Source organism: Dactylosporangium sp. NPDC005572 (assembly GCF_040605515.1).
Taxonomy (GTDB): Bacteria; Actinomycetota; Actinomycetes; order Mycobacteriales; family Micromonosporaceae; genus Dactylosporangium.
Window position 1 is genome coordinate 1 of record NZ_JBEXCY010000005.1, and the last position, 114,159, is coordinate 114,159.

At 72.6% G+C, this 114,159-nt stretch carries 101 protein-coding genes, 2 tRNA genes and 1 other RNA gene (1 of these 104 only partly in view); 64 read left to right on the forward strand and 40 right to left on the reverse strand.

What is annotated here, in order from left to right:
• Both ABZS66_RS03890 and ABZS66_RS03895 read left to right on the forward strand, forming a co-directional pair.
• On the forward strand, positions 1-1,621 hold a 1,621-nt coding region (locus tag ABZS66_RS03890; RefSeq protein ID WP_354754850.1), incomplete at its 5' end, for a WG repeat-containing protein.
• A 23-nt stretch (positions 1,622-1,644) separates the two neighbouring features.
• Positions 1,645-2,643, forward strand: a complete 999-nt coding sequence (locus ABZS66_RS03895) for an aldo/keto reductase family protein (protein WP_354754852.1) — start codon at positions 1,645-1,647, stop codon at positions 2,641-2,643.
• Positions 2,644-2,688: 45 nt separating this feature from the next.
• Here the strand turns inward: ABZS66_RS03895 and ABZS66_RS03900 are convergent, their stop codons facing one another.
• Together ABZS66_RS03900 and ABZS66_RS03905 are read right to left on the reverse strand one after the other, a co-directional pair.
• Complete coding sequence (locus tag ABZS66_RS03900) at positions 2,689-3,480, reverse strand: site-2 protease family protein (protein WP_354754854.1); 792 nt, start codon at positions 3,478-3,480, stop codon at positions 2,689-2,691.
• A 3-nt stretch (positions 3,481-3,483) separates the two neighbouring features.
• A complete protein-coding gene (locus ABZS66_RS03905; RefSeq protein ID WP_354754856.1) occupies positions 3,484-3,684 on the reverse strand; it encodes a hypothetical protein in 201 nt (66 codons plus the stop codon).
• Between the two features lie 105 nt (positions 3,685-3,789).
• On the opposite strand from ABZS66_RS03905, the gene ABZS66_RS03910 reads away from it, so the two are divergent.
• Both ABZS66_RS03910 and ABZS66_RS03915 read left to right on the forward strand, forming a co-directional pair.
• A complete protein-coding gene (locus ABZS66_RS03910) occupies positions 3,790-5,553 on the forward strand; it encodes a bifunctional adenosylcobinamide kinase/adenosylcobinamide-phosphate guanylyltransferase (protein WP_354754858.1) in 1,764 nt (587 codons plus the stop codon).
• Positions 5,541-6,452, forward strand: coding sequence for an adenosylcobinamide-GDP ribazoletransferase (locus ABZS66_RS03915; RefSeq protein WP_354754860.1), 912 nt, complete (start codon positions 5,541-5,543; stop codon positions 6,450-6,452). The genes ABZS66_RS03910 and ABZS66_RS03915 overlap by 13 nt, the downstream gene beginning before the upstream one ends.
• A gap of 30 nt (positions 6,453-6,482) precedes the next feature.
• On the opposite strand, the gene gcvT is transcribed toward ABZS66_RS03915, so the two are convergent.
• Positions 6,483-7,574 (reverse strand): glycine cleavage system aminomethyltransferase GcvT, encoded by a 1,092-nt coding sequence (gene gcvT, locus ABZS66_RS03920; RefSeq protein ID WP_354754862.1) that lies wholly within the window; start codon positions 7,572-7,574, stop codon positions 6,483-6,485.
• 106 nt (positions 7,575-7,680) lie between these two features.
• Here gcvT and ABZS66_RS03925 point away from each other — a divergent pair, with 106 nt between their 5' ends.
• The gene (locus ABZS66_RS03925; RefSeq protein ID WP_354754864.1) at positions 7,681-9,240 is read left to right on the forward strand and encodes a leucyl aminopeptidase; all 1,560 of its coding nucleotides are present in this window, start codon (positions 7,681-7,683) and stop codon (positions 9,238-9,240) included.
• A 2-nt stretch (positions 9,241-9,242) separates the two neighbouring features.
• Here the strand turns inward: ABZS66_RS03925 and ABZS66_RS03930 are convergent, their stop codons facing one another.
• A complete protein-coding gene (locus tag ABZS66_RS03930; protein ID WP_354754866.1) occupies positions 9,243-9,554 on the reverse strand; it encodes a hypothetical protein in 312 nt (103 codons plus the stop codon).
• Positions 9,555-9,756: 202 nt separating this feature from the next.
• Between ABZS66_RS03930 and lpdA the strand changes: the two genes are divergently transcribed.
• The 3 genes from lpdA (at position 9,757) to ABZS66_RS03945 (ending at position 13,883) form a co-directional block, all read left to right on the forward strand.
• A complete protein-coding gene (gene lpdA, locus ABZS66_RS03935) occupies positions 9,757-11,139 on the forward strand; it encodes a dihydrolipoyl dehydrogenase (protein ID WP_354754868.1) in 1,383 nt (460 codons plus the stop codon).
• A gap of 22 nt (positions 11,140-11,161) precedes the next feature.
• Positions 11,162-12,916: a 2-oxoglutarate dehydrogenase, E2 component, dihydrolipoamide succinyltransferase gene (gene sucB, locus ABZS66_RS03940; RefSeq protein ID WP_354754870.1), complete on the forward strand. Its 1,755-nt coding sequence runs from the start codon at positions 11,162-11,164 to the stop codon at positions 12,914-12,916.
• A 76-nt stretch (positions 12,917-12,992) separates the two neighbouring features.
• Entirely contained in the window at positions 12,993-13,883 is an 891-nt protein-coding gene (locus ABZS66_RS03945; RefSeq protein WP_354754872.1) for a TIGR01777 family oxidoreductase, read from the forward strand.
• Here the strand turns inward: ABZS66_RS03945 and ABZS66_RS03950 are convergent.
• A complete protein-coding gene (locus tag ABZS66_RS03950) occupies positions 13,880-15,091 on the reverse strand; it encodes a PHB depolymerase family esterase (protein ID WP_354754874.1) in 1,212 nt (403 codons plus the stop codon). The two genes, ABZS66_RS03945 and ABZS66_RS03950, sit on opposite strands and share 4 nt — an antisense overlap.
• Positions 15,092-15,234: 143 nt before the next feature.
• Here ABZS66_RS03950 and lipB point away from each other — a divergent pair, with 143 nt between their 5' ends.
• On the forward strand, positions 15,235-15,867 hold the full coding sequence (gene lipB / locus ABZS66_RS03955; RefSeq protein ID WP_354754875.1) for a lipoyl(octanoyl) transferase LipB: 633 nt from the start codon (positions 15,235-15,237) through the stop codon (positions 15,865-15,867).
• On the opposite strand, the gene ABZS66_RS03960 is transcribed toward lipB, so the two are convergent.
• Complete coding sequence (locus ABZS66_RS03960) at positions 15,851-16,426, reverse strand: hypothetical protein (protein WP_354754877.1); 576 nt, start codon at positions 16,424-16,426, stop codon at positions 15,851-15,853. The two genes, lipB and ABZS66_RS03960, sit on opposite strands and share 17 nt — an antisense overlap.
• Before the next feature lie 101 nt (positions 16,427-16,527).
• On the opposite strand from ABZS66_RS03960, the gene lipA reads away from it, so the two are divergent.
• Entirely contained in the window at positions 16,528-17,463 is a 936-nt protein-coding gene (gene lipA, locus ABZS66_RS03965; RefSeq protein ID WP_354754879.1) for a lipoyl synthase, read from the forward strand.
• Positions 17,464-17,487: 24 nt separating this feature from the next.
• Complete coding sequence (locus ABZS66_RS03970; RefSeq protein ID WP_354754881.1) at positions 17,488-18,189, forward strand: DUF4191 domain-containing protein; 702 nt, start codon at positions 17,488-17,490, stop codon at positions 18,187-18,189.
• A gap of 6 nt (positions 18,190-18,195) precedes the next feature.
• On the opposite strand, the gene ABZS66_RS03975 is transcribed toward ABZS66_RS03970, so the two are convergent.
• Positions 18,196-18,546, reverse strand: coding sequence for an RDD family protein (locus tag ABZS66_RS03975; RefSeq protein WP_354754883.1), 351 nt, complete (start codon positions 18,544-18,546; stop codon positions 18,196-18,198).
• A gap of 179 nt (positions 18,547-18,725) precedes the next feature.
• Here ABZS66_RS03975 and glnA (ABZS66_RS03980) point away from each other — a divergent pair, with 179 nt between their 5' ends.
• The gene (gene glnA / locus ABZS66_RS03980) at positions 18,726-20,150 is read left to right on the forward strand and encodes a type I glutamate--ammonia ligase (protein WP_354754885.1); all 1,425 of its coding nucleotides are present in this window, start codon (positions 18,726-18,728) and stop codon (positions 20,148-20,150) included.
• A gap of 195 nt (positions 20,151-20,345) precedes the next feature.
• Here the strand turns inward: glnA (ABZS66_RS03980) and ABZS66_RS03985 are convergent, their stop codons facing one another.
• Positions 20,346-23,249 carry a bifunctional [glutamine synthetase] adenylyltransferase/[glutamine synthetase]-adenylyl-L-tyrosine phosphorylase gene (locus ABZS66_RS03985; protein ID WP_354754886.1) on the reverse strand — a complete coding sequence of 968 codons (2,904 nt, stop codon included), beginning with the start codon at positions 23,247-23,249 and terminating at the stop codon, positions 20,346-20,348.
• Entirely contained in the window at positions 23,249-24,043 is a 795-nt protein-coding gene (locus ABZS66_RS03990; RefSeq protein ID WP_354755153.1) for a type 1 glutamine amidotransferase, read from the reverse strand. The genes ABZS66_RS03985 and ABZS66_RS03990 overlap by 1 nt, the downstream gene beginning before the upstream one ends.
• A 24-nt stretch (positions 24,044-24,067) precedes the next feature.
• Here ABZS66_RS03990 and ABZS66_RS03995 point away from each other — a divergent pair, with 24 nt between their 5' ends.
• From ABZS66_RS03995 to ABZS66_RS04005, 3 genes are read left to right on the forward strand one after another with little or no spacing between them, the layout of a single operon-like run.
• Positions 24,068-24,952: an LD-carboxypeptidase gene (locus ABZS66_RS03995; protein ID WP_354754888.1), complete on the forward strand. Its 885-nt coding sequence runs from the start codon at positions 24,068-24,070 to the stop codon at positions 24,950-24,952.
• A 29-nt stretch (positions 24,953-24,981) separates the two neighbouring features.
• Positions 24,982-25,581, forward strand: a complete 600-nt coding sequence (locus ABZS66_RS04000; protein WP_354754890.1) for a sulfite oxidase-like oxidoreductase — start codon at positions 24,982-24,984, stop codon at positions 25,579-25,581.
• On the forward strand, positions 25,551-26,291 hold the full coding sequence (locus ABZS66_RS04005; RefSeq protein ID WP_354754892.1) for a ferredoxin reductase: 741 nt from the start codon (positions 25,551-25,553) through the stop codon (positions 26,289-26,291). The genes ABZS66_RS04000 and ABZS66_RS04005 overlap by 31 nt, the downstream gene beginning before the upstream one ends.
• A gap of 6 nt (positions 26,292-26,297) precedes the next feature.
• On the opposite strand, the gene glnA (ABZS66_RS04010) is transcribed toward ABZS66_RS04005, so the two are convergent.
• Complete coding sequence (glnA, locus tag ABZS66_RS04010; protein WP_354754894.1) at positions 26,298-27,650, reverse strand: type I glutamate--ammonia ligase; 1,353 nt, start codon at positions 27,648-27,650, stop codon at positions 26,298-26,300.
• 153 nt (positions 27,651-27,803) lie between these two features.
• Between glnA (ABZS66_RS04010) and ABZS66_RS04015 the strand changes: the two genes are divergently transcribed.
• Positions 27,804-29,531 (forward strand): NAD+ synthase, encoded by a 1,728-nt coding sequence (locus ABZS66_RS04015; protein ID WP_354754896.1) that lies wholly within the window; start codon positions 27,804-27,806, stop codon positions 29,529-29,531.
• Positions 29,532-29,630: 99 nt separating this feature from the next.
• A complete protein-coding gene (panB, locus tag ABZS66_RS04020) occupies positions 29,631-30,476 on the forward strand; it encodes a 3-methyl-2-oxobutanoate hydroxymethyltransferase (protein ID WP_354754897.1) in 846 nt (281 codons plus the stop codon).
• A gap of 72 nt (positions 30,477-30,548) precedes the next feature.
• Here panB and ABZS66_RS04025 read toward each other — a convergent pair whose 3' ends face one another.
• The 5 genes from ABZS66_RS04025 to ABZS66_RS04045 form a co-directional block, all read right to left on the reverse strand.
• On the reverse strand, positions 30,549-31,745 hold the full coding sequence (locus ABZS66_RS04025; RefSeq protein WP_354754899.1) for a cytochrome P450: 1,197 nt from the start codon (positions 31,743-31,745) through the stop codon (positions 30,549-30,551).
• Positions 31,742-32,434, reverse strand: a complete 693-nt coding sequence (gene npdG, locus ABZS66_RS04030; protein ID WP_354754901.1) for an NADPH-dependent F420 reductase — start codon at positions 32,432-32,434, stop codon at positions 31,742-31,744. Before npdG ends, ABZS66_RS04025 begins: the two co-directional genes overlap by 4 nt.
• Positions 32,435-32,436: 2 nt before the next feature.
• Entirely contained in the window at positions 32,437-33,906 is a 1,470-nt protein-coding gene (locus ABZS66_RS04035; protein WP_354754903.1) for an RNB domain-containing ribonuclease, read from the reverse strand.
• Positions 33,907-33,996: 90 nt separating this feature from the next.
• Complete coding sequence (locus ABZS66_RS04040) at positions 33,997-35,850, reverse strand: hypothetical protein (RefSeq protein ID WP_354754905.1); 1,854 nt, start codon at positions 35,848-35,850, stop codon at positions 33,997-33,999.
• 132 nt (positions 35,851-35,982) lie between these two features.
• Positions 35,983-36,180, reverse strand: coding sequence for a hypothetical protein (locus ABZS66_RS04045; protein WP_354754907.1), 198 nt, complete (start codon positions 36,178-36,180; stop codon positions 35,983-35,985).
• Positions 36,181-36,545: 365 nt separating this feature from the next.
• Here ABZS66_RS04045 and ABZS66_RS04050 point away from each other — a divergent pair, with 365 nt between their 5' ends.
• Together ABZS66_RS04050 and aroA are read left to right on the forward strand one after the other, a co-directional pair.
• Entirely contained in the window at positions 36,546-36,932 is a 387-nt protein-coding gene (locus ABZS66_RS04050; RefSeq protein ID WP_354754909.1) for a hypothetical protein, read from the forward strand.
• 43 nt (positions 36,933-36,975) lie between these two features.
• Positions 36,976-38,250, forward strand: coding sequence for a 3-phosphoshikimate 1-carboxyvinyltransferase (aroA, locus tag ABZS66_RS04055; RefSeq protein ID WP_354754911.1), 1,275 nt, complete (start codon positions 36,976-36,978; stop codon positions 38,248-38,250).
• 48 nt (positions 38,251-38,298) lie between these two features.
• On the opposite strand, the gene ABZS66_RS04060 is transcribed toward aroA, so the two are convergent.
• From ABZS66_RS04060 to rnpB, 3 genes are all read right to left on the reverse strand, one after another.
• Positions 38,299-38,982 (reverse strand): hypothetical protein, encoded by a 684-nt coding sequence (locus ABZS66_RS04060; RefSeq protein ID WP_354754912.1) that lies wholly within the window; start codon positions 38,980-38,982, stop codon positions 38,299-38,301.
• Between the two features lie 206 nt (positions 38,983-39,188).
• Positions 39,189-39,956 carry a hypothetical protein gene (locus ABZS66_RS04065; RefSeq protein WP_354754914.1) on the reverse strand — a complete coding sequence of 256 codons (768 nt, stop codon included), beginning with the start codon at positions 39,954-39,956 and terminating at the stop codon, positions 39,189-39,191.
• A gap of 78 nt (positions 39,957-40,034) precedes the next feature.
• An RNA gene (rnpB, locus tag ABZS66_RS04070) (RNase P RNA component class A) lies at positions 40,035-40,432 on the reverse strand.
• A gap of 27 nt (positions 40,433-40,459) precedes the next feature.
• Between rnpB and ABZS66_RS04075 the strand changes: the two genes are divergently transcribed.
• A complete protein-coding gene (locus ABZS66_RS04075) occupies positions 40,460-41,242 on the forward strand; it encodes a sulfite exporter TauE/SafE family protein (RefSeq protein WP_354754916.1) in 783 nt (260 codons plus the stop codon).
• Here the strand turns inward: ABZS66_RS04075 and ABZS66_RS04080 are convergent.
• From ABZS66_RS04080 to ABZS66_RS04100, 5 genes are read right to left on the reverse strand one after another with little or no spacing between them, the layout of a single operon-like run.
• The gene (locus tag ABZS66_RS04080) at positions 41,224-42,294 is read right to left on the reverse strand and encodes a histidine phosphatase family protein (RefSeq protein WP_354754918.1); all 1,071 of its coding nucleotides are present in this window, start codon (positions 42,292-42,294) and stop codon (positions 41,224-41,226) included. The genes ABZS66_RS04075 and ABZS66_RS04080 overlap by 19 nt on opposite strands.
• 4 nt (positions 42,295-42,298) lie before the next feature.
• Positions 42,299-43,039 (reverse strand): C4-type zinc ribbon domain-containing protein, encoded by a 741-nt coding sequence (locus ABZS66_RS04085; RefSeq protein WP_354754920.1) that lies wholly within the window; start codon positions 43,037-43,039, stop codon positions 42,299-42,301.
• Positions 43,029-43,832, reverse strand: coding sequence for a Nif3-like dinuclear metal center hexameric protein (locus ABZS66_RS04090; protein ID WP_354754922.1), 804 nt, complete (start codon positions 43,830-43,832; stop codon positions 43,029-43,031). The genes ABZS66_RS04085 and ABZS66_RS04090 overlap by 11 nt, the downstream gene beginning before the upstream one ends.
• Positions 43,833-43,841: 9 nt before the next feature.
• Positions 43,842-44,420: a flavoprotein gene (locus ABZS66_RS04095; protein WP_354754924.1), complete on the reverse strand. Its 579-nt coding sequence runs from the start codon at positions 44,418-44,420 to the stop codon at positions 43,842-43,844.
• Between the two features lie 20 nt (positions 44,421-44,440).
• Positions 44,441-45,673 (reverse strand): helix-turn-helix domain-containing protein, encoded by a 1,233-nt coding sequence (locus tag ABZS66_RS04100; RefSeq protein ID WP_354754926.1) that lies wholly within the window; start codon positions 45,671-45,673, stop codon positions 44,441-44,443.
• Positions 45,674-45,866: 193 nt separating this feature from the next.
• On the opposite strand from ABZS66_RS04100, the gene ABZS66_RS04105 reads away from it, so the two are divergent.
• Complete coding sequence (locus tag ABZS66_RS04105) at positions 45,867-46,493, forward strand: bifunctional DNA primase/polymerase (protein ID WP_354754928.1); 627 nt, start codon at positions 45,867-45,869, stop codon at positions 46,491-46,493.
• A 271-nt stretch (positions 46,494-46,764) separates the two neighbouring features.
• Here the strand turns inward: ABZS66_RS04105 and ABZS66_RS04110 are convergent, their stop codons facing one another.
• A complete protein-coding gene (locus ABZS66_RS04110; RefSeq protein ID WP_354754930.1) occupies positions 46,765-47,163 on the reverse strand; it encodes a hypothetical protein in 399 nt (132 codons plus the stop codon).
• A gap of 595 nt (positions 47,164-47,758) precedes the next feature.
• Positions 47,759-50,503: a pyruvate dehydrogenase (acetyl-transferring), homodimeric type gene (gene aceE, locus ABZS66_RS04115; protein WP_354754932.1), complete on the reverse strand. Its 2,745-nt coding sequence runs from the start codon at positions 50,501-50,503 to the stop codon at positions 47,759-47,761.
• Between the two features lie 274 nt (positions 50,504-50,777).
• Between aceE and ABZS66_RS04120 the strand changes: the two genes are divergently transcribed.
• The 5 genes from ABZS66_RS04120 to ABZS66_RS04140 all read left to right on the forward strand — a co-directional run bounded on the left by ABZS66_RS04120 (position 50,778) and on the right by ABZS66_RS04140 (position 55,671).
• On the forward strand, positions 50,778-51,206 hold the full coding sequence (locus ABZS66_RS04120; protein ID WP_354754934.1) for a hypothetical protein: 429 nt from the start codon (positions 50,778-50,780) through the stop codon (positions 51,204-51,206).
• Positions 51,207-51,236: 30 nt separating this feature from the next.
• Positions 51,237-51,641, forward strand: a complete 405-nt coding sequence (locus ABZS66_RS04125; protein ID WP_354754936.1) for a secondary thiamine-phosphate synthase enzyme YjbQ — start codon at positions 51,237-51,239, stop codon at positions 51,639-51,641.
• 53 nt (positions 51,642-51,694) lie between these two features.
• On the forward strand, positions 51,695-52,138 hold the full coding sequence (locus ABZS66_RS04130; RefSeq protein WP_354754938.1) for an NUDIX hydrolase: 444 nt from the start codon (positions 51,695-51,697) through the stop codon (positions 52,136-52,138).
• Positions 52,139-52,202: 64 nt separating this feature from the next.
• Entirely contained in the window at positions 52,203-55,130 is a 2,928-nt protein-coding gene (locus ABZS66_RS04135; RefSeq protein WP_354754940.1) for a thiamine pyrophosphate-dependent enzyme, read from the forward strand.
• A 109-nt stretch (positions 55,131-55,239) separates the two neighbouring features.
• A complete protein-coding gene (locus ABZS66_RS04140; protein WP_190257925.1) occupies positions 55,240-55,671 on the forward strand; it encodes a DUF3052 domain-containing protein in 432 nt (143 codons plus the stop codon).
• 574 nt (positions 55,672-56,245) lie between these two features.
• On the opposite strand, the gene ABZS66_RS04145 is transcribed toward ABZS66_RS04140, so the two are convergent.
• Complete coding sequence (locus ABZS66_RS04145) at positions 56,246-59,092, reverse strand: Hsp70 family protein (protein WP_354754942.1); 2,847 nt, start codon at positions 59,090-59,092, stop codon at positions 56,246-56,248.
• Between the two features lie 46 nt (positions 59,093-59,138).
• On the opposite strand from ABZS66_RS04145, the gene ABZS66_RS04150 reads away from it, so the two are divergent.
• The 7 genes from ABZS66_RS04150 to ABZS66_RS04180 all read left to right on the forward strand — a co-directional run bounded on the left by ABZS66_RS04150 (position 59,139) and on the right by ABZS66_RS04180 (position 63,358).
• On the forward strand, positions 59,139-59,621 hold the full coding sequence (locus ABZS66_RS04150; protein WP_354754944.1) for a peroxiredoxin: 483 nt from the start codon (positions 59,139-59,141) through the stop codon (positions 59,619-59,621).
• Positions 59,622-59,688: 67 nt separating this feature from the next.
• Positions 59,689-59,763, forward strand: a tRNA-Val gene (locus ABZS66_RS04155).
• A 452-nt stretch (positions 59,764-60,215) separates the two neighbouring features.
• The gene (locus ABZS66_RS04160; protein WP_354754946.1) at positions 60,216-60,851 is read left to right on the forward strand and encodes a transporter; all 636 of its coding nucleotides are present in this window, start codon (positions 60,216-60,218) and stop codon (positions 60,849-60,851) included.
• Positions 60,848-61,162 (forward strand): transcriptional regulator, encoded by a 315-nt coding sequence (locus ABZS66_RS04165; protein ID WP_354754948.1) that lies wholly within the window; start codon positions 60,848-60,850, stop codon positions 61,160-61,162. The genes ABZS66_RS04160 and ABZS66_RS04165 overlap by 4 nt, the downstream gene beginning before the upstream one ends.
• Complete coding sequence (locus tag ABZS66_RS04170) at positions 61,163-62,020, forward strand: ABC transporter ATP-binding protein (protein WP_354754950.1); 858 nt, start codon at positions 61,163-61,165, stop codon at positions 62,018-62,020.
• 5 nt (positions 62,021-62,025) lie between these two features.
• Positions 62,026-62,763, forward strand: coding sequence for an ABC transporter permease (locus ABZS66_RS04175; RefSeq protein ID WP_354754952.1), 738 nt, complete (start codon positions 62,026-62,028; stop codon positions 62,761-62,763).
• Positions 62,764-62,893: 130 nt separating this feature from the next.
• The gene (locus ABZS66_RS04180; protein ID WP_354754953.1) at positions 62,894-63,358 is read left to right on the forward strand and encodes a hypothetical protein; all 465 of its coding nucleotides are present in this window, start codon (positions 62,894-62,896) and stop codon (positions 63,356-63,358) included.
• Positions 63,359-63,361: 3 nt separating this feature from the next.
• On the opposite strand, the gene ABZS66_RS04185 is transcribed toward ABZS66_RS04180, so the two are convergent.
• On the reverse strand, positions 63,362-64,135 hold the full coding sequence (locus tag ABZS66_RS04185) for an aldo/keto reductase (protein WP_354754955.1): 774 nt from the start codon (positions 64,133-64,135) through the stop codon (positions 63,362-63,364).
• A gap of 27 nt (positions 64,136-64,162) precedes the next feature.
• Between ABZS66_RS04185 and ABZS66_RS04190 the strand changes: the two genes are divergently transcribed.
• Together ABZS66_RS04190 and ABZS66_RS04195 are read left to right on the forward strand one after the other, a co-directional pair.
• Complete coding sequence (locus ABZS66_RS04190; protein ID WP_354754957.1) at positions 64,163-65,365, forward strand: Rieske 2Fe-2S domain-containing protein; 1,203 nt, start codon at positions 64,163-64,165, stop codon at positions 65,363-65,365.
• A gap of 17 nt (positions 65,366-65,382) precedes the next feature.
• Positions 65,383-66,735, forward strand: a complete 1,353-nt coding sequence (locus ABZS66_RS04195; RefSeq protein WP_354754959.1) for a GH1 family beta-glucosidase — start codon at positions 65,383-65,385, stop codon at positions 66,733-66,735.
• Between the two features lie 66 nt (positions 66,736-66,801).
• Here ABZS66_RS04195 and ABZS66_RS04200 read toward each other — a convergent pair whose 3' ends face one another.
• The 3 genes from ABZS66_RS04200 to ABZS66_RS04210 all read right to left on the reverse strand — a co-directional run bounded on the left by ABZS66_RS04200 (position 66,802) and on the right by ABZS66_RS04210 (position 71,738).
• Positions 66,802-68,001 (reverse strand): cellulose binding domain-containing protein, encoded by a 1,200-nt coding sequence (locus tag ABZS66_RS04200; protein WP_354754961.1) that lies wholly within the window; start codon positions 67,999-68,001, stop codon positions 66,802-66,804.
• A 55-nt stretch (positions 68,002-68,056) separates the two neighbouring features.
• The gene (locus ABZS66_RS04205) at positions 68,057-68,494 is read right to left on the reverse strand and encodes a hypothetical protein (RefSeq protein WP_354754963.1); all 438 of its coding nucleotides are present in this window, start codon (positions 68,492-68,494) and stop codon (positions 68,057-68,059) included.
• A gap of 70 nt (positions 68,495-68,564) precedes the next feature.
• Positions 68,565-71,738 (reverse strand): efflux RND transporter permease subunit, encoded by a 3,174-nt coding sequence (locus tag ABZS66_RS04210; RefSeq protein ID WP_354754965.1) that lies wholly within the window; start codon positions 71,736-71,738, stop codon positions 68,565-68,567.
• 134 nt (positions 71,739-71,872) lie between these two features.
• On the opposite strand from ABZS66_RS04210, the gene ABZS66_RS04215 reads away from it, so the two are divergent.
• The 3 genes from ABZS66_RS04215 to ABZS66_RS04225 all read left to right on the forward strand — a co-directional run bounded on the left by ABZS66_RS04215 (position 71,873) and on the right by ABZS66_RS04225 (position 75,180).
• The gene (locus ABZS66_RS04215; protein ID WP_354754967.1) at positions 71,873-72,340 is read left to right on the forward strand and encodes a MarR family transcriptional regulator; all 468 of its coding nucleotides are present in this window, start codon (positions 71,873-71,875) and stop codon (positions 72,338-72,340) included.
• Complete coding sequence (gene gltX, locus ABZS66_RS04220) at positions 72,337-73,758, forward strand: glutamate--tRNA ligase (protein ID WP_354754969.1); 1,422 nt, start codon at positions 72,337-72,339, stop codon at positions 73,756-73,758. Before ABZS66_RS04215 ends, gltX begins: the two co-directional genes overlap by 4 nt.
• 135 nt (positions 73,759-73,893) lie before the next feature.
• Complete coding sequence (locus tag ABZS66_RS04225; RefSeq protein ID WP_354754971.1) at positions 73,894-75,180, forward strand: cellulase family glycosylhydrolase; 1,287 nt, start codon at positions 73,894-73,896, stop codon at positions 75,178-75,180.
• Here ABZS66_RS04225 and ABZS66_RS04230 read toward each other — a convergent pair.
• Positions 75,161-75,805 carry a hypothetical protein gene (locus ABZS66_RS04230; RefSeq protein ID WP_354754973.1) on the reverse strand — a complete coding sequence of 215 codons (645 nt, stop codon included), beginning with the start codon at positions 75,803-75,805 and terminating at the stop codon, positions 75,161-75,163. The genes ABZS66_RS04225 and ABZS66_RS04230 overlap by 20 nt on opposite strands.
• Positions 75,806-76,061: 256 nt before the next feature.
• Between ABZS66_RS04230 and ABZS66_RS04235 the strand changes: the two genes are divergently transcribed.
• Positions 76,062-77,063 carry a rhomboid-like protein gene (locus ABZS66_RS04235; protein ID WP_354754975.1) on the forward strand — a complete coding sequence of 334 codons (1,002 nt, stop codon included), beginning with the start codon at positions 76,062-76,064 and terminating at the stop codon, positions 77,061-77,063.
• A gap of 92 nt (positions 77,064-77,155) precedes the next feature.
• Positions 77,156-78,484 carry a TIGR04013 family B12-binding domain/radical SAM domain-containing protein gene (locus ABZS66_RS04240; RefSeq protein WP_354754977.1) on the forward strand — a complete coding sequence of 443 codons (1,329 nt, stop codon included), beginning with the start codon at positions 77,156-77,158 and terminating at the stop codon, positions 78,482-78,484.
• A 28-nt stretch (positions 78,485-78,512) separates the two neighbouring features.
• On the opposite strand, the gene ABZS66_RS04245 is transcribed toward ABZS66_RS04240, so the two are convergent.
• Entirely contained in the window at positions 78,513-79,259 is a 747-nt protein-coding gene (locus ABZS66_RS04245; RefSeq protein ID WP_354754979.1) for a VOC family protein, read from the reverse strand.
• 44 nt (positions 79,260-79,303) lie between these two features.
• Here ABZS66_RS04245 and ABZS66_RS04250 point away from each other — a divergent pair.
• From ABZS66_RS04250 to ABZS66_RS04260, 3 genes are all read left to right on the forward strand, one after another.
• Positions 79,304-79,376, forward strand: a tRNA-OTHER gene (locus tag ABZS66_RS04250).
• A gap of 23 nt (positions 79,377-79,399) precedes the next feature.
• On the forward strand, positions 79,400-80,899 hold the full coding sequence (locus ABZS66_RS04255) for a hypothetical protein (RefSeq protein WP_354754981.1): 1,500 nt from the start codon (positions 79,400-79,402) through the stop codon (positions 80,897-80,899).
• Positions 80,892-81,194: a hypothetical protein gene (locus ABZS66_RS04260; RefSeq protein WP_354754983.1), complete on the forward strand. Its 303-nt coding sequence runs from the start codon at positions 80,892-80,894 to the stop codon at positions 81,192-81,194. Before ABZS66_RS04255 ends, ABZS66_RS04260 begins: the two co-directional genes overlap by 8 nt.
• Here the strand turns inward: ABZS66_RS04260 and ABZS66_RS04265 are convergent.
• Together ABZS66_RS04265 and ABZS66_RS04270 are read right to left on the reverse strand one after the other, a co-directional pair.
• Entirely contained in the window at positions 81,191-82,078 is an 888-nt protein-coding gene (locus ABZS66_RS04265) for a hypothetical protein (RefSeq protein WP_354754985.1), read from the reverse strand. The two genes, ABZS66_RS04260 and ABZS66_RS04265, sit on opposite strands and share 4 nt — an antisense overlap.
• A 12-nt stretch (positions 82,079-82,090) precedes the next feature.
• Positions 82,091-83,023 (reverse strand): sulfotransferase, encoded by a 933-nt coding sequence (locus ABZS66_RS04270; protein WP_354754987.1) that lies wholly within the window; start codon positions 83,021-83,023, stop codon positions 82,091-82,093.
• A 95-nt stretch (positions 83,024-83,118) separates the two neighbouring features.
• Here ABZS66_RS04270 and ABZS66_RS04275 point away from each other — a divergent pair, with 95 nt between their 5' ends.
• Both ABZS66_RS04275 and ABZS66_RS04280 read left to right on the forward strand, forming a co-directional pair.
• Positions 83,119-84,018 carry a ParA family protein gene (locus ABZS66_RS04275; protein WP_354754989.1) on the forward strand — a complete coding sequence of 300 codons (900 nt, stop codon included), beginning with the start codon at positions 83,119-83,121 and terminating at the stop codon, positions 84,016-84,018.
• A 12-nt stretch (positions 84,019-84,030) separates the two neighbouring features.
• Positions 84,031-84,438, forward strand: coding sequence for an SAP domain-containing protein (locus tag ABZS66_RS04280; protein ID WP_354754991.1), 408 nt, complete (start codon positions 84,031-84,033; stop codon positions 84,436-84,438).
• Here ABZS66_RS04280 and ABZS66_RS04285 read toward each other — a convergent pair.
• The gene (locus ABZS66_RS04285) at positions 84,435-86,639 is read right to left on the reverse strand and encodes a UvrD-helicase domain-containing protein (RefSeq protein WP_354754993.1); all 2,205 of its coding nucleotides are present in this window, start codon (positions 86,637-86,639) and stop codon (positions 84,435-84,437) included. The two genes, ABZS66_RS04280 and ABZS66_RS04285, sit on opposite strands and share 4 nt — an antisense overlap.
• Positions 86,640-86,787: 148 nt before the next feature.
• Here ABZS66_RS04285 and ABZS66_RS04290 point away from each other — a divergent pair, with 148 nt between their 5' ends.
• The 7 genes from ABZS66_RS04290 to ABZS66_RS04320 all read left to right on the forward strand — a co-directional run bounded on the left by ABZS66_RS04290 (position 86,788) and on the right by ABZS66_RS04320 (position 94,201).
• Complete coding sequence (locus tag ABZS66_RS04290; protein ID WP_354755155.1) at positions 86,788-87,801, forward strand: glycoside hydrolase family 5 protein; 1,014 nt, start codon at positions 86,788-86,790, stop codon at positions 87,799-87,801.
• 32 nt (positions 87,802-87,833) lie between these two features.
• The gene (locus ABZS66_RS04295) at positions 87,834-89,024 is read left to right on the forward strand and encodes a helix-turn-helix domain-containing protein (RefSeq protein WP_354754995.1); all 1,191 of its coding nucleotides are present in this window, start codon (positions 87,834-87,836) and stop codon (positions 89,022-89,024) included.
• A gap of 135 nt (positions 89,025-89,159) precedes the next feature.
• Positions 89,160-90,320 (forward strand): ACP S-malonyltransferase, encoded by a 1,161-nt coding sequence (locus ABZS66_RS04300; protein ID WP_354754997.1) that lies wholly within the window; start codon positions 89,160-89,162, stop codon positions 90,318-90,320.
• The gene (locus ABZS66_RS04305) at positions 90,317-91,273 is read left to right on the forward strand and encodes a beta-ketoacyl-ACP synthase III (protein ID WP_354754999.1); all 957 of its coding nucleotides are present in this window, start codon (positions 90,317-90,319) and stop codon (positions 91,271-91,273) included. The genes ABZS66_RS04300 and ABZS66_RS04305 overlap by 4 nt, the downstream gene beginning before the upstream one ends.
• Before the next feature lie 53 nt (positions 91,274-91,326).
• On the forward strand, positions 91,327-91,572 hold the full coding sequence (locus tag ABZS66_RS04310; RefSeq protein WP_033362432.1) for an acyl carrier protein: 246 nt from the start codon (positions 91,327-91,329) through the stop codon (positions 91,570-91,572).
• 82 nt (positions 91,573-91,654) lie between these two features.
• Positions 91,655-92,872, forward strand: coding sequence for a beta-ketoacyl-ACP synthase II (gene fabF / locus ABZS66_RS04315; RefSeq protein ID WP_354755002.1), 1,218 nt, complete (start codon positions 91,655-91,657; stop codon positions 92,870-92,872).
• Between the two features lie 9 nt (positions 92,873-92,881).
• Positions 92,882-94,201: a carboxyl transferase domain-containing protein gene (locus tag ABZS66_RS04320; protein ID WP_354755004.1), complete on the forward strand. Its 1,320-nt coding sequence runs from the start codon at positions 92,882-92,884 to the stop codon at positions 94,199-94,201.
• Positions 94,202-94,205: 4 nt separating this feature from the next.
• On the opposite strand, the gene ABZS66_RS04325 is transcribed toward ABZS66_RS04320, so the two are convergent.
• The 3 genes from ABZS66_RS04325 to ABZS66_RS04335 all read right to left on the reverse strand — a co-directional run bounded on the left by ABZS66_RS04325 (position 94,206) and on the right by ABZS66_RS04335 (position 96,924).
• Positions 94,206-94,619, reverse strand: a complete 414-nt coding sequence (locus tag ABZS66_RS04325) for a DUF3592 domain-containing protein (protein ID WP_354755006.1) — start codon at positions 94,617-94,619, stop codon at positions 94,206-94,208.
• A 71-nt stretch (positions 94,620-94,690) separates the two neighbouring features.
• Entirely contained in the window at positions 94,691-96,394 is a 1,704-nt protein-coding gene (locus tag ABZS66_RS04330) for a glycoside hydrolase family 3 N-terminal domain-containing protein (RefSeq protein WP_354755008.1), read from the reverse strand.
• Between the two features lie 38 nt (positions 96,395-96,432).
• On the reverse strand, positions 96,433-96,924 hold the full coding sequence (locus tag ABZS66_RS04335) for a DUF3145 domain-containing protein (protein ID WP_238006091.1): 492 nt from the start codon (positions 96,922-96,924) through the stop codon (positions 96,433-96,435).
• A 242-nt stretch (positions 96,925-97,166) separates the two neighbouring features.
• Here ABZS66_RS04335 and ABZS66_RS04340 point away from each other — a divergent pair, with 242 nt between their 5' ends.
• Positions 97,167-97,496 carry a hypothetical protein gene (locus ABZS66_RS04340; protein WP_354755010.1) on the forward strand — a complete coding sequence of 110 codons (330 nt, stop codon included), beginning with the start codon at positions 97,167-97,169 and terminating at the stop codon, positions 97,494-97,496.
• A gap of 130 nt (positions 97,497-97,626) precedes the next feature.
• Positions 97,627-98,610, forward strand: coding sequence for an alpha/beta hydrolase (locus ABZS66_RS04345; RefSeq protein WP_354755012.1), 984 nt, complete (start codon positions 97,627-97,629; stop codon positions 98,608-98,610).
• On the opposite strand, the gene ABZS66_RS04350 is transcribed toward ABZS66_RS04345, so the two are convergent.
• A complete protein-coding gene (locus tag ABZS66_RS04350; protein WP_354755014.1) occupies positions 98,554-99,564 on the reverse strand; it encodes a hypothetical protein in 1,011 nt (336 codons plus the stop codon). The genes ABZS66_RS04345 and ABZS66_RS04350 overlap by 57 nt on opposite strands.
• Before the next feature lie 28 nt (positions 99,565-99,592).
• On the opposite strand from ABZS66_RS04350, the gene ABZS66_RS04355 reads away from it, so the two are divergent.
• From ABZS66_RS04355 to galK, 5 genes are all read left to right on the forward strand, one after another.
• Positions 99,593-100,243, forward strand: a complete 651-nt coding sequence (locus ABZS66_RS04355; protein WP_354755016.1) for a DedA family protein — start codon at positions 99,593-99,595, stop codon at positions 100,241-100,243.
• A gap of 67 nt (positions 100,244-100,310) precedes the next feature.
• On the forward strand, positions 100,311-102,470 hold the full coding sequence (locus ABZS66_RS04360) for an ATP-dependent DNA helicase (RefSeq protein ID WP_354755018.1): 2,160 nt from the start codon (positions 100,311-100,313) through the stop codon (positions 102,468-102,470).
• Positions 102,471-103,132: 662 nt separating this feature from the next.
• Positions 103,133-103,912, forward strand: a complete 780-nt coding sequence (locus tag ABZS66_RS04365; RefSeq protein ID WP_354755020.1) for a DeoR/GlpR family DNA-binding transcription regulator — start codon at positions 103,133-103,135, stop codon at positions 103,910-103,912.
• A 20-nt stretch (positions 103,913-103,932) separates the two neighbouring features.
• Positions 103,933-105,018: a galactose-1-phosphate uridylyltransferase gene (galT, locus tag ABZS66_RS04370; protein ID WP_354755022.1), complete on the forward strand. Its 1,086-nt coding sequence runs from the start codon at positions 103,933-103,935 to the stop codon at positions 105,016-105,018.
• The gene (galK, locus tag ABZS66_RS04375; RefSeq protein ID WP_354755024.1) at positions 105,015-106,154 is read left to right on the forward strand and encodes a galactokinase; all 1,140 of its coding nucleotides are present in this window, start codon (positions 105,015-105,017) and stop codon (positions 106,152-106,154) included. The genes galT and galK overlap by 4 nt, the downstream gene beginning before the upstream one ends.
• On the opposite strand, the gene ABZS66_RS04380 is transcribed toward galK, so the two are convergent.
• A complete protein-coding gene (locus ABZS66_RS04380; protein ID WP_354755026.1) occupies positions 106,144-108,240 on the reverse strand; it encodes an NPCBM/NEW2 domain-containing protein in 2,097 nt (698 codons plus the stop codon). The two genes, galK and ABZS66_RS04380, sit on opposite strands and share 11 nt — an antisense overlap.
• Positions 108,241-108,483: 243 nt before the next feature.
• Here ABZS66_RS04380 and ABZS66_RS04385 point away from each other — a divergent pair, with 243 nt between their 5' ends.
• The 5 genes from ABZS66_RS04385 to ABZS66_RS04405 all read left to right on the forward strand — a co-directional run.
• The gene (locus ABZS66_RS04385; protein WP_354755028.1) at positions 108,484-109,569 is read left to right on the forward strand and encodes an ABC transporter substrate-binding protein; all 1,086 of its coding nucleotides are present in this window, start codon (positions 108,484-108,486) and stop codon (positions 109,567-109,569) included.
• An 86-nt stretch (positions 109,570-109,655) separates the two neighbouring features.
• Positions 109,656-111,176, forward strand: coding sequence for a sugar ABC transporter ATP-binding protein (locus tag ABZS66_RS04390; protein ID WP_354755030.1), 1,521 nt, complete (start codon positions 109,656-109,658; stop codon positions 111,174-111,176).
• A complete protein-coding gene (locus ABZS66_RS04395) occupies positions 111,173-112,138 on the forward strand; it encodes an ABC transporter permease (protein WP_354755032.1) in 966 nt (321 codons plus the stop codon). The genes ABZS66_RS04390 and ABZS66_RS04395 overlap by 4 nt, the downstream gene beginning before the upstream one ends.
• Positions 112,135-113,142 (forward strand): ABC transporter permease, encoded by a 1,008-nt coding sequence (locus ABZS66_RS04400; RefSeq protein WP_354755033.1) that lies wholly within the window; start codon positions 112,135-112,137, stop codon positions 113,140-113,142. Before ABZS66_RS04395 ends, ABZS66_RS04400 begins: the two co-directional genes overlap by 4 nt.
• 168 nt (positions 113,143-113,310) lie before the next feature.
• A protein-coding gene (locus ABZS66_RS04405) for a nitric oxide synthase oxygenase (protein ID WP_354755034.1) crosses the window boundary here: on the forward strand, positions 113,311-114,159 show its 5' portion. The gene runs 387 nt beyond the window's last position; 849 of the gene's 1,236 nt are visible here — the first part of the coding sequence; it begins with the start codon at positions 113,311-113,313; its stop codon lies beyond the right edge, outside the window.

The window sequence follows — 114,159 nt, forward strand, 5'->3', positions numbered from 1 at the left end:
GGATCTCCTCAGCAACCCGAGCCGCCGCGGCGCCGTACGACAGGTCGGCGAGCACGGTTCCGCCCGCCTCGACGTCGCCCCGGCGGCCGAGCCGCCGCCCGAGGTGGAGCCGCCGGCCGTCCAGCAGGGCACCGCGATGGGCGGGTACCGCTCCGCCCCGCTCACCGGGGCCGGGGTCGACGGCCTCCAGGCCACCGGGTACCTGCCGATCGTCCGGCCCGGCGCCGACGGGTTCCCGCCCGAGCTCGCCGCGATCGCACCGCAGTCGCCGCCCGGCCCGCGCGCCGAGCCGGCCCCGCCGAGCGCGCCCGACCCCGAGCAGGTGCTGGCGTCGTTCGTGTGGCGGTTCGACCCGGACACGCTGCGCGAGCAGATCGAGGGCGACGAGGTACAGCAGCTCACCGACATCCGCGACCAGCTCACCGCGAAGCTCAACGGTGTCGCCGACAACCCCACCCGGGCCCGCCTGCTCAGCCTGCGGGCGGTCGTGTCGCGGATCCTCGGCGACCTGCCCAAGGCGTTCGCCGACGGCAAGCTCGCCCTCGCGCACGCCGAGGCGACCGGCGAGCTGCGCCGCATCGCGATCGCGCAGGCCCGCCTGGCCCACGTGCTGCAGTGGCGGGAGGAGTTCGAGGAGGCCGACCGGCTGTTCACGCTGGCCAACTCGAGCGAGCTGCCCGACCGGCTGCGCGCCACGATGCACCAGCACGCCGGCAAGTGCGCCTACGACCAGGGCCGCTACATGGAGGCCTGCAACCACTTCGAGCGGGCCCTCGACCTGCGCAAGGAGGAGGACCCGGAGCTCATCGCGCAGACCGAGCTGGCGCTCGACGCGGTGTTCCGCCGGGTCGCCGAGAAGGGCTGGGGCCCGTATCCGCGCACCCGCGAGGAGACCCTGCAGATCCGCAAGCCGCCCTCGCCGGCGTTCGACGAGCAGACCCAGCGCTGGGGCTACATCGACCCCGAGGGCAACTTCGTCATCGGCCCCGGCTACCTCGACGTGCAGCCGTTCCGCGACGGCGTGTCCTGGGTGCAGCGGCAGGGCTCGGAGAGCTGGGAGCTCATCGACGACAGCGGCCGGGTGCTCATCGAGCCGACCGCCGGCTACCTCGGCGTGGGCAGCTTCTCCGACGGCGTCGCCTGGGTGTCGCGCGACGGCACCACCCGCTGGATCGCGATCGACAAGACCAACGCGGTGCTCATCTCGACCGGCTACGACGACGTGCGCCCGTTCCGGCGCGGGGTCGCGGCCGTGCGCCGGGGCCGGCACTGGGGCGCCGTCGACAGCGTCGGGCGGGTCGTGGTGTCGTTCCAGTACGACGGCTTCGCCACCGCGCTGCTCGACGGGCGGTACATCGACGGCTTCAGCGACGAGGGGCTCGCCGTCGTGTCGCTCGACGGGCGCAAGGGCGTGGTCGACCGCTCCGGGCGGGTCCTGGTGCCGCCGATCCACCACACGCTGATGATCCACCCGGTAGCGTTCCTCATCGCCGACGACTCGCAGCGCTGGGGCGCGCTCGACCGGCGCGGGCGGACCGTGATCGAGGCGACGTTCGCCAGCCGCACCGGCGTCACCGACGAGATCGACCGCCTCCTCGCGGACACCCGCCCCGTCATGTAAGGAGCGACCGATAGGGTCGGGGTATGGAGTTTCGACACCTCGGCCGTTCGGGATTGCTCGTCAGCGAGATCTCCTACGGCAACTGGATCACCCACGGCTCGCAGGTCGAGGCCGACCAGGCCACCGCCTGCGTCCACGCGGCCCTCGACCTCGGCATCACCACCTTCGACACCGCCGACGTCTACGCCGGCACCCGGGCGGAGGCCGTCCTGGGCGACGCGCTGAAGGGGCAGCGCCGCGAAGGCCTGGAGATCTTCACCAAGGTGTTCTGGCCGACCGGGCCCGGTCGCAACGACCGCGGGCTGTCCCGCAAGCACATCCTGGAGTCGATCAACGGGTCGCTGCGCCGCCTCCAGACCGACTACGTCGACCTCTACCAGGCCCACCGCTTCGACTACTCGACGCCGCTGGAAGAGACCATGCAGGCGTTCGCCGACGTGGTGCGCAGCGGCAAGGCGCTGTACATCGGCGTCTCCGAGTGGAAGGCGGAGGAGATCCGCGCCGCGCACGCGCTCGCTCGCGAGCTGCACGTCCAGCTGGTCTCCAACCAGCCGCAGTACTCGGCGCTCTACCGCGTGATCGAGGCCGAGGTCGTCCCGGCGTCGGAGGAGCTCGGCGTGGGGCAGATCGTCTGGTCGCCGCTCGCCCAGGGCGTCCTGACCGGCAAGTACCTGCCGGGCCAGCCGCCGCCGGCGGGGTCGCGGGCGACGGACGAGAAGTCGGGCGCGAACTTCATCTCGCGGCTGCTGAAGGACGACGTGCTCGCCGCGGTACAACAGCTGAAGCCCCTGGCGGAGCAGGCCGGCCTGACGATGGCCCAGCTCGGTGTCGCCTGGGTGCTGCAGAACCCGAACGTGTCGTCGGCCATCGTCGGCGCGACCCGCCCGGAGCAGCTCCAGGACAACGTGAAGGCGTCGGGTGTCAAGCTCGACGCGGAGCTGCTCAAGCGGATCGACGAGGTGCTCGCACCGGTCGTGGTCAGCGACCCGGCGCTCACCCAGAGCCCGGCCCAGCGGCCGTAGCAACGCTGAGGGGGCCGGCCGCGGGCCGGCCCCCTCAGCACAGCATCAGAAGTTCCAGAACTTGAACAGGTCGTAGCCGTCGCCGACCAGGTAGGACGGCAGGCCGATGGCGTCGCCGAGGCTGTAGACGACGTTGAAGAACCAGTTGTTGATCACCGGGGACCACAACAGGGCGATGAGCAGCAGCATGCCGTAGGGCGCGACGTGGTTGAAGCCGCGCTGCCACTGCGGCGACAGCCACGGGAAGACCAGGTTGCCGCCGTCGACGCCCGGCATCGGCACGAAGTTCAGCACGCTCGCCGTGAGCTGGAGGAACGCCAGGAACGCGAGCGCCGCCCAGAAGTCCAGGTGGCCGGTCTCGGCGAAGCCCAGGCTGAACGGCAGCACCATCACCACGGCCAGGACCAGGTTGGTCGCCGGACCGGCGAAGCTGATCAGGCTGTCGACGAACCGGCTGCGCACCGCCGAGTGGTTGACCCACACCGCGCCACCCGGCAGGCCGATGCCGCCGAGCAGCACGAAGACCAGCGGCAGCACGATGGACAGCAGCGGGTGGGTGTACTTCAGCGGGTCGAGCGTCAGGTAGCCGCGGTGCGCGATGTCGTGGTCGCCGCCCTTGAACGCGACGACGGCGTGCGCATACTCGTGGAGGCAGAGCGAGATCGTCCAGCCGGCGGCCACGAACAGGAACACGTTGATGGTGACGTTGCCGAACCCGGCCCACGTCATCCAGCCGGTGACCACGAACAGTGCCACCAGCCCGAGGAAGATGGGGCTCGGCCGGAACGCCTCCCGGGGCAGCCGCGCGACACTGTTGGTGTAGCGGCCGTACGACACCCGTCAGCCCCCCGTCGGCAACAGGCTCATCTTGTACTCCGTGCGGTCGTCCTCGGTGAGGATCGCCGTCGCGGCGCCCTTTGCCACCAGGTCGCGCCAGGTCTGCCCCAGCCACGACTCCGCGTCGGACTGGCTGGAAAACGCCTCGTTCGGGCCGTCGACCGGCCGGCGCTCAGCGTCTTCGAACCGCCACGTCCACGCCATGGTCACACTCCTGTCCCAGGTAGATGACATCGAGCGTATCGGCCCCAGCGCGCTGCGCCGACTCCGGCCACCGGAAAGTGCGCAGCGGGCCATACAGTAGGCCGCATGCGGTTGCTGGTGCTCGGAGGAATCCGGTCCGGGAAGTCGGAAGTGGCGGAGGCGCTCGTCGCCGGTGCTGACAGGGTGCGCTACGTCGCGACGTCTCCCGAGTCACCGGGCGGGACGCCCGACGCGGGCTGGTCGGCCCGGCTCGCCGCGCACCGCGCCCGGCGGCCGGAGAGCTGGCTGACCGAGGAGGTCGGCGCCGAGCCGGAGCGCCTCATGGAGCTGCTCACCGGCACGAAGCCGGATGAGGTCGTCCTGGTGGACGACCTGGGCGGCTGGCTGACCGCGATCTACGACGGGGCGGGCGACTGGTCCGACCCGGCCGCGGCCGACCGGCCGATCGGCGCCCTCGCCGACGCCGTCCGCGGCTGCCCGGCCGCGCTGCTGGTGCTCGTCGGGCCCGAGGTCGGCCTGGCCGTCATGCCGGCGACCGAGGCCGGCCGCACGTTCGCCGACGGCAGCGGCCTGCTCAACCAGCGGGTCGCCGCGGCCTGCGACGGCGTCGCCCTGGTCGTCGCCGGCGAGGTCAGCTGGCTGCGCGGCGGCGAGCTGGTCGGCAACGCCGGCAGCCGCGAGCAGACCGAGCCGCTCGCCGTGCCCGAGGCGCCCTTCGTCTTCGAGTCGGCCGGGGCCGGCTCCGTGCTGTCCACCGCCGACGGCGGCGACCTGCTGTCCTTCGCCCCCGGCCTGGAGCTGCCGCTGCCCGACGAGGCGACCGCGGCGGAGGCCGCCGAGCGGCTGCTGACCCTCAGGCTCAACGGCGCCGGCCTGGGCGGCCTGGTGCCGGTCGTCCGGTTCGCCGGCGGCGTGCAGGGCCGGCCCGACCCGCGCCCGTTCCAGCAGCCCCGCGTCATCGTGCTGCGTGGCGACCGGGCCGGCGGGTTCGCGGCCGGCGACTCGGCCGGGGCGGCCGACCAGCGCCTGGAGGACGTCGTCGAGGGCACCGGCACGATCGCGATGCTCGCCGCCACCGCCGGCGCGAGCGTCCAGGCGATCGACTGCCCGGAGGCCGGGCCGGCCGAGCTGCACGACGCGCTCGACGACGCGAGCGTCGACGCCGCCCTCACGCTGGGCTGGCGGCTCGCCGACGCGGCCGCCAACGAGGGCGTCGACCTGCTCGTGCTCGCCTCCTGCGGGGCGGGCTCCGACGCCGCCGCGGCGGCCGTCGTGGCGGTGCTCACCGGCGGCGAGCCGGCCGCCCTGCTCGGCCGGGTGACCAACGCGGCCGGCTTCGTCGACGACGCGGCCTGGATGCGCAAGGTCGCCGCGGTCCGCGACGCCCGGCACCGCATCCGCGCCCGCAGCCGCGACCCGCACGCGATCCTGTCGATGCTGGGCGGCGGCGACCTCGCGGTCGCCACCGGCCTGCTCATCGGCGCCGCCTCCCGGAAGCTGCCGATCATGGTCGACGGCCCGGTCGGCGTCGCCGCCGGCCTGGTCGCCCGCGACTACGGCGCGCAGACCCGGCACTGGCTGCTCATGCCCGACCACGGCGACAACCCGACCGTGAAGCTCGCCGCCGACGTGCTCGGCGTCACCCCGTTCCTGTCGCTCAAGCTCGGCCTGGGCGAGGGCGCGACGGCCCTGGCGGCGCTCCCGCTGGTCAACACGGCGCTGACGGTCGCCGCGGCCACCCCGGCCGCGCCCCCGCCGCCGCCCGACGAGCTCAGCGAGCAGGAGCGGATCGAGGCGGAGATCCAGCGGGTGGTGGCCGACTCGCCGACCGCGGAGATGCCGTACGTGAAACCGTCGTGGGAGGTCTGAGGCTCGCCCTGAGCCTGTTCACGGTCGCGCCGGTCCGGGCCGACCGCTTCGACCGCGCCACGGCCCGGGTGGCGATGGCGCTGGCGCCGCTGGCCGGCGCCCTGCTCGGCCTGGTCCTGGGCCTGCTTGGATGGGCCGCGGTGGCGCTGGGCGCGGCGCCCCTGCTGACGGCGGCGCTGCTGGTGGGGGCGGCGGTGCTGCTGACGCGAGCGCTGCACGTCGACGGGCTGGCGGACGTGGCGGACGGCCTGGGCTCCTACGCGCCGCCGGACCGCGCCCTGGAAATCATGAAAAAGTCGGACATCGGCCCATTCGGTGTGGCGGCCATCGCACTGGTACTGCTGGTCGACGCGGCGGCGCTTTCATCGATCATTTCCGGCATTTCCGATTTGTCCGGCGCAAGTGCGAGCGGCGCGGGAGCGGGCGGCGGCGTGAGCGGCGGCGCGGACGGGGCCGGCGGCGCGGGCGGCGGCACAGGCGTGGGCGGGGCCGAAGCGGGCGGCGGCGGGGCGGTGGACGCGTTCCTCGGTGCGCTCGACCGCATGCCGGGCGCGCTGCACGTCGTGCTGGTGGTCGTCGTCGCGTTCGCCGCCGGGAGGCTCGCCGCGACCGTCGCGTGCCGGCGGGGGCTGCCGGCCGCCCGGGCCGAGGGCCTGGGCGCGCTCGTCGCGGAGACCGTCCCGCTGCCCTTGATCGCCGTGTCCGCGCTGGTCATCGCCGGGCTCGCCGGACTCGTCGACCCCGTCCGCGGGCCGGTCGCGGTCGGCGCCGCCGTGGCCGTCGCCTGGGGACTCACGGCCCATGCGCGGCGGCGGTTCGGCGGGGTCACCGGGGACGTCATCGGCGGGGCCGTCGAGCTCTCCACCATGGCCGCGCTCGTGGTGCTCGCCACCGCGTGAGGCCCCGCCGGGGCGGGGCCTCGCAGCGGGTCAGCGGACGGAGGACTTCACGAACGGGGGCTTCACGACGCGCACCTGGGAGCGCCGGCCGCGCACGTCGAGGGCCACCTCGTCGCCCTCGCCAACGCCCGACGCCGTGTCGATCAGCGCCAGGCCGATGCCGACCTTGCGGGTCGGCGAGAACGTGCCGCTCGTCACCTCCCCGATCGGGGTGTCGCCCGCGAGGACCGTCATGTGGGCCCGCGGGATGCCCCGGTCGAGGGCCTCGATCCCCCACAGCAGGCGCCGCGGCCCGGCCTCCTTCTCGGCGGTCAGCGCCTCCCGGCCCCAGAACTCCGGCTTCTTCCAGCCCACCGCCCACCCGGCGCGGGCCTGGACGGGGCTGATCTCCAGGGAGAGGTCCTGGCCGTGCAGCGGGTAGCCCATCTCGGTCCGCAGCGTGTCGCGGGCGGCCAGGCCGCACGGGCGGGCCCCGGCCCCGACGATCGCGTCCCACAGGGTGTGGGCGTCGTGGGACGGCACGACCAACTCGTAGCCGTGCTCGCCGGTGTAGCCGGTGCGGCAGACCACGACGTCCGTGCCGGCGTAGGCGGAGACGGTGAAGCTCATGTAGTCGTGGTCGGTCGGCAGGTGCAGGCCGGCCAGCAGTTCGGCCGAGCGGGGGCCCTGCACGGCGAGGACGGCGAACAGCTCGTGCTGTTCGACGACCGAGATGCCGTTCGGGGCGGCGGCGGCGAGCCGGCCCACCACCTCGGCGGTGTTGGCCGCGTTGGGGATGAGGAACACGTCGTCGTCGCCGAACCGGTACGCGATGAGGTCGTCCACCACGCCCCCGTCCTCGGCGAGGCACAGGGTGTACTGCGCCTGGCCCGCGGCGATGCGGTCGAGGTCGTTGCTGAGGCAGCGGTTCACGAACGCGGCGGCGCTCCGGCCGCGCACCCGGGCCTTGCCCAGGTGGGACACGTCGAAGACGCCCACATCCTCCCGGACGGCGGTGTGCTCCTTGAGCACGCCACCCCCGGCGTACTCCAAGGGCATCTCCCAGCCACCGAACGCCGCGAACTTGGCACCGAGCGCCGCATGGCGGTGATACAACGCGGGGTGCCGCAAGGGTTGGGTCATGTCCGCAACCTATCGCGTTGGTTATCGTGTCCAGCACCCGATTCGGCGGCATGCTGAAGCTGCGGTGAACGCACCGAGACGACACCATCAGTGATGTGGAGCCCGAGTGACCTCCCTGACCCTGGCCGACACCGACCCAGCCGAGCTCGCCGTCGACGCCGTCGTCATCGGCGTGTACGCCCACGAGGGCGGCGATGCCAAGCTGCTGCTCGCCCCCGGCGCCGAGCGCGTCGCCGCGGCGTTCAGCGACCGGCCGGGCGGCGGGCTGGCCGAGACCCTGCGCGTCCTCGGCGCGACCGGCGCCGTCGGCGAGGTGACGAAGCTCGCCGCATTCGGCGCCGTCGCCGCGCCCCTGGTGGTGGCCGTCGGCCTCGGCCCGGAGCCCGCCGGCGCCGCCCCGGCGGCGGAGACCCTGCGCCGGGCGGCCGGCGCGGCGGCCCGGGCCCTGGCCGGGTCGGCCTCGGCCGCCCTGGTGCTACCGGTGGCCGACCGCGACGGCGGGACCGACGCCGAGCTCACGGCGGGTGTCCGGGCCGTGGCCGAGGGCGCGCTGCTGGGCGCCTACCGCTTCGCGGGGTACAAGACCAAGGCGGCCGCGGGACGCCGCGAGCCGCTGCGCAAGGCCCTGGTACACGTGCCGGACACCGCCTCGAAGGCGGCCAAGGCGGCGCTCAAGCGCTCGGTCACCGTGGCCGCCGCGGTGGCGCGCACCCGCGACTGGATCAACACCGCCCCCAACGAGCTGCGCCCGCCGCAGTTCGCCGACGCGGTGGCCGCGGCGGCCGGCGAGGTGTCCCTGTCGGTGTCGGTGCTCGACGAGAAGGCGCTCGCGAAGCAGGGGTACGGCGGCATCCTGGCCGTCGGCCTGGGGTCGGCCGCGGCACCGCGGCTGGTCCGCATCGCCTACGAGCCGGCCGGCGCGACCCGGCGGGTGGCGCTCGTCGGCAAGGGCATCACCTTCGACACCGGCGGCGTGTCGATCAAGCCGGCGGCCGGCATGTGGGAGATGAAGTCCGATATGTCCGGGGCGGCGGCGGTCGCCGCGGCGATGATCGCGATCGCCCAGCTCAAGCCCAAGGTGGCCGTGGTCGGCTATGCCCCGATGGCCGAGAACATGGCCTCCGGCAGCGCGTACCGGCCGGGTGACGTCGTGTCGATGTACAACGGCAAGCAGGTCGAGGTGCTCAACACCGACGCCGAGGGGCGCATGATCCTGGGCGACGCCATCGCCCGGGCCTGCGAGGACGAGCCCGACTACCTGTTCGAGGTGTCGACGCTCACCGGCGGCCAGGTCATCGCGCTCGGCAAGCGGATCTCCGGGGTCATGGGCACGCCGGAGCTGTGCGAGCGGGTCCGGGAGGCCGGCGAGCGCACCGGCGAGCCGATGTGGCCGATGCCGCTGCCCGAGGACGTCCGCAAGGGCATGGAGTCGGACGTGGCGGACATCTCACAGGTCAACGCGGGCATGGACCGGGCCGGCCACATGCTGCAGGGCGGGGTGTTCCTGTCCGAGTTCGTGGCCGAGGGCGTCCAGTGGGCCCACATCGACATCGCCGGCCCCAGCTACCACGCCGGCGAGCCGTTCGGCTACTGGAGCAAGGGTGGCACCGGCGTGTCGGTGCGCACCCTGATCGACCTGGTCGAGGAGATCGCCGGCGAGCGGTAGTGCTAGGTGGCGCGCTTGTTGCGTGCGTTGTAGTCGCGCATCCGCTGCGGATAGCCGACCAGCGCCGTGTCGTAGATCGGCATGCTCAGGCGGTGCGCGAACTGGCGCGCCGCCTGAGGGCTCTCCATGCGCCGGCGGGTCCACTCGCCGTCATGGGCGATGAGCAGAAGTGTCGTCTCCGTCACGGTCGTGCGCGGTTCGATGAAGCCCTCGACCCCGCGCCGGGACCGCACGAACTCCTCGAGGTGGGCGAGATCCTCACGGCTCGCGGTGCGCCCACCGGCCGCCGGCCTGCGTCGGCGAAACCATGCCACGATCGCTCCTCCTCTATGAGTTGGCGCCCAGCGTACGACGGCGGGGCATGTATGCAGTGTCCCAGTCGCCGCCCGTGGGGGCACCTACCGTCGCAGGCGGGCAGCGCAAGTGACAAGATGGCCAAGGATCGTCATGCGAAGGGCGAACCCCGCATTCGCACCGCCACGGGTCACCGGGCCCGTGCATCACCTGGGAGAATTCGTGAGCGACCCACACGCCAACTCCTTCGACGTCCTGATCCTGGGCGGCGGCAGCGGCGGCTACGCGGCCGCGTTCCGCGCCGCGCAGCTCGGCCTCTCCGTCGCGCTGGTCGAGAAGGACAAGCTGGGCGGCACCTGCCTGCACCGCGGCTGCATCCCGACCAAGGCGCTCCTGCACGCCGGCGAGGTCGCCGACGCGGCACGCGAGGCGGACCAGTTCGGCATCCAGGCCACGTTCAACGGCGTCGACATGAAGGCGGTCAACGCCTACAAGGACGGCGTGGTCACGAAGCTGTACAAGGGCCTCCAGGGCCTGGCCAAGGCACGCAAGGTGCAGCTGATCGAGGGCGAGGGCCGCCTGGTGGCGCCCGACGCCGTCGAGGTCGGCGGCACGCGGTACTCGGCGAAGAACATCGTCCTGGCCACCGGGTCGTACTCGAAGACCCTCCCGGGCCTGGTCGTCGACGGCGAGCGGGTGATCACCAGCGAGCACGCGCTGAACCTCGACCACGTGCCGGCGTCCGCGGTGATCCTCGGCGGCGGCGTCATCGGCTGCGAGTTCGCGAGCGCCTGGAAGTCCTTCGGCGTCGACGTGACGATCGTCGAGGCCCTCCCGCGGCTGCTCGCGGTCGAGGACGAGGCCAGCTCGAAGGCGGTGGAGCGCGCGTTCCGCAAGCGCGGCATCGCGTTCAAGGTCGGCAAGCCGTTCGAGGACGTCAAGCACACCGACGGCGGGGTCCGGGTGAGCATCCAGGGCGGCGAGACGATCGAGGCGGAGCTGCTGCTCGTCGCCGTCGGCCGCGGCCCGACGACCGCCAACCTGGGATACGAGGAGCAGGGCGTCAAGATGGAGCGCGGGTTCGTCCTCACCGACGAGCGGCTGCGCACCTCGGTGCCCGGCGTCTACGCCGTCGGCGACATCGTGCCGGGTGTCCAGCTCGCCCACCGGGGCTTCCAGCAGGGCATCTTCGTGGCCGAGGAGATCGCCGGCCAGCACCCGCAGGTGATCGACGAGGCGGGCATCCCCCGCGTGACGTACTCCGAGCCGGAGGTCGCCTCGGTCGGCCTCAACGAGTCGAAGGCCCGCGAGCTGCACGGCGACAACGTCGAGACGGTGCAGTACGACCTCACCGGCAACGGCAAGAGCCAGATCCTCAAGACCGCCGGCTTCGTGAAGCTGGTCCGGGTCAAGGACGGCCCGGTCGTCGGCGTCCACATGGTGGGCGCCCGGGTCAGCGAGCTCATCGGCGAGGCCCAGTTGATCTACAACTGGGAGGCGTTCCCGGGCGACGTCGCCCCGCTCGTGCACATGCACCCCACGCAGAACGAGGCTCTCGGTGAGGCGCACCTGGCGCTCGCCGGCAAGCCGCTCCACGTCCACTAAGAACCTTTAGGAGTAGTTTCAGATGCCGGTATCGGTCACCATGCCCCGGCTGGGCGAGAGCGTCACCGAGGGAACCGTCACCCGCTGGTTGAAGCAGGAAGGCGACCAGGTCGAGGCCGACGAGCCGCTGCTCGAGGTCTCCACCGACAAGGTCGACACCGAGATCCCGTCGCCGGCGGCCGGCGTCCTCACGCGCATCGTCGTGCAGGAGGACGAGACCGCCGAGGTTGGCGCCGAGCTCGCCGTGATCGGCGACGGCGCGGAGGGCGGGTCCGGCGGCGCTGCCGCCCCCGCTGAGGCCGCCGAGGCCGAGCCGGAGCCCGCACAGGAGCCCGAGGCGCCGGCCGCCGCGCCCGAGCCGCAGGCCGCCGCGCCGCAGGCCACCGGTGGCGGCGAGGGCACCGCGGTGAAGATGCCCGCGCTCGGCGAGAGCGTCACCGAGGGCACCGTCACCCGCTGGCTCAAGCAGGTCGGCGACCAGATCGAGGCCGACGAGCCGCTGCTCGAGGTCTCCACCGACAAGGTCGACACCGAGATCCCGTCGCCGGTCGCCGGCACGCTGCTGGAGATCAAGGTCCAGGAGGACGAGACCGTCGAGGTCGGCGCCGACCTGGCCGTGATCGGGGCCGCGGGCGGTGCCCCGGCCGCCGCCGCGCCCGCGAAGGCGGAGCCCAAGCCGGAGCCGAAGGCCGAGCCCAAGGCCGAGCCCAAGCCGGAGCCGAAGGTCGCCGCGCCGAAGGTGGCCGAGCCGCAGCCCGCGGCCGGCGCCCCGGTCGAGGCCGGCCCGGCGACGAGCGTCACCGCCGGCGGCAACGGCAAGGTGGAGGGCGACGAGGCCGGCTACGTCACGCCGCTGGTCCGCAAGCTCGCCGCCGAGCACGGCGTCAACCTGGCCGGCCTGGCCGGCACGGGCGTCGGCGGCCGCATCCGCAAGCAGGACGTCCTCGACGCCGCGGCCAAGGCCAAGGCGGCCGCGGCGAAGCCGGTCGTGGCCCCCGCCGCGGCGCCGGCCGCGACCAAGGCGGCACCGGCCCCCAAGGCGGCGCCGAGCCCGCTGCGTGGCCAGACCCAGAAGCTGACCCGCATGCGCGCGCTCATCGCCCGCCGCATGGTCGAGTCGCTGCAGGTCTCGGCCCAGCTCACGACGGTCGTCGAGGTCGACGTGACCCGGGTCGCGAAGCTGCGGGCGCAGGCCAAGGACCAGTTCCTCGCCACCCACGGCGTGAAGCTGTCGTTCCTGCCGTTCTTCGCCCTGGCCGCGGTCGAGGCCCTGCGGGTGCACCCGTCGGTGAACTCCTCGATCGACCTGGAGGCCGGCACTGTCACGTACCACGACGCCGAGCACCTGGGCATGGCGGTCGACACCGAGAAGGGCCTGATCGTCCCGGTCATCAAGCACGCGGGCGACCTCAACCTCGGCGGCCTGGCCAAGCGCATCGCCGACGTGGCCGACCGCACCCGCACCAACAAGCTCAACCCGGACGACATCACCGGCGGCACGTTCACGCTGACCAACACCGGCAGCCGCGGCGCGCTGTTCGACACGCCGATCATCAACCAGCCGCAGGTGGCCATCCTGGGCACCGGCGCGGTCGTGAAGCGCGCGGTCGTCGTCAACGACCCCGACCTGGGTGAGATCATCGCGCCGCGGTCGATGGTGTACCTCGCCCTGTCGTACGACCACCGCATCGTCGACGGCGCCGACGCCGCCCGCTTCCTCACCACGGTGAAGGAGCGGCTGGAGGCCGGCCACTTCGAGGCCGACCTGGGCCTGTAGGCCCGCACGCCCGATCGAAGGGACGTCCCGCCGGGTGCGGGGCGTCCCTTCGGCATTTCCGGGAATGATGGAGCCCATGCAGATCGTGATCGCGGGAGCGTCCGGGTTCCTCGGCAAGCGGCTGGTGCCGCACCTGCGCCGGTCCGGCCACGAGGTGACCCGGCTCGTCCGCCGGCCGCCGCGCGCCGCCGACGAGGTGGAGTGGGACCCGGTCGCCGAGTTCGTCGACACGGCGCTGATCCAGCGGGCCGACGCGGTGATCAACCTGGCCGGCGCCGGGGTCGGCGACCGGCGGTGGACCGCGCAGTACAAGCGGGTCCTGGTGGCCAGCCGGGTCGACAGCACCGGGACGCTGGCCCGGGCGGTCGCGGCCGCCGAGCCGCGGCCGCGGGTGCTGCTCAGCGCGTCGGGCGTCGGCTACTACGGCGACACCGGCGACGAGGCCGTGGACGAGCGTGCCCCGGCCGGCGACTCGTTCCTCGCGGACCTGTGCAAGGTGTGGGAGGCCGCGACCGAGCCCGCCGAGTTGGCCGGCACCCGGGTCGCGCTGCTGCGCACGGGCCTGCCGCTGGCGCGCGACGGCGGGCTGCTGCGGCCGTTGTACGTCCAGTTCCAGCTGTTCGGGGGCGGCCGGATGGGCAGCGGCCGGCAGTACTGGCCGTGGATATCGGTCCCGGACTGGCTGGAGGCGGTGACGTTCCTGCTCGACCACGACGTCTCCGGGCCGGTCAACCTCACCGGCCCGGAGCCCGTGCGTAACGCGGAGTTCGCCGACGCCCTCGCCGCCGAGCTGCGCCGCCCGCACCTGTTCCCGGTGCCGGGCCTCGCGCTGCGGACGGTCGCGGGTGAGTTCGCGGGCGAGGCCCTGGCCAGCCAGCGGGTGCTTCCGGCGGTACTGACCGAGCAGGGCTTCGTCTTCCGCCACCCGACCGTCCGCCAGGCCCTGGCCTGGGCCGTCCGCGCCTAACAGACGGAGTCGGCGATCACCCAGTAGTTCGCGCCGGTCTGCTGGAGGCCGTGCGTGGTGAACACGTTGTAGAGGCCCATGCTCTGGTTCGAGCCGTTGGCGTAGACGTAGCCGCCGCTCATGTGGGCGCGCCCGGCGCTGACGTGCGCGTAGTTGGAGGCGCGGACGCAAGGGCCCGCAGTCGGGGACGGGGTCGGCGACGCCGTCGGCGAGGCGGTCGGGGACACGGTCGGCGACGCGGTCGGCGACGCCGTGCCGTTGTCGAGGCCCCAGTCCTTCGCCTGGTAGTACGACGAGCAGATGGTGTCCTTGTAGTAGGTCCCGGCGGTGCCGCACTGCTCCGTCGCGCTGCCCGGGTCGACGGGTGTGGCGTGGGTCATGCCGGACACGAGGTACACCTTCACCTTGTCGCCGTAGTCGGACAGCGACGTGCCGCCGGGCAGCGACGCCGTCGAGGTCGGGGTCTGGGACACGCCGAGCACGTTGGTCCACTGGTCGCGCAGCTCGGTGGCGTTGGCCGGGGCGACCGTGGTGTCCGAGGTGCCGTGCCAGATCGCGACCCGCGGGCGGGCGCCCGAGTAGCCGGAGTACGCGGCGCGGACCAGGTCGCCCCACGCCGCCGGGGTCTTGTCGACGCCGGGGTTCATGCAGCTGTACGCGTTGAGCGTCGACGTCGCGCAGCGGTACGCGATGCCAGCCATGATGGCGCCGCCGGCGAACACGTCGGGGTACGTGGCGAGCATCACGGCGGTCATCGCGCCGCCGGCGGAGAGGCCGGTGACGTAGACCCGGGACGCGTTCACGCCATAGTTGGCCACGGCGTAGTCGACCATCTGCCGGATCGACAGCGCCTCGCCGCCACCGCGGGCCGTGTCGCCCGTCTCGAACCAGTTGAAGCAGCTGGTGGCATTGTTGGCCGACTTCTGCTCGGGCAGGACCAGGGCGAACTTCCACAGGTCGGCGTACTTGCGCCAGCCCGCGTTGGTGAAGTAGTCGGTGGCGTTCTGGGTGCAGCCGTGCATCGCCACCACCAGCGGCGCGCCGCTGGGCATGCCGTCGGGGCGATAGCTGTACATCGTGAGGTTGCCGGGGTTGGAGCCGAAGCTCGCGACGCTGGTCAGGCTGGCGGCGTAGGCGGGCGAGGCGGCGACGGTGAGGCCGGTGGCGGCCGCGACCATCGCGAGCAACGGCAGGATCAGGCGCAACATCCTGGGCATGGCGGTGCCCTTTCCGGAAGGGAGACGTTGTGGGGAGCACCACGCTAGGTGTGAACTTCGACGCATCACTATGTCCGGAAGCCACACATTCCAGGCCTGGCGAGTTGACCGGGCCGCGGGGTTAGGCTGCATCCGTGACCAGCACTCTTGGGCTACAGATCGTCAGGGCGGGACTCGTCGACTACGAGGCCGCCCTGGCCGAACAGCGGCGGATCCACGAGGCCGTCGCCGACGGCGCGCAATCCGACACGGTGCTGCTGCTCGAGCACCCGAGCGTCTACACGGCCGGCAAGCGGACCGAGCCGGCCGACCGGCCGTTCGACGGCACGCCGGTGATCGACGTCGACCGCGGCGGGAAGATCACCTGGCACGGGCCGGGCCAGCTGGTGGGCTACCCGATCATCCGGCTCGCCGACCCGGTCGACGTGGTCGCCTACGTGCGGCGGATGGAGCAGCTGCTCATCGACGTCTGCGCCGAGTTCGGGCTGGCGACGGTCCGCGTCGACGGCCGCAGCGGCGTGTGGGTGCCGGCCGACGAGCGCGGCCCCGACCGCAAGGTCGCCGCGATCGGGATCCGGGTGGCGCGCGGGGTGACCCTGCACGGGTTCGCGCTGAACGCCGACTGCGACCTGTCGCGGTACGACATCTTCGTCCCCTGTGGCATCCGGGACGCCGGCGTGACCTCGCTCTCCGCCGAGCTGGGCCGCGACGTCACCGTCGAGGAGGTCCTGCCGGTCGTCGAGCGGCACCTCACGACGCTGTACTGACGCGGTAGGCCACGACCGGGATCACCTCCGGGTCGACGTCGTCGAGGCGGTCCCCGTCCTCGTCGCACCGGAAGCCGAAGAGTGCGTGCATCGACCGGCAGGTCAGGTCCGCGTCGTCGCCGGACCGCTCGAACGGCAGCGGCTCGCCCTCGTCCTCGCGGACCGCCGGGTCGGGGCAGACGCTGCGCAGGCGCACCCCGCTGCCGTCGCGCCACAGGCCGTAGCTGCACCACTCGGCGTCGCCGTGCGCGGCGTGGAGGTACACGTTGCGCCGCCGCGTCGCCGCGAGGACCACCGGGTCGAGCTCGGACGGCCGCCGGGGCGTCAGGTGCCAGCTGCAGACCAGGTCGAGGCCGGCGAAGCAGCCGACGTAGACCACGCCGGCCGGCGGGTTCAGCGCGTCGCGCAGCAGCACGTCGCCGATCTCCTCGACGTCCGCCGCCGGGAAGAGCCGCTCGGCGAGGGCTCTCGTGGCGGGCTTGTCCAGCACCGGGCAGGCCCGCAGTACATCGATCGGATTGCCGTCGGCGAAGACCACCAACGTGTCGTTCAGCGCCACACCTGAGGTGGTTACCGGACCCGAGTATTCAGAAACCTCGCGAACGTGACGTCAATCGCGTTCCCAGCGCTTGGGCAAGCACCCGGCGTAGTCTTCGTCAGGTGACCGCCGTTGTTCCCGAAGGTCGTCGTCTGCTGCGCATCGAGGCGCGAAACGCGGAGACGCCGATTGAGCGCAAGCCACCGTGGATCAAGGTCTCGGCGAAGATGGGACCCGAATACACGCATCTGCGGGGCCTCGTCCAACGCGAGGGCCTCCACACGGTCTGCCAGGAAGCCGGCTGTCCCAACATCTACGAGTGCTGGGAAGACCGCGAGGCGACGTTCCTCATCGGCGGCGACCAATGCACGCGTCGTTGTGACTTCTGTCAGATCGACACTGGGAAGCCGGCCGAGTTCGACGCGGACGAGCCGCGGCGGGTGGCCGAGTCGGTGGCGACGATGGGCCTGAGGTACGCCACCGTGACCGGCGTCGCCCGCGACGACCTGCCCGACGGGGGCGCGTGGCTCTACGCGGAGACCGTCCGGCAGATCCACGGGCTGGTCGACGGCTGCGGCGTCGAGCTGCTGATCCCGGACTTCAACGGCGACCCGGCGCTGCTCGCCGAGGTGTTCGCCGCCCGGCCCGAGGTCCTCGCGCACAACGTCGAGACGGTGCCGCGGATCTTCAAGCGGATCCGGCCCGCGTTCCGGTACGAGCGCTCGCTCGACGTGATCACGCAGGCGCGCGCCGCCGGGCTGGTCACCAAGTCGAACCTGATCCTGGGGCTCGGCGAGGAGCGTGCCGAGGTCACCCAGGCGCTGCGGGACCTCTACGAGGCCGGGTGCGAGCTGGTGACCATCACGCAGTACCTCCGGCCGACGCCCCGCCACCACCCGGTCGAGCGCTGGGTGAAGCCCGAGGAGTTCGTCGAGCTGCGCGAGGAGGCCGAGCAGATCGGCTTCGCGGGCGTGCTCAGCGGGCCGCTGGTGCGCTCCTCCTACCGGGCCGGGCGGCTGTACCGCCAGGCGCTGGACAGCCGGGCGCTGAAGGCTTGACCGCGTCCCACTAGACTCGGTGGTATGGCAAAGGCCCAGGAGCCGGAGAAGGTCGGGTTCTTCACCCGGCTGAAGCAGATCGGCATGGTGTTCTCGTTCACCGCAAAGCGGGACAAGGTGTTCCTGCCGCTGGTGATCACGGTGATCGCGGTGCCGCTCATCGCGGTCGGCGTGCTGTTCGGCATCGGCGTGCTGTCCTGGATCTGGCTGCCGATGGGCATCCTGCTGGCCCTGCTGGGCACGGTCATCGTGCTCAACCTCCGCTCGCAGAAGGCGATGATGAAGGAGGCCGAGGGCCAGCCCGGCGCGGCCGCCTCGATCATCGAGAACATGCGCGGCGACTGGCGGGTCACCCCCGCCGTGGCGTCGACGACGCAGTTCGACATGGTGCACCTGATCATCGGGCGGCCGGGCGTCATCCTCCTCGGCGAGGGCAACCCGAGCCGGGTCAAGGGCCTGATCAACCAGGAGCGCCGCCGGCTGGTCAAGGTGATCGGCAACGCCGAGCTGCGCGACTTCATGATCGGCAACGAAGAGGGGCAGCTGCCCCTGGCCAAGCTGCGCAGCACGTTGATCCGGCTGCCGCGCACGATCACCGGCAAGGACGTCAACGCCCTCGACAAGCGGCTCAAGGCCCTGTCGGCCCGCCCGCAGATGCCGCGGGGCGCCATGCCGAAGAACATGAAGCCGCCGAAGGGCGCCTTCAAGGCGATGCGCGGCCGCTAGGCCTGCCTAGGCGCTGACCACGACGGAGCCCGCGGCCTTGTCATGAAGGCCGCGCTGGTTCGAGTCCATGATCAGTGCGGTGACCAGCGGCAGCATCACGACGCCGCGCAGCAGCGCCCGCGGCACGCCCAGCGCGGTGCCTGTGTCCAGCGACACACAGCGGATGCGCATCAGCTTCATGCCGACGGTCTGCGTGAAGAAGCCGACGAACAGCGCGTACTCGACCACGAGAATGCCCGGGGCGAGCCACGGCTCCCGGACCGGGTCGGCGAACGCGCCCGCGATGAGCAGGCACAGCAGCCAGTCGATGAGCAGGGCACCGAAGCGCCGCGAAAGCGCGGCCTGGACGTGTTCCACGGCGGCCCAGACTACCGAACCGCTGTTGGTCTCCTCACTCCCTGCTCACGGTTGGCGAAACACAGCGGAAACAATTGGGACACGCATGGGCAATCGCACGGTTCTACGGTCGCGACCAACCAGCCACCTTCACACTGAAGTGATCACCAGACTGGTTAGGCCTGCGACCTGGAGGACGAGTGTTCGCCAATTCTGACGAGCTGCTGCGATACGTGAAGGACGAGGGCGTCCGCTTCGTCGACGTGCGCTTCTGTGACCTGCCGGGTGTCATGCAGCACTTCAATGTCCCGGTGGAGTCGTTCGACGAGTCGGTGTTCAGCGACGGCCTGGCGTTCGACGGCTCGTCGATCCGTGGCTTCCAGGCGATCCACGAGTCGGACATGCTGCTGCTGCCGGACCCGACGTCGGCCTTCATCGACCCGTTCCGGGTCGAGAAGACCCTGGCGCTGAACTTCTTCATCCACGACCCGTTCACCCGCGAGGCCTACTCGCGTGACCCGCGCAACGTGGCGAAGAAGGCCGAGGCGTACCTCAAGTCGAGCGGCATCGCCGACACCGCCTACTTCGGCCCCGAGGCCGAGTTCTACATCTTCGACTCGATCCGGCACGAGACCTCGGCGAACCAGGCCTACTACTACATCGACTCGATCGAGGGCTGGTGGAACTCCGGCAAGGACGAGCCGGGCGGCAACCGGGGTTACAAGACCGCCTACAAGGGCGGCTACTTCCCGGTCCCGCCGGTCGACCACTACGCCGACCTGCGTGACCAGATCGTGCAGAAGCTGCTGGGCGCCGGCTTCGTCGTCGAGCGCTCGCACCACGAGGTCGGCACCGCCGGCCAGGCCGAGATCAACTACAAGTTCTCGACCCTGCTGCACGCGGGCGACCAGCTCCAGCTGTTCAAGTACATCGTGAAGAACACGGCGTGGGCCGCCGGCAAGACGGCGACCTTCATGCCGAAGCCGCTCTTCGGCGACAACGGCTCGGGCATGCACACCCACCAGTCGCTGTGGCTGGGTGGCGAGCCGCTGTTCTACGACGAGGCCGGCTACGGCGGCCTGTCGGACACGGCCCGCTGGTACATCGGCGGCCTGCTGCACCACGCCCCGTCGCTGCTCGCCTTCACCAACCCGACGGTCAACTCGTACCGCCGCCTGGTGCCGGGCTACGAGGCGCCGGTCAACCTGGTGTACTCGCAGCGCAACCGCTCGGCCTGCACCCGCATCCCGGTCACGGGCACCAACGCGAAGGCCAAGCGCGTCGAGTTCCGCGTCCCGGACCCGTCGGCCAACGTCTACCTGGCGTTCGCGTCGATGCTGATGGCCGGCCTGGACGGCATCAAGAACAAGATCGAGCCGCCGGCCCCGATCGACAAGGACCTGTACGACCTCCCGCCGGAGGAGGTCGCCAACGTCAAGCAGGTCCCGGGCTCGCTGCCCGAGGTGCTGGACTCGCTGGAGGCCGACCACGGCTTCCTCCTCGAGGGCGGCGTGTTCACCCAGGACCTGGTGGACACCTGGATCTCGTACAAGCGCGCCAACGAGGTCGACCCGGTGCGCCTGCGCCCGACCCCGCACGAGTTCGCGATGTACTACGACGTGTGACCTGCCCGGTCCCACAGGTTCTGGCACGAGCGGCCCGCCCCTTTCCGGGGGCGGGCCGCTCCGCGTTTCGGCCCGGCGTCGCGACTACCGAGGGCGGATCATGGGCCGCGCCGCGACGATGTGGGCCATGATCCCGAAGGGTTCTGGTACCCAGGGATACCAAAAGTCTTCGCGATCACGGCCGCCGGCGGCGGGTCAGGAGGGGTGGTAGATCCGCTCGACGGCCTGGCGGGCGTGTCTGGCCACGCGGAGGTACTCGTCCAGGAACTCCTGGGGCTCCGCGCCGTGGCCCAGGACGCGGGCCGCGGCGGCCAGGTCGGGGCCCTGTCTCGGGAGCTGGTCCGAGGCGCGGCCGCGGACCAGCGTCATCAGGTTGCGGACCTGGGACGCCTGGCGCCAGGCCGCGCGCAGGGCCGCGGCGTCGGGCTCGGTGACCAGGTCGGCCGCGGCGGCGGCCGACAGCGCCTCCAGGGTGCGGGTGGTGCGCAGGGGCGGGATCGTCGAGCCGTGGCGGAGCTGGAGGAGCTGGACCGTCCACTCCACGTCGGTCAGGCCGCCGCGGCCCAGCTTGGTGTGCGTGGCGGGGTCGGCGCCGCGCGGGAGGCGCTCACTGTCGACGCGGGCCTTCAGCCGGCGGATCTCGTGGATCTGCTCGCGGCTCAGGCCGCCGTCGGGGTAGCGCTTCGTGTCGGCGATGGCCAGGAAGCGGGCGGCCAGGTCCGCGTCGCCGGCCACGTAGCGGGCGCGGAGCAGGGCCTGCGCCTCCCAGACCGACGACCAGCGGGTGTAGTACTGGCGGTACGCCCCCAGGCTGCGCACCAGCGGGCCCTGGCGGCCCTCCGGGCGCAGGTCGGCGTCTACGCCCAGGGGCGGGTCGTGGGCCGGGCGGGCCAGCAGGCGGCGCAGCTCCTCCGCCACCGTCAGGGCGGCCCCGCTGGCGGCGTCGTCGGCCATGCCCGGGGGCGGCTCGTAGACGAACAGGACGTCGGCGTCGGACGGGTAGCTGGTCTCGTGGCCGCCCAGCCGGCCCATGCCGATGATCGCGAACGGCAGCGGGGTGGCGAGGGCGGCGGTGACGCCGAGGGTGGCCCGGAGCGTGGCGTCGATGACGGCGGACAGGGCCGTGCCGACCTCCGTGACGTCGAGCAGGCCCAGCAGGTCGGCGGCGGCGATCCGGAACAGCTCGCGGCGGCGCAGGGCGCGGACCGCGTTGATCGCCGTCTCCGGGTCGGGGTGGCGGGCGGCGGCGGCCGCGAAGCCCTCGGTGAGGGTCTCGGCGGAGCGCGGGACGAGCTCGGTGTCGTCGGCGAGCAGTCGCAGCGCCTCCGGGTCGTGGACGAGCAGCTCGGTCACGTAGCGCGACAGCGCCAGGAGGCGGGCCAGGCGCAGCGCCACCGGGCCCTCGTCGCGCAGCAGCCGCAGGTACCACGGCGTGTTCCCGACCTTCTCCGACACCTGCCGGTAGGCGAGCAGGCCGCGGTCCGGCTCGGGGGCGTCGGCGAACTCGCTGAGCAGCGCCGGCAGCAGCTGCCGCTGGATGGCCGCCGTGCGCGAGACGCCGCCGGTGAGGGCCTGGAGGTGGCGCAGCGCGCCGGCCGGGTCGGCGAAGCCGAGCACCTCCAGGCGGGCGCGGGCGGCGTCGGGCGTGAGCCGCAGCTGCTCGCTGGGCACCCGGGCGACCGCCTCCAGCAGCGGCCGGTAGAACAGCTTGGCGTGCAGCCGGCGGACCTCGCCGGCATGGCGGACCCAGTCGGCGCGGAACGACTCGACGGCGTCGCGGGCGGCGCTCGGGCGGTAGCCGAGGGCGTGCGCGAGCCAGCGCAGCGCGTCCGGGTCGTCGGGCACGGTGTGGGTGCGGCGCAGGCGCTGCAGCTGGAGCCGGTGCTCGACGACGCGCAGGAAGCGGTACGCCCGCAGCAGCGCCTCGCCGTCGGCCAGCCCGACGTAGCCGCCCTCGATGAGCGCCCGCAGCCCGGCGAGGGTCGTGGGGGTGCGCAGCGACTCGTCGCCCCGGCCGTGGACGAGCTGGAGCAGCTGGACGGCGAACTCGATGTCGCGCAGCCCGCCCGGGCCGCGCTTGATCTCGCGCTCGACCTCGGCCCGCGGGATGGCCTCGATGATCCGCCGGCGCATCGCCCGCACCTCGTCGACCGCCTCGGGCCGCTCGGCGGCGGCCCAGATGAGCGGCTGGAGCTCGGCCAGCCACTGCTCCCCCAGGGCCCGGTCGCCGGCGGCCGGGCGGGCCTTGAGCAGGGCCTGGAACTCCCAGGTCTTCGCCCACTTCCGGTAATAGGCGAGGTGGGAGGCGACGGTGCGCACCAGCGTGCCGCGGCTGCCCTCGGGGCGCAGGGCCGCGTCGACCGGCCAGGCGACGAACCCGCAGATCTCCATCATCCGGGCGGCGAGCGCGCTGCCGGCCCGCATCGCGACCTCGACCTCGACGTCGTCGGAGGCCGGCTCGGCGACGAACACCACGTCGACGTCGCTGACGTAGTTGAGCTCCTGGCCGCCGCACTTGCCCATGGCGACCACGGCCAGCCGGCAGGCGGCGGCGTGCTCCGGGGCCTCGGCGACCGCGATGCCGAGCGCGGCCACCAGGGTGGCGTCGGCGAGCTCGGTGAGGCGCCGCATGGTCACCTCGACGTCGGCCGCCGCCGTCAGGTCGGCCGCCACGATCCGCAGGAGTTCCCGCCGGTACCCCTGACGCAGCGACGGGACGGTGGACACCTCGCGGCTCGCGTAGCCGGCCGCGCGGTGGTTCTGCTCGCCCTGGAGCTCCCGCCACTCGCCGGGGTTGGCGACGAGCAGGTCGCCGAGCGTGGCCGACACGCCGAGGACGCCGACGAGCCGGCGGCGCAGCGCCCGGTCGGTGAGGACCTCGGTGCGCAGCTCCTCGCCGGCCGACTCGTAGAGCCGGTGCAGCTGGAAGAGGGCCAGGTCGGGGTCGGCGGCGAAGTACAGGGTGTCGAGCACCGCCGCGGCGTCGTCGTCGATCGGCTTGCCGGCCGCCGGGTCCCACAGCCGCAGGCCCTCCGGCCCGGTCATCAGCTCGGCGCGGTCACCGTCGATGAAGCCGAACCGTGCGAGGTGGGTCGCCATCAACGCGGCCCGAGCAGCGGCAGCGAGCGCAGCCCGCCCTCGCCGTGCGGGGTGCGGCCGAGCGCGACCGCCGCGAACCGCTCCGCGAACGGCCGCCAGACCTCGGCCAGGTCGTCCTGGGCGGCGTCGACGGACTCCAGCAGCTCGACGGCGTCGATGCCGAGCTCGCCCAGCGTGCCGACACCGTCCATCGCCCACGCCGCGAACATCTCGGTGTCGCACTCGATGTGGAACTGCAGGCCCCAGGCCGAGCCGCCGATCCGGAACGCCTGGACCGGGTAGTGCGTCGACGCGGCGAGCAGGACGGCGTTGACGGGCAGCTCGACGATCTCGTCGACGTGCCACTGCAGGACGTCGGGCGCGAACGGCACCGCGGCGAAGACCGGGTCGTTGTCGGCGACGTCGCGGCGGGCGGCGAGGCGCACGCCGATCTCGGGCCCGGCGGAGCTGCGCTCGACCGTGCCGCCGTGGGCCTGCGCGAGCAGCTGCGCCCCGAGACACACCGCCAGCGTCGGTACCTTGTGCCGGACCGCCTTGCGCAGCAGCCCTTCGAGGGCGTCGAACCAGGGGGACGCGCGCTCGCCGGACGCGTCGGGGAAGGCGTCCTGCTCACCGCCCATCACCACGAGCGCCGCGTAGCCGTCCAGGTCGGCCGGGAGGGGGTCGCCGGCGTGCGGGCGGACCACGTCGAGCGTGAGACCGCCGCCGGTCAGCCAGTCCCCGAGCCGGCGCACATCGTCGGTCGGGTCGTTCTCGACCACCAGCGCCACATTGCCCCGCGGAGAACCTTCGATCGTCACGCACCGACAATAACGACCGTGCGACCACTGGAGCCCGGAGACGTCGTCCGGCTGGTGTCCCCGTCCGGCCCGACCCGGCCCGACCGGGTGGCCCGCGGCGTCGAGCTGCTGGAGGGCTGGGGGCTGCGGGTCGAGCTGGCCAAGCACGTGTTCGCCGAGCACGGGTACCTGGCCGGCCGCGACGCCGACCGGCTCGACGACCTCAACGCCGCCCTCGCCGACCCGCGGGTCCGGGCGGTGATCTGCACCCGTGGCGGCTACGGTGCCCAGCGCATCGCCGACGGGGTGCGGTGGGGTGCGCCGAAGCACCTGGTCGGCTTCTCGGACATCACGGCGCTGCAGCTCGCGTTGTGGCGGGTGGCCCGGCGCCCCTCGGTGCACGGTCCGGGGGCGGCGTGGTTCGAGGATCGGCTGCCCGATACTTCCGAAATGTCGCTCCGGTCGGCACTGATGACCGCGGACGAGCTGGTCGTGCCGCGACTGGAGGAGGGTCCACTCATCGAGGGCCCTCCCGTGACCGGCCTGCTGCTGGGCGGCAATCTCACGATGCTCGCGACCACCCTCGGTACGCCGGATATGCCCGATGTATCCGGCGCGATCCTGCTCCTCGAGGACGTCGGCGAGGCGCCCTACCGCCTGGACCGCATGCTGACCCAGCTCATCCGCGCCGGCGCGCTGGACGGCGTGGCCGCCGTGGCGGTCGGGCAGTTCACCGGGTGCGCCGACCATCGGCCGGTCACCGCGTTCGAGGTGCTGGAGGAGCGGCTGCGGCTCCTGGGCTGCCCGGTCCTCGGGGGCCTGCCGATCGGGCACGGCTTCGGGCAGCTCACCGTGGTCGTCGGGGCCACTGCGACGCTCGACACAGCAGTCGGTGTCCTGCGCAGTCGTTCTACGGATGGGTGAGGAAACATCCCTGGGGCAGGATGGCGGTCATGAGTTTTGTGACACCGGGCTTCGGCGGTCTTCGCCGCAAACAGCAGCCGGACCTGCCGCCCGGCCAGTACCTCGCCCACGACTTCCCGGTCCTGTCGGCCGGGCCGACGCCGCGGGTGCGCACCGACCGCTGGGAGTTCGTGATCACCACGGAGGCCGGCGGCCAGCACAAGTGGACGTGGGGCGAGTTCACCGCATTGCCGTACGAGGACGTGACGGTCGACATCCACTGCGTCACGAAGTGGTCGAAACTGCAGACCGGCTGGCGGGGCGTGCCGATCGACACGCTGCTGGAGGACGTGGAGACCGCCGCCGACTACGTCATGGCACACTCCTACGACGGCTACACCACCAACCTGCCGCTGGAGGACCTCCTCGACGGCAAGGCCTGGGTGGCGTACCGCTACGACGACGAGCCGCTGGAGCCCGAGCACGGCGGGCCGGCCCGCCTGCTGGTGCCCCACCTGTACTTCTGGAAGTCCGCGAAGTGGGTGCACGGCCTGCGGATGATGCTCGAGGACGAGCCGGGCTTCTGGGAAGAGGCCGGCTACCACAACTACGGAGATCCATGGCGCGAGCAGCGGTACCAGGGCGACTGAGCGGTCCGGAGCGCAGCGGAGGGCGGCTGACCTGGCGGAAGGCCGTCCTGAAGGAGGTGCGGCAGGAGACGCCGACCGCGCGCACGCTCGTGCTCGACGTCGAGGACTGGCCGGGCCACCTGCCCGGCCAGCACGTGGACGTGCGCCTGACCGCCGAGGACGGGTACACCGCCCAGCGCAGCTACTCGATCGCGTCCGCCACCGGCCTGGAGATCACCGTCCAGCGGCTCGACGACGGCGAGGTCTCGCCGTACCTCACCGACGTGTGGGAGGTCGGCCAGCCGATCGAGCTGCGCGGCCCGATCGGCGGCTGGTTCGTCTGGCGGCCCACCGACCCCGCCCCGGTGCAGCTCATGGCCGGCGGCTCGGGCGTGGTGCCGCTCATGGCCATGATCCGCAGCCGGGCCGAGCACGGCGTGAAGACCCCGTTCCGCCTGCTCTACTCGGTGCGCACGCCGGAGGACGTCATCTACGCCGACGAGCTGCGCCGGCGGGCCCGCGACGACCGCGGGCTCGACGTGCAGTACGTCTACACGCGGGTGCGCGGCAGCCGGGTCGGCGTGGCCGACGTCAACACCCACGCCTGGCCGGCCGACTTCCAGCCGAACGTGTTCGTGTGCGGGCCGACCGGCTTCGTGGAGACGGTGGCGGACATCATGGTGGCGCTCGGCCACGACGCCCGCGGCGTCAAGACCGAGCGCTACGGCTGACCGGCCCTACATGATCCCCAGGTAGCGCTCGCGCTCGTAGGGGGTCACGACCCGCCGGTACTCCTCCCACTCCGTGCGCTTGTTCTTCAGGAAGAAGTCGAAGACGTGCTCGCCGAGGGTCTCGGCGACCAGCTCGGAGCCGGCCATGACGTCGATCGCCTGGGACAGGTTCTCCGGCAGCGTCTCGTAGCCGGCCGCCCGCCGCTCGGCGTCGGTGAGGCCCCACACGTCGTCCTCGGCGCCCGGGGGCAGCTCGTAGCCCTGCTCGATGCCCCGCAGGCCGGCGGCCAGCATCACCGCATACGCCAGGTAGGGGTTGGAGGCCGAGTCGAGCGAGCGGACCTCGACGCGGGCCGAGTTCGGCTTGCCGTAGGCCGGCACGCGGACCAGGGCGGAGCGGTTGGTGTGGCCCCAGCAGACGTACGCCGGGGACTCGGTGATCCGGTTCGGCACCGACTGCGGGAAGAGCCGCTTGTAGGAGTTGACCCACTGGTTGGTGATCGCCGTGTACTCCCGGGCGTGCACCAGCAGGCCGGCGATGAACGCCTGGCCGACCTTGGAGAGCTTCATCGGGTCGCTGGCGTCGTGGAACGCGTTGCGCTCGCCCTCGAACAGCGACAGGTGCGTGTGCATGCCGCTGCCCGGCTGGTCGGTGAACGGCTTCGGCATGAAGGTGGCGTGCACCCCGTGGGAGAGCGCGACCTCCTTGATGACGTGCCGGAACGTCATGATGTTGTCGGCCGTGGTCAGCGCGTCGGCATACCGCAGGTCGATCTCCTGCTGGCCCGGCGCGACCTCGTGGTGGCTGAACTCGACGGAGATGCCGATCCGCTCCAGGGCGAGCACCGCCTGGCGGCGGAAGTCACGGGCGACGGCGTGGGTGGTGTGGTCGAAGTAGCCGCCGGTGTCGACCGGGACCGGCACCGAGCCCTTCTCCCCCATCGACTCCAGCAGGAAGAACTCGACCTCGGGGTGGGTGTAGAAGGTGAAGCCCTTCTCGGCCGCCCGCGACAGGGCCCGGCGCAGCACGTGACGCGGGTCGGCCCAGGACGGCGAGCCGTCGGGCAGCGTGATGTCGCAGAACATGCGGGCGCTCTCGCCCGACATGCCGCCCTCGAACGGGAAGACCTGGAAGGTCGTCGGGTCGGGCATGGCGACCATGTCGGACTCGTAGACCCGGGCGAAGCCCTCGATGGCCGAGCCGTCGAAGCCGATGCCCTCCTCGAACGCCGACTCGAGCTCGGCCGGCGCCACCGAGACGCTCTTGAGCGTGCCCAGGACGTCGGTGAACCACAGCCTGACGAACCGGATGTCCCGCTCCTCGAGGGTGCGGAGCACGAACTCCTGCTGACGGTCCACGGCGTTCCCCCACACGAGCTGTCGGTCTGCGGCCAATTCGGGCAAGTCTTGCCCGGCGGTGTTACGCACAAGTTACCGGACCTGCCCATCTCCCTGGGCACTGGAGTGAACGTCACACGCGCAGCGTCTGAGGCGTTGGTCCACACTTGAAACATGCCCCGGTTGCGACTCGCTCTCGCCCAGATCGACCCGACGGTCGGCGACATCCCTGGTAACGCGGCCCTGGTCCACGGCTGGACCGCCAAGGCCGCCGGCGCCGGCGCGCACGTGGTCGCCTTCCCGGAGATGATGCTCACCGGCTACCCGGTCGAGGACCTCGTCTTCCGCGAGTCCTTCGTCGCGGCGTCCAAGCGGGCCGTCGACGACCTGGCGGTCCGCCTCCAGGACGACGGCCTCGGCGAGACCGTCGTGATCGCCGGCTACCTCGACGCCGACACCGTGGGCCCGCGCAACGCCCTCGCGGTGCTGCACCGCGGCACGCAGGTCGCCACGTACTTCAAGCACCACCTGCCCAACTACGGCGTCTTCGACGAGGACCGGTACTTCGAGCCCGGCGACACGCTGACCGTCCTGCGCGTCGGCGGGGTCGACGTCGCGCTCACCATCTGCGAGGACCTGTGGCAGGAGGGCGGCCCGTTCGCGGTCGCCGCCGACGCCAGGGTCGGCCTGGTCGTGAACATCAACGGCTCGCCCTACGAGCTGAACAAGGACGACACCCGGCTCGCCCTGGTCGCCCGCCGGGCGGCCGAGGCGCGGGCCACGGTGGCCTACGTCAACATGGTCGGCGCCCAGGACGAGCTGGTCTTCGACGGCGACTCGATGGTCGTGCGCCCGGACGGCTCGCTCATCGCCCGCGCGCCCCAGTTCGCCGAGCATCTCATGGTCCTCGACCTCGACCTGCCGGCCGCCGAGCCGGTCCCGCCGGTCGTCGGCCACGCCGAGATGCGGGTGGTCAACATCCACGTCTCCGACACCGTGCCGGCCAACGAGCAGCCCGCGCCGGCCCCGGAGATCGCCGCGCGGGTCACCGACGAGGCCGAGGTCTGGCAGGCCCTGGTCCTCGGCCTGCGCGACTACGTGCGCAAGAACGGCTTCCGCAGCGTCGCGCTGGGCCTGTCGGGCGGCATCGACTCGGCGGTCGTCGCGACGATCGCCTGCGACGCGCTCGGCCCGGCCGGCGTGGTCGGCGTCTCGATGCCCAGCGGCCACTCGTCGGAGCACTCCCGCGACGACGCCGCCGACCTGGCCCGGCGCACCGGCCTCGACTACCGCACCGAGCCGATCCAGCCGATGGTCGACGGCTTCCTGGCCAACATGGCGCTGTCGGGCATCGCGGTCGAGAACCTCCAGGCCCGGGTGCGTGGCGTGATCCTCATGGCGCTGTCGAACCAGGAGGGTCACCTCGTGCTCACCACCGGCAACAAGAGCGAGCTCGCGGTGGGCTACTCCACCCTCTACGGCGACTCGGTCGGCGGCTTCAACCCGATCAAGGACGTGCCGAAGACGCTGGTCTGGCGGCTGGCGAAGTGGCGCAACGAGGAGGCCGGCCGGCGCGGCGACACCCCGCCGATCCCGGAGAACTCCATCACCAAGCCGCCGAGCGCGGAGCTGCGCCCGGGCCAGCTCGACACCGACTCGCTGCCCGACTACGAGGTGCTCGACCCGATCCTGGCCGGCTACGTGGACGGGGACCTGGGCCGCGACGACCTGGTCGCTGCCGGCTACGACGCCGCGCTCGTCGACCGCACCCTGCGGATGGTCGACCTCGCGGAGTACAAGCGCCGCCAGAGCGCACCGGGGACCAAGATCTCCATCAAGGCGTTCGGCCGCGACCGCCGCCTGCCGATCACCAACCGCTTCCGGGAGGCTCCCCGCCAGTAGGCATGTGAAATATCGCATTGGTCCGGTCCGCGCCGACCGGGCCGGTGCGACGATCGGAGGAACAGCCCGGGGACCCCGCTACGGGGCCTCGAGGAGCACATGAGGAGGACATCGATGTCCGAGATCCAGTCCCTCTACGGCGGTGCCGTCAACCGCCGGGTGCGCACCAGGGACCTGCTGGCCGCCAAGGAGCGCGGCGAGAAGTGGCCCATGCTCACCTCGTACGACCAGTACACGGCCGGCATCTTCGACGCGGCCGGGATCCCGGTCCTGCTCGTCGGCGACTCGGCCGCCAACAACGTCTTCGGCTACGAGTCCACGGTCCCGGTGACCGAGGACGAGCTGCTGCCGCTCGTACGGGCCGTCGTCCGCTCCACGCGGCGCTCGCTCATCGTGGGTGACCTGCCGTTCGGCTCCTACGAGGAGGGCCCGACGCAGGCGCTGCGCACCGCCGTGCGGTTCATGAAGGAGGGCGGCTGCCACGCGGTGAAGCTCGAGGGCGGCGCCCGGATGGCGCCGCAGGTCGAGGCGATCACCGGCGCCGGCATCCCGGTCATGGCGCACATCGGCTTCACCCCGCAGCGGGAGCACGCCATCGGCGGCTACCGGGTGCAGGGCCGCGGCGACGCCGCCGAGGCGGTCGTCGAGGACGCCCACGCGGTCGCCGAGGCGGGCGCCTTCGCGGTGGTGCTGGAGATGGTGCCCGGCGACGTGGCCAAGCGCATCACCCACGAGCTGGCGATCCCGACCGTCGGCATCGGCGCCGGCCCGGACACCGACGCCCAGGTGCTGGTCTGGCAGGACATGGCCGGCCTGCGCACCGGCAAGGCCCCGCGCTTCGTCAAGCGCTACGCCGACCTGGCCGGCGCGCTGAACGAGGCCACCCAGGCGTTCGCCGACGAGGTCCGCTCGGGCGCCTTCCCGGCCCAGGAGCACACCTTCTAGGGCCTGAAGTGCGGGACGAGCTGGTGCAGGTCCTGCGCCAGCTCGGCCGCCGTGCCTGCGCCCGCGAGACGGCTAGACGGACACCTCCAGCGCTTCGAGCCCGCGGATGACATAGCCGGGCTTCCACCTGGGCTCACGGTCGAGCCGCAGGTCAGGGGCCTTGGCGAGGAGCGCGCCGAACGACGACGCCAGCTCGATGCGGGCCAGCGGGGCGCCCAGGCAGTAGTGGATGCCGGCGCCGAAGGAGATGTGCGGGTTGTCCCGGCGGCCCAGGTCGAGCCGCTCCGGAGCGGTGAACACGGCCGGGTCGTGGTTGGCCGAGCCGAACAGCAGGGCCACCTCGCTGCCGCGCGGGATCGGCACCCCGCGGACCTCGATGTCCTCCAGCACCCAGCGCTCGAACATCTGCAGCGGCGTGTCGAAGCGCATGAGCTCCTCGATCGCGCCGGGCAGCAGCTCCGGCTCGGCCCGCAGCCGGGCCAGCGCCGCCGGGTCGCGCAGCAGCGCCCACCAGCCGTTGCCGGTGACGTTGACGGTCGCCTCGTGGCCGGCGTTGAGCAGCAGCACGCAGGTGCCGATGAGCTCGTCCTCGCTGAGCCCCTCGACCGCGGCCAGGGCCGAGACCAGGTCGTCCTCCGGCTCGGCCGCGCGCCGGCGGGCGAGGGACCGCAGGTAGTCGGAGAACTCCTCGGAGGCCCGCACGGCCGCGTCGGCGCTCTCCCGGGAGGGGTTCAGCTCGTACATCCCGCAGATCGCGGCCGACCAGGGCCGCAGCCGGTGCCGGTCGGCGTCGGGGATGCCGAGCAGCTCGGCGATGACCGTGACCGGCAGCGGCTCGGCGACGGCCGCGATGAGGTCGCCGCCGCCCGCGGCCACGAACGCGTCGACGAGCCCGTCGGCGAGCCGCTGCACGACGGGCCGCAGGGCCTCCACCCGCCGGGGGGTGAAGGCCTGCGAGACGAGCCGCCGCAGCCGGGTGTGGTCGGGCGGCTCGCGGTCGAGCATGCCGTTGTTGTTCAGCGTCCAGAACGGCTCCTGGTCGGCCGGGGGCGCGGACCGGCCCATCTCCTCGTGCGAGGCCACGTGCAGGTAGCTGCGGCCGAGCCGGCGGTCCCGCAGGAGCGCGTTGACGTCCTCGTGGCGGGAGATGAGGTACTGCCGGGACGGCTCGAACCAGTGCACCGGCGCGTGCTCGCGCAGCCAGGCATAGGCCGGGTAGGGCCGGGCGACGAACTCGGCCGACCAGGGGTCGAACAGCTCCGCAGTCACAGGTCCGTCACCCGGATGCCGGCGTGGGCCTTGTAGCGGCGGTTGATGGCGATGAGGTTCGCGGTCAGCGCCTCGACCTGGCCCGCGTTGCGCAGCCGGCCGGCGAACACCCCCCGCATGCCCTCGATGCGCCCGGCCAGCGCCTGCACCTGCTCGGCCGCCTCCCGGTCGTCGCCGAGCACCAGCACGTCGAGGTCGACGCCGGCCACCTCGGGGTCGGCCAGCAGCACCGCGCTGACGTGGTGGAACGCCGCGCACACCCGCGACTCGGGCAGCAGCGTCGCGGCCTGCTCGGCGGCGCTGCCCTCGGCCACCGGCAGCGGGAAGGCGCCCTGCTTGTCGAAGCCGAGGGGGTTGACGCAGTCGACCACGATCTTGCCGCCGAGCAGCGGCGCGAGCTCGGCGACGGTCGCCTCGTGGCCCTCCCACGGCACCGCCACGATCACCACGTCGGCGCCGCACGCGAACGCGTTGTCGCCGCCGCTGACGACGCCGGCCGGCACACCGGGCATCGCGGCGAGCTCCTCGGCCGCCTGGGCGCCGCGCTCCATCGAGCGGGATCCCACCAGCACCCGCTGGCCCGCGCGGGCGAACCGGTAGGCGAGGCCGCGGCCCTGCGGGCCGGTGCCGCCGAGGATCCCGACGGACAGCCCCGTCACGTCGGGCAGTGCGCTCTGGTCGTAGGTCATGACTACCTTTCTACCTTCTCGCCCGGCGTCTCCTCGCCTGGAACTTCGTCACTCGTGGCCGCCTCGAAGAGCACCTTCCGGCGGGCCGGGTCGGCCTCGGCCAGCCGCACCCGGATCCGCTCCCCCAGCGGTAGCCCGCCCGGAGCCGTGGTCGCGCAGCGCGCCCGCACCGGCGGGTCGTCGAGCGCGATCGCGCCGCGCCTGCCCTTGGGGTCGACGTCGAGCACCGCCGCGTCGAACTCCTCGCCCACCCGGCCCTGGAGCAGGACCGCCTCGGTGAGGTCGACGGCGCCCCGGTCGGCGGACCCGGCGACCCGGTCGGTGCGGCTCATGACGTCGGGCAGCTTCGGCAGCGCCTCCCGGGCCCATGAGGGCACCGCTGCGCCCGCGAACAGGGCCAGGCACACCTCGGTGACGTAGCGGTCGGCCAGGCGCCGCAGCGGGGCCGTCACGTGTGCGTACGACGCGGCCACGGCCGCGTGCCGGGGCTGTTCCGGCGCGGCGCCGTCGAACGCCGTGTAGCCGGCGCCGCGCATCATCTCGGCCGCCTGGTCGAGGAACGCCGCCGCCCGCGGCTGCGCGGGGTCGAGCGCGGCGATCACCCGGCCGGGCGAGGCGCCGTCGGGCCACGGCACCTCCAGGGCCCGGGCCGCGACCCGCAGCGCCTCGACCACCTCGCGCGGCGGCTCCGGCATCGTCCGCAGCAGGCCGGCCCCGCCGTCGAGCATGATGCGCGCGGCGGCCATCCCGGTCAGCAGCGAGATCTGCGCATTCCACTCCTCGACGGGCACCGGCGCGCGCAGCGTGAGCCGCCAGCCGTCGCCGTCGGGCTCGACCTCCTGCTCGGGCAGCGGCAGGTTGACCGCGCCGCGCTCCAGGCTCCGCTCGACGAGCAGCTTGCCCACCTCGGGCAGCAGCGCGACCGACGGGTGCGGCGTGCCGGCGTCGACGTCCCGCTGGACCTGCTCGTAGTTGAGCTTCGCGCGGCTGCGCACGAGCGCCCGCCCGACGTGGGCCGCGGTCGTGCGCCCCTCGGCGTCGAGGTCGATCGTCCAGAGCACGGCCGGGCGGTCCCGGTCGGGCAGCAGGCTCGCGGCGTCCTCGCTGAGCACCGGCGGGTGCAGCGGAACCTTGCCGTCGGGCAGGTAGACGGTCTGGCCGCGCTCCCACGTCTCGCGCTCCAGCTGCCCGCCCGGCGTCACGAACGCGGCGACGTCGGCGATGGCGTAACGCACCCGATAGCCGCCGCCGTCGCTGCGCAGCAGCAGGAGGGCCTGGTCGAGGTCGCGCGACGTGGGCGGGTCGATCGTCACGAACTCCAGCTCGGTCCGGTCGGGCCGGTCACCGAACGTCTTGGCGGCGGCCGCGGCCGCCTCCCGCTCGGCCTCGTCGGAGAACCGGGTGGGCAGGCCGAGCTCCTCGCGGAGCGCGGCGAAGTCGATGCGCGGGGCGTACACACGGCGGGTGGTCACGGGTCAGTCTTACCAGCCCGGTACGACAACCCCGGACGCGCCGGAGGCGCGGCCCGTGTGCCGGGCCGCGCCTCCGGTTGTCGTCCCGCGTCAGGGACGGGCCAGGCTGGCCCAGTCCTCCGGCGTCATGTTCGCCGCCTCTTCGGGGTTGTTGCCGTTCTCGCGGCCAGGGATGGCCTCGGCCTCGGCGCCCGACGTCGCGGCGGCCGGGGCCGCCTCGACCGAAGACGGTCCGCCCGCGTCGAGGCCGCCTTCGGCGACGACCGCCGGGGTGGCGGGCTCGGCCGGGGCGACCGACTCGACGGGGGCGGTGATGGCGAGCGGCGCCTCGGTGGCCGGAGCCGCCTTGGCCGCGGTCTTGCGCGCCGTGGTGGACTTGGCGGCCGTCTTCGCCGGCGCCTTCTTGGCCGGAACCGCCTTCGCCGTCGACTTCGCCGCGGTCTTCGCCGGCGCCGCCTTCGCGGTGGTGGCCTTCGCCGTCCTGGCAGGGGCCGTGGTGGCCTTGGCGGTCTTCGCCGGGGCCGCCTTCGCCGTGGTGGCCTTCGCCGTCTTGGCGGTGGCCGCCTTGGCCGCCGCCTTGGCCGCGGTGCTCTTCGCCGCGGTCTTCGCCGGGGTGGCCTTCGCGGTGGTGGCCTTGACCGTGGTCGGCCTGGCGGCCGTCTTCGTGGCGGCCTTGGTGACGGCCTTGGTGGCGGTCTTCGCCGCCGCCTTGGTGGCCGTCTTCGCCGGTGCCGCCTTGGTCGCGGCCTTCTTCGCCGGGGCGGCCTTCGCCGCGGCCGTCTTCTTCGCCGCCGCCGTCCTGGCCGGCGTCGCCTTGGCCGTGGTCTTCGCCGCCGTCTTGGCCGGCGCCTTCTTGGCCGGGGCCGCCTTGGCCGTCGTCTTCGCCGCGGTCTTCGCCGGCGCCGCCTTCGCGGTCGTCTTCGTGGCGGCCGTCTTCGTGGCGGCCTTGGTGGCGGTCTTCGCCGCCGCCTTGGTGGCCGTCTTCGCCGGTGCCGCCTTGGTCGCGGCCTTCTTCGCCGGGGCGGCCTTCGCCGCGGCCGTCTTCTTCGCCGCCGCCGTCCTGGCCGGCGTCGCCTTGGCCGTGGTGGCCTTCGCCGTGGTCGCCTTGGCCGCGGTGGTCTTCGCCGCCGCCTTGGTGGCCGTCTTCGCCGGCGCCTTCTTGGCCGGGGCCGCCTTGGCCGTCGTCTTCGCCGCGGCCTTCGCCGGCGCCGCCTTCGCGGTCGTCTTCGCGGCGGCCTTGGTGGCCGTGGTCTTGGTGGCCGCCGTCGTCTTCTTCGCCGCCGCGGTCTTCGCCGGCGTCGCCTTCGCGGTCACCTTCTTGGCCGGCGCCGCCTTGGTCGCCGCCGCCGTCGACTTCGCGGCCGACTTCGCCGCCGTGGACTTCGCCGCGGTCGACTTGGCCGCCGTCGTCTTCTTCGCCGCCGTCGACTTGGCCGCGGTGGCCTTCGCCGCCGGGGTCGCCGTCTTCGCGGCCGTGGCCGACTTCGCCGCGGGCCGCGCCGACTTCGCCGTCGTGGCCTTGGCCGCCGCCGACTTCGCGGCGGGCCGCGCGGCCGTCGACTTGGCCGCGGTGGCCTTCGCCGCGGGCGTCGCCGTCTTCGCGGCCGTGGCGGCCGACTTCGCGGCGGGCCGGGCCGCGGTCGCCTTGGTCGCCGTCGCCGACTTCGCGGCGGGCCGCGCCGCCTTCGCCGCCGCCGTGGACTTCGCGGCGGACGCCGCCTTCGCGGCCGGAGCCGCGGCCGCCTTCGCCGCCGTGGCGCGAGCCGTGGCGGTCTTGCGGGCAGTGGTGCCCGACGGCGTCACCGTCGTCGTCGCCGTCCGGCGCGGAGCCGAGGCTGCGACCGTCTTCGCGGCCCTGGCGGGGGCCGACGTGTCGGCGGCCGTGGTGGTTGCGGCCGCACGCGTTGCGGCCGATCTCGTGGTGGCCTTCTTAGCTGCGGCCATCGTGGTCCTCCTGGAGGAGTTTCTCTCCCGCGTCCTGCGGGATGTTCGCGGTTGGGTCGTGCGGGTGGAACGGGTTGTTGCCAGCCGGTGCTGCCCGGGCGGTTCGCGGTCGCCCTGGCTCCGGCGTCTTGCTCAGTGCCTGCCTTCCCACCGTTCGTCTTCGGCTTCCCACGCCTCGTTGCGTTCCTGGACTTTGGCGAGTGCCTGTTCGGCATCTGCCGCCGAATCATAGGGGCCGAGCCGATCCCGTCCGGCACACATCTCCGCCTCGGACTCGACCCGTTGGTGAGAAAGGCACCAGTAGTACCGCTCAGCACCGCTGCTGCTCATGACATCACTGTGCACCGCAAATGAAACATGCGCCACCGAAACCGGCAAATAGCTGGTTGGGATTCCACAGTAGACGCAACCGTCCAGCAGCCGTCGAAGACACGCAGAACCCGGTCGGAAGGGTTGCGCGGCGGTATCGGCATTGACGGGAATCCGTTGTGCGGCAACGCTTCCGCGATCATGGGTGACCGCCGAAATCCCACCGAAACCGGGGATTTCCCGCCCCGATCCTGTGGCCGGAGTCACCCGAGGGTGAGCCGAACGGTGGATCCACATTCGAGTCGTCCGGTCGACCCACCGAGTCCTCATTCGGGGACAAACGAGGAGCGTCCACCGTGGACGACCGCGCCGCTACGATGCCCGGCATGACGCAGGAGACCCCCGTGACCCTTGCGATCGGCGGCTCGGCCGCCGCCGACGACGTCGCCCGGCACCTCACCGGCGGCCGGGCCGTCCGGGCCGTCGACGGCCGCACCGTGCTCGTGTACGCCGACGCCGCGGCGGCCGTGCGGGACGTGACCGCGTACCTGCGGCCGCGGGCCATGTCGTTCGTGCGGTTCGGCCTGGAGTCCGGTGCGCCGCAGCCGAACCGCGACCGCTTCGGCGGCCCGGCCGTCACGGGCGCGCAGGCGCTCGCCGACCGGGCCGGGCCCCGCCAGCTGTGGCTGTCCGAGGCAGTCCGCTCGGCCCTCGGCGGTACCGGCGTCGAGCCCACCGGCGACGGCACGTACCGGCTGTCGGGAACCGGGTGAGGCCGCGCCACCGCCCGGTACGCGGCTGCGGGACAATCGGGTCGTGAGCCTGCATGCCGACGATTTGCCCGCCGCCCTGACCGTCACGCCGCTGACGGCGCCGCCCGACGTCTCGCTGCGCCCGCCGGGCTCGAAGAGCATCACCAACCGCGCGCTCATCTGCGCGGCGCTGGCTCCCGGCCGCAGCACGCTGACGGGGGTGCTGTTCGCCGACGACACCCACGCGATGCTCGGCGCGGTGCGCGCGCTCGGCGCCGACCTGACGGTGGACGAGGCCGCGCACACCGTCGTCGTCGACGGCGTCGACCCGCGCACGGCGACCGGCGAGGTGTCGGTCGACGCCCGGCAGTCCGGCACCACGGGGCGGTTCGTCCTGCCGGCGGTCGCGCTGCGCCCGGCGCGCGGCGTGGTCGACGGCTCGCCGCAGCTGCGGGCGCGGCCGTTCGGCCCGCTCGTCGACGCGCTGCGCGAGCTCGGCGCCACCGTCGAGGAGCTCGGCGCCCCCGGCTTCCTGCCGCTCGCGGTGACCGGCCCGGTGGCCGGCGGCAAGGTGGCGCTGCCGGGGCACATCTCCAGTCAGTATCTCAGCGGTCTGCTCATGGCCGGCCCGCTCATGACCGACGGGCTCTCCGTCGAGCTGACCTCGCAGCTCGTCTCGGTCCCCTACGTCGAGGCCACCGCGGCGGTGATGGCCGCGTTCGGCGTGAGCGTCGACGGCCTGCGGGTCGCACCGGGTGGGTATCGGCCGGCCGACTACGACATCGAGCCGGACGCGAGCGCCGCCTCATATCTGCTGGCCGCCGCCGCGATCGGCAACGGGCGGGTCACCGTCGAGGGGCTCGGCGAGCGCAGCCTCCAGGGCGACGTGCGGTTCGCGGACCTGCTGGAGCAGATGGGGGCGCGGGTCGAGCGGACCGCCGCCGGCATCACCGTCACCGGCACCGGCACCCTGCACGGCATCGACGTCGACATGGCCGACATCTCCGACACGGCGCAGACCCTCGCGGCGGTCGCCGTGTTCGCCGACTCCCCCACGCGCGTGCGGGGCATCGGCTTCATCCGCAAGAAGGAGACCGACCGGATCGGCGCGGTCGTCACCGAGCTGCGCCGGGCCGGCATCGACGCGGTCGAGGACGCCGACGGGTTCACCGTCAACCCGGGCCCGCCGGCGCCGACGGCCTTCGAGACCTATGAGGACCACCGCATGGCGATGAGCCTGGCGCTGCTCGGGCTGCGGGTCCCCGGCATCACCATCAAGGACCCGAAGTGCGTGGCGAAGACCTACCCGGAGTACTTCGTCGACCTGAACCGCCTCTGACGCACGAGTGAGGGGTCCCGCCGCGGGGACCCCTCGGTACACCTGGGATCAGACCGCCTCGAAGCGGAGCGCCTCCCAGCTGCCGCCGCTCGCGCCGGAGCCCTTCATCATGTTGTAGGCGCTGCCGGTGTAGTCGCGCCGGCAGGTCCAGAAGGTCCCGCGGGCCACGTTGCGCAGGAAGTACGACGTCCCGTCCTGCCAGACGTCGAACGTCTCCCAGTTGGCGATCGTCTGCGAGCGGCCGCGCAGGGCGGCGAAGCTGCTGCCGGTGTACCCGAACTCCGCGGCGACGACGGCCCCGGACGGCGCGATCACGTAGACCACGCCGCCGCCGTTCTGCGAGCAGATGTTGAAGATCTCCCAGCCGCCGACCGACTCGCCGGGCGTGCGGGCACGCAGCACGTTGTGCAGCGAGCCGCCGTAGTTCTGCTCCTCCGCGATGTAGCGGTTGGCGCTGATGCTCAGGATGCGGTACCGCCGGCAGACCGCCAGGCCCGGCAGCGTGGTCGGCACCACGTCCGCGGCCAGCTGCTGCTCCCCGCCGGCGCCGCCGAGCACGGGCGCGGGCGACCCGCCGGTCAGGTCGATCCTGCCGGGCGTGAGGTTCCCGAGGTCGGCCACGGCGGGCGGCGTCGCCTGCTCCTCGGCCTGGGCCATGGCCAGCGGCGTGGCCACCGCGGCGACGGCGACGAGACTCAGGATGATGGCGAGACGGCCCTTGATCCGTGACACTGCAAGGCTCCCGAAGGCATGGCGGACGATGGCAACTCCGGTCATGCTTCCGAGACCCATTGATGCCGGTCAAGCGGGGAAAGCTGTTCTTAATGCCGATCTGCGGCATCTTTAGCCCGCTGCACGGCGGGCGCGCCCGCGCACTGTCCGGTTCGCGACGGGGACAGGTTGCGTCACGGGGGCCGTTGTGTTCGCGGGGTGACCCGTCAGGCCGGCGAGGGTTCGAGGTCCGTCATCGACAGCTCCACGCCGATGCCGGGGACGGCCGGATCGCTCATCACCGTGACGCAGAGGACGGGCGAGGTCAGCCGGCCGAACCGGCCCACCGGCTGGCAGGAGTCCGTGTTCCACCCCTTGTTCTCACGCAGGTGCCGCCACAGGCGCTCGGTGAGGGCGGCGGCGGACTCGTCCGGGGCGCCCGTGACCCGGTAGTACGACCAGCAGGAGTGCCCCGTCCGGTCGCAGCCGTTCGCGCCGTCCGGCCCGGTCGCGCTGACGGCGTCCATCCCGGCCGGCAGCGGGAACAGCTCGGCGGACGACGGCACGCCCGGCTCGTCGAAGAGGAGGAGGCTCGCGCCGCCGCAGCAGCCGATCGCGAGGGCCACCGCGGCGGCCACGGTCGCGGTCGCCCGCAGCCACCGCGGCCCGTCCTTCGACCGCCAGGCCGCCACCAGCAGGGCGAGACCGCCGGGGAGGGTGTACCACATGAGCACCGACCAGGCGATCGACAGCGTCCGGTCCCCCGGCTGCCCGGGCAGCACCCACCGGACCGTCGCGATCAGGGCGAGCAGCCCGACCGCGACCGGCAGCGCGGCCCTTGTCCTGGGCGCGAACAGGCACCAGGCGGTGAGCGGCACCCACGCGCAGAGGACGACGAGCACGGTGACCTCGGACGAGAGCCGCCACCCGACCGCGACGGCGACCACCAGCCCGAGCACGGGAATCCCGGCCCGCCACCACCACTGCTTCGCCACGGCCGTCATCAAACCAGGACCGGCGGCTCCGGCGCTGCCCCACTGAGGCGCGGCAGCCCAGCGGCCCCGAGCGGGCGACGGACGAGTCGACCTGTACGCCGGGTTCTGTCCCCGCCTTGCGGCAGGGGGCGGCCATCCATCTCGGCCTGCCGTCGCCGGCAGGCTCCAGCGGTCTACCCGCAGGCATCGGGCGGGCCGCCCTCGAACGCCTGCGCAGGCCGTCACCCCGAAGGGATCGGGCCCTTTTGACCTTGCTCCGGGTGGGGTTTACCTAGCCGCCCCGGTCACCCGGGGCGCTGGTGGGCTCTTACCCCACCGTTTCACCCTTACCCAATGGGCGGTCTGTTCTCTGTGGCACTGTCCCGCGGGTCACCCCGGGTTGCCGTTAGCAACCACCCTGCCCTGTGGAGCCCGGACGTTCCTCGGCGGCGCGACCCCGTGAGGGGAAGCACCGACGCGGCCGCCCGGTCGACTCGTCCGTTCCCATCTATCCTAAGCCGACCATGAACCTCCCAGACATCGTGCTCCTGGCCGTCGCCGGGCTCGCCGCAGGCACCGTCAACGCGATCGCCGGCGGTGGGTCGCTCATCACGTTCCCGGCGCTGATCGCGACCGGGCTCGGGTCGGTGCCGGCCAACGTCACGAACTCCGTGTCGGTGTTCCCGGGGTACGCGGCCTCCGTGTACGGCAGCCGGACCGACCTCGCCGATCTCGCTCGGGACCACACCGGCAAGCGGACGCTGCTCGGGCTGGTGCCGACCTCCGTCATCGCGGCCGGCCTCGGGTGCGCGCTGCTGCTCGCCACCCCGCAGGAGGCGTTCGACCTGGTCGTGCCGTTCCTGGTGCTGGGCGCGGCCGGGGTGCTCGCGTTCCAGGACCGGCTGCGGCGGCTGGTCGGGCACCCGCGCCACCTGTCGCCGCGGCGGCGGGTGCTCAGCCTGCACGCGATGGTGTTCGTCGGGTCGCTCTACGGCGGGTACTTCGGTGCGGCCCTCGGCGTCATGCTCGTCGCCGCGCTCGGGCTGGTGCTCGACGCGTCCATGGCCCGCGTGAGCGCGCTGAAGAACGTCATCTCGGCGCTCGGCGGGCTGGTGACGGTCGTCGCGTTCGGGCTGTTCGGGCCGGTCGACTGGGCCGACGTGGCGGTCGTCGCGCCGGCCGCGATCGTCGGCGGCTACGTCGGGGCGCGGGTGGCCCGGCGGCTGCCGGGTGCGGTGCTCAAGGGGCTGATCGTGGCCTTCGGCGTGACCGTGGGCCTGATCCTGCTCTACCGCGCGTTGAGCTGAGCCAGATGGGCGGTCTCGTTCACCGCGCGGACCGCGACGCCGCCGTCGGGCCAGGAGTCCACGAGCGACAGCCCGGCCGGGTCGAGGTACAACCGGTGCAGGAACGACTCGCCGGCAGCGAGCGCGTCGCGGAGGAGCAGCTTGATCGGCGTCACGTGGCTCACGACCGCGATCTGGCGTCCCTCGTACCGCTCCTGCAGCCGCCGGACCGCCCGCCGCACCCGCATCGAGACCTGCTGGAAGCTCTCGCCGCCGGGCGGCGCGACGGCGGTGGAGGCGAGCCAGCGGTCGAGCTCGGCGGGGTACCGCTCCCGCACCTCGCCGAACGTCAGCCCCTCCCACTCGCCGAAGTCGCACTCCACCAGGTCGTCGTCGACCTCGACCGGCAGGCCGGTGAACGCGGCGGCGCTGTCCCGGCAGCGGGTCAGCGGGGAGCAGACGACGACCTCGATCCCCGGCGCGAGCTCCAGGGCCCGCGCGGCGGCCCGGGCGGCCTGCTCCCGGCCGCGGTCGGAGAGGGGCACGTCGCCGCGCCCGGAGTACCGCTTCCCGGCGGTGAACGGCGTCTCCCCGTGCCGCACGAGCACCATCCGCAGGGGCGACCCGGTGGTGGGCGGCGCCCAGGACCGGGGGGACGCGGCCGGCGCGGACGGGACGGCCCCGTCCATCGCCGCGTTGGCCAGGCGGTCCGCGTCGCGGTTCTGCTCGCGCGGGATCCAGCCGTACCGGACGGCTCGGAACCGTCCGGCCAGCGTGGACGCCTCCGCCGCGAGCGGCCGCAGCCCCGGGTGCTTGATCTGCCAGCGCCCTGACATCTGCTCGACGACGAGCTTCGAGTCCATCCGGACCTCGACCTCGTCCGCGCCCAGTTCCAGCGCGGCCTTCAGGCCCTCGATCAGCCCGGTGTACTCGGCGACGTTGTTCGTGGTGACGCCGAGCGCACCGAGCCGCTCGGCCAGCACCTCGCCCGTCTCGGCGCGGACCACGGCGCCGTAGCCGGCCGGCCCCGGGTTGCCGCGGGACCCGCCGTCCGCCTCGACCGTGACCCGCACCGCGCTACAGCCCCGACTCCGCCGTGCGGACCAGGATGCGGCGGCACTCCTCGCAGCGCACGACCTCGTCCGCGGGCGCGGCCCGGACCCGGACCCGGTCACCGCCGGACAGCTCGATGCGGCAGCCCTCGCAGCGGCCCTGGCGGAGCATGGCGGCGCCGATGCCTCCGCTGTTCTCCCGGATCTTGTCGTACAGCGAGACGAGGTCGGCCGGCAGGTCCGCGGCGAGCGGCCGGCGGCCGGCCTGGCGGAACTCCTCGTCCTTGGCGATGGCGGCCAGGGCCTCGCTGCGGCGGCGCTCCGCCTCGTCGCGGGTGCCGCGGGACGCCTCCAGGCGGCCGACGACCTCGTCGAGGGCGGCCTGCGCGGTCTCCCGCTGCTCCATCAGCTCCAACTCGGCGTCCTCCAGCTCGCTCTGCCGGCGGTTGAGGGTGCCGATCTCGTGCTGGAGGGCCTCCAGCTCGCGGGACGGGCCGGTACCGGCGTCGAGCCGGGCCTGGTCCTTGTCCTTGCGGCCGCGCACCTGCTCGACGTCGCGCTCCAGCCGATCGATGTCGCGGTCGAGGTCGTCGACGGCGACCTGGGCCCGGATCCGCTGGTCCTCCAGCGTCGACAGCTCACGGGCCAGCTTGTCGAGCTCGGCGTGCTCGGGCAGCGACTTGCGCTTGTGCGCGAGCTGGGTCAGCGCGATGTCGATCGCCTGCAGGTCGAGCAGCCGACGCTGAGCCGACGGGTCAGCTTTCACTGGTGGGAGTCCTCCACAGGGTCCAGGGCGACGTGTCCACATCGGACACGATCGTCTCCACGCCGGCCTCCGCGCGCAGGAACGCCGCGACGTCGTCGAGCCACGGCCGCTCCGACGCCCAGTGGCTGACGTCGAGGAGGGCCGGACCGCCGTTCGCCAGGTGCTCCTGGGCCGGGTGGTGGCGCAGGTCCGCGGTCAAGTATGCGTCAACGCCCGCCCGCGCGGCGTCGCCGAGGAATGCGTCGCCGGCACCGCCGGACACCGCCACCGTAGTGATCGGCGTGGATGGTGGCCCGGCCGCCCGGACACCGCCGGCGAACAGCGGCGCGGCGAACCCGGCGAACTCCTCCAGCGTGGTGGGCCGGGGCAGCCGGCCGATGCGCCCGTGCCCCCGGGCCGGGTCGTCGCGGGACGGCCGCAGCGGGCGGACGTCGACCAGCCCGAGGCGGGCGGCGAGCACGTCCGACACCCCCGGGTTGGCCACGTCGCCGTTGGTGTGGGCGGTGTACAGCGAGACGCCCGCCCGGATCAGCCGGTGGACGATGCGCCCCTTGTAGGTGCTCGGCGCAAGCGTCGAGACGCCGCGCAGCAGCAGCGGATGGTGGGTGAACAGGAACTCGGCCCCGGCGGCCACGGCCTCCTCGACCGTCGCCGGGTCGCAGTCGACGGCGAGGAGGACCTTCGTGACCGGCGCGTCGGGCTCGCCGAGGACGAACCCGACACGGTCCCAGTCCTCGGCCCAGGACGTTGGGTAGCGCTGCTCCAGCAGCCGCACCAGATCGGCGACGCGCACGGCGTGACGTTACTCCACCCCGCCGGTGTCGGCGATGCGCTGGGCCTGCAGGGACGGGTGCTCGTCGAGGGCGTCCAGCGCGAGCTCCCACGGGAACTCGTCGATGAACTGGTCGCCGGCGCCCGGTGGGGGCAGGCGGAGGACGTCGTCGCCGTAGAGGACGGTGACGCCCCACGAGCGCAGCCGCCTGACGGACTCGCCGAACGCCGGGTGCGCGGCCAGCGCCGCGTTGGTGAACGGCATCGCCACGATCGGCAGGCCCATCCCGAGCCCCTCGACGATGAGGCCCAGGGCGAGCGTGTCGGCGATGCCGGCCGCCCACTTGTTGACGGTGTTGGCGGTGGCCGGGGCGACGATCATCGCCTCGGCCGCCGGCAGGACGTCGGGTTCTCCGGGATATTTGTACCGATGCCGCACCGGATGCCCCGTCTGGGCGACAACGCGGGGGATGTCGACCCATTTGAGGGCATCCGGGGTGGCGACCACGCAGACTTCCCAGCCCCGCTCCTGGGCGAGCGAGACCAGCTTGCCGGCACCCTGGGTGCACGGCGACCCGCACACGACGACGTACAGGACACGTCCGGACATGCCGGCATTGTGCACTGCGGCTACACGCCGACGCTCATGTGTTCGGCAAGTTCAGCCACAGAAGCGGACGGCGTACCCCGGATGCGGCGCAGGACGTCGCTGAGCACCTCCCGGGCCAGCGGCCGGCAGCGGATCTCCGAGGGGGCGAGCCGGTCGGCCTCCAGGAGCATCTCGCTGGCCACCTCGAGCTCGCCGATGAGGGCCCGGGCGCGGGCCTGGTCGAGGTAGTGGTGGGCCCGCCGCTCGGGCAGCAGCGCGTTGAACCCCTCGGGATCCAGCTGCTCGTGTACCTCCACCGCCAGCCGTCCCTCACCGAGCTCGACGGCGGCCGCGGCCCGGTGCAGCTGGACGTTCGTCGGGCCGAAGCACGTCCAGTAGTAGTTGGCGTCGTAGTCGAGCCCGCGGGCCGCCTCCTCGGCGCCGTTGAGCAGGTCGCGCACGGTGGCGCTGTCGCCGATCCGGGCCGCCGCCATCGCGCCCTGCATGAGCAGCTGGCCGTAGACCGACAACCGCTCGGGCGAGGCGTCGTTGCCGTTGGTCCCCGGCGCGAGCCGGGTGGCGATGTTGACGTTGATCTCCAGCGACGGGCGGGCCCGGCCGAGTGCCAGCAGCGCCTGGGCGACCCGCACCGTCGCGGTGCCGGCCAGCAGCTGGTCGCCGGCCCGCTGGGACACCGCGACGGACCGGTCGGCGGCCAGCCAGGACAGCTCGTGCTCGCCGAGCTTGCGCAGGGCCGAGGAGGAGATCTGGTACACCTGGCCGAGCAGGTGGGCGGCCTCGCCGGCCTGCGGGCCGTCGCTGAACGCCGTGTCGGCCGCCTGGGCCTCGCGCAACAGCCGGGGCAGCGTGCGGGTGAGCATGCCGTACTTCGCGTGCTGGTACGACAGCCAGGCGTGGGTGACCGCCTTCCGCAGCTCGGTCAGCGGCGGCGGCTCGGGCGGGGGGCAGAAGAACGCGCTGATCTGGTCGTAGCGCTCCAGCGCCGCCCGGATCTCCTCGACCTCGACCTGGTCGACGCAGTTGACGCTGTCCGGCCGCCGTTCGGGGTCTCGACCGAGCAGCATCTGCACGTCGAGCTGCAGGACGTCGGCGATCTCGTAGACCACGGAGAACTTGTCGAGCCGCCGGACACCCCGCTCCACCTTGTCGACCCAGCTCTTGGACTTGCCGAGGCGGTCGGCGAAGACCTGCTGGGACATCTTGCGGCGGTTCCGCCAGTACGCCACGCGGCGGCCGATGGGCAGCTCATCCACGTCGCTCACCTCGAAAGGTCACCCATTCGGTCGATATCACACGAAATGTGCGGTCCGTCCGTGTTGCCGGGTCATATGTTCGGTCGTGCAAGTTGCAGGCCCCGTCGCCATTGCCAACGACGCACAACGCGTCCGGTGACGCGACGTGGTGCTGTGCGCAGTTCCGTGTGATCTCGGCCGGCAGGAGGCGTTCATGCTCGCGTGGGAGCGGTTCAAGCTGCGCCGGGCGGCCGCCGAGTACGCGGCGCACGGCTGGCCCGTGCAGCCGGGCTCGTTCCTGGTGGGCCGGCGCGCCGGCCGGCACTCGCTGGAGCGCCGCTTCGACTGCGGCGAGCCGGGCTGCCGGACCGCGGCCTGCCACCCGGCGCCGCTGCCGCCGGCCACCGCGGCCGACGTGGTGGCCGGCTACTGGCGCGTCCATCCGTACACGGTGCTGCTGCCGACCGGCCGGGCGTTCGACGTGCTGGAGGTGCCGGCCACCCTCGGGCGCGCGGCGCTGCTCGGCGACGGGTTCGTCGCGGCGCGCGGGCCGGTGGCGGTGGCCCCCGGCGATCGCTGGATGTTTCTGGTGCTGCCCGGCCACGGCGTCCTGCCGGAGCTCGCGCAGCAGGCCGGCGTGGTCCTGCACGGTCAGGGGTCGTGGGTTCCCGCCCCGCCCAGCCCGCAGCTCGGGGGCCGGGTGCGCTGGGAACTGCCGCCGGAGGCACACGGCTGGCGACCCGCCGAGCCGTACGCGGTCCAGGCGATCATGCTCGACGCCATCGGCGCCGGTCCGTCGTTCTCGTCCCGCCAGCGGGCCACGTGGCGCGCGGCGGCGTAACCGGAAATCCATGACGGGGCTTCCTGTCGGTCTCGTCCTGCGGAGCCTGTGCTGCTGCGAAGCCGCGTGGCATGATCCGCAGGGCGGCCGTGCACAAACATTCACGTGCAGAATTCATGCCGATGCCCAACGTAGCGTCGTGGTGGCCCTACGTCGACCCCTATACCGGGCCCGTGAATACTCAACGGTTGCGCACTTACCTACTCAACATTGAGTGACGATCTACTCTATTGATCATCTTCGCAATAGATTGCCGCGCGACTATGGCGACTTACGGACGGACCGCCACGTCGACCGTCGCGACCACCCGCTGGAGGTCCCCGCCGGCCCGCCGGTCGGGGATGTCGATCGGCTCGGCCGCCGGGTCGGCCCGCACGATCCGGCCGCCGTCGGGCATCCGCACGTCGCGGGCCGCCACCAGCGCGGTCAACGCGCCGCGGACGATGCCGGTCGCCTCGCCGCCAGCCGCCCAGACCTGCAGGCCCAGGTGCCAGTACACGCGCCGGGCCCAGGGCATCCGCGACGTCGCGGGCTCCCCGACCGCCTCGACGAGCAGCACCGGGACGCGGCCGGCGACGTCCGCGGGCCGCACGGTCACGACGGTGACGTCGGCCAGGTGCTCCTGGGCGCGCAGATAGGCGACCACCAGCGCGACGGCGTCCGGTTGCATCGGCGTGCTGCGCCTTTCACTGGATGCGGATGCGTCGGTCGTTGCGGTCAACTCCGGCTGTACCGCCCGGTCGCGGCGGTACAGATACATTTCATGTTCCCTGAAGAATGACTTCAGGGTCTTCGGTGAATACGGCGCGTCCCAAGGCATGGTTCGACAATTCGGTGAGGTTGGCTGTCGGCAGTTCGACATCGCCTTCAACCATGCGTCATACCTACAGATCTTGCAGCACCTCGACATCGGCGCGGGCCGATCATCGGCATTCCACGAATCGGCAGGTCATGGACACAGCCGATCAACTCGCCCCGGTGCCCCGTTCGGCCGGTCGGTTCCGGCTTTTCGGGCGCGTCCCGCCCGCCTTGTGCCGAATCGGGCGAGTCCGGCCGTACCGCCGGCACCTCCCCCGCCCGGACGGCACCTGACCAGCGTACGACCGGCCCGGACCGCTCCGCCGACGGCGCGCCGTCCTTTTCGCAGGGGCGCGGGAAACACCGGATGTCAATTGGCGGGCGATTTCGCGAATTCGCCTCCGAAAAGGGACCAGGGCCGCATCCCGGCGTGCGGGACGCGGCCCTGGGCCGTGGTGCGCGGTCGGTCAGGAGTCGCCGCCGGTCTCACCGACCGGGGCGGCGTTGACGTCGTCGATCGCATACTTCTTGGCCGCCTCGGCCGGTGCCGACGCCGGCACCTCGCCGCGGCGGGCGAGCTGGCGCAGCGTGGCGACCACGATCGACTCGGCGTCGACGTGGAAGTGGCGGCGCAGGGCGTGGCGGGTGTCGGAGAGGCCGAAGCCGTCCGTGCCGAGCGAGGTGTAGTCGTTCGGCACCCACCGGGCGACGAGGTCCGGCACCGCCCGCATGAAGTCGCTGACCGCGATCACCGGGCCGGCCGTGCCTTCGAGGGCCTGCGTCACGTACGGCACGCGGGGCTCGTCGGTCGGGTGCAGCAGGTTGTGCTCCTCGGCCTGGATCGCGTCGCGGCGCAGCTCGGTCCACGACGTCGCCGACCACACGTCGGCGGCGACGCCCCACTCCTCGGCGAGGAGCTTCTGCGCCTTGAGCGCCCACTGCATGCCCGTGCCGGACGCCAGCAGCTGCGCCTTGGGACCCTCGCCCGCCGGGGCCGCCTGGTAGCGGTACAGGCCGCGCAGGAGGCCCTGGACGTCGAGGTCCTCCGGCTCGGCCGGCTGGAAGATCGGCTCGTTGTAGATCGTCAGGTAGTAGATGAGGTCCTCGGGGGCCTCGCCGTACATCCGGTTGACGCCGTTCTCGGTGATGTGCGCGATCTCGAACGCGAACGCCGGGTCGTAGGCGACGACGGCCGGGTTGGTCGCGGCGATGAGCAGCGAGTGCCCGTCCTCGTGCTGGAGACCCTCACCGTTGAGCGTGGTGCGGCCGGCGGTGGCGCCGAGCAGGAAGCCGCGCGACATCTGGTCGGCGGCCGCCCAGATCCCGTCGGCCGTGCGCTGGAAGCCGAACATCGAGTAGAAGATGTACACCGGGATGATCGGCTGGCCGTGGGTCGCGTAGCTGGTCGCGGCGGCGGTGAACGAGGCGACCGAGCCGGCCTCGTTGATGCCCTCGTGCAGGATCTGGCCGCTGGTCGACTCGCGGTACGACAGGAAGAGCTCACGGTCGACGGGCGTGTAGTTCTGCCCGTGCGGGGAGTAGATCTTCGCGGTCGGGAAGAGCGAGTCCATGCCGAAGGTGCGCGCCTCGTCGGGGATGACCGGCACCCAGCGCTTGCCCATGCCCTTGTCGCGCATCAGGTCCTTGAGCATGCGGACGAACGCCATGGTCGTGGCGACCTTCTGCTTGCCCGAGCCGCGCTTGATGTCGCCGTAGACCGACGACTCGGGCAGCTGGAGCGGGATGTGCGTGGTGCGCCGCTGCGGCACCGCGCCACCCAGCGCCGCCCGCCGCTCGCGCATGTACTGCATCTCGTCGGAGTCCTCGGCGGGCTTGTAATACGGCACCGCGTAGGGGTTCTCGCCGATCGAGCTGTCGGGGATGTCGAGATACAGCCGGTCCCGGAAGTCCTTGACGTCCTGGAGCGTCAGCTTCTTCATCTGGTGGGTCGCGTTGCGGCCCTCGAAGTGCGAGCCGAGCGTCCAGCCCTTGATCGTCTTGGCCAGGATGACCGTCGGCTGGCCGGTGTGCTCGGTGGCCGCCTTGTACGCCGCGTAGAGCTTGCGGTAGTCGTGGCCGCCGCGCTTGAGATTCCAGATCTCGTCGTCGGAGAGGTGCTCGACCATCTTGCGGGTGCGCGGGTCACGGCCGAAGAAGTGCTCGCGGACGTAGGCGCCGGACTCGGCCTTGTACGTCTGGTAGTCACCGTCGGGCGTGACGTTCATGAGGTTGACCAGGGCACCGTCGGTGTCGGCGGCGAGCAGCGGGTCCCACTCGCGGCCCCAGACGACCTTGATCACGTTCCAGCCGGCGCCCCGGAAGAACGCCTCCAGCTCCTGCATGACCTTGCCGTTGCCGCGGACCGGGCCGTCGAGGCGCTGGAGGTTGCAGTTGATCACGAAGGTGAGGTTGTCGAGCTCCTCGCGGGCCGCCACCCCGATCGCGCCGATCGACTCCGGCTCGTCCATCTCGCCGTCGCCCAGGAAGGCCCATACGTGCTGGTCGGAGGTGTCCTTGAAGCCCCGGTTGTGCAGGTACCGGTTGAAGCGCGCCTGGTAGATGGCGTTGATGCCGCCGAGGCCCATCGAGACCGTCGGGAACTCCCAGAAGCTCGGCATGAGCCGGGGGTGCGGGTAGCTGGGCAGGCCGCCGCCGAAGCCCCGGTGCGAGAGCTCCTGGCGGAAGCCGTCGAGCTGCTGCTCGCTGAGCCGGCCCTCCAGGAACGCCCGCGCATACATGCCCGGGGAGGCGTGGCCCTGGAAGAAGACCTGGTCGCCGCCGCCCGCGTGGTCCTTGCCGCGGAAGAAGTGGTTGAAGCCGACCTCGTAGAGGCTCGCGGCGCTCGCGAACGTCGAGATGTGGCCGCCGACACCGACGTCGGGGCGCTGCGCCCGCTGCACCAGCATCGCGGCGTTCCACCGGATGTAGGCGCGGATGCGCCGCTCGATGTGCTCGTCACCGGGGAACCAGGGCTCGCGCTCCGGTGCGATGGTGTTGATGTAGTCGGTGGTCGTGAGCGGCGGGACGCCGACCTGTCGCTCCCGGGCACGCTCCAGCAGTCGCAGCATGACGTAACGGGCGCGCTTTGTGCCGCGCTCGTCGATCACTCCGTCCAGCGACTGGACCCACTCGGTGGTCTCCTCGGGGTCGATGTCCGGCAGTTGGCTCGGTAGGCCGTCGCTGATCACCGGGCGCTTGCGTTCGGTGGACACAGGCGTTCCTTCTCAAACGTCGCGACCGGACGGCGGGTGCGACGGATCGCTGCGACCGGTCTGGGTGGCCGATGGGGTGTGGCTCGATGGTTCATGGCCGTTGTGTGAGCCCATGTCCAATCTTGCCCGTCCCCGGCGCCGTCCGTCACGTCTACTGACCGCCAACTGCGACGCTCGACACGATACCGGCGAGTAACTACTGTGGCGTTTCACTATTGACGGGACGGCGACTCTTTGAGTATCCCAGGCCCTCCGGTCGGCTACGGTGCCGCCCGTGTCCGACAACTCCGCCTGGTGGCTGCTCCTCCCCTGCGGCATCGTCACGGTGGCCGTGATCATCGCCGTGGTCGTCGTGGTGACCGTCGTCCGCAAGGTCACCCGGCCGATGCGCGGCACGTTCACCAGCTCTTCCGGCGGTGGTGGTCATGATCTCGGGCCGAACTGGACGCCCGACAACCACCACCACCAGACCTGGTCCTCGTCGTCCTCGTCGTCCTCGCCCTCCGGGGACTCCAGCCCGGGGTACCACACCTATGGCCACACCATCCACCACGACCATCACTCGGGTTGGTCGTCCTCGGACTCCGGCTCGTCCTCGTCGGACTCCGGCTGGTCCTCTTCGGATTCCGGGTCCAGTTCCAGCTCCGACTCCGGCTCGTCGAGCTCCGACTCGGGCTCCTCGAGTTCCAGCTCCAGCGACTGATTTCACCCGGCCGCCTGCTTAACTGTGCCGATGCAGACCGAGGTCATCACCGTCAAGACCGGCTCCCGGCCGGTCGTGCGCGACATCACCGACGAGGCGAGCCGGTTCGTGGCCGGCCTCGGCGACGGCCTGCTGCACGTCTTCGTCCCGCACGCCACGGCGGGGGTCGCCATCATCGAGACCGGCGCCGGCAGCGACGACGACCTGCTCCGGGCCCTCGACGACGTGCTGCCGGCGGACAACCGCTGGCAGCACCGCCACGGCTCCCCCGGCCACGGCCGTGACCACGTCATGCCGGCGTTCGTCGCGCCCTACGCGACGCTGCCGGTGATCGGCGGCCGGATCGCGCTCGGCACCTGGCAGTCCGTCTGTCTGGTGGACCCCAACGGTGACAACGCCACCCGCCAGGTCCGCTTCTCGTTCCTGTCCGGATGAATGAACCGGGTATCCGCGCGGCCTGAGCGCCGCCACGCGTGAGGATTGATGCCGTGATCGAGCGCCGCGTCGCCGTCGTCTTCCTGGTCGACCCCGAGGGCCGGATCCTCATGCAGCACCGCGACCAGCACGCCAAGGTCTCGCCGAACCAGTGGGCGATGCCCGGCGGCAAGATCGAGGAGGGCGAGGAGCCGATCGAGGCGGCCCGCCGCGAGGTGCTGGAGGAGACCAGCCTGACCGCCGGAGCCCTGGAGCACTACTTCACCGGCACCCGCCCGTCCGTGTCCACCGTGGACGGGCTGGTCGAGATGCACGTCTACTTCGGCCCGACCGACGCCGCCCAGGACGACGTCGTCCTCGGCGAGGGGCAGGCCATGGTCTTCCTCACACCCGACGAGATCCTGGCCCTCGACCTGGGCGTCACCGCCGTCCGCCTGGTGCCCGGATTCCTCGCCTCCGAGCAGTACAAGGCCCTCGCCGAGCGCGGGAAGGGCTGACCCGGCGGGCGCCGCGACGGTCGGGATCCCGGGCGGGAGTGGCATCCGATGACCGTTTTCGGCCATGCTGTCGAGCGTGACCACCCCTCAGGATCTCGACGAGCGCTTTCGCGCGGAGCTTGCCGGGCTCGTCACCACCACGGTCATCCGGGCAGTCGACGAGCCGGTGCGGGACGACACCGCGCTCACCGGCGCGCAGGCCCGGGCGCTCTACGACGCCCAGTCGACGAGCCGGCATCTCGACCTGGCGGCCCGCTGGCTGCGCAGCTTCGACGCCGGTTACTACACGATCGGGTCGTCGGGCCACGAGGGGAATGCGGCGGTCGCGGCGGCCTTGCGCCCGACCGACCCGGCGCTGCTGCACTACCGCTCGGGCGGCTTCTACTGCATGCGCGCCGGCCAGGTGGCGGGCAGCGACCCGATCCGTGACGTGCTGCGCGGGGTCATGGCCTCGGCCCGGGAGCCGATCGCCGGCGGCCGGCACAAGGTCTTCGGCCACGCCGACCTGCACGTCATCCCGACCACGTCGACGATCGCCTCGCACCTGCCGCGGGCGGTCGGCATCGCGTACGCCCTCGGCCGCGGCCGCCGCCTCAACCCGCCCGCCAACGGGCACGGCTGGCCGGCCGACGCGGTCGTCGTGTGCTCCTTCGGCGACGCCTCGATCAACCACGCCGCCGCCACCGCCGCGTTCAACACCGCCGGCTGGTGCGACCACGTCGGCATCAAGCTGCCCCTGCTCTTCGTCTGCGAGGACAACGGGCTGGGCATCAGCGTCCGCTCGCCCGAGGGCTGGGTCACCGCGGCCCTGCAGAGCCGCCCCGGCCTGCGGTACTACGCCGCCGACGGCACCGACAGCGCGGCCACCTACGACAAGACCGCCGAGGCCGCGGCCTGGGTCCGGCGGTACCGCCGCCCGGCCGTCCTGCACCTCACCACGATCCGGCTGATGGGCCACGCGGGCGCCGACGCCGAGATGGCGTACCGCACCCCCGTCGAGATCGCCGCCGACCTCGCCCGCGACCCGCTCGTCCGCACCGCCCGCCTGCTGGTCGACGCCGGTGTGGCCACCCCGGCCGAGCTCATGGCCCGCTACGACGAGCTTGGCTGGGACGTGCGCCGGGTGGCCGAGGAGGTGCTCGGCGAGCCCCGCCTGGCGAACGCCTCGGAGGTGACCGCCCCGCTGGCCCCGCGCCGCCCGGTCCGGGTCTCGCGCGCGGTGAGCGACGCGGCGACGGCCCTGATGGACGACGAGGACGGCGACGTCGCGGCGATCGGCGACGACCTGGAGTTCACCCGGGCGGGCGGACCGGCGCCACGGATGACCGCCGGCCAGCCGCTGTGGGCGCCCTCCGGGGCCGTTTCGGCTTCGTCTCCGGCCTCCGCTGCTGCGGCTGAGCCTGTGGCCGGCCGTCACAGCGCGTCGCCGTCCGACCCAGCCGCGGACGTTCCGCCGACCGTGCAGTCCGCTGCGGGCGGCCACGCTTCCGCGGGCGGCCTGGGCGCGCAGCCCTCCGCGGGCGGGCCGGGCGTGCACGGCGCTCCGACGTCCGCTCCTCCCGCCGCCGGTTCGTCCAACTCGGCCCTGACCTCCACGAGCTCCGCGGCCGCTGCGCTGCCGGCCCATGGTTCGGCGGCGTCCGGCCCGCCGGCGGCGGACGGTTCGGCTGCCTCCGGTCCGCCGGTCGCCCAGGGTTCGGCCGCCCCCGCGGAAGCCCTGCCGCACTTTTCCGATGTTTCGGATTCGTCGGCCTCCACCTCCACCTCAGCCTCCACCTCAGCCTCGGCCTCGGCCCAGGACGAGGACGAGGAGTGGCCGGACCCGGAGCCGGTGTCGCCGGCCGGGGCGGCGCGGCCCGACCGGGACGCCCCCGAGCCCGCGCGGGACAGCCGGCTCAACGGCAACGGGCAGCCGCCCACCCGGGCCGCCGCCTTCAACGGCCGGCTCCCGGAGCGGGCCGGGCCGCTGACCCTCGCCCAGACGATCAACGCGACGCTGACGGATGCGATGCTGGCGTACCCCCAGATGGTCGTCTTCGGCGAGGACGTGGCCGCGAAGGGTGGCGTCTACGGCGTGACCAAGGGCCTGCGGGACCGCTTCGGCGCGACGCGCGTCTTCGACACCCTGCTCGACGAGACCAGCATCCTCGGGCTCGGCCTCGGTGCCGGGATCTCGGGCCTGCTGCCGGTACCGGAGATCCAGTATCTCGCCTATCTGCACAACGCCGAGGACCAGCTGCGCGGCGAGGCGGCCACGATGCAGTTCTTCTCGCAGGGCGCGTTCCACAACCCGATGGTGGTCCGGGTCGCCGGGCTGGCGTACCAGCAGGGCTTCGGCGGCCACTTCCACAACGACAACGCCCTGGCCGTGCTCCGGGACATCCCCGGCCTGGTGGTGGCGGCCCCGTCCCGGGCCGAGGACGCCGCGCCGATGCTGCGGACGTGCCTGGCCAGCGCCGTCGTCGACGGGAGCGTGTGCGTGTTCCTGGAGCCGATCGCGCTGTACCACACCCGCGACCTGCACACCGAGAGCGACACCTGGTGGCTGTCCGACTACGCTCCGCCGAGCGAATGGTCGGCCATCCACGTGCCGATCGGCCGCGCCCGGACGTACGGCAGCGGGCCGAACGACGACCTGACGATCATCACCTTCGGCAACGGGGTGCGGCTGTCGCTCCGGGCGGCGGCGCGGCTCGCCGGCGAGGGCATCGCCTGCCGGGTCGTCGACCTGCGCTGGCTGTCCCCGCTGCCGGTCGGCGACATCATCAAGCAGTCCTCGGACACCGGCCGGGTGCTGGTCGTGGACGAGACCCGCCGCTCCGGCGGCGTGGGCGAGGGCGTCATCGCGGCCCTGGTCGACGCCGGCTACGTCGGGGTCGCCCGCCGGGTCGCCGCCGTGGACTCGTTCGTGCCGCTCGGCCCGGCCGCCAACCACGTGCTCGTCTCCGAGGAACAGATCGTCCAGGGGGCGAGATCACTGTTGGCCCGGTAGTTTAGACCGATAGTTTTTCGATCGCATCGGTGCGCCACTTGCGTTGACGGCCCGTACTGTGTGGACTACGCGCTAACAAGTGGTGTGTTGCGACAGGAGGCAGTGGACAGTGAACGCGACCGCGGGTCAGGCCGAGGTGAAGAGCCTGGCGGACCGGTTCGGCGTCGAACCGGGCATGGTCGTTATGGAGATGGGGTACGACGACGACGTCGACCAGGATCTCCGCGACGTCCTGATCGACCGGTGCGGGGACCTGGTTGACGAGGAGACCGACGAGGTCGTCGACGTGGTGCTGCTCTGGTGGCGCGACGAGGACGGCGACCTGGTCGAGACGCTCATCGACGCCCTTGGCCCCCTGGCGGACAACGGCGTGGTGTGGCTGCTCACGCCCAAGGCCGGCCGCCCCGGGCACGTCGAGCCGAGCGAGATCAACGAGTCGGCGCCCACCGCCGGACTGCAGCAGACCTCGACGGTCAACGCGGGCAAGGACTGGACCGCCGCGCGCCTGGTGGCGCCCCGGGCGGCCCGCTCCCGCCGCTAGCCGCCGGTAGGGGGCGCGGCCGCGGCGACCCGCCCTCACCGTCACCCCCGCCGGGGGTGTCAGCGGCGCGCCCCGCTGCGCCGCCAGTGGTCGCTGTGCGCCGAGAACCGCCGGTCGGAATGCCGTCGGCCGCTTCGCCGCGCCTTCACCTCGCCTCCGCCTTGCTTCTGAGAGCCGCCGACCGCGGCTGTGGCCACCCTGGCCCGCACCCTGGCCCGCGCAGCGCAGCGTGGATCGCGGCGGCGCTTGCACGGCCACCTCGCACTGCTCCCGTGCCTGACCGCGGGCCCACCTGCCCGGCCAGCCGACCTGCCTTAGCCGGCCGCCGCCTGCCCAGCTAGCCGACCTGCCTTAGCCGGCCGCCTCCTGCCCTAGCCAGCCGCCACCTGTTCGGCGCCGACAGAAATCCCGCCACGCCTGGGTGCCGCCCGGCGCGATGCCCACCTGCATCGACGCCACCCGCACCATGGGCGGCCCGCACGCCCGCGCCACCAGGTCCCGCGCCGCGGTCCTCCCTGGTGCCGGCGCGTGGGCGGTCAGTCGACGGTGGTCGGTCTCGGCTGGTGGCGGGCGGTCAGCTGGTGGGCATCGCGCTCGTCGAGGGCTTCTTCGAGGCGCTCGCGGAGGCCGACGGCGAGGTCGAGCCCCACCAGCCGGAGCGGGTGGGCGACGGCGAGTTCTTCGGGGTGTTGGTGGCCGTGGGCTGGGGCGTGAACACCCGCACGTCCGAGAACGTCACGTCGGCCTCGTCGCCCGTCGTGCTGAACGCGCCCAGGTTGGTCCGCCCGTCGCGGATCTCCTGGTCGGAGACCCGGCCGACCTGCTCGCCGCCCACGTAGATGACCAGCGCGTCCCCGGCGACGGCGAAGGCGACGTAGGTGTCCTCGCTCGTCTTGACGTACCACTCCGCGATCAGGTTGTTCTTGCCCGGGCCGCTGTCGGCGAGCCGGTGCAGGCGCACGTAGCCGTTGGCGCAGTAGCCCAGCGTGTACCCCCGGCTGCCGGTCCGCAGCCACATGCCGGCGCAGCCGCTGGTCGCGTGCACCTTGGCCTCGATGCCCGAGTCGGCCAGCTTCACGTCGAGCGGCTTCTGCAGGGTGCAGCCGGTGAGCCCGTTGACCTTGGTCGTGACGTGTAAGTCGTCCGCCGTGGCCGTGCACTTGCCGCCGGAGTCCTCGTCCTGGCTGTACCAGATCTTGTCGATCGACGGCAGCGACATCCGCTTCCAGCCGTCGGGCACCCAGCCGGGCCGCTCCTCCCGCTGGTACGCGGGGATGACCTGCGGCGTCGCGCCCGGCGCCGGCGCCGAGGTGGGCGCGCTCGACGACGAGGTGGCGCCGGGGCCGCCGCCCGCCTGCTTGTTCGACCGATCCTGGAAGACGACGTACCCGGCGAGCCCGAGCGCGAGCACCAGCACCACGACCAGCACCGGCACGGCGACGTTGCGCCGCGGGCGCGGTGGCGGCGCCGGGATCTCCTCCCGGGGCGGCTGGGCGTAGTCGACCTTCATCGCGGACGGCGACTGGTAGTTGGGGATGGCCGGCACGGCGTGCACGGTGCGCGGCGGCAACGGCTGGGTCGACTCCGCGTCGGTGCCGCGGTACACGCCGCCCTGGTAGTTCTGGCCGGCCGCGGGGCGCACCGTCGGGTACACCGGCGGCTGCGGGGGGCGCGGCGGCTGCGGCGGGCTGACGGGGACGGCGCTGATCGGGGCACCGCCTGGGATGCCGCTGACGGGCGTGCCGGGGACGCCGCTCACGGGTGCGTGCGGGACACCGCTGACGGGGGCCTGAGGGACGCCGCTGACCGGAGCCTGCGGGTACACCTGCTGGTAGCCCACCGGTGGCCCCTGCTGCTGGGGCACCTGGGGCGGGAAGCCCTGTCCGGGCTGTTGTACCTGCGGCTGGCCCGGCTGCTGGAACCCGCCGGGCTGGGCCTGCGGGTGGCCCTGGAACTGGCCGGGCTGCTGGAAAGCGCCGGGCTGGCCCTGCGGCTGAGCCTGAGGCTGGCCCTGCGGCTGGCCCTGGGGCTGGCCCGGCTGTTGGAACGCAACGGGCTGGCCCTGGGGCTGAGCGGGCTGCTGGAAGGCTGCCGGCTGGGGCTGTGGCTGGGCCGGCGGGAACGTGCCGGGCGGGGCGCTGACGGGCGGCTGGAACGTCCCCGGGGGCGAACTGACCGGGAACGTCCCGGGAGGCGCGCTGATCGGGGGTGCGCCGGCTGCGGCGCCCGCGGCGCCCGCGGCGCCCGCGGGCAGGCCACCGGCCGCGGCCAGGCCGGCGCCGGGGCCCGCGGGCGGGGGGCCGCCGGCCGGGTGACCGTTGGGCTGGTCGGCGGGCTGTCCGGTGGACGGGGCGACGCTGACCCAGGCGCGGAGGCTGCCCTCGGCGACGACGAGCTCGGGCTGCTCGATCATCGTGGGGGCCATGCCGAGCTCGCGCTCGAGCAGGGTCGCGACGAGCGGGATGCGGCTGGAGCCGCCGACGAGGAAGATGCCCGCGAGTCGGGTCTTGTCGAGGCCGGCCCAGCGGACCACCGCCGAGGTGGTGCGGACCGTCTGCTCGAGCAGCGGGCGGGCCAGCTCCTCGAAGGCGTCGCGGGTGATGCTGAGGTCGGCGGCGAGGATCGGCACGTGCAGGCCGGTCGCGGCCGTGCGCGACAGCATCTCCTTGGCGATGCGGGCGTCGTCCCAGAGGAGCCTGCGATACCGCCGGTCCTCGGTCGTCTGCGGACCCTCGAGGCGGGCCCAGACGTCGGCGTCGGGCAGCTGCTGCTTCGCGTGGTCGACGATCAGCGCGTCCAGGTCGAGGCCGCCCAGGTCGTCGATGCCGTCGACCGCGCGCACGTCGAAGCCCTCGCCGGCGCGGGTGACGATGCTCGCGTCGAACGTGCCGCCGCCGAAGTCGTACACCAGCAGACCCTGGTCGGCTTCGAGGGGCTTCCGCAGTACACCTGCGAAATAATGCGCAGCGGCAACCGGCTCCGGCATGAGCGAGGGCTGCGGCAGGCCGGCGAGCTTGGCCCCCTCCATGAGCGCGAGGCGGCGCGACACGCCCCAGGCCGCCGGGTGCGTCAGGGTCAGCGCGCTGACCGGCCCGCCCGCGACCCGGGTCGCCTCCTGCGCGACGCGCGTGAGGACCGCGCCGATCAGCGCGGGGACGGTGACCTCGAGCTCGCCGAGCAGCACGGTGCCGTCGTCGATGCGCCGCTTGGGGCTGGCCTCGAAGCGGGCCGGCTCGACCCGCGCGGCGTGCACGGCGTCCCGCCCGACGAGGACGGCGCCGTCGACCTGCGCGTAGACGCTCGACGGAAGGAGCGGCGACCCGTCGAACAGCAACGGACGGACCCTCCCATCCGGCCACGCGAGAAGCGCGACGGTGTGGGAGGTCCCGAAGTCGATGCCCAGACGTGGACCGGCTGCCATGCGGGCGAGTGTAGGCCTTGGGTACGACAACTGGCATGCTCGGTTCATGACCCTGGATGTCGGCAAACCGGCACTGGCCGTGGGCGCCTCAGCGCCGGACTTCACGCTGCGGGACCAGAACAATCAGGAGGTGAGCCTGCGCGACCTCCTGTCTGCGGGCCGCGCCGTATTGCTGGTGTTCTATCCGCTGGCGTTCACCGGCACCTGCCAGGGCGAACTGCACGCGGTACGGGACAACCTCTCCGCCTTCCAGAACCCCCGCGTCCAGGTGCTGACGGTGAGCGTCGACTCGCCGTACGCGCACAAGGTCTGGGCGGACCGGGAGGGCTACGACTTCCCGCTGCTGTCGGATTTCTGGCCGCACGGCGCGGTGGCCCGCGCGTACGGGGTGTTCAACGAGAAGGCCGGCTTCGCAAACCGCGGAACGTTCCTGGTAGACGCCTCGGGGGTGGTCCGGTTCGCCGAGGTCCAGGGGCCGGGGAAGGCTCGTGAGCAGGCCGGATGGTTGGCCGCGATCGAGGCGCTGTGAACCGGGATGAGGAGAGCGGGGGGTCTTGGGTAACATCTTGGTACCCAATCCCGGATGACCGGGGTCGGGGCGCGTAGCTCAGTGGAAGAGCACCCGCCTTACAAGCGGGGGGTCGTTGGTTCGAACCCAACCGTGCCCACCAGAAACAACGTCACATGCGAGGCCCGCCTTACGGCAACGGTGAGCTGGCCCCGCCGCCACGGACGCCTTCCGTCATCACGCTCGATGATCTTGCCGTGATGATCGCTGAGGACCCACATGGACGCAACCAAGATGCCGCTGGCCTCGCTGCTGAACACGGCACCGGCTGACCAACTGGGTTGAAGATCCGCCTGACCCGCGCCTACATGGCGCGCCAGTTCGGGGGCGAGGCGGTCATTGACAGCGTAGAGCCTTGATCAAGGGAAACTTCTGGCTGCTCCAGCGACCATACGTTTCCCTTGATCTTGAGCGCGACGTGCGACGTGCGACGCGCGACGCGCGACGCGCGACCCCTCAGGAGGGCGGGGAAGAAGACCTCCGCATTCAAGCCGATGAGGACAGGCAGCACGCCGGAGCTAGTCGCAAAGAACTTTGTGCCGTAAAGTTCTCTGCGTGAACGATGACGACGACGTGCCGTTGGAGTCGCCCGCCGAGTCGCTGGCGCTCATCAGCCGGGAGCGGGACGCGGTCAGCCGGAGCGTCCAGTTCAACCCCCTCGCGTACTACCTGCCGTGGGGGTTCGCCTGGCTGATCGGGTTCGGGCTGCTGTTCCTGCGCTACGGGCCGGACGGCCGCGTCTTCGTGCCGATGCCCGACTGGCTGCCCCTGGTCGCGCTCTTCTCGCTGCTGGCGGCCGCTGCCATCGGTACCGTCGCCATGTCGACCGCCAAAGGACGCCACGTCCACGGCCGGTCCGCCTGGCAGGGGGCCGTCTACGGGTGGACCTGGTTCCTGGCGTTCGCCGGGGTCGGCAGCACCCTCGGCCGGTTCACCAAGTATCTGCCGGACGACGAGGCCGGCCTGCTGTGGGGGTCGGCCTCCGTCGGGGTCACCGCGGTCATGTACCTCGCCGGCTCCGCGATCTGGCTCTCCCGCGAGATGTTCGTGCTCGGCGCCTGGGTGACCGTCGTGAACATCGCCGGTGTCATCGCCGGGCCCGGCTGGCACTCCCTGCTCATCGCGGTCGGGGGTGGCGGCGGGCTGATCCTGTTCGGGGTCGCGCTGTGGGTCCGGGGTCGGCCGCGGTGACGGACCTCGACCCGGTGATCCACGCGCAGGCCCGGCTGCGCATCATGGCCGCGCTGTCCGGCCTCGCCGACGGCGACCGCATGACGTTCCCCCGGCTCCAGCAGATCCTCGACATGACCGCCGGCAACCTGTCGGTCCACCTCACCAAGCTCGAACAGGCCGGCTACGTCGAGGTGGCCAAGTCCTTCCGCGGCCGGACCCCGACCACGTCGGCCGGCCTCACCCGCCGCGGCCGGGTCGCGTTCGAGGACTACACCGCCGCGCTCCGTGCCCTGCTCGAACCACCGAAACACCATCCCGAGGAGGGATAGATGCTCGCCCGCACCGTCGAGGTCACCAAGCGCTTCGGCGACACCCTCGCCCTCGACCACGTCTCGCTCGACATCCCCGAAGGCGGCGTCGTCGGCCTGCTCGGGCCGAACGGCGCCGGCAAGAGCACGTTGCTCAGCCTGTTCGTCGGCCTCCGCCGGCCCACGAGCGGGACCGTCGAGCTGCTCGGCGGCGACCCGCGCGACCCGGCCAGCCGCCGGCGGATCGGCGTCACGCCGCAGGAGACCAGCCTGCCGGGCACGCTGCGGGTGCGGGAGTGCGTCGCGTTCGTCGCGGCCCACCACCCCGACCCGGTGCCGGTCGGTGAGCTGCTGGAGCGGTTCGGGCTGGCCGACCTCGCCAAGCGGCAGACCGGCGGGCTGTCCGGCGGCCAGCGGCGGCGGCTCGCGGTCGCGCTCGCCTTCGCCGGGCGGCCGAAGCTCGTCTTCCTCGACGAGCCGACGACCGGGCTCGATGTGCAGGCCCGGCGCGCCCTGTGGGACACCGTCCGCGAGTTCGCGACCGAGAACACCGTCGTGCTCACGAGCCACTACCTGGAGGAGATCGAGGCGCTCGCCGACCGGGTCGTGGTGCTCGGCGACGGGCGGATCCTCGCCGACGACACGGTCGCCGCGATCCGCGGCATGGTCGGCATCCACCGGGTGAGCCTCGTCGTGGACGACCTGCCGGCCCTCAACGGCGTGGTCAGCGTCGAGCACGCCGACGGCCGCACCTCGCTGCTCACCCCCGACGCCGACGAGCTGGTCCGCGAGCTGATCCACAAGGACGTGCAGTTCCACGGCCTGCAGGTCCAGCCCACGACGCTCGAAGAGGCGTTCCTGACCCTGACCGGGAAGTGACGATCATGTCCCTCGTGCTCACGCACACGCGGTACCGAATCATCGAAACGGTCCGCATTCCCGTCGCGGTGCTCGGCGGAGCGTTCTTCCCGGCCGCGTCGATGCTGTTCTTCGTCGTGCCGTTCGCGGGCGACGACCCGGTCGGCGCCACGTACGCGACGGCGTCGATGGTGATGTTCGCCGTCATGACCAGCTCGCTGTTCACCTACGGCGTCGGGGTCGCCGACGACCGGGCCCAGCCGTGGAGCACCTACGTGCGCACGCTGCCGGCCGGGCCGGGTGCCGCGTTCACCGGCCGGATCCTCACCGGGCTGACGATGATGGGCATCTCTCTGGTACCGGTGGTGATCATCGGCTGGCTGTTCACCGCGGCGACGGCGACTCCGCTGCAGCTGCTGCTCGCGCTGGGGGTGGTGGTGCTCGGCGCGCTGCCGTTCACGTTCATGGGGCTCGCGATCGGGTACTGGCTGCCCACCAAGGCCGCGCTCGCCGTCGCGCAGATCACCTTCTTCCCGCTGGCGTTCGGCGGCGGGCTGCTCTCGGCGCCGGGCGACGCGCCGGGCTTCGTGGAGGCCATCGCGCCGTACCTGCCGACGCGCGGCGCGGTCGAGCTCGTCTGGGCGGCGGTCGGCGACTTCCGGGTGTCGGCGACGTCGATGATCGCGCTCGTGGCGTGGACGGTCGCGATGGCGGCGCTGGCCGCGTGGGCGTACCACCGCGACGAGGGCGAGCGCTTCTCGTGACGATCTTGGGATGGTGGTCCCTGACTTGCCGGAAATAGCACGATAAAAACGGGACCACAACTCCAAGATCGCGGGGCGGGGTCGCCGGAGGACGTGACACCTGAGGGAAACCGTGCGCAAAGATGGCGCCGTGGAGAAATGGGTGGCGTTCCGGCGGTCGCGGATCGACCGCGTGGTCGCCATGGTCCGGGCGGTCGCCGAGGCCGCCGACCCGGGCGAGCACGGCGAGGGCGTCGAGGTGGTGGTCGAGGCGCCCCGCAAGAAGTGGTGGCAGGCGCTGTTCAACCGCGACGACACCCTGGCCCAGGCCCGCATCGTGGTGACCAGGGCCGGCGGCGAGGTGCGCTACCCGTTCGACATCCAGCTGGTCACGGCGTACGGCGGAAACGCGGCCCACCGCCTCGGCACGCGGCCGGGATGGGCGGTCAGCAACTCGGCCGGGATGGCGTTCGTGATCCAGAAGGGCACCCAACGCACCGCGTTCGACTTCGAGGAGCTCACGACCGGCGCGGTGGCCGCCCTGGCCAAGCTGCGCCGCAAGCCCCAGGAGCGGGGCTGGCGGGCCCGGGTGGACAGGGCGGTCCGCCGGACCTAGACCCTAGAGGGCGTCGATCGTGGCGATCTCCTCGGCGGTCAGTTCGAAGCCGAGCACCGCGAGGTTCTCGCGCATGCGGGACTCGCGGGTGGACTTGGGGATGATGACGATGTCGTGGTGGAGCTGCCACCGCAGTACCACCTGGGGCACCGACGCGTCGTGGGACGCGGCGATCGCGACCAGGCGCGGGTCGTCGAGCGGCGTGTTCTTCAGCGAGCTGTACCCCTCGACCACGATGCGACGCTGCCGCATCTCGTCGAGGAACTTCGGCTCGTGCTCGGACGGGCTCCAGGAGACCTGGTTGACGACCGGGGCCTCCCCCGTCTCCCGGATCAGCTCGTCGATGAGCTCGGCGTCGTAGTTGCTCACCCCGAGCGAGCGGGCCCGGCCGGCGTCGCGCTGCTCGAGGAACGACACCCAGGTCGGCAGCGACTTGCCGCGGGACGGGGGCCAGTGGATGAGCCACAGGTCGACGTAGTCGACGCCGAGCGCGTGGAGGCTGGCCTCGATGGTCTGCCGCTCGCGGCCGGCCTGCGACGGCGGCAGCTTGGTGGTGATGAAGACGTCCGAGCGGTCGACGCCGCTGTCGCGCAGCGCCCGCCCGATCTCGGCCTCGTTGCCGTACATGGTGGCCGTGTCGATGTGGCGGTAGCCCACGTCGAGCGCCGTGCGGGTCGACTCGTACGCGGACGTGCCGGTGATCTGCCAGGTGCCGAAGCCGACGACCGGCAGTGCGACGCCCGGCGCGAGTTCGACGGTTGGGATCTCATGTGCCATTCCCCCATAGTGCCCGACACTGGGCCGATGGAATGGGTGCGGATCGGGGCCTCGGCCGACTTCACCGGCCGGCCCCACCCGGTGGCCGTCGACGGCGTGGCCCTCGTCGTGCTGCGACCGGCGCCCGGGGCGGCGCCGGTGGCCTTCGCCGACCGCTGCCCGCACCGGCTGGTGCCGCTGTCGGCGGGCTCGTTCGAGCACGGAGTGCTGCGCTGCCCTTACCACGGGTGGGAGTTCGACGCGTCGGGGCGTTGCCTGGTCGTACCGTCGAACGGCCCGGAGGCCAAGGTGCCCCCACGCGCGGACCTCCCGCCCGGCCCGCCGCTGCGGGAGGCGGACGGGTCGGTGTGGGTGGACCGCGCCGCCGTCACCCCGCCCGGCCCGCTCGACCTGCTGTCCAATGTGGATCCCGGGCTGCTGCGCGCCTGGCACCCGGTGGCCCTGCTGGAGGAGCTGCCCACGACGGCCCGGCTGCTGGGCCGGGAGTGGTCCCTGTCGACTGTGGACGGCGTCGTCCGGGCGGACCCCGCCCCCTACGCGGTCGGCGTGCGCTGGGGACTCGTCTGGCTCGCGCCGCTGGAGCCGCGGACCGGCCTGTTCGACGATCCCGACGCCGAGGACGCCGCCTACGCCGGCGCCTGGCTGCCACCGTCGCGCACCGGTGTCAGCGCCGGCGTCGTCGCCGACAACTTCCTCGACGTCGCCCACTTCCCGTTCGTCCACGCGGCGACGTTCGGGGCCGGTGAGGAGCGCGTCGTCGGCCCGTACGACGTGACCGAGCGCCCCGACGGCTGCCGCAGCGTGCAGGTGCAGTGGTTCGACAACCCCGGCGACCCGGGGGTGGCGGCCGGCCTGCGCCCCGTGCGGCAGCGGCGGCGGGCCACCTACGTGCACCGGGCGCCGTTCCAGCTCATGCTCCGGCTCGAGGAGCTCGACGCCGGCGCGGTGAAGACGATCCTGTTCTTCGCGCAGCCCGAGTCGGCGGGCAGCACGCGCATCTACACGAAGATGCTGCTGCACGGCATCGGCGGTGTCGCCGACCCGTCACCGGACGTGGTGGCCGCCGAGGTGGCGTTCGAGGAGGCGGTACTGGCGGAGGACCTCGCGCTGCAGGCCCGGATGACCGTGCCCGGGTTGCCGCTGCGGCCGCGGGACGAACTGCACGTGCGCGCGGACCGGCTCGGGGTGGCGCTGCGCCGTTCGTTGATCCCGTATCGCACCTTGTCCTGACCGAGTAGGTTGCGCCTATGTTGGAGTTTCCGCCAGGGTTCCGCTTCGGAGTGTCCACCGCCTCCTACCAGATCGAGGGCGCCGTCGCCGAGGACGGTCGCGGACCGTCCATCTGGGACACATTCGCGCACACGCCGGGCAAGGTGGCCCGCGGCGAGACCGGTGACGTGGCGTGCGACCACTACCACCGCTGGGAGTCCGACCTCGACCTGATCGCGGAGCTGGGCGCCAACGCCTACCGGTTCTCGGTGGCCTGGCCCCGCATCCAGCCCACCGGCGACGGCCCGGCGGTGGCCGCCGGGCTCGACTTCTACGACCGGCTGGTCGACGGGCTGCTGGCCCGCGGCATCGACCCGGTCGCGACGCTCTTCCACTGGGACCTCCCGCAGGCGCTGCAGGACCAGGGCGGCTGGAGCAACCGGGACACCGCGATGCGCTTCGGCGAGTACGCGGAGCTGGTCGGCGAGCGCCTCGGCGACCGGGTGAAGCTGTGGTGCACCCTCAACGAGCCGTACATCCACTTCGCTCTCGGCCACGTGCAGGGCGTCCACGCGCCCGGCCTGACGCTGTCGCCGGACGGCTACCCGTTCGTCGTGCACCACCTGCTGCTCGCCCACGGCCTGGCCGTGTCGGCGCTCCGGCGGCACTCGCGCGCCCCGATCACCCTGGCGAACAACTACTCGCCCGTCTGGCTCGCCGGCGAGACCGACGCGGACCGCGGCGCCGCCCTCTTCTACGACATGGTGCAGAACCACCTTTTCACGGATCCGGTACTGCTGGGTGCCTACCCGGCCGGCTTCGAGGCCCTGCTGGCGGGGGTGGACGTGGACGCCGTCGTCATGGAGGGCGACCTCGACGTCATCTCCCAGCCGATCGAGGCCCTCGGCGTGAACTACTACAACCCGAGCCTGATCGGCGCGCCCAACGGCGAGGACGGGCTGCCGTTCAGCCGCCTGCCGATCGAGGGGTACCCCCAGTCGGCCTTCGGCTGGCCGGTCGTCCCCGACGGCCTGCGTGAGCTGCTCGTCGGCTTCAAGGAGCGCTACGGCGACAAGCTGCCCCCGATCTGGATCACGGAGAGCGGCACGTCCTGGCCCGACGTCGACGACCAGTTCCGCATCGACTACATCTCCGGCCACCTGGAGGCGCTGCAGGCCGCGATGCGCGCCGGCGTCGAGGTGCACGGCTACTGCACGTGGTCGCTGATGGACAACTTCGAGTGGGCCGAGGGCTACGGCCAGCGGTTCGGCCTGGTGCACGTGGACTTCGAGACCCAGACCCGCACGAAGCGCCGCTCCTTCGACTGGTACCGGCAGGTCTGCGCCACCGCCGCGCCCCGGCCGGACCTGCAGGGCGAACCGACCGGATGACCCGGTGGATGCGGGGCCAGTCCGCGGGGTCCGGCTGGTCTCGGTCCACCGCTGCCCGCACCGGTGCTAGGAGCCCGGTAGCGGGTCCACCACCACCGCCAGCGACGCGAAGGCCGACTTGTTGCCGGTCGCGTCGAACGCCCGCACCCGCAGGCTGAAGGTCGTCCGGCCCGGTGCGCGCGGCTCGGTCCACGTCGTGCCGGGCACGTCGGCGATCCAGTCGGCGTCCTTGAAGACCTGGTAGCCCGCCACCCCCACGTTGTCGGTCGACGCGTCCCAGGACCAGGTCACCGCGGTCGCCGACAGAGCGAAGCGCAGGTTCGCCGGTACCGTCGGCTGGCGCGCGTCCGACGCCGGGCCCGGGTCGATGGCGACGGCGACGGCGAGCGCCGGGGACTGCAGGCCCGCGCCGTCGAAGGCGACCACCCGGAACGCGAAGGTGCCGAAGCCGAGCCGGGGCACGGTGAGGCCGGTGCTGCTGGTGGGGCCGTAGTGCTCGCCGTTGACGTACACGTGGTAGCCGGCGACCGCCACGTTGTCGGTCGCGGCCGTCCAGCCGAGCGTCGTGCCCTGGGCGCCGGACCCGAACCGCAGCTGCGTCGGCGCGCCGGGCGCCACGGTGTCCGGCGGCCCGCCGGGGGTGATCACGGCGAACGGCGAGGCGTTGCCGGCGGCGTCGAGGGCCCGCACGCGGTACGTGAAGATGGCCGGCGGCGGGGTCGGCATCGTGTACTCGGTGCCGGTGACGGTCGCTGCCAGGCTGGCGCCCAGGTACACCTCGTAGGCGGTGACGGCGACATTGTCCGCCGACGCGTCCCAGCGCAGCGTCATCGTGGTCGGCGCGAGGACGGTCCGCAGGTTGCCCGGGGCGGTCGGCGGGCGCAGGTCCGGGGTACCGCCGGGGCGGTAGTTCTGCGGGTCGCCGTCGCCCTGCGCGACGAACCCGAACGTCGTCGCGGCGCCGGCGGCCAGGGTCGCGTTCCAGGACTCCCCGACGACGGCGTAGTGCTCGCCGGTGCGGGTGAAGCGGCCGCTCCACGAGGTCGCGACCGCCGTGCCGGCCGGCAGGTCGAACTCGACCCGCCAGGTCAGCGGGGCGGCGGTGTCGTTGGTGACCGTGAACGCGCCGACGTACCCGCCGTTCCACGTGCTCTGCCGCTCGAATGCGACGGTGGCGGCCCGCGCGGGCGTGGCGGCGAAACCCACGACGGCGGCGGCCAGGACGGCGAGGGCGGCCGCCCGGCCGAGGACGCGAATTCGACCCATGTCGATGGATGCTAGGGTCGCGGCCACCGACCGTCAACGCGTGCCCACACTCCGGTCAGTCCCCGGAGTGCCCGAAGAACAGGATCCGGCCCGGGTGGACGACCAGGTGCCGGCCGATCCCGTAGCCGGTCAGCAGCCGGCCGAGGACCTCCGGCAGCCGGTCGCCCAGCCGCTCCAGGTCGTCCGTGGTCACCCGGGCCGTGCCGAACACGCGGGTGCACTCGTCCTCGGACACCGCGAAGGTCCGGCCGATCGCGTCGTCGCCGTCCGGGTCCCCTTCGCCGACCCCGGCCACGTCCAGGATCGAGTGCGCGGCGCCGTCCCGGATCCACCCGGCGGCCTCGAGCTCGTCCTCGGTCTCCGGTCGCGACGGCTCGCCGCCGTACGGCCAGTAGTAGTCCCCCGGGTCGAACTCGGCGGCGCGCAGGGCGGCGAGGGTGGCGGCGACGTTGCCGTCGAACGCGGCCAGGTAGTGCCACTCGGATGTGTCCACGCCGCGATGCTGTCACGCCGAGGCCGGCCGTCACGGGACGGCCGGCCTCGGTGCGGTGCTGTTCGTGCTGTCAGTGCGACGGGGCGGGCTCCAGCGGGTCGACCCGGTGGCGGCCCTCGCCGTCCGGGCCGTCCTCGATCTCCGTGGCGGTGACCGGGGACGCGTGGCGGCCCGCCTTCTTGAGCCGGCGGCGCTCCTTGCGGCCCTCGACCATCGAGTAGAGGGTCGGCACCAGCACCAGCGTCAGCAGCGTGCTGCTGATCAGGCCGCCGATCACCACGATGGCGAGCGGCTGCGAGATGAAGCCGCCCTCGCCGGTGAGGCCGATGGCCATCGGGAGCAGGGCGCAGATCGTCGCCACCGCCGTCATGAGGATCGGGCGCAGGCGGCGCCGGCCGCCCTCGATGACCGCCTCACGGACCGGCATGCCGCCCTCGCGGTACTGGTTGATGAGGTCCATCAGCACGATCGCGTTGGTCACGACGATGCCGATGAGCATGAGCACGCCGATCATCGCCGGCAGGCCCAGCGGGGTGTTCGTCGCGAGCAGCAGCAGGATCGCGCCGGTCGCGGCGAACGGGATCGAGACGAGCAGGATCAGCGGCTGGGCCACGCTGCGGAACGTCGCCACCATGATGATGAACACGATCGCGATCGCCGCCAGCATGGCCAGGCCCAGCTGACCGAACGCCTCCTGCTGGTCCTGCGTGACGCCGCCGAGGGTGACGGTCGCACCGGCCGGCAGGGTCAGCCCGTCGAGCTTCTTCTGCAGGGCGGTCGACACCTCGCCGAGGTTGTCGGTCGTCGCGCGGCCGGTGACCGACGCGCTGCGGTTGCCGTCGATGCGGGTGATGGCGGCCGGGCCGGCCCCCTCGGTGACGTCGGCGACCTGGTCGAGCCGCACGAACGGCGGGGTGGCCTGGACCGGGATCTGCAGCGCCTTGAGCTGGGCGAGCGTCGCCGGGGCCGGGCCGGAGCGCAGCACCAGGTCACGCGACTGGCCGTCGATGGTGAGCTCGGTGAGCGTCTGGCCGCGGTAGGCGGCGCTGACGATGCCGCCGATGGCGGCGTCGGACAGCCCGTACCGCGCGGCGGCGTCCCGCTTCACCTTGACGTCGACGCGCGGGTTGCTCGCCGACAGGTTGCTCTCGACGTCGGCGATGTTCTCGGTCTCCGACATCGCCTTCTGGGCCTGCTCCGCCGCCTTGGCGAGGTCGGCCGAGTTGTTCGCCTTGACGACGACCTCGAGCTGGTCGGTGGAGCCGCCGCCGCCGCCGCCGGCGGTGATCTTCACGGTGCCGATGCTCGTGCCGGCCGCCGCGACCTCGCTGCGCAGCTCCTCGATGACCTTGTCGACGTCGGTGTCGTCCTTGGCGGTGACCGAGAAGTTCGCCGTGTTCGTCGACTGGGCGCCGGCGAAGCCGAAGCCGGACGAGGCGCCGATGGTCGCCTGGTAGGCCTCGATGTCACTGCGCTTGGCCAGCAGGTCCTCGACCTTCTTCGCGGCCGCGTCGGTCGTCGCCAGGCTGGCGCCGAGCGGCAGCTCCTGCGAGATGGAGAACTCGGTCTGGCCCGACTGGTCGATGAAGTTCGTCTTCAGCAGCGTCGCCGAGCCGATCGTCAGGACGAACACGACGAGGCTGAGGCCGATGGTGATCCAGCGGGTCCCGGCGGAGCGGGTCACCCAGCTGATGATCGGCACGTAGCCGCGCTGCAGCGGGCTGCGCCGCTCCTTCTCCAGCGCCCTGGCCTCGATGGCCTCGCGCTCCTCGGCACCGAGCTGCTTCGGGGGACGCAGGAACCAGTACGCGAGCACCGGCACGACCGTCAGCGACACGAACAGCGAGGCGACCAGCGCGACCGCGATGGTGACCGCGAACGGCCGGAACAGCTCGCCGGCGAGCCCGCCGACGAGGCCGATCGGGAGGAACACGGCGACGGTGGTCAGCGTCGAGGCGACGACGGCGCTGGTGACCTCGCGGACACCGGTGAGGATCGCGTGGCGCTTCTCCTCGCCGTACTCCAGATGGCGTTTGATGTTCTCCAGCACCACGATCGAGTCGTCGACGACGCGGCCGACGGCGATCGTGAGGGCGCCCAGGGTCAGCAGGTTGAGCGAGTAGTCGCCGACCCACAGGCCGATCAGCGCGACGACCACCGACAGCGGGATCGACACGGCGGTGACCAGCGTCGAGCGGATCGACACCAGGAACACCAGGATCACGATCACCGCGAACAGCAGGCCGAGCGCGCCCTCGGTGGTGAGGCTCTTGATGGACGACTCGACGAACGGGGCCTGGTCGAAGATCGACGTGATCTTCGCGTCGCCGCCCAGCTGCGTCTGCAGCTCGGCCAGCTTGTCCTGGACCGCGTGGCTGATCCGCACGGGGTTGCCGTCGGGCGACGCGGTGACCGCGATGCCCAGGCTCGGCTTGCCGTTGGTCCGCGTGATCGAGGTGGCCTCGACGGTCTTGAGCTCGACCGTGGCGACGTCACCGAGCTTCGTGGCCGGCGTGACGTTGAGCGCCTTGAGCTCGTCGATCGTGCCGAGCGTGCCGCCGACCTGCACCGCGAGGGCCCGGTCGCCCTCGGTCAGCGTGCCGGCCGGGAACGAGACGCCGTTGGACTTGAGGGCCGCGGTGAGCGTCTGCGAGTTCACGCCGGCGGCGAGCGCCTTCTGGTTGAGCGTGATGAGCACGTTCTGGGTCTCGGCGCCGGTGACCTCGACGGTCCGGACGCCGTCGATGCCCTGCAGCGCCGGCACCACGATGGCGTTGAGCTGCTGCGCGAACGCCACCTGGTCGCCGGACTTGGACGCGGCGAGCACGATCGCGGGCAGGTCGTCGGTGGAGCCGGCGATCACCTGCGGCTCGACGGTCGACGGCAGCTGCGACCGGATCCGGGTGATCGACGTCTGGATCTTGTTGGTGATCTCGTCGATCGAGGTGCCGAACTCGAAGGAGACCTGCACCGTCGCGACGCCCTCGCGGCTCGTCGACGTGATGTCGGACAGCCCCGGCACGCCCTGCAGGGCGCTCTCGATGGGCTTGGTGACCTGCTCCTCGACGATCTCCGGCGACACGCCCGGATACGGCGCGACCACGAAGGCGGCCGGGAACTCGATCGACGGGATGAGCTGCTGCTTGAGCGACGGAATGGCAATGGCGCCGAAGCCCAGGACGACGATCGCGATGATCGCGACCAGCCCCCGGTTCGCCAAACTGAGCCGGGCGAGGAACGACATGGTTGGAGTCTTCTTCCGATCGGCTAAGACAGACGTTAGTTCGTGCGATGCTAACGGTTAGGCTCGCACAAAATTTATCCAGGAGGTAAAACATTCCTGTGAAGACTCACAGGGAAGCCCTGCTGCAGCGGGTGATGATGGCCGAGCAGCGCATGCGCTCCCTGGTCGCGTACGACCGAACCAACCCGATTTTCTCAGTAAACCTCACAATGCAGCAGCTCAGGGTGCTGTTACTGCTCTCCCGGCACGAAGGAATCGCCGGTCAGGAGCTGTCCCGCCTGCTCGGCGTGACGTTGGCCACGCTGTCCGGGATCATCGACCGGCTCGTCGGCCACGGTCTGGTCACGCGCGTCGAGGACGCCCACGACCGGCGCATCCGGCGCATCCACCTGTCCGCCGAGGGGCGCCGATTACTCGAGGAGATCATGGACAGCGGCAACCGCGCCCAGCGGCGGCTGCTCGACCGGCTCGACGACGAGACCCTCGAGATGCTGGAGACCGTGCTGGCCCGCATCGGCGACGCGGCGGTGGCCGAGGCGCTGGAGCAAGGGATAGTACTGCCGGAAAACGTGCTTCCGGAGCCCACTAGTCTGGAAGCGTGACTGTTCGCGTTCGCTTCGCCCCGTCCCCGACCGGCATGTTCCACGTCGGCGGCGCCCGGTCCGCGCTGCAGAACTGGATCTACGCCAAGCAGCACGGCGGCGTGTTCGTCCTGCGCATCGAGGACACGGACGCCGCCCGCAACCGTCCGGAGTGGACCGAGGGCATCCTCAACGCGCTCGGCTGGATCGGCATCGCCCGCGACACCTACGAGGGCCCCTACTTCCAGTCGACCTACGCCGAGCAGCACACCGCCGCCGCCCACCGGCTCTACCAGGAGGGCAAGGCCTACTACTGCGACTGCACCCGCGAGATGATCCAGGAGCGGGCCGGTGCGCAGTTCCGGGGGTACGACGGCTTCTGCCGCGACCGCTCGCTCGGCCCCGGCGAGGGCCGCGCCCTGCGCTTCCGCACGCCCGACGAGGGCAGCACCGTCGTCGTCGACCTGGTGCGCGGCGAGCCCACGTTCGAGAACAAGCTCATCGAGGACTTCGTCATCGCCCGCGCCGACGGCTCGGCGGTGTTCCTGCTGGCCAACGTCGTCGACGACATGACGATGGGGATCACCCACGTCATCCGGGCCGAGGAGCACCTGCCCAACACGCCGAAGCAGCAGCTGCTGTGGTCGGCGCTGGGCCGCACCCCGCCGATCTGGGCGCACGTGCCCGTGGTGGTCAACGAGAAGCGCCAGAAGCTGTCGAAGCGCCGCGACAAGGTCGCCCTCGAGCAGTACCGCGACGAGGGCTACCTCAGCGACGCCATGCGCAACTACCTCATGCTGCTCGGGTGGGCCCCGTCGAACGACCGGGAGATCGTGCCCTGGTCGGTCATCGAGGACGAGTTCCGGCTGGAGGAGGTCAACCCGTCGCCGGCCTTCTTCGACGAGAGGAAGCTGCGCGCGTTCAACGGCGAGTACATCCGGGCCCTGTCGCTGCCGGACTTCGTCACGGCCTGCGAGCCGTGGCTGACCGGCACCCCCGTGGCGCCCGGCGGCACCTCCGTGCCCGCCCCGCCGTGGGACCCGGCCGCCTACGACCCGAAGGTGTTCGAGGCCCTCGCCCCGCACGCGCAGACCCGCATCGCGCTGCTGTCCGAGATCGTGGTCAACGTCGACTTCGCCTTCCTCGACGAGCCGGCGGTCGACGAGGCGTCGTGGGCGAAGGCGATAAAGAACGGCGCCGCCGACCTGCTCGACGCGTCCATCGCGGCGTTCGAGGCGGCGTCGTGGGACGCGGAGGCGCTGAAGGCGGCGCTGGAGGCGGTCGGCGCGGAGCGCGGGCTGAAGCTCGGCAAGGCGCAGGCCCCGATCCGGGTCGCGGTGACCGGCCGCTCGGTCGGCCTGCCGCTGTTCGAGTCGCTGGAGATCCTGGGCCGCGACCGCACGCTGTCCCGCCTGCGGGCCGCTCGCGCCCGCCTGTAGCCCCCACCCCGTCCCTCCGCCCTTCTCCGCGGCGGCCTTCTCCGCGGCGGCGCTCCTAGCCGCGGCGGGCGGGCTGGGCGCGGATCACCCCGCCGCGCGGGTAGGGCGGCCCTCCGCCGGGTAGGCGGACGGGCCGTGAGAGGCGTGCTGGTGGTCGCGATCGTCCTGGCCGCGGTGGGCTTGCCCCCCGCGGCGCCCGTGCTGGCTGCGGAGCGCAGCCCGGGGATTCACGTGCGCGACGGGCGGATCGTCGAGGCCAACGGCTCCGACCTGGTGCTGCGCGGGATGAACCACGACGTCATGTGGTACCCCGACAAGAGCGCCTCGTTCGCCGGGATCAAGGCCGCCGGCGCCAACGCGGCCCGCCTCCCGCTCGGCATGGGCCACCAGTGGCGGGAGGCCAAGCCCGCCGAGGTCGCCAGCCTCGTGAAGCTCTGCGAGGTCAACCGGCTGATCTGCATCTTCGACGCGCACGACACGACCGGCTTCGGGCAGGACAAGAAGGCCGCGACGATGGCCCAGGCGGTGCGGTACTGGCTGGGCCTGCGCGATGTCCTCGTCGGCCACGAGGACCACGTCATCATCAACATCGCCAACGAGCCGTTCGGCAACGGCGCGACGATGCCGTGGGCCCAGCAGACGTCGGACGCCATCCGCACGCTGCGCGCCGCCGGCCTCCGGCACATGCTCATGGTCGGCGCGCCCGGGTGGGGCCAGGACGAGTCGTTCGTCATGCGCGACCAGGCCGAGCAGGTCGTGGCGGCCGACCCGGACGCCAACACCGCGTTCGACATCCACATGTACGGCCAGTTCAACAACGCGGCGAAGGTCAACAGCTACCTCAGCTCGTTCACGAAGCGCCGCCTGCCGATCCTGGTCGGCGAGTTCTCCGGCGAGCACCAGTGGGGCGACCCCGACGAGGACGCGATCATGGCCTACGCGGAGGCGCACGAGCTGGGGTACTTCGGCTGGTCCTGGAGCGGCAACGACAAGCAGTACAGCTATCTCGACCTGGTCCACAACTTCGACCCGGCCAGCCGCACCGCCTGGGGCCAGCGCTTCATCAGCGGGCCCAACGGTCTGGACACCGACACGCGTGAGGCGACGGTGTTCCGCAACGGTACCGCCGTCGACCGCCGCAGCCGCGCGCCGCAGGGCCTGGTCGTGTCCGACGTGACGAACGCCAGCGTGACGCTGCGCTGGCAGCGCCGCCCCGGCTCGGTCGGCGGGACGACGTACCAGGTGGTCGCGCTGAGCGGCGCCACCGAGTCCCGCGTGCTGACGACGGGGGCGACGTCGGCGACGATCCGGAACCTGAAGGGCTCGACGGAGTACGCCTACGCCGTCTACTCCCGGGACCTGCTCGGCAAGCGCTCGCCGCGCTCGGCGCTGGTCTACGCCGTCACGCCGCCGGCCTCGTGAGGAGCTTGCGGACCGCGACGATGCTCAGCGGTACCGCTGCGGCAACCCAGAAGACCGTGAGCACGACGACCGGGACGAGCCCGCTGTCCCGGCCGTCGTGCAGCGCGAGCGGCCGCGGCCCGCTGACGAACCCCTCCAGCGTCGACGCTTCGGTGTCCGAGTACCCGCTGAGCCGCGCGACCTCGAAGGCCCCGTCGTCGGCCCGGAAGGTCCCCTCGCACTCGAACCCGTGCTCGAGCGCCGCACAATGCTCGACCACGAGCGTCCCGTGCACGGTGGCGTTCTGCGCATCGGCGGCGGCCCGCCCGACGTCGTACCCACCGGCCCCGCCGACCGCGAGCAGGAAGGCGAACCCGACCCCGAGCATCCAGCCGGACCAGTCCGCGGCCCGCAGCCGCCAGAATTCCTCGCTCGGCAGCCGCCCGCCCCGCAGCAGCTGCACGGCCCAGCCGGCGACGAGCAGCCCGAGCCCGGTCCAGGCGACGGCGTGGTACTCCTGGATGAGGATCCGGTCGTCGTCGCCGTAGCGTTCCCGCAGCTCCCCGACCTTCGACCCGGCGTACACCCCGACGGCCAGCAACACGACCGCGGCACCGCCGACTCCCGCGGCGACCTTCCAGCGCATGCCGCCGAGGTTAGGACGCCGGATCCACCCCGAGGAGTGGAGCGGTAGACTACAAAAGTAAGATCATTTGGGCAGGTCGGATCTCATGGGCGTGAGAAGCCGGCGACGGTTGTACAAGGATCTGCCTGGCCTCGCGCCGGCGTCCTACCTCCCTGGCGGCGACCTCGCCGACGCTCTTCGCGCCGCGGCGGGCTGGACTGCCAGGACAAAGACCTGCCTGCGCTTCCTTGCGCGAACCAGGATCGCCCCGCTATACGTGCTGATCGTCATCGTCATCAACGTCGTGCTCAACCACGCCGTCAGCGCGGAAACCCGGAGCCAGATCGTCCTGGCCAACTCCACCAACGTCGACAACCTGCAGCACCACCGGATCTGGACGCTGGTCACCAGCGCCTTCGTGCTCGACGAGCGGGTCGGCGTGGCTGCGATGATCCCGCTGCTGCTGCTCCTGTCGCTGGCCGAGGTGCTGTGGGGGTGGCGGCGACTGCTCGTGGTGTTCTTCCTGTCCAACGCCGTGGCCAGCTGCCTCGTGTACGGGCTGCTGCTGGTGGGCGTCCGCGACAACTGGCTGGGCGGCGCGGTCACCATGGCCAGCGACGTGGGCACGAGCTACGGCTCGCACGCTGTCGGCGGCGCGCTTGCGCTCACCCTGCCCGTGCGTGCACGACGCTACCTGGTGCCGCTGGCGGTCCTGGTCGTGGTCGTACCGCTGCTGAACGGAGGCACCTTCACCGACATCGGGCACCTGCTGGCCGTCCTCCTGGGCTTTGTCGCCGGCTGGCAGATCCGGCGGCGGCCGCTGGCCGGGTGCCGCCTGCGCCGGGACCAGGCCGTGGCCTACTCGTTCGCCGACGTGACGCAGGCCCGGGCGGCACTGGGCACGGCGCTGCGCCTGCACGGGCATCGCCAGGCACGCCTCGACGACGCCGTCGCCGCCTGCTCCGACCGGGCGGCCCGGATACACGTGCGGGAAACCCGGGACATGAGCGCAATCGACGGCGCCGTCGCCGGCGGCGCCTGGGGGGTGGTGCTGGGCACCTTCGTCGGCATCCCGCTGATCGGCCTGGCCATCGGCGCGGTCACCAGCGCGGCAGCGGCACACTGGCACGACGCCGGCCTCAACGACGCCGCTGTAGAGAGGACCGTGCGCGCCCTGCCGACCGGGCGGGGCGCGCTCCTGCTGCTGGCCGACCCGGCCGGCAAGCCGACACTGACCCGCGCGCTCACCCGGGCCGGCGGCACCCCGGTGCCCAGTTGAACGCCATACCGCCAGGTGGCGGCTGACCTTCGTACGCATCCCGTCACCGACCGATCGGCTTGACCTGGCTGCCGCCCTGGCAGGATGTGGTGGTGAGCTCCCTCGACCTCGTCTTGGTGCTGCGTTACCGCAAGGCTGTGACGTACGGCTTCCACGTGTTGCTCGGCGCGCTCGAAGAGCACGAGACCACCACCTCGTACGAGGTGGTCTTCGCCGAGACCGCGTCGGCGACGATGGCCGCGATCGAGGCGGGGCTGGACCGCGCGAAGCGGGTGCTGGTGCTGTGGTCGTTCTACTCCCCGGACGCCGAGGCCCTTGCGGCTGAGTTGGCGACGATCAAGGCGGCGGCTCCTGGTGCGCTGCACGTCGCGGGTGGTGTGCACGCCACGGCGGAGCCGGTGCAGACGCTCGATGCCGGCTGGGATGTCGCGGCGATCGGCGAGGGCGAGACGACGCTGCTCAGGCTGGTCGACGCGGGCGGCGACCCGATCGGCGTGACCGGCCTGGCGTACCGCGACGCCGCTGGGAAGGTGGTCAAGACGGGGCGCCCGGAGCGCCTGCCGCTGGACACGTTCCGCGGCTTCTCGCTGCGCTGGCACCGGTTCAACGCCCTGGAGATCACCCGCGGCTGCGCGTTCTCGTGTCGCTTCTGCCAGACCCCGTTCATGTTCTCGGCCCGCTTCCGGCACCGCAGCGTGGAGAACGTGCGATGGCACGTGGACGAGATGGCGGCCCGTGGGCTGCGGGACGTCCGGTTCATCACCCCGACCGCGCTGTCCTACGGCAGCCAGGACGAGTCGCCGAACCTCGACGCTGTCGAGGAGCTCCTCGCCACGTGCAAGGAAGGCATCGGCCCGGACGGGCGGGTCTTCTTCGGCTCGTTCCCCAGCGAGATCCGCCCCGAACACGTCACCCGCGACGCACTGCGACTGGTCAAGAAGTACTGCGCCAACAACAACATCATCGTCGGCGCCCAATCCGGCTCCGACCGCGTCCTCGACGCCGCCAAACGCGGCCACGGCGTCGAAGAAGTCAAACGCGCCGCCCGCCTCGGCGTCGAAGAAGGCTTCCGCATCAACGTCGACATGATCTTCGGCATGCCCGGCGAAGACCAAGCAGACGTCGACGCCTCACTCAACCTCGCCCGCGAACTCGCCGACCTCGGCGCCCGCATCCACGCCCACACCTTCATGCCGCTGCCGGGCACCCCCTGGCGGGACGCCCCGGCCGGTGACGTCGCCCCGGAGACGATCCAGGCCGTCGACCGCCTATCCCAACAGGGTGCGCTGTACGGCCACTGGCAGCGGCAACGTGAGCACGCGGCGCGGCTCGCGGCCGCCGCGGGGGCACACCCGCGACCCGGGCGAAGCAGGACCTTGCTGCCGCTGCGTCCCTCGGCGGAACCGGCTGAGGAACTGTGACGAACCCCTAGCACACAAAGCGAACCCGTCAGGGCAGGGCGAGGACGCAGAACTCGTGGCCCTCCGGGTCGGTCAGGCACGTCCACGGGACGTCGCCCTGGCCGAGGTCGAGGTCGGTGGCGCCGAGGGCCCACAGCCGGGCCACCTCCGCCGCCTTGTCGTCGCCGGGGTACGGCAGCAGGTCGAGATGGACGCGGTCCGGCGCGGTCTTCGCGCCGGGCGTGCGGAGGAACTCGAGGTACGGGCCGACAGCCTTGGCGGAGCGCAGCACCGCACGGTCGTCGGTCACCTCGTGCAGGGTCCAGTCCATCGCCGCACCCCAGAACCGGGCCATGGCCGGCGGATCCGCACAGTCGACCACCATCCGGGCGATCGGTCCGGTGTCCCGGTAGCTCTCCCGGGGCTCCAGCACGCAGAACTCGTTGCCCTCCGGGTCGGCCAGCACCGTCCACGGCACTTCGCCCTGGCCTACGTCGGCGGGGGTCGCACCGAACGCCCGGAGGCGCGCGACCAACTCCGCCTGGTGGGCCGCGGAGGTGGTGGCGAGATCGATGTGCATCCGGTTCTTGGTCGCCGTCTTGAGTTCCGGGACGGTGACGACGTCGATGCCGACGGCGACCGGGTCCGGCCAGACGAAGTCGCCGACCGGCCAGAGGTACGTGGTCACGCCGGATTCCCCGCTGAACACGTTCCAGCCGAGCGCCTGCGCCCAGAACCGGCCGACCACCGAGTGATCGAGAGCCTTGATGTTCACCTGAACAGGTCGCAGCGCCACGCCGGCGATCCTATGCGGCGGCTTGCCATATGATCCGGCCCGGCGGAGTCGTAGCGCAGAGGTCGACGCGCCTTGACAGCTGGCAGGAGGACGCCGGTTCGAATCCGGTCGGCTTCGCCGCCTTGGGACGACCGGGGAGCGTGGACACGGTGGTGGGCGGGCCGTTTGCCGCGCTGGACGAGTGGCGGCTGATCCGGCGGTTCGCGGTGCCCGAGTGGATGATCGCCGAGTGCGCTGCAGCACGCGAGCGCGGCGACTGGCGGGCCGCGTGCGAGGCGGCCCGGGTCACCGTCGGCGACTCCGTAGACGGGGCCGAGCCGGCCGCGGAGCTGCTCGCCGGGTTCGCGCCCGACCTGCTCCGCTGGCACCTGCCGCGGTCACTGAGCGGGACGGCGACGCTCGCCGCCGGCAGACGGTACGTGCTGGCTCCCGACGGACCGGTCAACCCGGACACCGTGGTCGTCGAGGTCGTGTCCCCGGCGCACACGTCCGGCTCGCAGCGGCTCACCCTGCACGCCGTGCGGGCCGGCGACCTGGCGCCGGGGCTGGTCGTCCCGCTGCCGCCACACCTGTGGGACGCCCGCCGGGCCGGCGAGTTGCGGGCGGTGGCGCGCGGGTTCCCGTCCCGGCCCGCACCGGCAGCCGGGGCGGTCGAGGCCTGGTCGTCGGCCGGATGGGTGGTCGACGAGGCGGCGGCCGACCAGTGGTGGTCGAGGACCGACCTGCTGAGCCTCGCGGATCCGCTGCTCGCGGCCCGCGAGCTGCGGCGCGTCGCCGCCCAGTTCGGCCGCCGGTCGTGGCGGCTGCACGCCGGCGCCTCCTGGCACCGGTCCCGGAGGCCCGCGCCGCACCTGCGGCTCGAGGCGGCCGGTGACCAGCTCCACGTCACCAGGCACGCGGAGGTGCCGGCCCAGCCGGGATCGATCCAGGCGGAGCTCTGCCTGCATCCGGCGCTGCTGCGCCCCCCGGTCGACCTGGAGCTGGTCCGGCACGGCCGGATCGACGTCACGGACCTGCACCCGCTCGTCCGCGACGCGCTGTTCCCCGCCGCGCAGCGCGCCGAGGCCCGGCCCGCCGCCGTCCTTCCCGCCGGCTTCGCCGCGGCGGAGCGCGTCCGGGTCCGCTGCGGCGCGCAATGGCACTGGATCGGCCTCCGGGGCGGCCGCTTCGAGCTGCTCCACCACCACACGGAGGACGAACGGCGGCGCGAGCTGACGCTCCGGGCCTTCGGCGGCACGATCGGCGGCTGCTTCAAGGCCGAGCGCGCATGGCATGACGGCGAAGGGACCCTGCCGAAGCAGCTGCACGCCTACCGGCGTGATCTGTGGCGGTGGATGGAGCACGGCGGCAGCCGGGTGGTGCTCGCCCTCCTCGACGCGGGCCTGGACCCGCAGGTGCGCGACGGAAGGGGCCGGACCCTGCTGCACCGGATCCACCAGTTCGAGCACGCCGATCTGCTGCCGCGGCTGCTCGCCGAGGGACTCGACGTGAACGCCCGCAGCCGATCCGGCTGGACCCCGATGTGCGAGGTCCTGGTCCACTCGCCGCCGGCCGCCCTGGTCCGGGCCCTGCACGACGCGGGCGCCTTTCCCCGCCTCGCGCTGACCGACCCGCAGGACTGGCCAGCCGCTGATGGATGAGCTGGTGCGGGTGCCGGAGCCCGGGGCCGGGATCGACGAGATCTCCGCCTTCGCGCACACCTACGACGGCTATGCCCTGCACGAGGTCCACCCGGCGCCCACCGCCCGCGACGAGTGGAACCGGTCCGCAACGATCGGCGACGATGTCGACACGCTGCGGGCCTGTCTCTTCTTCGAGGCGCGGGCCAACCGCTTCGGGGGCGGGTTCGGGCGGTTCGAGCGGGACCCCTTCATCCTCGCCCTCATCGCCCGGATCCGGGAGCTCTCCGGCGGGTCCGTGCCGCGCAAGCCCTAGGGCAGCGGCTCCGTGCGCAGCTCGTGGGCGCCGTCGGCGCGGGTCGCCTCGTAGTAGATGCGGTCGCCCGCCACCGACACGTAGCGCAGGCCGTGCGGGGCGAACGGGGACTGGCACGGCGGGGACGCGGCCGGGACGAACGGGCCGAACGAGCCGTCCGGCTGCAGCGACGCCACCGCCGTGCCCGTGCGCTCCTCCCAGTTCTCCTCCGCCGTCGCCCGGCCGTCGTACGACGCCAGCAGGCCGCCCGGGACCGGCAGCACCGCGCTCAGCCGGACGCCCCGCGCGTCCCACTCCCCCGCGCGGCCGGCCAGGGCCACGCCGCGCCAGGTCCAGTCCAGGCCGTCCGGGCTCGTCGCGTACCACGTCGACATGCGGTCGGCGTGCTCGTCCGACTCCAGCGGGTGGACCGACGCCCACAGGTGCCAGCCGCGGCCGTCGAAGTGCAGGACCGGGTCCTTCACGCCCCAGTCGCCGTCGCCGGGCAGGACCGTGATCGAAGGGGCATCGGTGAGCTTCGACGGCTCGTCGGCCTCCAGGACATCGACGCGCCAGTGTTTCGTGCCCGGCGTGGCCACGCTCACGTACAGCCGCCAGCGGCCCTCCGGCGTCACCACCAGCGCCGGGCGCTCCAGCGAGGCGCCGCCGAAGCGCTCCTTGCCGACCTCGGCGACCGTGGTGAACCCGACCCCGTCGCCGGACCTGGCCACCACGTTGGCGTAACCGCGTCCCTCGCCGATCGGGCGGCGCAGCCGGTACGCCAGGAAGACGTCGTCGCCGTGCCGGAGTGCGCTCGGCGCGCCGGCCCAGGTGCCCGGCCCGGTCGACGGCGGCTCGACGGCGACCGTGGCGCCGGTCCAGCGGGGCAGCGGGAAACGTGACACTGACCAGACTCCCTACCGGTAGTTGCTCGCGTGGTCCAGGCTCAGCCAGTCGGCGTAGTCCTCGCCGGAGACCTCCATCAGCAGCTCGATCTCCGCGGCGAACCGGGGCAGCAGCGCGGCCCGCTGCTCCGGCGTGACCCGGGGGCGGCGGCCGTGCTCGCGGTGCAGCAGGGCCAGGAGGGGGCCGCTGAACGCCCGCCGCACCGGCACCGGGAACCGATGCCCGATCCTGCCACCGTTGCGCAGCAGGAACCGCAGCGCGGCGTTCGGCGGCGTGTCGGCGACGTACCGCCGCACGTTCTCCGGCGGGATCTCGCCCACCTGCCCGGTCGCCACGCCGAGGAACGCGCACACCCGGTCGACGGTGTCCGCCGGATCGTCGCGGAGGTCGCGGTACCGCAGCAGCAACACGTGCGACCGGGGGAAGTACCGCAACAGGTGCCGCAGCTGGCTGCCGTAGTGGCCCAGCTCCGTGTAGTGCCAGAAGGCGGCCCAGCCGCGCCGCTTGCGCGCCGGCTCCAGCTCGACGGCGGCGAGGAAGTCGGCCTCGGACTCCAGGCCCGCGCCCCACAGGTGCGACCAGTTCGAGTGCGCCCGGTCGACCGGGTCGCGCAGGACGATGATCAGCTTCACGTCCGGGACCAGCCGGTGGATCCGCTCGTGGGACGCCAGGTCGTGCAGGTAGAACGGCGTCGCCTCGCCCGTGAGCGCGCCCGGCGGGGCCGGGTCGAACAGCGCCTCGTAGTCCGCCCGCCGCCAGACGTGCTCCTGGTAGGTCTGCCGGTCACCCGGGCCGCCCTGCCGCGGCGGCGGCCCGTCGGTGAGGAAGAACTTGGGCTCCTTGATCTCCGGGAGGTACAGCTGGGGATGGCGCACCAGCGCCGCGTGCAGCGCCGAGGTGCCCGCCTTCGGCACCCCGGCCACCAGGAAGTCCGGCAACGCCACAGTTGACCTCCTTGCCTACCGGCATAATAGGAATTCACCCTAACCGGGTGACGGCCCGACGACAAACGGTGCGGGCCGATGGCATGCTGCAAGCCATGAGCGTCGTGTCGGTGATCAACTACAAGGGCGGCGTCGGCAAGACCACCCTGACCGCGAACATCGGCGCCGAGCTGGCCGCCCGCGGCCGCAAGGTCCTGCTCATCGACCTCGACCCCCAGGCCAGCCTGACGTTCTCCTTCTACCGCCCGCAGGACTTCACCGAGGAGGAGCTGACGATCCTGCAGTGGTTCCAGGGCTTCATCAACCACCGGGCGCAGCCGCTGCACCGGTTCGTGCTGACCCCGCGGGAGATCAACGCGGTGGTCCAGCCACGCGGCGGCGAGGTCCACCTGCTGCCGGCCCACCTCGGCCTGATCGAGGTGGACCTGGACCTCTCGGCGATGCTCGGCGGGGCGCGGTTCCTCAGGCAGCACCCGAGATACCTGCCCGTGCACCGGGCGCTCGCCGACGCGCTGCTGGACCAGGAGTTCGCCGGCTACGACACGGTGCTCATCGACTGCGCGCCCAACTTCAACATGGTGACCCGCACGGCGATCGTCGCCAGCGACCACGTGGTCGTCCCGGCCCGTCCCGACTACCTGTCCACGCTGGGCATCGACTACCTGCGGGCCCGGCTCAGCGGCCTGGTCGAGGAGTACAACTCGATCGCGCCGCACCAGATCAACCCGGAGCTGGTCGGCGTCATCTACACGATGGTGCAGTGGACGCCGAACGGGCAGTGGCTGGCGGCGCAGCGCACGTCGGTCGAGACCACGACGAAGATCGAGATCCCGGTCTTCCGGCAGAGCATCCGTGACAGCAAGACCTCGATCTCCGACGCCGGCACCCACAGCCTGCCCGTGGTGCTGGCCCCTCCCGGCAACTCCACGATCGAGAACCTACGATACGAACTGCAGCAGCTGACCAGCGAGTTCCTCGCACGGACCAGGATCTGAAGGAGCGCCCCGATGACCGACCCGGCCGACCTCGCCCACGAGGTGCTGCTCCGCGTCGCCGCGTTCGTGAAGACGCTGCCGGCCGACCAGCTGCAGGACCTCGCCAGCGGCGCGGCCAAGCTCGAGCTGGTGCCCAAGGGCGGCCGGCCCGCGAAGACAACCGCCGCCGCGGGCAAGCCGCTCCCCCGGCCGGTCGACGAGATCGAGACGACCCTGCGCCAGCTCGGCAACCGGGCCGACGCGCGCCGCTACCTCGAGGTCGACCTGAAGCTGACCGCCCCGCAGCTGAAGGACCTCGCGAAGGCGTTCGGCGTCACCGCCACGGGCGTCAAGGCCAAGCTGCTCGACACGCTCGTCGAGTGGGCCGTCGGGCGGCAGGCCGACGCCGACGCGATCACGCGGATGACCGCGCGGGGTTAGGGACGGTGGTGGCGGCCGTTCGGGCGGGAGCGGCCTGAGCGTTCGTCCAGGATCGCCGCCGTGCGGAGCAGGACCTCGTCCCACATTGCGGCCGGGGCGCCGCCCGTCACCAGCGCGGCCAGGTCCTCGGCCAGGCGGTCGAGCGAGCTCAGCTCGACCGTCGGGTCCGGGTCCGGCTCGATCACCGCGCGCTGGCGCGGGATGCGGCCGGTGACGTCCGGGGCCGGCTCCAGCGGCAGGACGTCGCCGGCGCAGACGATGTCGAGGTACCGGATCGTCCGGGTCAGCGCCACGAAGAGGAGGCGGTGGCCGCGCGGGTCCTCGGCGACGATCTCCTCCGGCTCGACCACGATCACCGCGTCGAACTCCAGGCCCTTGGCCTCCTGCGGGGACACCAGGTTGAGCGAGCGCTCCAGCTCGCCCTGGTCGGCGCGGGCCCACGGCAGGTTGTTCGCGTGCAGCGCGTGCTCGATGTCGGCGCGGGAGGCGGCCGGGCAGACGATGCCGACGAAGCGGCCGGCGCCCAGGTGGTCGCGGGCCAGCTGGGCCACGCGGCCGGCGCGTTCGCCGCGCTCGACCACGTAGGTGCCGGGGGCGGCCGGACCGTCGCGGACCACGCGGGTCTGCTGGACGTTGGGGGCGGCGATCGGCAGCAGCTCGGCGGCGAGCTCGTAGACCTGGCGCGGGACGCGGTAGCCGTACCGCAGCCCCAGGACGACGATCGGGAGCGTTTGCGGCAGGTGGTCGGTCACCTCCTCCCAGTGGTCGCGGGCCCACGCCCCGGTCGACTGGGCGAGGTCGCCGACGATCGTCAGGGAGCCCGTCGACGAGCGGCGGGACACCGAGCGCAGCTGCATCGGCGAGAGGTCCTGAGCCTCGTCGACCACAATGTGGCGGTACCGCCGGGAGTTGCCGTTGAGCAGCTCCTCCAGCTCGTCGAGCAGCGGGATGTCGGCGGCGCTCCACACCTCCTCGGACAGGCGGTCGGCGCCCCGGCGGTGCAGCCGGGTGACCTCGTCCGCGGAGAACTCGTCGCCGCCGGCGGCCGTGAGGCGCGCGGTCGAGCCGTACAGCGCGCGCAGGAAGGCCGGGGCGCTCTGCAGTGGCCACAGGCGCTCCAGCAGGTTCTCGACCGGGCCGAGACGCTCCGGGTCGGGCGGCCCGCCGCGCTCGCGGACCAGGTCGGCGAGGCGGGCCCGCAGGCGCTGGCGGCGCTGCGCGTAGGCGCCGGTGGCCTCCCGCGCGTCGGCGACGGCCGCCGCCACCTCGACGCCGGACAGCGTGATGAACCGGCCGTCGAAGAGCATCCGCTCGGCCGGCTCGGGCGTGCCGATGCGCGCCTCCAGGGCCCGGGCCAGCAGCCGGGCCATGCGGGCCTCACCCTTGATCCGGCGGGTCTGCGCGGCCTCGGACCGGCCGCGCTGGACCGGCGGGCCGAGCTGGTCGATGTCGAGCTGCTCGACGTCGGTGTCGCCGAGGCTGGGCAGGACCGAGCGGATATACCGGGTGAAGGCCGGGTGAGGGCCGACGACCAGCACGTCCTGCGGGCGGAGGCGGTCGCGGTGGTTGAACAGCAGCCACGACACGCGGTGCAGCGCGACGGCGGTCTTGCCGGTGCCGGGGCCGCCCTCGATCACCAGGATCTGGTCGAGCGGGGCGCGGATGAGCCGCGACTGGGCCGCCTGGATGGTCGCGACGATGTCGCGCATCGAGCCGGTGCGGTCGCGGTCGAGCTCGCCCAGCAGGGCCGTGTCGGGCAGCTCCTCGAGCTGGGCGACGGCCTGGGCGACCTGCTGGAAGAGCACGTCCTCGAAGTCGACGACGACGTGTCCCTCACAGCGGAAGGTGCGCTTGCGGGTCAGTCCGCGCGGGTCCTCGGCGCTGGCCTCGTAGTACAGCGTGCCGACCGGCGTCTGCCAGTTGACCACCAGCACCTGGCGCTGGTCGTCGAAGATCGTCTCCCGGCCGACGTAGAACGTCTCGTCGGACTCCTGGTCGATCCGGCCGAACGCGACCTCGTGGTCGGGCTGGGCCATGCCGTCCTTGCGGCCGCGCCGGAACAGCGCCAGCCGCCGCCCGGCGCCCGAGTTGGCCGCCGCGTCGGGGGCCTCACCCAGCTCGGCGCGCATCCGCTCGCGATGCTTGTGGGCCAGGTCGAAGTGGTTTTGCTCGGCGGCGAGCTCCGCTGCCTTGGACTCCAAGCCGGTCCGCCTCCCGCGATCTTTCACCCACGGTCCGTGTCGCTCACGTTACCTTGGGCTCGAACGCCGGTCGATCCCATCAGAAGGGTGGTTCACCTCCCCGGAACGGGTAGCCCTCGGTCGGACGGGTAGCGCGCGACCCGTGGTCATGCGTCTCGCGGTCAGGATGGGTTTTCCCGCCCTGCTGCTGTCGTTGTTGGGGGCGGCGTACATCTCCCCCTCCCCCGCCTACGGGGCGACCGGCATCAAGGCCGTCGGCGGCCGGCTCGTCGAGGCGAGCGGCGACCCGCTCGTCCTGCGCGGGGTGAACCACGGGTACGCGTTCGGCAAGGGCCCGGCGTCGGTCTTCGACGACATCAAGGCGACGGGGGCAAACGCGGTACGGGTGTCGCTGTCGAGCGGGCACAAGTGGGACCCGACGCCCCCGGGTGAGGTGGCCTCGGTCATCACCCGGTGCAAGGCGGCCCGGCTCATCTGCGTCCTCGACGTCCACGACACGATGGGCTACGGCACCGAGCCGGGCGCGGCGACGATCAGCGAGGCGGTCGACTACTGGCTCACCCTGCGCAAGGTGCTGCTGCGGCAGGAGTCGTACGTCATCATCAACATCGCCAACGAGCCGTCCGGGCACGCGGTCGACGCCAACTGGGTCGGGGCGACCAAGGACGCGATCCACCGGCTGCGGGCGGCCGGCCTGCTGCACTCGATCATGGTCGACGCCCCGAACTGGGGCAACGACTCCTTCCACGTGATGTACGACCACGCCGCCGACGTGTTCGCCAGCGACCCCGAGCACAACGTCGTCTTCGACGTGCACATGTACGGCCCGTTCGACACGGCGGACAAGGTCGCCGCCTACCTCGACCGCTTCGTCCAGCAGCGGCTGCCGATCGTGGTCGGCGAGTTCTCCCAGATCCACCAGTACGGCGACCCGGACGAGGACGCGATCATGGCCTACTGCGAGGCGAACAGCCTCGGCTACCTGGGCTGGTCGTGGAGCGGCAACAGCCCCGAGTACCACTACCTCGACGTCGTGTCGAGCTTCAAGCCGGGACGCGAGACGGTGTGGGGGCGCCGGCTGATCGAGGGGCCGGACGGCCTGCGGGCGACCGGGCGTGAGGCCCGGGTCTACGGCGGGTTCTGGCTCGCCGCCCGCCGGTGAGGTGTGGCGGTACCGCGTGAAAAGCTGTCGGGGTGGGCAACTCCCTGGAGGCGAGCGTCCGCTCGATCGAGCGCGCGGCGGGTGCGCTGTCGACCGCCAGCGTGGCGCGGATGGACGAGACGCTGCCCTGGTTCCGCGAGCTGCCCGCCGACCAGCGGGCCTGGGTGATGCTCGTCGCCCAGGCCGGCGTCCGGTCGCTGGTCGAGTGGGTGCGCAGCCGCGAGAAGGGTGACCCGCTCCCGCCGGACATCGGCGACGAGTTCTTCGACGCCGCCCCCCGCGCGCTGGCCCGCTCGATCAACCTGGGCCAGACCGTCCAGCTGATCCGGATCACCATCGAGGTCGTCGAGGAGCAGCTGCCGCACCTGGCGGCGGCCGGCGAGGAGGCGGCGATCAAGGAGGCGGTGCTCCACTACAGCCGCGAGGTCGCGTTCGGCGCCGCCCGCGTCTACGCCCGGGCGGCCGAGACCCGCGGCGCCTGGGACGCCCGCCTCCAGGCGCTGCTCGTCGACGCCCTGCTGCGCGGCGACTCCTCCGACGTGCTGGCCAGCCGGGCGGCCGCCCTGGGCTGGGCCGACGCGCCCCCGGTGGCGGTCGCGGTGGGCCGCTCGCCGGGCGGGGAGGCCGCGGCCGTGCTGCACACGGTGTACCGCGCGGCCCGCCGCATCGGCGTGGAGATCCTCGGTGGCGTGCACGGCGACCGGCTCGTCGTGGTGCTCGGCGGCGCCGCCGACCCGATGGCGGCGACCGAGCGGCTGCTCGTCGGCTTCGGCGAGGGGCCCGTGGTGGTCGGGCCGGCGGTCCCGTCCCTCGACGAGGCCACCGAGTCGGCCCGGGCCGCGCTGGCCGGCTTCCGGGCGGCGCCGGCCTGGCCGGCCGCGCCCCGGCCGGTCGCGGCGGCCGACCTGCTGCCCGAGCGGGCCCTGGCCGGGGACGCCGAGGCCCGCCGGATCCTGCGCCAGGAGGTCTACGGCGCGCTGGTCCGGGCCGGTGGCGAGCTGCTGGAGACGCTCGACGCCTTCTTCGCCGGGGGCGGCGTGCTGGAGAGCGCGGCCCGCGGGCTCTTCGTGCATCCGAACACGGTGCGGTACCGCCTGCGGAGGATCGGCGAGGTGACCGGTTTCACTCCGCTGGTACCACGTGACGCGTTCGCTCTGCGGATCGCGCTCACGATCGGCAGACTGGACCCGTTCGCGCCGTCGGGTTCTCCAGCTGCGCCGTAGCGCACAGTCGGTGAACAAATGGATCTGTTGGCGCAACGCCACGCTATCTTTTGTAGGTTCTCTACAAACGAGGTGGTCCACTTTGGTGCGTCACGCTACCCACGTGACTCTCAAGAATCCGGAACAGTCGTAGACGTGCTCGCCGTACTCGCCCCTGGCCAAGGTTCACAGAAGCCGGGCTTCCTGACCCCGTGGCTCGCGCTGCCCGGCGCCGAGGCGCGTCTGCGCTGGTGGTCGGCCCTGTCCGGGGTCGATCTGGTGCACCTGGGCACCGCCGCCGACGAGGATGAGATCAAGGACACGGCCAAGACCCAGCCGCTGCTGGTGGCGGCGGCGCTGCTGGCCGCCGAGCACCTGCCGACCGGCGACGCCGCGGTCGTCGCCGGTCACAGCGTCGGCGAGCTCGCCGCCTCGACCCTCGCCGGGGTGCTCTCGCCGGAGGCCGCGGTCACCCTGGCCGGCGTGCGCGGGCGGGAGATGGCCGCCGCGTGCGCGCTGGAGCCGACCGGCATGGCCGCGGTGCTGGGCGGCGACCCCGACGAGGTGCTCGCCGCGATCGAGGCCGCCGGGCTGTACCCGGCCAACCGCAACGGCGCCGGCCAGGTGGTCGCCGCCGGGGCCGCCGCCGGCCTGGAGAAGTTCGCCGCCGCGCCGCCGGCCCGCGCCCGGATCATCCCGCTGAAGGTCGCCGGGGCGTTCCACACGCCGTACATGGCGCCGGCCGAGGAGGCCCTGGCCATGGTCGCGGCCGGGATCACCCCGGCGCCGGCCGCCCGGGTCCTGCTGTCCAACCGCGACGGCACCGCCGTCGAGCACGGCCCCACCATGCTGCTGCGCCTGGTCCGCCAGGTCACCGCGCCGGTGCGCTGGGACCTGTGCATGGACACCCTGGCCGGCCTCGGCGTCACCGCGGTCATCGAGCTCGCCCCGGCCGGCACGCTCGCCGGCCTGGTCAAGCGGACCATCAAGGGCATCGAGATCGTCCAGGTCAACACGCCCGACGACCTGCCGGCCGCCCGCGCCGCGATCGCCCGGCACGGCGGCGCACCCGCGCCCCGGTCGCTGCCCGAGGTCCGGGTGGTGGTGGCCCGCTCGGCCGGCACCTTCACCCCGGCCGAGGGCCTGGCCGCGGGCACCGACGTGCGCGCCGGCCAGTCGATCGGCGCGATCCAGACCCGACAGGGCCCGGTCGACGTCGCGGCGCACGGCGCCGGCGTGCTCACCGAGTGGCTCGCGAACCTCGACGCGCCGGTCGCACCCGGCCAGCCGCTCGCCCGCATTGGAGGCCTCCTGTGAACCCCCCAGCCGCCGGCTCGAAGATCATCGCCTTCGGGCACTACCAGCCGTCGCAGGTGGTCACCAACGACGACCTGTCCAAGGTGATCGACACCAACGACGAGTGGATCCGCGACCGGGTGGGCATCGCCCAGCGCCGGGTCGCCGGCAGTGAGACGGTCGCCGACATGGCGATCGCGGCCGGCGGCAAGGCGCTCGCCGCGTCCGGGCTGACCGCGGCCGACATCGACACGGTGATCGTGGCCACCTGCAGCTCGATCGACCGCTGCCCCAACGTCGCGACCCGGGTCGCGGCGAAGCTGGGCATCAACGCGCCGGCTGCGTACGACCTGAACACCGCCTGCTCCGGCTTCTGCTACGGCCTGGCCAGCGCCGACCACGCGATCCGGGCCGGCGCGGCCCGCAACGCGCTGGTGATCGGTGCGGAGAAGCTGTCGGACGTGACCGACTGGACCGACCGCACCACCGCCGTGCTCTTCGGCGACGGCGCCGGGGCGGCCGTGGTCACCGCGGCCGCCGAGGGTGAGCAGCCCGGCATCGGCCCGGTGGTCTGGGGCTCCGCGCCCGAGAAGGGCGACGTGCTGAAGATCGAGGGCTGGCGGCCGTACATCAAGCAGGAGGGCCAGGCGGTCTTCCGCTGGGCGACCACCGCCCTCGCGCCGTACGCCCAGGCCGCCCTCGACCGGGCCGGCGTGCAGGGCAAGGACATCGCCGCGTTCGTCGCCCACCAGGCCAACACGCGGATCATCGACGGCATCGTGAAGCGCCTCGACCTGCCCAACGCGATCATCATCAAGGACCTGGTCGAGTCGGGCAACACGTCGGCGGCGAGCATCCCGCTGGCGCTGTCGAAGGCGATCGAGCGGCACGAGGTGCCCTCCGGCGCCCCGGTCCTGCTGTTCGGCTTCGGCGGCGGCCTCACCTACGCGGGGCAAGTCATCCGCTGCCCGTAGCGTTTCGTTCATCTTTGTTCCACCAGCGCGTCAACCCAAGGAAGGAAAGCTCTATGTCCACCCGTGAAGAGATCGCCGGAGGTCTCGCCGAGATCCTCGAGGAAGTCGCCGGAGTCAACCCGGACGACGTCGCCGAGGACAAGTCGTTCACCGACGACCTGGACGTCGACTCGCTGTCGATGGTCGAGGTCGTGGTGGCGGCCGAGGAGAAGTTCGGCGTGAAGATCCCGGATGACGAGGTGCCGAACCTGAAGACGGTCGGCGACGCCGTGTCGTACATCGTGAAGTCGCAGGCCTGAGTCTTCGTCGTCCCGGTCTTGGGCAAGGATCGGTCACCCCGCGCTTTGTCCAGGACCGGACCGCAAGAGGAGATGTTGAGCAGTGAGTGTTGAGGTCGTCGTCACCGGCATCGGGGCAACCACCCCGCTCGGCGGAGACGCCGCGTCCACCTGGGACGCGATGCTGGCCGGCAAGTCCGGTGTCTCGGCGCTGACCCAGGACTGGGCCGCCCAGCTCACCGTCCGGATCGCCGCCCAGCTCGCCGTCGAGCCGACCGAGAAGATCGACCGCGTCCAGGCCCGCCGCCTGGACCGCTCGGAGATGACCGCGATCATCGCCGCGCGCGAGGCGTGGGCCGATGCTGGGGCGCCCGAGGTCGAGAAGGAGCGGCTCGCGGTCAGTGTCGGCACCGGCATCGGCGGCGCGCAGACCCTGCTCAACCAGGACGACATCCTGGAGGCCAGCGGCCCCCGCAAGGTGTCGCCGCACACCGTGCCGATGCTCATGCCCAACGGGCCCGCCGCCTGGGTCGGCCTGGAGCTGGGCGCGCAGGCCGGCGTGCACTGCGTCGCGAGTGCCTGCGCCACCGGCGCCGAGGCCATCGCGCACGCGCTCGACCTGATCCGGCTGGGCCGGGCCGACGTGGTCGTCGCCGGCGGTACCGAGGCCGTGATCCACCCGCTGCCGATCGCCGGCTTCGCCTCGATGCGCGCCATGTCGATCCGCAACGACGACCCCGAGGCCGCCTCCCGCCCGTGGGACAAGGGCCGCGACGGCTTCGTCCTCGGCGAGGGCGCCGGCATCATCGTCCTGGAGCGGGCCGACCACGCCCGCGCCCGCGGCGCCCGCATCTACGCCCGGCTCGCCGGGGCCGGCCTCACCTCCGACGGCTACGACATCGTCCAGCCGCACCCGGAGGGCGCCGGCGCGGTCCGCGCGATCGACTTCGCGCTCCGCGACGCGGGCATCGCCAAGTCCGACGTCGTGCACGTCAACGCCCACGCGACGTCGACCCCGGTCGGCGACCTGGCCGAGATCAAGGCCCTGCACCGCGCGCTCGGCGACCACCCGATCCTCACCTCGACCAAGTCGATGACCGGCCACCTGCTCGGCGCGGCCGGCGCGGTGGAGTCGATCGCGACGATCCTGGCGATCTACCACGGCGTGGTGCCGCCCACCATCAACCTCGACGAGCCGGACGACGAGCTCGACCTCGAGGTCGCCGCCCACAAGGCCCGCCACCTCGACATCCCGGCGGCCCTGAACAACTCGTTCGGCTTCGGCGGCCACAACGCGGCCCTGGTGTTCGCCCGCGCCTAGGAGGTCCGCGTGGTCGCCGTGGAAGGCCGCCTGGACGCTCTGCTGGACCGGGGCAGCCTGCAGCTGCTCCACCCGCACGACGACTCGGGCGTGCTCGGCGGCCGCGGCTCGGTCGGTGGCGTGCCCGTCATCGCGTACGCCACCGATCCCACGCGCCTGGCCGGCGCCCTCGGCGACGAGGGCTGCCGGCACATCGTCGACGCGATCGACGCGGCGGTCCGCGAGCGCCGGCCGGTCCTGGGCCTGTGGCACTCGGCCGGCGCCCGCCTGGCCGAGGGCATGGCGGCCCTCGACGCGGTCGGCCAGGTCTTCGCCGCGACGGTCCGCGCCTCCGGCCGGGTGCCCCAGGTCTCGGTGGTGCTCGGCCCGGCGGCCGGCGGCGCGGCCTACGCCCCCTCCCTGACCGACGTCGTGGTCATGAGCGAGGCGGGCCGCATCTTCGCGACCGGGCCGGACGTGGCCGGCGGCTCGGGCCGCTCCGATCTGGCCCACCTGACCGCGCCGGACGAGGCCGGCGCGCTCGCCGCGGCCCGCACGGTGACCGCGCTGCTGGGCCGGCCGAGCCGGATCAGCCTCGACGACGTGGCCGACCGGGACGACCTGGCCGCGCTGCTGCCGCCCTCCCCCGCCACCCCGTACGACGTCCGCCCCCTCGTCGACGCGGTCCTCGACGCGCCGGGCGTGGAGCTGCACGCCCGGTGGGCGACGAACGTCGTCACGGCCCTGGGCCGGCTCGGCGGCCGCACGATCGGCGTCGTCGCCAACAACCCGCAGCGCCTGGGCGGCTCCCTGGACGCCCTGGCCGCCGAGAAGGCGGCCCGCTTCGTGCGCACCTGCGACGCGCTGGGCCTGCCGCTCGTGGTACTGGTGGATGCCCCGGGTCACCTGCCGGGCCTCGGCGAGGAGTGGGACGGGGTGGTGCCCCGGTGCGCCAAGCTGCTGCATGCCTTTGCCGAGGCGGTGGTACCGAGGGTGACGCTCGTGACCCGCCGCGCCTACGGCGGCGCGTACCTGGCGATGAACTCCCGCTCGCTCGGCGCGACGGCGGTCTTCGCCTGGCCGGACGCCGAGGTGGCGGTCACGGGCGCGAGCGGCGCGGTGAACGTCCTGCACCGCCGCCGGCTGGCCGAGGCGCCCGCCGCCGAGCGCGACGAGCTGCACGCCCGGCTGGTCAAGGAGCAGGCGGAGGCCGCGGGCGGCCTGCACCGGGCCCTGGAGATCGGCGTCATCGACGAGGTGCTGGAGCCGGCCCGGACCCGCCGCCGCCTGGCCGCGGCGCTGGCGGGCGCCCCGCCGGCCCGGGGCGCCCACAGCAACATCCCCCTCTGACGGGTCAGCCGAGCAGCGTGGCCGCCAGGCTCAGCAGGCCGCCGAGCGCGAACAGCGGGCCCAGCACCAGGGCGACGCCCTGGAGCAGGGTCGCCGCGCCCTGAAGGCCCTCCAGGTGCGCCTTGTACGGCTCGTGCGGGTCGTACAGCACCACCACCGGCCGGCCCGGCCGGAACCGGGGCGGGTTCGTGCCGACCGTCTCCGTCGCCTGCATCGGATGTCCCTCGCGGGTGTGGTAATTGAAGACGGGCATGGCGACCTGGTTCGACCCCACGTACGACCACTTCAGGTCGACGACCATGCCCATGACGCGGACCGCCCGGGACTTGAACTCACGGCCCTTCCGCATGGCCTTGATCACATTGAACGTCACGCTTATACCGACGATCACCGGGATGATCGAGAGAAGGCTCCACATCGTCACATGATGGAGATCATCCGGCAAAACGCCCGTCCATCAATCGACCGGGCAACTGTCGGAAATCCGGGCTAACCCGGGCAACCAACCCGGGCCGGCAGGCCCTGGACCGGGACCGGGGAGCTGCCCTTCGCCCGCGCCTTGCCGAGCAGCACGTCGGCCAGGGCCTGCATCGAGGCGCGCGAGCCCGAGTAGGTGGCGACCAGGTGGCCCTTGGCCGAGCGCAGGACATACGGGGTGTCGAGCGCGACCGTCACCGCCGCCGACGGGGACAGGTCGGAGCTGCCCTTGCCGTAGCCGAGCAGCCGGACCTCCGATCCGCCGGTCGCGACCACCTCCGCCCCGGCCGCCTTCAGCGCCTCCTCCAGCCAGCCGCGGGCCGTGTCGCTGCCCGCGCTGGTGATCCGGATCGGGCCGGTGACGAGGGGGCCGTCGCACGGGCCGCGCAGGAGCGTCACGCCGGCGGCCGCGGCGGCGCGGGCCGCTGCCTTGCCGGCAGCGCCGTCGACGACGTCCATCCCCGGCCGCGCGACCGCGGCCAGGCGGAACTTCAGCGTCAGGATGCGCGTGGCCGCCTCGACCAGGCGCGACTTCGGCAGCCGGCCCGAGCGCAGCGCGTCGGTCAGGCCCTTGTGCACCGCCGTCAGGTTCGGCGGCATGAGCAGCAGGTCGTTGCCGGCCAGGATCGCCCGTACCGCCGCCTCACCCGCCGGCCACTGCTCGGCCGGCTCCATGTTGAGTGCGTCGGTGACCACGACCCCGCTGTACCCCAGCTTCGTCCGCAGCAGGTCGATGAGCACCTTGCTGGAGAAGGAGGCCGGCACCCCGGGGTCGACGGCCTTCACGTCGAGGTGGCCGGACATGACCAGGCCCACGCCGGCCTCGGCGGCCGCGATGAACGGCGGCAGGTCGCCGCTCTCCAGCGCGGACCGGTCCTGGTTGAGCACGGGCAGGCTGCTGTGACTGTCGACCGTCGTGTGGCCGTGGCCCGGGAAGTGCTTCACGGTGGCCGCGACCCCGGCCGCCTGCAGACCGCGCACCGCGGCCGCGACCTGGGCGGCGACCAGCTGCGGGTCGCTGCCGAACGAGCGGGAGCCGATGACCCCGCCGGGCTGGGTGCCGAGGACGTCGGCGTCGGGGGCGAAGTCGACGTTGACCCCGAGCGCGGCCAGCTCGGCGCCGGCCGCCTTCCAGGCCGCCTCGGTCACCGCCGGGTCGCCGCCGGCGCCGAGGGCCATCACGCTGGGCAGCTGGACCATGCCCTCCTTGATCCGGGTGACCTGGCCGTACTCCTGGTCGGTGCCGATCAGCAGCGGCACCGCGGCCGGCAGGCCGAGCGCCGCCGCCTGCAGGCCGCCGGTGAGCTTGGCGACCTGGGCCGGCGACTCGACGTTCGTCGTGCGGTTGGTGCCGGCCGTGGGGTCGTCGGCGCTGCTGGACACCAGGATGATGCCGCCGAGCCGGTACTTCTTCACGATCTCGGCCGGCGTCGCCGCCCCGGCGTACTGCTTGTTGGCCGACGCCGAGCCGGACGACACCTTGTCGGCGTCGTTGCCGTACGCATACGGCATCAGCACCTGGCCGATGAGCTCCTCGTCGCTGAGCCGGGCGGCGAGCTCGGCGCCCTGCCTGGCCGGGTCGCCGCCGGGCTGCACGGCGGAGCGGGTCGGGCCGCCGGACGGCCGGGGCGGCTCGGCCGCCCCGCCGGAGCACCCGCTGAGCAGCACGGCGAGCGCCGTGGAGGCGATCAGGGCAGGGCGGCGACGGTTCGGCACACGAGCAACTCAATCACGCAAGAGCAACTTGCAGGAACTCACCCGACCCGGGTGAGGAGGGTCAGCGGTACGCCGTCGCCGGCGTGGCGGTAGGGCTCGAGCTCCGCGTCCCACGGCCCACCCAGGGCCTTCTCCAGCGCGTGGGCGAGCGTCTCGTACCCGCGCCCGCTCGCGACGAGGCTGCGGAGTCGGTCTTCGGACAGCACGATGTCGCCGTTGGCGCTCGTCGAGCCGCGGAACAGCCCGCGGCCGGGCACGTGCATGAACCGCTCCCCGTCGACGCCGGGGCTGGGCTCCTCGGTGACCTCGAACCGGATCATGGGCCACTGCCGGAGGGCGGCCGCCAGTTCGGCGCCGGTTCCGGTGGCTCCGGTCCACGAGCACTGCGCCCGCCGGGCCGTGGGCTCGACAGGCTGCACCGACCACTCGAGACGAACGGGCGCGCCGAGGACGCGAGCGATCGCCCACTCGACGTGTGAGGACACGGCGAGCGGAGTCGAGTGAACATATATGACGCCACGCGTGGGCACGAATGACCTCCCGGAGACGAGGTGCGTCTTCCCCTACGACCTCGTGTCCGATGGGTCAAGCCCGGGCAGCGACCTAGCTGTTGGGACCAATGATGACGATGTTGCTGGCGGTGCGCTAGAGAACGCCGAACTTCGGCATTACGAATTGTCCAACGGCTGGACGGCCCCGGAGGTTACCGGTCGGCAGGTGTTACAGTTTTGGTCGTCTCTGCACGTCAAGCCTCGACAAGGAGTTACCCGCCGTGGCGAGCAACACCTCAAAGACCGCGCGGGCCTCAGTCCGCGCAGGTCAGGCCGGAGCATCCGGTGCCCTGAGCGTCCTCGGTGAGTTCAAGTACCTCATCCCGCTCAACAAGGGCAAGCACGTCTACGTGCGCAACCTGACCAACGGCAAGACCAGCCACCTCAGCACCACTTCCGACGCCTTCGTCGAGGAGATCCGGGTGCTGGCCGGCGCCGGTCACGCCGCCAAGATCCGCGCCGAGCTCCAGGCGTTCGCCGCCACGGAGCCCAGCCACGGCTGGGACGCGACCGAGAAGCGCCTCGTCGAGGCGGGCGTGCTCGAGGCCTGAGCCTCCACGCTGACGTCAGGCCGCCGGGACCGGGTCCCGGCGGCCTGACTGCGTATACCGGAAACACCCTCGAAATACATCCGACCTTGGTGGGGGGGTACTTCGAGATACTTCCGGGTAACAATTGACCATGGGTACCGTCGTCACCCCGGCCGTGAGGCTCAAGGACGGCGCCCGCCTGTACAGCGTGCTCCACCCACCGGCGCCCCAGCCGTCCCCCACGGCCCCGCCGCCCGTCACGGTGGTCCTCCTGCACGGATGGACGCTCGACAACCGCCTCTGGCAACAGCAGATCGCCGACCTGCCTGACCGGCTCGGCGCTCCTGTCCGGCTGATCGCATTCGACCTTCGCGGCCACGGCCGCTCGTCCGCCACCCGCGGCGCGGACGCCACGCTCGAACAGCTCGGCGACGATCTCGCCGAGGTCGTCGAGCAGCTCGTCCCCGAGGGCCCGATCGTCCTGGTCGGCCACTCGCTGGGCGGGATGGCCATCATGGAGTACGCGCACCGCCACGCGGCCGGCTTCGCCGCCCGGGTGGTCGGGGTCGTGCTCGTCTCGACCTCCGCCGAGGGCTCCTCGCGCACCAGCTACGGCCTCAGCCCGCGGCTCGCCCGGGTCATGCGCGTGCTGGAGATGCAGGGCGCCGGCCTGCTGGCCCGTTCGGGGGCCTGGCGGCCGCACCGGCGGCTGATGCCGCTGCTCGCCCCCGGCGTGCGCTGGCTGGTCTTCGGGCACCGGGTCGACACCAGCTGGGTCGCGCTGACCGCCTCGATGGTGGGCAACGCCCGGCTGTGCGCGATCGGTGGCTTCCGTCCGGCGGTCGACCTGCACCACCGCGTCGAGACGCTGGCCGCGATGCGCGGCCTGCCGGCGGCGGTGCTGGTGGGCTCGGCGGACCGGCTGACCCCGGTGGCCTGCGCCGACACGATCGCCCGCGAGCTGCCCGGCGCCGAGCTGGTCGTCTGCGCGGACGCCGGGCACATGCTGCCGATCGAGCGCCCGGACTCCGTCACCGACGCGATCGTGTCGGTGATCAGGCGAGCCGCACCCCGCCGTTCACCGGGGAAGCTCAAGGCGCACGCCCGGAAGCTCGTGCAGAAAATCCGGGCCTAGCGCCTGGGCCGGGGTGTACGCCCCGGGCGGGACCCGGCCGTCGCGGATCCGCCGGACCGCGCGCAGTGTCGCCTCGGCCGTCAGCGCGTACGCGTTCGGGCCGGTCAGGGTGGCCGAGTGAGGCACGCCGGTGCTGTCGCGCACCTCGGCCCACACCTCGCAGCCGGTGCCGGTCCGGGTCCGCTCCGACGGCCCGCCCCGGCGCACCAGCGCCTGGAGGAGGCGGCGCAGCGGTCCGAAGCGCAGCGCACCGACCAGCGGCGAACCGGCACCCCGCGGCAGGGCGGTGTACACCGTGATGTCCGCGATGCCGGTGGAGTGGTACGCGGTGACGAGGTCGCCCCAGCGCGTGGCGCCGACCCGGCGCGTCCCCGACGGGAACGGCACCTCGCGCGCCGGCGTGCCGTGCGGGGTCGCCACCAGGCGGCCGCCGATCCGGCGCAGGCCGCCGGACGCGGCCTCGCCGAGGGCGGTGCGCGCGGTACCGCGGCTCAGCCCGCCCGGCGCGTGGAAGGCCAGCTCCAGCGACACGGCGTCGGGCACCCGGGCGACCAGGGCTGCGGCCAGGCAGTCGGTCGGCACGACGTCGAAGCCGGCGCCGGTGAGCAGCACCACACCGGCCGCCCGGGCCGTGACGTCCTGCTGGAGCATCCAATCCAGGACATCCAGCTCCCCGGTGATGTCAAGATAGTTGACACCCGCCGCGACGCAGGCCGTGACCAGCGGCGCTGCGGTCTCGGCGAACGGGCCGGCGCAGTTGGCGACCGTGTCGACGCCGTCCAGCGGCACGGTGGCGGCGTCGCCTGTCCGATACGGCAGGTCCAGCGCGGCGGCGAGAGGCGCCACACTGGACGGGGAACGGCCGGCGAGCACGGGTCGCTCCCCCAGATCGGCCGCGAGCCGGGCGAGCAGTTCTCCGCTGTACCCGTTCGCGCCGTACACCATCCATGTCACGCTCACCACGGTATGAGAGGGTTGCTTCGTGCATCACATCGAGGAGTGGATGGGCACGCTCCCCGCGATCTGGATCTACCTGCTGGTCGGTGGCGTCATCGGCATCGAGAGCATGGGCATCCCGGTCCCGGGCGAGATCACCCTCGTCACCGCCTCGCTGCTGTCGGTGACGACCTCGATCAGCCCGTGGCTGGTCGCCAGCGCGGCGTCCGCGGGGGCGATCATCGGCGACTCCCTGGGGTATTACATCGGCCGCCGCGGCGGCCGACGGCTCCTGGAGCGCTTCGGCCGGCGGTTCCCCAAGCACTTCGGCCCCGAGCACCTCGCGAAGGCCGAACGGGCCTTCCAGCGCTGGGGCGTGTGGGCGGTGTTCTTCGGCCGGTTCATCGCGCTGCTGCGCATCCTGGCCGGGCCGCTCGCCGGCGCCCTGCACGTGCCCTACGGCAAGTTCCTGGCGGCCAATGCCCTCGGCGGCCTGACCTGGGCGTTCGGCACCGTGTTCGCCATCTACTCGGTCGGCCGGGTGGCGGAGAAGTGGCTGAAGGACTTCTCCTGGATCGCGCTCGCCGTCGCCGTCGTGGCCGGCCTGGTCACCACGGTCTACCTGCGCCGCAAGGCGGCCTCCGAGGCCCGCGCCCTGGCCGCCGAGGCGGAGAGGGAGCCCGCGGCCACGCCGTGACCGCCGCTCTCCCCGGGCACGAGTAAGCTTTCGGGGTTGTTTTTCCGCAGGCGGCAGGAGTAGGGCGTTGAGCGACGCGGTTCGCGAGTCGGAGATCGCCGCCGAGCAGGCATACCTCGACCGGGTCTACGTCCGGCTCGACCAGCTGCGCATCTCCGCCGCCGAGGTGGAGAAGGCCGGCTACAGCCTGGCTCGGGTCGGCAACTTCGGTGCGCTCGTGGAGCGGGACGCGATGGTGTACCACGCCGCCCGCCGCCGCCGGGCACTGGAGAGCGAGCACGACGGCCTCGTCTTCGGCCGGCTCGACCTGGGCCCCGACGGGGTGTCGGGCGCCGACGCGGCGGCCGTCGCGCCCGAGGTGCCGGGTGGCGAGGTGCGCTACGTCGGGCGCCTCGGACTGCGCGACGAGGCGTACGAGTCGCTGGTCGTGGACTGGCGCGCCCCCGCGGCGGCGCCGTTCTACCGCGCCACCCCCACCGACCGGATGGGCGTGATCCGCCGCCGGAGCATCCGCAGTACCGGCGAGAAGGTCGTCAGCATCGAGGACGACCTCCTCGACCCCGCCGCCGCCCCGGAGTCGATGGCCGTGATCGGGGACGGCGCCCTGCTCGCGAACCTGTCCCGGGCCACCGGCCGGGGCATGAAGGACATCGTCGCCACCATCCAGCGCGAGCAGGACGACGCGATCCGCTCCCCCGCGTCCGGCGTGACGATCGTCCGCGGCGGCCCGGGCACCGGCAAGACCGCGGTGGCGCTGCACCGCGCCGCCTACCTGCTGTACGCCGACCGCAACCGCTACGAGTCCGGCGGCGTGCTGGTCGTGGGCCCGTCGGACGTCTTCGTCGGGTACGTGTCGCGCGTGCTCCCGTCGCTCGGCGAGGACACGGCGTCGCTGCGCTCGCTGGGCCAGCTGGTCGAGGGCGTCCAGGCCACCCGGCACGAGCCGCCGGAGGTCGCCGCGGTGAAGGGCTCGCTGCGCATGCAGCGGGTCCTCGGCCGCGCGGCCCGCGGTCCCGTGCCCGACTCCCCCGGCCGCATCCGGATCCTGTACCGCGGCGAGCTGCTGAACCTCGACAAGCCCGCCCTGGACGAGCTGCGCCGCACCGTGCTGAACCTCGGCGTCAAGCGCAACGCCGCCCGCGCCAAGGCCGCCGGCCACGTGCTCGACGCGCTCTGGCGGCAGAGCGTCGAGCTGCTGCCGTCGGGCCGGCAGCAGAAGCGCGAGGAGTTCGCCCCGGACATCGCCGAGCGCCCCGAGTTCATCCAGTTCATGCGCGGCTGGTGGCCGGTCCTGCGCCCGGCCGAGGTGCTCGGCTGGCTGGCCGACCGGCACCGCCTCTCGCGCTGGGCCAACGGTGTGCTGAGCAACAGGGAGATCGGCATCCTGGCCTCGTCGGTCTCGGTGGACGACCTGTCCGTCGAGGACATCGCGCTGCTCGACGAGCTGCACGAGCTGCTCGGCGACCCGCCGGCCCGCAAGCGCCCGCCCCGCGACCCGTTCCAGGTCGCCGAGGGCGTGCGCGAGGTGACCACGTACGCGGACCGGATGGCGGCCGCCCGCGCCCAGGCGGTCGAGCGCCCGACCGACTACCGCGACTACGCGCACATCATCGTCGACGAGTCGCAGGACGTCTCGCCGATGCAGTGGCGCATGATCGGCCGCCGCGGCCCGCACGCCACCTGGACGATCGTCGGTGACCCGGCCCAGGCGGCGTGGGCCGACGCGGCCGAGTCGGACCGCGCGATGGACGGCGCGGTGGGCACCCGGCGCCGCTCGGCCTTCACGCTGACCACCAACTACCGCAACTCGGCGGAGATCTTCGAGGTCGCCGCCCGGGTGATCCGCCGGGCCCAGCCGGACATCGGGCTGCCCACGGCGGTCCGCTCCTCCGGAGTGGCCCCGGTCGAGCGGGTGGTGGCGCCGGAGGAGCTGGAGTCCGCGGTCCGCGCGGCGGCCCAGTCGCTGCTGGAGCAGGTCGAGGGCACGGTGGGCGTGATCACCCCGACGCTGCGCCGCGACGAGGTGGCGAAGTGGGTCGCGGACCTGGCGCCGGACCGCTTGCAGACGGTGGGCGCACTGGACTCGAAGGGTATGGAGTACGACGGCGTCCTGGTGGTGGAGCCGGCCGACATCCGCGAGGAGGCGGAGACGGGCTTCCGCACGCTCTACGTGGCCCTGTCCCGGGCCACGCAACGCCTGACAACCCTGGGCACCCGCGACTACTGAGGCGCCACCGTGATCGATGGCGCGTGACGGCTGCGACGGCAACCAGAACGCGCCATCGATCACGCTTACCACGGCTCACAGCCCTCTCCACGCCTCTCCACGCGGCGAGGACCGCCTCCATGATCGTGGGAAGGATCTGGCTGTCATAGCGCCCAGATGTTTCCCACGATCATGAGAGCCCCGCGCAGCGACTCCCGCACCCTGCCTCCGGCGATCCGCACTCACCACGCGCTCCGCACTCGCACCTTTCGCGCCGCGCTCCTCGCCTGCGGCCCATGAGGCCCAGCGCCCCACCGAGGACGGTACGGCGGGAGAAGTTCATCGCGTCCTCCTCACAGAACCAAACGAGAACCTCCAGAACCGCGACATTGGCCCATGAAAAGTTCAGCGTCAGTGGATCAGGCGCCTTGGTCAGCCATGATTTGCGTAGATCGATGTGGTTCACGGCGAAACACGATCGACACATATCAGTAACGAAGCAGACGCAAGCCAGAGAGGGGTCACATAGATCGCTGTTCGAGTTTGTTGACTTCTGGTCGGCTAGGTTCGAAGCTGTACGCCATGCGAGCGCGCCCAGACTTCGACCGGGTCGGCGGGGTGCACACCCGCCCCCGCGACGTAACGTCTGCGGTGGTATCCGAAACGGCGAAGGGAACGGCGTGATGCTCGCACAGCAACGTCAGGCGGCCATTCTCGACCTGGTGCGCCGCCACGGCGGCGTGCGCGTGAGCCAGCTGGTCCGCCAGTTCGGCGTCTCGGACATGACGATCCGGCGCGACCTGGAAGCGCTCGCCGACCGCGGCCTGGTCGACAAGGTGCACGGCGGCGCCACCATCGCGGGCCCCGGCTCGACCGAGGAGCCCGGCTTCGACGCGAAGTCGGTCCGCCAGCGCAACGAGAAGGCGGCGATCGCCGAGCGGGCCGCCAAGCTCATCGAGCCGCACACCGCGGTCGCCCTGTCCGCCGGCACCACGACCGCCGCGCTGGCCGCGCACCTCGTCGACGTGCCCGGCCTGACGGTCGTCACCAACTCGATCCCGGTGGCCGACACGCTGTACCACGCCGGCCGCCCCGACCAGACCGTGGTGCTCACCGGCGGCATCCGCACCCCCTCCGACGCCCTGGCCGGCCCGGTGGCGGAGGCCGCGATCGGCTCGCTCAACGTCGACGTGCTGTTCCTCGGCGTGCACGGGATGAGCCCGCGCACCGGCTTCACCACTCCGAACCTCATGGAGGCGGGCACCAACCGCCTGCTCGTCGCCGCCGCCCGGCGCCTGGTCGTCCTGGCCGACCACACCAAGTGGGAGATGGTCGGCATCGCCACCATCACCCCGCTCGACGAGGCGGACATCCTCATCACCGACGTGGGGCTGGCCGCCGAGGCGCGGGTCCAGCTCGCCGAGCGCGTCGGGGAGCTCATCGTCGTGGATCCGAACGACTAGCAAGGACCTCTGGAGAACGAGTGAAGCGTACGGTCACCCACCTCGCCGACGGCCGGGAACTCATCTACTTCGACGAGCGCGACGACGCGTCCCGCGACGCCGTCGACCAGCGGGAGCTGCCCCCGCCGCCGCCCGCGTCGGAGATGCGGCACGACCCGATCCTCGACGAGTGGGTGGCGATCGCCACGCACCGGCAGACCCGCATCTACAAGCCGCCGTCCGATGAGTGCCCGCTGTGCCCGTCGACGCCGCAGTGGCAGAGCGAGATCCCGGCGCCGGAGTACGACGTGGTCGTCTTCGAGAACCGGTTCCCGTCGTTCAGCCACCGGATCGGCCCGGCCCAGGGCGACGTGCTGCCCGGGTCATGGCTGGGTGATGTGCCGGCCCGGGGCGCGGCCGGGCGGTGCGAGGTCGTCTGCTTCACGTCCGACCACAGCGCCTCGTTCTCGTCGCTGTCCGAGGAGCGGGTGCGCACGGTCATGGAGGCGTGGGCCGACCGGACCGCCGAGCTGGCCACCCGCGACGACGTCGAGCAGGTGTTCTGCTTCGAGAACCGGGGCGAGGAGATCGGCGTCACGCTGAGCCACCCGCACGGCCAGATCTACGCGTACCCGTTCGTTACCCCGCGCACCCGCCGCATGCTCGAGTCGGCCCGGCGGTACACCCGGGGCAACCTCTTCGCCGACGTGCTGGCGGCCGAGCAGGCCGACGGGCGCCGGCTCGTGGCGGAGAACGGCCTCTGGACCGCATTCGTCCCGGCCACCGCGCGCTGGCCGTTCGAGATCCACCTGTACCCCAGGCGCCGGACCCCCGACATCCCCTCGCTGACGACCGCCGAGCGGGACGCGTTCGGCCCGCTGTACCTGGAGGTCCTGCGCCGCCTCGACGGGATGTTCGGCCTGCCGATGCCGTACATCGCCGCCTGGCACCAGGCGCCGGTCCGCGCCGACCGGGACCTGGCCTACCTGCACCTGCAGGTGTTCAGCACGCGGCGGGCGCCGGGCAAGCTGAAGTACCTCGCCGGATCCGAGTCCGGCATGGGCGTGTTCGTCAACGACGTGCGGCCCGAGCAGGCCGCCGAGATGCTGCGGGGAGTCATGCTGTGACAGCCGGATCCCGGCTGCCGGAGGGCAGCTACGACGCGGTGTGGGCCAGCCCGGGCCGGGTCAACCTCATCGGCGAGCACACCGACTACAACGACGGCTTCGTCCTGCCGTTCGCGCTGCCGCACAGCACGGTGGTGGCGGCCCGGCGGCGCGCGGAGCCCGGCTGGACGGTCACGTCGGAGCAGACCGGCGAGACCGTCGCCTTCGACGGTGCGGAGCGGGTCGAGGGCTGGGCCGCCTACGTCGCCGGCATCGTCTGGGTGCTGCGGGAGGCCGGCCACGACGTGCCGCCCGCCGACCTGTGGGTGACCTCGGACGTGCCGTTCGGCGCCGGGCTGTCGAGCTCGGCCGCGATCGAGTGCGCGACGATGGCCGCGCTCGTCGACCTGGCCAGGTCGTCGGGCGGTGCGGACCTGCCGATGCAGCTGCGGCCGCGGCTGGCCCAGCGGGCCGAGAACGAGTACGTGGGCGCGCCGACCGGCATCATGGACCAGGCCGCCTCGACGCTGTGCCGGGCCGGGCACGCGCTGTTCCTCGACTGCCGGTCCCTGGCGACCGAGCAGGTCCCGTTCGACGTGGCCGAGGCCGGGCTGGCCGTCCTGGTCATCGACAGCAAGGCCCCGCACGCGCACGTCACCAGCGAGTACGCGGCCCGGCGGCGCTCGTGCGAGGACGCGGCCAAGCTGCTCGGCGTGACCGCGCTGCGCGACGTCGACGTGGCCGGCCTGGACGACGCCCTGGCCCAGCTCGACGACGAGGTGATGCGCCGGCGGGTCCGGCACGTGGTCACCGAGGACCAGCGGGTCCTCGACACGGTGGCGGCGCTGCGGGCGGGGAGCCTCCGCGCGGTCGGCTCGCTCATGACGGCGTCGCACGAGTCGATGCGCGACGACTACGAGATCACCGTGCCGCAGGTCGACACGGCCGTGCGGGTGGCCCTGGAGCACGGCGCGTACGGGGCTCGGATGACCGGCGGCGGCTTCGGCGGGTGCGTGCTCGCCCTGGTCGAGGAGGACGACTGCGCGAGCGTCGCCGCGGCGGTGCGGGAGGCCTTCGCCGCGAACGGCTTCGCGCCTCCCGACACCTTCGTCGTCACGCCCGCGGAGGGGACGCGCCGCGTCAGCCTCAGCAGATGAGTCGCGCGTCGGCCCAGTCGGCGTGGTCGTAGTCGACGCTGCCCGCGCTGCCGACGACCAGCCGCAGGCTCGTGCGCCCGGCCACGCTCACGTCGACCGCCACCGGGCTGCCGGCGGTGACCGTCGGGCTCGTCCAGAGCGTGACGCCGTCGCCGAGGACGCTGAACGTCACGCCCGTCGACGACGTGCCGACCTCGGCGTCGAGCCCGGCCACGGCCGTGAACCGGCTGCACGCGCCGCCGAGCGGCACGGTGACGTCGCTCGCCGCGTGGGCGCCGACGCCCTTCGGGTAGCTGACCCCGCCGACGGTGAGCAGGCTGCCGTCGCCGGCCGGCTGCTCGCCGTTGGAGGCGTCGCGCTCCGCGGGTCCCCAGCCGTTGGTGGCGGTACCCCAGGCGCGGTCGCTGACGAACGAGCCCGCGCCGGTGGTGCCGCAGACCAGCGTCGGCGCGCCCCAGTCGGCGTGGTCGTACTGGATGCCGTTCGCGCGGGCGTCGGTCACCCGCAGCTCCAGGGTCAGGTAGCCGCCGGTCGACACGGTGAGCCGGGTCGGCGCCTGTCCCCCGGTCTTCACGGCGGTGGCACCGAGGAGGCGGCCGTCGCCGTAGACCGCGAAGCGGACCGAGCCGTTGGTGCCCACCTCGCCGTCCACGCCGACCTGTGCGGTGAACGTGCGGCAGGCGCGGCCGAGGTACACGTGGACCGCCGAATCGGCATGCACGCCGATGCCCTTGGCGAACGTGGTGCCGCCGACGCTCAGCGTCCCGCCGTCGCCGGCCGCCTGCTCGCCGTTGGCCCGGTCCCGCTCGGCCGGTCCCCAGCCGTTGCCCGACGCGAGCCACGGCAGGTCGCTCACCTGGAGCGTGCCGGAGGCGGGCGGCGCGGCCAGGGTGCCGGCCCGGGTCACCCGCACCATCGTCACGCCGTGCGCCGGCACGGTGGCCGCGATCGCGCCCGTCGTCGCCGAGGTGCTCCCCGTCCAGAGGTTGCGCACGGTGTACGAGCTGGAGCCGCCGAGCCCGAGGACCGCGGCGGACGTCGACACCGTGGCGACGGCGCCGCCCCGGTTGAACAGCACGGTGGCGACCGAGCCGTCGCTCATCGGCTTCGCCCACACCTCCTGGTCGCCGGCGGCGGCCACCCGCCGGCCCTGCGACCCGGCCCAGTCCTGGTTGACCGCGAGGACGTCGGCGTTGCGCAGGATCGCCAGGGTCGAGGCGCTCACGCTGCGCAGGTCGTTGCCGAGCAGCAGCGGCGACGACAGCAGTGACCAGAGCGAGAAGTGGGCGACGTTCTCGTCGGCGGTGAGCCCGCCGTTGCCGACCTCCAGCATGTCCGGGTCGTTGTAGAAGCCCCTGCGGGCGAAGGTCTCCAGCCCGGCCTGCTGGTCGAGCAGCGAGGTGACGCTGCCCCAGTTGTCGCTGATGTCGCCGGTGGTGCGCCAGTAGCTCCCGCCCACGTCCGGGCCGAACACCCACGGCTCGTCGAGGCCCCAGTTGCAGATGCTGTAGACGATGTGCCGGCCGGTCGCCTTGAGCGCGTCGCCCATCGCCCTGTACCGCTGGACCGCCGGCCGCCCCTGGTTGTTGCAGTTGTCGTACTTGAGCAGGTCGACGCCCCACGACGCCCAGGTCTGCGCGTCGACGGTCTCGTGGTCGAGGCTGGCCGGCAGGCCCTGGCAGGTGGCGGTGCCGGCCGACGAGTAGATGCCGAGCTTGAGCCCGCGGGCGTGGACGTAGTCGGCGAGCGCGGCGATGCCGCCCGGGAACCGGACCGGGTCGGGGCGCAGCCGGCCCTGGGCGTCGCGGGTGCTCGCCATCCAGCAGTCGTCGATGTTGACGTACGTGTAGCCCGAGTCGCGCAGGCCGGTGCTCACCATGGCGTCGGCGGTCGCCCGGATGAGGCTTTCGTCGATGTTGCAGCCGAACCGGTTCCAGCTGTTCCACCCCATGACGGGTGCGGTGATCGGTCCCGGTGCCGGGGTGGCCGCGGCCTGTGACACCCCGGCGGCGCCGGTGACAACGACGATGATGGATGAGAGGGCCACCGTGGCGGCGGCGGCCAGGCGGGCGGTTCGTCGGATCATTGCAGCTCCCTGCGTGCAATAGATCGAACTTGTTGAATATTGTTCTACGCCGCTGTTTGGTCTCGCACAAGCTCCCACACGACGGCACGCAGATCCCTGCTGTGTGACAGTTGGTGTTCGGTTTTGTTTCGGTAGGTGCAGAGTCTTGACAGAAAAAGTTTGAGGATGAGTGAATGCGGTACACCCCAACGCGGTTCGCGAATATGGACCGCGGTCGACCCCTCGCTCAAGGGAGTGACCGACATGATCGGAATGCGTGGCCGTTGGCGGCCCGCTCTCGCCGTTCTCAGCGCCGCCGCCCTGCTCATGACCGGCTGCGCGAAGTCCGAGGACGAGCCCGGCGGCTCGCCCACGGCCGACAGCTCCGCCGCCGCACAGACGACGAAGTCTGCCGACGCCGGCGGCTCCACCTGCACGCTGCAGCAGTTCGGCGGCCAGAAGGTCGACCTGAAGACCGCGACGATCGGCTTCTCCCAGTCGGAGAAGGAGGCCAACCCGTTCCGGATCGCGGAGACCCAGTCGATCAAGGACGAGGCCGCCAAGCTCGGCATCCCGGCGGCGAACCTCAAGGTGACCAACGCCGACTCGAAGTTCGACAAGCAGATCACCGACGTCAGCACGCTCCTCGACCAGGGCGTCCAGCTGCTCATCGTCGCGCCGCTCAACTCCGACGGGTGGGACCCGGTCTTCCAGAAGGCCGCGCAGAAGAAGGTCCCGATCGTCACCATCGACCGCAAGATCAACGCCAAGCACTGCACGGACTACCTGACGTTCATCGGCTCCGACTTCTACGAGCAGGGCAAGCGCGCGGCCGACAAGATGGCCAAGGCCCTGAACAACACCGGCACGGTCGCGATCCTGCTCGGCGCCCCCGGCAACAACGTCACCACGCTGCGGACCAACGGCTTCAAGGACCAGATCGCGAAGGTCGCCCCGAACATCAAGATCGAGTTCGAGCAGACCGGCCAGTTCTCCCGCGAGGAGGGCCAGAAGGTCGCCGATCAGCTGCTGCAGTCGAAGCCGAACATCAGCGGCATCTACGCCGAGAACGACGAGATGGCGCTCGGCGCGATCTCGGCGCTCAAGGGCGCGACCAAGAAGGCCGGTGACGTCAAGATCGTGACGATCGACGGCACGAAGGGCGCGGTCCAGGGCATCGTCGACGGCTGGATCTACTCGGTCATCGAGTCGAACCCGCGCTTCGGCCCGCTCGCCTTCGGCACCGCCCAGAAGTTCTTCAACGGCGAGGCGATCGCGGAGAACATCATCATCTCCGACCGCGAGTACGACGCCAGCAACGCGCAGGCCGACCTCGGCCTGGCCTACTGAGGCCCGCGTACCGATCCGACCCCGGACGGGGGGCCCAGGCCGGTCGGCCTGGGCCCCGCGGCACGAACGCGGCAAGGAGAGAGCCGATGTCCGAACCCCTGCTCGACGTCGTCGGGGTGAGCAAGCAGTTCCCCGGCGTGCGCGCCCTCGACGACGTCTCGTTCACGCTGCGCCCCGGCGAGGTGCACGCCCTCGTCGGCGAGAACGGCGCCGGGAAGTCGACGCTCATCAAGGTCATCACCGGCGTGTACCGGCCCGACGGCGGCGAGGTCCGCTTCCTCGGCCGCCCCGCCGCCTTCAACGGCCCCCTCGACGCCCAGCACGCCGGCATCTCGACCATCTACCAGGAGGTCAACCTCATCCCGCTGATGAGCGTGGCGCGCAACCTCTTCCTCGGCCGGGAGCCGCGCAACCGCCTCGGCCTCGTCGACGCCGGCCGGATGCACCGGGAGGCCGCCGAGATCCTGGCCGGCTACGGCATCACCTCCGACGTGCGCCGGCCGCTCGGCCTGATGGCGCTCGGCGCCCAGCAGATGGTCGCCCTCGCCCGCGCCGTCATGGTCGACGCCCGGGTCGTGGTCATGGACGAGCCGACCTCGTCGCTGGAGCCGCGCGAGGTGGAGACCCTCTTCGGCGTCATCCACCAGCTGCACGGGCGGGGCGTCGGGATCGTCTACGTGAGCCACCGGCTCGACGAGCTGTACCGCATCTGCGACAGCGTCACCGTCCTGCGCGACGGCCGCCTGGTGCACACGGGCGCGCTCGCCGAGCTCGACCGGGTCGCGCTCGTGTCGCACATGCTCGGCCGGCCCGCCGCCGAGGTGCGCCGCGCGGGCTTCACCAGCTTCGCCGGCTCACACGACGCGGCCACCGACCGCCCGCCGGTCCTGCGGGCCGAGGGGCTGAGCAGCCGCCACCGGCTGGCCGGCGTCAGCTTCGCGGTGCGGCCGGGCGAGGTCGTCGGGCTCGGCGGCCTGCTCGGCGCGGGCCGCAGCGAGACCATCAAGGCCTGCGCCGGCGCGCTGCCGCTGGACGCGGGCACCGTCGAGGTCGACGGGAGGCCGCTGCGCCGGCCGACCCCGGTGCACGCCCTGCGGGCCGGGATCGCCGTGCAGCCCGAGGATCGCAAGGCCGAGGGGCTCGCGCTCGGCCTGTCGGTGCGGGAGAACATCGCGCTCGCCGTGCTGCCCCGGTTGTCGGCGGCGGGCCTGGTGTCGGAGAAGAAGATCGACCGGATCGTCGAGACGTTCATGACCCGGCTGCGGATCAAGGCCGCCGGGCCGCACCAGCGCGTCGGCGACCTCTCCGGCGGCAACCAGCAGAAGGTGCTGCTGGCCCGGCTGCTGGCGACCGGGCCGAAGGTGCTGCTGCTCGACGAGCCGACGCGGGGCATCGACGTCGGCGCGAAGGCCGAGGTACAGGCGCTCATCGACGAGCTGGCCGCGGAAGGCCTCGGGGTGGTGCTGGTCTCCTCCGACGCCGAGGAACTGATCGAGGGGTCCGACCGGGTGGTGGTGCTGCGCGACGGAGCGGTCGTGGGCGAGCTGCGCGGCGACCAGGTGACGACGGAGCAGCTGATGAACACGATCGCGGTGGCCGCATCATGACCACGACCGCCCTCGTCCCGGCCCCATCGCTGCCGCAGCGGCTGCGCGGCTGGCTGCCCGCCTACGGCGTCTATGTCGCCGTCGTCGTGCTGGCGCTGTTCAACATCGCCTTCACCGACCACTTCCTGGAGTGGCAGAACCTGCGCATCCAGCTCGTGCAGGTCACCCCGGTCGTCATCGTGGCGCTCGGTATGGCGCTGGTCATCGGCACCGAGGGCATCGACCTGTCGGTCGGCTCGGTGATGGCGCTCGGCGCCGCGCTGATCCCGCTGTACCTCGGCTACGGCATGGTCCCGGCCATCCTCCTGGCCCTGCTCGGCGGCCTGGTGATCGGGCTGGTCAACGGCGGGCTGGTCGCCTTCGTCGGGCTCCAGCCGATCGTCGCCACGCTCGCCATGCTGGTCGCCGGCCGGGGCATCGCCCTGGTCCTGTCCAGCGGGCGGTACAAGGACATCCGCAACCAGGACTTCCTCGCCATCGGCACGGACGCGTTCCTCGGCGTGCCCTACACGGTCTGGATCGCGGCCGTGCTCGCGGTCGTCGTCGGGTTCGTCGTGCGCCGCACGGTCTTCGGCCGCCGGCTGCTCGCGATCGGCGACAACCGGCCGGCCGCCGAGCTGGCCGGCGTGCCGGTGCGGCGGGTGCTGGTGACCGTCTACGTCATCGCCGCGGTGCTGGCCGCGGTCGCCGGCGTGGTGCAGGTGTCGCGCATCGGCTCCGCGGACGCGTCGCGGATCGGCCTGCTCATCGAGCTGTCGGCGATCACCGCGGTCGTCGTCGGGGGCACGCCGCTGACCGGCGGCAGGATCCGCGTGCTCGGCACCGTCGCCGGCGCGTTCCTGATGCAGCTGCTCACCGCGACGATGATCGCGAACAACCTGAAGGACTCGACCGCGCAGATGGTCCAGGCGGTCATCATCCTGGTCGCCGTCTACGCGGCCCGCGAACGGAGGACCCGATGACGCTCGTCGCGGAGCCCAAGGCCGGGAGGTCCGAGGCGGCGTCGCTGCGGACCGAGCGGATCGTCGAGCTGGTCCAGCGGCAGGGCGCCCTGGCCGTCCTGGCGATCGTCGTCGTGGTCGGGGCGGTGGCGTTCGACAGCTTCCGCACCTACGACAACGTCGGCACCGTGCTCATCTCGGCCGCGCCGCCGGCCCTCATCGCGCTCGGCATGACGTTCGTGATCGTGAGCGGCGGCATCGACCTGTCGGTCGGCTCGCTGTACGTCCTCGGCGGGGTCCTGGCCGCGTGGGCCTCCCAGTTCGGGGTGGTGGCCGCGTTCGCGCTGCCGCTCGCCGCCTGCGGGCTCTTCGGGCTGGTGCAGGGCCTGGTCATCGCCTACGCCCGGCTGGCGCCGTTCATCGTCACGCTCGCCGGGCTGCTCGGCGCGCGGGGCCTCATGCTGGCGCTGTCCGGCGAGGGCCGGGAGACCTACCTGGTGAAGGCCGACCCGTTCAAGCGCTTCGGCACCGGCGAGCTGCTCGGCATCGGCTACCCGGTCTACCTGGTCGCCGCGCTGTTCGCGCTCGGCATGCTCCTGCTGTACCGCACCCGCCTCGGCCAGTCCGTCTACGCCGTCGGCGGCAGCGAGGACGCGGCCCGGCTCATGGGCGTGCGCATCCGGGCCACCCAGATCCGCGTCTACGTGCTGTCCGGCCTGCTGGCCGGCCTGGCGGGGGCGATCAACGCGGCCCGCCTCGGCTCCGGCGTGACGGTGCTGGGCACCGGCATGGAGCTGGACGCGATCGCGGCGGTCGTCATCGGCGGGACCCTGCTGACCGGCGGCGCCGGCACCCTGGGCGGCACGATCGCCGGCGTCCTGCTGCTCCAGGTGATCCAGAACCTGATCAACCAGGTCGGCACGGTGACGTCGGCCTGGCAGACGGTGATCAGCGGCACGTTCATCGCGCTGGTCGTGGTGGCCCAGACGTACCTGGCCCGCCTGCGGCGAGTGGCGTCCGGCTGACCCGATCGGGTGACAGGCGCCGGCCCCGAAAGGGTCGGCGCCTCGCGATCGCTGACGCTCGGCCTTGAACCGCACACGATGTGCGGGCTCGGCGCGACCGGGCGGCCCAACATGGGGTCCGCACGTCCCCTGGGAGCCCTGCCAGCGTTGGGAGGATTGCGTGTGAGCGTGCCTGGATACCGAGACACGCCGGGACCGCAGTGGGATCCGCACTCGCCGGCGGACCCCGCGGAGGCCGAGGAGTTCCTCGACCTGTACCACCAGGAGCACCCGCAGCGCGGCAACCCACGCGCCCGCCTCGCCGCGGTGCGGGACGAGATCGCGGCGACCGGAACGTACACCCACACCCACGCCGAGCTGGTCTTCGGCGCACGGGTCGCCTGGCGCAACGCGAGCCGCTGCATCGGCCGGCTCTACTGGCGCAGCCTCGTGGTGCGCGACCTGCGCCGGGTGGTCGCGCCCGACGAGATCTGCGAGGAACTGGTGCGGCACCTGCGCCTCGCCGGGCAGCCCGAGCGCACCGTGATCCGGCCGGTGATCTCGGTCTTCGCGCCGAACGTGCCGGGGCGGCCGGGCGCGCGGCTGTGGAACGAGCAGCTCATCCGCTACGCCGGCCACCGGCACCCCGACGGCAGCATCGTCGGCGACCCGCGGTACCTCGCGTTCACCGAGACGCTCCAGCAGTACGGCTGGCGGGGCAAGCCCGACAACGCCTTCGACGTGCTGCCGCTCGTCATCGAGGGCCCCGACGGCGGCGTCAACGTCTACGAGCTGCCCGAGCACGCGGTCTGGGAGGTGCCGATCGCGCACCCGGAGTACCGCTGGTTCGCCGAGCTGGGCCTGCGCTGGCACGCGATCCCGGCGATCTCCAACATGCGCCTGTCCATCGGCGGGATCGACTATCCGCTCGCACCGTTCAACGGCTGGTACCTCGGCACCGAGATCGGCGCCCGCAACCTGGCCGACCCCGACCGCTACAACCTGCTGCCGGTCGTGGCGCGGCGGCTCGGGCTGGAC

Excerpts from the sequence above, each read along its gene's own strand:
- ABZS66_RS04400 (WP_354755033.1), top strand. The coding sequence starts at position 112,135 with ATGACGCTCGTCGCGGAGCCCAAGGCCGGGAGGTCCGAGGCGGCGTCG.
- ABZS66_RS04185 (WP_354754955.1), bottom strand. The coding sequence starts at position 64,135 with ATGGCACATGAGATCCCAACCGTCGAACTCGCGCCGGGCGTCGCACTG.
- ABZS66_RS03950 (WP_354754874.1), bottom strand. The coding sequence starts at position 15,091 with ATGTTGCGCCTGATCCTGCCGTTGCTCGCGATGGTCGCGGCCGCCACC.
- ABZS66_RS04310 (WP_033362432.1), top strand. The coding sequence starts at position 91,327 with ATGTCCACCCGTGAAGAGATCGCCGGAGGTCTCGCCGAGATCCTCGAG.
- ABZS66_RS04095 (WP_354754924.1), bottom strand. The coding sequence starts at position 44,420 with ATGTCCGGACGTGTCCTGTACGTCGTCGTGTGCGGGTCGCCGTGCACC.
- ABZS66_RS04105 (WP_354754928.1), top strand. The coding sequence starts at position 45,867 with ATGCTCGCGTGGGAGCGGTTCAAGCTGCGCCGGGCGGCCGCCGAGTAC.
- ABZS66_RS04215 (WP_354754967.1), top strand. The coding sequence starts at position 71,873 with ATGATGGCCGAGCAGCGCATGCGCTCCCTGGTCGCGTACGACCGAACC.
- ABZS66_RS04325 (WP_354755006.1), bottom strand. The coding sequence starts at position 94,619 with ATGTGGAGCCTTCTCTCGATCATCCCGGTGATCGTCGGTATAAGCGTG.
- ABZS66_RS04190 (WP_354754957.1), top strand. The coding sequence starts at position 64,163 with ATGGAATGGGTGCGGATCGGGGCCTCGGCCGACTTCACCGGCCGGCCC.
- ABZS66_RS04260 (WP_354754983.1), top strand. The coding sequence starts at position 80,892 with ATGGATGAGCTGGTGCGGGTGCCGGAGCCCGGGGCCGGGATCGACGAG.
- ABZS66_RS03910 (WP_354754858.1), top strand. The coding sequence starts at position 3,790 with ATGCGGTTGCTGGTGCTCGGAGGAATCCGGTCCGGGAAGTCGGAAGTG.
- ABZS66_RS04275 (WP_354754989.1), top strand. The coding sequence starts at position 83,119 with ATGAGCGTCGTGTCGGTGATCAACTACAAGGGCGGCGTCGGCAAGACC.
- ABZS66_RS04395 (WP_354755032.1), top strand. The coding sequence starts at position 111,173 with ATGACCACGACCGCCCTCGTCCCGGCCCCATCGCTGCCGCAGCGGCTG.
- ABZS66_RS04345 (WP_354755012.1), top strand. The coding sequence starts at position 97,627 with ATGGGTACCGTCGTCACCCCGGCCGTGAGGCTCAAGGACGGCGCCCGC.
- ABZS66_RS04380 (WP_354755026.1), bottom strand. The coding sequence starts at position 108,240 with ATGATCCGACGAACCGCCCGCCTGGCCGCCGCCGCCACGGTGGCCCTC.
- ABZS66_RS04280 (WP_354754991.1), top strand. The coding sequence starts at position 84,031 with ATGACCGACCCGGCCGACCTCGCCCACGAGGTGCTGCTCCGCGTCGCC.
- ABZS66_RS04075 (WP_354754916.1), top strand. The coding sequence starts at position 40,460 with ATGAACCTCCCAGACATCGTGCTCCTGGCCGTCGCCGGGCTCGCCGCA.
- ABZS66_RS04365 (WP_354755020.1), top strand. The coding sequence starts at position 103,133 with ATGCTCGCACAGCAACGTCAGGCGGCCATTCTCGACCTGGTGCGCCGC.
- ABZS66_RS04290 (WP_354755155.1), top strand. The coding sequence starts at position 86,788 with ATGCGTCTCGCGGTCAGGATGGGTTTTCCCGCCCTGCTGCTGTCGTTG.
- ABZS66_RS04200 (WP_354754961.1), bottom strand. The coding sequence starts at position 68,001 with ATGGGTCGAATTCGCGTCCTCGGCCGGGCGGCCGCCCTCGCCGTCCTG.
- ABZS66_RS04385 (WP_354755028.1), top strand. The coding sequence starts at position 108,484 with ATGATCGGAATGCGTGGCCGTTGGCGGCCCGCTCTCGCCGTTCTCAGC.
- ABZS66_RS03905 (WP_354754856.1), bottom strand. The coding sequence starts at position 3,684 with ATGGCGTGGACGTGGCGGTTCGAAGACGCTGAGCGCCGGCCGGTCGAC.
- ABZS66_RS04000 (WP_354754890.1), top strand. The coding sequence starts at position 24,982 with ATGAGTTTTGTGACACCGGGCTTCGGCGGTCTTCGCCGCAAACAGCAG.
- npdG (WP_354754901.1), bottom strand. The coding sequence starts at position 32,434 with ATGACCTACGACCAGAGCGCACTGCCCGACGTGACGGGGCTGTCCGTC.
- ABZS66_RS04170 (WP_354754950.1), top strand. The coding sequence starts at position 61,163 with ATGCTCGCCCGCACCGTCGAGGTCACCAAGCGCTTCGGCGACACCCTC.
- ABZS66_RS04390 (WP_354755030.1), top strand. The coding sequence starts at position 109,656 with ATGTCCGAACCCCTGCTCGACGTCGTCGGGGTGAGCAAGCAGTTCCCC.
- ABZS66_RS04005 (WP_354754892.1), top strand. The coding sequence starts at position 25,551 with ATGGCGCGAGCAGCGGTACCAGGGCGACTGAGCGGTCCGGAGCGCAGC.
- ABZS66_RS04210 (WP_354754965.1), bottom strand. The coding sequence starts at position 71,738 with ATGTCGTTCCTCGCCCGGCTCAGTTTGGCGAACCGGGGGCTGGTCGCG.
- gcvT (WP_354754862.1), bottom strand. The coding sequence starts at position 7,574 with ATGACCCAACCCTTGCGGCACCCCGCGTTGTATCACCGCCATGCGGCG.
- ABZS66_RS04015 (WP_354754896.1), top strand. The coding sequence starts at position 27,804 with ATGCCCCGGTTGCGACTCGCTCTCGCCCAGATCGACCCGACGGTCGGC.
- sucB (WP_354754870.1), top strand. The coding sequence starts at position 11,162 with ATGCCGGTATCGGTCACCATGCCCCGGCTGGGCGAGAGCGTCACCGAG.
- ABZS66_RS04050 (WP_354754909.1), top strand. The coding sequence starts at position 36,546 with ATGACGCAGGAGACCCCCGTGACCCTTGCGATCGGCGGCTCGGCCGCC.
- ABZS66_RS04150 (WP_354754944.1), top strand. The coding sequence starts at position 59,139 with ATGACCCTGGATGTCGGCAAACCGGCACTGGCCGTGGGCGCCTCAGCG.
- panB (WP_354754897.1), top strand. The coding sequence starts at position 29,631 with ATGAGGAGGACATCGATGTCCGAGATCCAGTCCCTCTACGGCGGTGCC.
- ABZS66_RS04110 (WP_354754930.1), bottom strand. The coding sequence starts at position 47,163 with ATGCAACCGGACGCCGTCGCGCTGGTGGTCGCCTATCTGCGCGCCCAG.
- ABZS66_RS04175 (WP_354754952.1), top strand. The coding sequence starts at position 62,026 with ATGTCCCTCGTGCTCACGCACACGCGGTACCGAATCATCGAAACGGTC.
- ABZS66_RS04045 (WP_354754907.1), bottom strand. The coding sequence starts at position 36,180 with ATGAGCAGCAGCGGTGCTGAGCGGTACTACTGGTGCCTTTCTCACCAA.
- ABZS66_RS03895 (WP_354754852.1), top strand. The coding sequence starts at position 1,645 with ATGGAGTTTCGACACCTCGGCCGTTCGGGATTGCTCGTCAGCGAGATC.
- ABZS66_RS04230 (WP_354754973.1), bottom strand. The coding sequence starts at position 75,805 with ATGCGCTGGAAGGTCGCCGCGGGAGTCGGCGGTGCCGCGGTCGTGTTG.
- ABZS66_RS04195 (WP_354754959.1), top strand. The coding sequence starts at position 65,383 with ATGTTGGAGTTTCCGCCAGGGTTCCGCTTCGGAGTGTCCACCGCCTCC.
- ABZS66_RS03945 (WP_354754872.1), top strand. The coding sequence starts at position 12,993 with ATGCAGATCGTGATCGCGGGAGCGTCCGGGTTCCTCGGCAAGCGGCTG.
- ABZS66_RS04125 (WP_354754936.1), top strand. The coding sequence starts at position 51,237 with ATGCAGACCGAGGTCATCACCGTCAAGACCGGCTCCCGGCCGGTCGTG.
- ABZS66_RS03985 (WP_354754886.1), bottom strand. The coding sequence starts at position 23,249 with ATGGCGACCCACCTCGCACGGTTCGGCTTCATCGACGGTGACCGCGCC.
- ABZS66_RS03970 (WP_354754881.1), top strand. The coding sequence starts at position 17,488 with ATGGCAAAGGCCCAGGAGCCGGAGAAGGTCGGGTTCTTCACCCGGCTG.
- ABZS66_RS04135 (WP_354754940.1), top strand. The coding sequence starts at position 52,203 with ATGCTGTCGAGCGTGACCACCCCTCAGGATCTCGACGAGCGCTTTCGC.
- ABZS66_RS04145 (WP_354754942.1), bottom strand. The coding sequence starts at position 59,092 with ATGGCAGCCGGTCCACGTCTGGGCATCGACTTCGGGACCTCCCACACC.
- ABZS66_RS04040 (WP_354754905.1), bottom strand. The coding sequence starts at position 35,850 with ATGGCCGCAGCTAAGAAGGCCACCACGAGATCGGCCGCAACGCGTGCG.